The sequence below is a fragment of the Microbacterium album genome (genome assembly GCF_014643695.1).
In the GTDB taxonomy this organism is placed as follows: Bacteria; Actinomycetota; Actinomycetes; order Actinomycetales; family Microbacteriaceae; genus Microbacterium; species Microbacterium album.
Window position 1 is genome coordinate 1 of the sequence record NZ_BMJY01000001.1, and the last position, 115,343, is coordinate 115,343.

96 protein-coding genes, 1 tRNA gene, 1 other RNA gene and 1 pseudogene (1 of these 99 running past the window's edge) are annotated in these 115,343 nt (G+C 70.5%); 50 read left to right on the plus strand and 49 right to left on the minus strand.

The window, feature by feature from the left end; genetic code table 11:
* The 4 genes and pseudogenes from IEX37_RS15885 to IEX37_RS00015 form a co-directional block, all read left to right on the plus strand.
* A pseudogene (locus IEX37_RS15885) lies at positions 1 to 213 on the plus strand (hypothetical protein); the annotation flags it as partial.
* A gap of 72 nt (positions 214 to 285) precedes the next feature.
* Positions 286 to 1,053, plus strand: a complete 768-nt coding sequence (locus IEX37_RS00005) for a fructosamine kinase family protein (RefSeq protein ID WP_188754197.1) — start codon at positions 286 to 288, stop codon at positions 1,051 to 1,053.
* Between the two features lie 53 nt (positions 1,054 to 1,106).
* Positions 1,107 to 4,337, plus strand: a complete 3,231-nt coding sequence (locus tag IEX37_RS00010) for an ATP-dependent DNA helicase (protein ID WP_188754198.1) — start codon at positions 1,107 to 1,109, stop codon at positions 4,335 to 4,337.
* 23 nt (positions 4,338 to 4,360) lie between these two features.
* Positions 4,361 to 7,852, plus strand: coding sequence for an ATP-dependent helicase (locus tag IEX37_RS00015; protein WP_188754664.1), 3,492 nt, complete (start codon positions 4,361 to 4,363; stop codon positions 7,850 to 7,852).
* Here IEX37_RS00015 and IEX37_RS00020 read toward each other — a convergent pair.
* A complete protein-coding gene (locus IEX37_RS00020) occupies positions 7,777 to 9,084 on the minus strand; it encodes a phosphotransferase (protein ID WP_188754199.1) in 1,308 nt (435 codons plus the stop codon). The genes IEX37_RS00015 and IEX37_RS00020 overlap by 76 nt on opposite strands.
* Before the next feature lie 63 nt (positions 9,085 to 9,147).
* On the opposite strand from IEX37_RS00020, the gene nudC reads away from it, so the two are divergent.
* Together nudC and IEX37_RS00030 are read left to right on the plus strand one after the other, a co-directional pair.
* Positions 9,148 to 10,065, plus strand: a complete 918-nt coding sequence (nudC, locus tag IEX37_RS00025; RefSeq protein WP_188754200.1) for an NAD(+) diphosphatase — start codon at positions 9,148 to 9,150, stop codon at positions 10,063 to 10,065.
* Positions 10,062 to 11,816: an ATP-dependent helicase gene (locus IEX37_RS00030; protein ID WP_188754201.1), complete on the plus strand. Its 1,755-nt coding sequence runs from the start codon at positions 10,062 to 10,064 to the stop codon at positions 11,814 to 11,816. Before nudC ends, IEX37_RS00030 begins: the two co-directional genes overlap by 4 nt.
* Before the next feature lie 781 nt (positions 11,817 to 12,597).
* Here the strand turns inward: IEX37_RS00030 and IEX37_RS00035 are convergent.
* Positions 12,598 to 14,055 (minus strand): zinc-dependent metalloprotease, encoded by a 1,458-nt coding sequence (locus tag IEX37_RS00035; protein WP_229662983.1) that lies wholly within the window; start codon positions 14,053 to 14,055, stop codon positions 12,598 to 12,600.
* A 123-nt stretch (positions 14,056 to 14,178) separates the two neighbouring features.
* On the opposite strand from IEX37_RS00035, the gene IEX37_RS00040 reads away from it, so the two are divergent.
* The 5 genes from IEX37_RS00040 to IEX37_RS00060 all read left to right on the plus strand — a co-directional run bounded on the left by IEX37_RS00040 (position 14,179) and on the right by IEX37_RS00060 (position 21,082).
* Positions 14,179 to 15,309, plus strand: a complete 1,131-nt coding sequence (locus tag IEX37_RS00040; protein ID WP_188754202.1) for a YlbL family protein — start codon at positions 14,179 to 14,181, stop codon at positions 15,307 to 15,309.
* A gap of 59 nt (positions 15,310 to 15,368) precedes the next feature.
* On the plus strand, positions 15,369 to 18,284 hold the full coding sequence (locus tag IEX37_RS00045; protein WP_188754203.1) for a UPF0182 family membrane protein: 2,916 nt from the start codon (positions 15,369 to 15,371) through the stop codon (positions 18,282 to 18,284).
* 166 nt (positions 18,285 to 18,450) lie between these two features.
* The gene (locus IEX37_RS00050) at positions 18,451 to 20,421 is read left to right on the plus strand and encodes a thioredoxin domain-containing protein (protein ID WP_188754204.1); all 1,971 of its coding nucleotides are present in this window, start codon (positions 18,451 to 18,453) and stop codon (positions 20,419 to 20,421) included.
* Positions 20,422 to 20,572: 151 nt separating this feature from the next.
* Positions 20,573 to 20,908 (plus strand): hypothetical protein, encoded by a 336-nt coding sequence (locus IEX37_RS00055; protein WP_188754205.1) that lies wholly within the window; start codon positions 20,573 to 20,575, stop codon positions 20,906 to 20,908.
* A 100-nt stretch (positions 20,909 to 21,008) separates the two neighbouring features.
* Positions 21,009 to 21,082: transfer RNA gene (locus IEX37_RS00060), tRNA-Met, on the plus strand.
* A gap of 596 nt (positions 21,083 to 21,678) precedes the next feature.
* Here the strand turns inward: IEX37_RS00060 and hisC are convergent.
* On the minus strand, positions 21,679 to 22,761 hold the full coding sequence (gene hisC / locus IEX37_RS00065; RefSeq protein WP_188754206.1) for a histidinol-phosphate transaminase: 1,083 nt from the start codon (positions 22,759 to 22,761) through the stop codon (positions 21,679 to 21,681).
* 133 nt (positions 22,762 to 22,894) lie between these two features.
* Between hisC and IEX37_RS00070 the strand changes: the two genes are divergently transcribed.
* The 5 genes from IEX37_RS00070 to IEX37_RS00090 are packed head-to-tail and all read left to right on the plus strand — an operon-like array spanning position 22,895 to position 28,056.
* Positions 22,895 to 23,875 (plus strand): PDR/VanB family oxidoreductase, encoded by a 981-nt coding sequence (locus IEX37_RS00070; RefSeq protein ID WP_229662984.1) that lies wholly within the window; start codon positions 22,895 to 22,897, stop codon positions 23,873 to 23,875.
* A gap of 54 nt (positions 23,876 to 23,929) precedes the next feature.
* Complete coding sequence (locus IEX37_RS00075; protein ID WP_188754207.1) at positions 23,930 to 25,132, plus strand: Rieske 2Fe-2S domain-containing protein; 1,203 nt, start codon at positions 23,930 to 23,932, stop codon at positions 25,130 to 25,132.
* Between the two features lies 1 nt (position 25,133).
* Positions 25,134 to 25,649, plus strand: coding sequence for a hypothetical protein (locus IEX37_RS00080; protein ID WP_188754208.1), 516 nt, complete (start codon positions 25,134 to 25,136; stop codon positions 25,647 to 25,649).
* A complete protein-coding gene (locus IEX37_RS00085) occupies positions 25,646 to 26,857 on the plus strand; it encodes an amidohydrolase family protein (RefSeq protein ID WP_188754209.1) in 1,212 nt (403 codons plus the stop codon). The genes IEX37_RS00080 and IEX37_RS00085 overlap by 4 nt, the downstream gene beginning before the upstream one ends.
* Positions 26,854 to 28,056, plus strand: a complete 1,203-nt coding sequence (locus IEX37_RS00090; RefSeq protein WP_188754210.1) for a M20 metallopeptidase family protein — start codon at positions 26,854 to 26,856, stop codon at positions 28,054 to 28,056. The genes IEX37_RS00085 and IEX37_RS00090 overlap by 4 nt, the downstream gene beginning before the upstream one ends.
* A gap of 58 nt (positions 28,057 to 28,114) precedes the next feature.
* On the opposite strand, the gene IEX37_RS00095 is transcribed toward IEX37_RS00090, so the two are convergent.
* Positions 28,115 to 28,855 (minus strand): FadR/GntR family transcriptional regulator, encoded by a 741-nt coding sequence (locus IEX37_RS00095; RefSeq protein ID WP_188754211.1) that lies wholly within the window; start codon positions 28,853 to 28,855, stop codon positions 28,115 to 28,117.
* A gap of 149 nt (positions 28,856 to 29,004) precedes the next feature.
* On the opposite strand from IEX37_RS00095, the gene IEX37_RS00100 reads away from it, so the two are divergent.
* From IEX37_RS00100 to IEX37_RS00165, 14 genes are all read left to right on the plus strand, one after another.
* A complete protein-coding gene (locus tag IEX37_RS00100) occupies positions 29,005 to 30,675 on the plus strand; it encodes a thiamine pyrophosphate-dependent enzyme (RefSeq protein ID WP_188754212.1) in 1,671 nt (556 codons plus the stop codon).
* Complete coding sequence (locus IEX37_RS00105) at positions 30,672 to 32,099, plus strand: aldehyde dehydrogenase family protein (protein ID WP_188754213.1); 1,428 nt, start codon at positions 30,672 to 30,674, stop codon at positions 32,097 to 32,099. The genes IEX37_RS00100 and IEX37_RS00105 overlap by 4 nt, the downstream gene beginning before the upstream one ends.
* Positions 32,100 to 32,209: 110 nt before the next feature.
* Positions 32,210 to 33,784: an ABC transporter substrate-binding protein gene (locus tag IEX37_RS00110; protein ID WP_188754214.1), complete on the plus strand. Its 1,575-nt coding sequence runs from the start codon at positions 32,210 to 32,212 to the stop codon at positions 33,782 to 33,784.
* A gap of 4 nt (positions 33,785 to 33,788) precedes the next feature.
* On the plus strand, positions 33,789 to 34,799 hold the full coding sequence (locus IEX37_RS00115) for an ABC transporter permease (protein ID WP_188754215.1): 1,011 nt from the start codon (positions 33,789 to 33,791) through the stop codon (positions 34,797 to 34,799).
* A complete protein-coding gene (locus IEX37_RS00120; protein WP_229662985.1) occupies positions 34,796 to 36,784 on the plus strand; it encodes a dipeptide/oligopeptide/nickel ABC transporter permease/ATP-binding protein in 1,989 nt (662 codons plus the stop codon). The genes IEX37_RS00115 and IEX37_RS00120 overlap by 4 nt, the downstream gene beginning before the upstream one ends.
* Positions 36,784 to 37,590 (plus strand): ABC transporter ATP-binding protein, encoded by an 807-nt coding sequence (locus tag IEX37_RS00125; protein WP_188754216.1) that lies wholly within the window; start codon positions 36,784 to 36,786, stop codon positions 37,588 to 37,590. The genes IEX37_RS00120 and IEX37_RS00125 overlap by 1 nt, the downstream gene beginning before the upstream one ends.
* Before the next feature lie 17 nt (positions 37,591 to 37,607).
* Positions 37,608 to 38,843, plus strand: a complete 1,236-nt coding sequence (locus tag IEX37_RS00130; protein WP_308421658.1) for a M20 metallopeptidase family protein — start codon at positions 37,608 to 37,610, stop codon at positions 38,841 to 38,843.
* 48 nt (positions 38,844 to 38,891) lie between these two features.
* Positions 38,892 to 40,355, plus strand: a complete 1,464-nt coding sequence (locus IEX37_RS00135; protein WP_188754217.1) for a S10 family peptidase — start codon at positions 38,892 to 38,894, stop codon at positions 40,353 to 40,355.
* 250 nt (positions 40,356 to 40,605) lie between these two features.
* A complete protein-coding gene (locus IEX37_RS00140) occupies positions 40,606 to 41,220 on the plus strand; it encodes an IclR family transcriptional regulator (RefSeq protein ID WP_188754218.1) in 615 nt (204 codons plus the stop codon).
* A gap of 158 nt (positions 41,221 to 41,378) precedes the next feature.
* On the plus strand, positions 41,379 to 42,755 hold the full coding sequence (locus IEX37_RS00145; protein WP_188754219.1) for a 2-hydroxycarboxylate transporter family protein: 1,377 nt from the start codon (positions 41,379 to 41,381) through the stop codon (positions 42,753 to 42,755).
* Between the two features lie 68 nt (positions 42,756 to 42,823).
* On the plus strand, positions 42,824 to 43,903 hold the full coding sequence (locus IEX37_RS00150; protein WP_188754220.1) for an isocitrate/isopropylmalate dehydrogenase family protein: 1,080 nt from the start codon (positions 42,824 to 42,826) through the stop codon (positions 43,901 to 43,903).
* A gap of 44 nt (positions 43,904 to 43,947) precedes the next feature.
* Positions 43,948 to 44,940, plus strand: a complete 993-nt coding sequence (locus tag IEX37_RS00155) for an NAD(P)-dependent oxidoreductase (protein WP_188754221.1) — start codon at positions 43,948 to 43,950, stop codon at positions 44,938 to 44,940.
* A gap of 127 nt (positions 44,941 to 45,067) precedes the next feature.
* Positions 45,068 to 45,856, plus strand: a complete 789-nt coding sequence (locus IEX37_RS00160; protein WP_188754222.1) for an SDR family NAD(P)-dependent oxidoreductase — start codon at positions 45,068 to 45,070, stop codon at positions 45,854 to 45,856.
* Positions 45,856 to 46,167, plus strand: a complete 312-nt coding sequence (locus tag IEX37_RS00165) for an NIPSNAP family protein (RefSeq protein WP_188754223.1) — start codon at positions 45,856 to 45,858, stop codon at positions 46,165 to 46,167. Before IEX37_RS00160 ends, IEX37_RS00165 begins: the two co-directional genes overlap by 1 nt.
* Here the strand turns inward: IEX37_RS00165 and IEX37_RS00170 are convergent.
* The 15 genes from IEX37_RS00170 to IEX37_RS00240 form a co-directional block, all read right to left on the minus strand.
* Positions 46,077 to 47,135 carry a LysR family transcriptional regulator gene (locus tag IEX37_RS00170; protein WP_188754224.1) on the minus strand — a complete coding sequence of 353 codons (1,059 nt, stop codon included), beginning with the start codon at positions 47,133 to 47,135 and terminating at the stop codon, positions 46,077 to 46,079. The two genes, IEX37_RS00165 and IEX37_RS00170, sit on opposite strands and share 91 nt — an antisense overlap.
* Positions 47,136 to 47,185: 50 nt before the next feature.
* Positions 47,186 to 48,148 (minus strand): fumarylacetoacetate hydrolase family protein, encoded by a 963-nt coding sequence (locus tag IEX37_RS00175; RefSeq protein ID WP_188754225.1) that lies wholly within the window; start codon positions 48,146 to 48,148, stop codon positions 47,186 to 47,188.
* Positions 48,148 to 48,441, minus strand: coding sequence for a putative quinol monooxygenase (locus IEX37_RS00180; protein WP_188754226.1), 294 nt, complete (start codon positions 48,439 to 48,441; stop codon positions 48,148 to 48,150). The genes IEX37_RS00175 and IEX37_RS00180 overlap by 1 nt, the downstream gene beginning before the upstream one ends.
* 177 nt (positions 48,442 to 48,618) lie before the next feature.
* Positions 48,619 to 49,767, minus strand: coding sequence for a sugar ABC transporter substrate-binding protein (locus IEX37_RS00185; protein WP_188754227.1), 1,149 nt, complete (start codon positions 49,765 to 49,767; stop codon positions 48,619 to 48,621).
* A gap of 230 nt (positions 49,768 to 49,997) precedes the next feature.
* Positions 49,998 to 50,975: a fumarylacetoacetate hydrolase family protein gene (locus tag IEX37_RS00190; protein ID WP_188754228.1), complete on the minus strand. Its 978-nt coding sequence runs from the start codon at positions 50,973 to 50,975 to the stop codon at positions 49,998 to 50,000.
* Positions 50,976 to 50,978: 3 nt separating this feature from the next.
* Complete coding sequence (locus IEX37_RS00195; protein WP_229662986.1) at positions 50,979 to 51,746, minus strand: cyclase family protein; 768 nt, start codon at positions 51,744 to 51,746, stop codon at positions 50,979 to 50,981.
* Between the two features lie 118 nt (positions 51,747 to 51,864).
* Positions 51,865 to 52,596: an SDR family NAD(P)-dependent oxidoreductase gene (locus IEX37_RS00200; protein ID WP_188754230.1), complete on the minus strand. Its 732-nt coding sequence runs from the start codon at positions 52,594 to 52,596 to the stop codon at positions 51,865 to 51,867.
* Complete coding sequence (locus tag IEX37_RS00205) at positions 52,593 to 54,188, minus strand: FAD-binding oxidoreductase (protein WP_188754231.1); 1,596 nt, start codon at positions 54,186 to 54,188, stop codon at positions 52,593 to 52,595. The genes IEX37_RS00200 and IEX37_RS00205 overlap by 4 nt, the downstream gene beginning before the upstream one ends.
* An 89-nt stretch (positions 54,189 to 54,277) precedes the next feature.
* A complete protein-coding gene (locus IEX37_RS00210) occupies positions 54,278 to 55,297 on the minus strand; it encodes a dihydrodipicolinate synthase family protein (RefSeq protein WP_188754232.1) in 1,020 nt (339 codons plus the stop codon).
* A gap of 51 nt (positions 55,298 to 55,348) precedes the next feature.
* A complete protein-coding gene (locus IEX37_RS00215; protein WP_188754233.1) occupies positions 55,349 to 56,356 on the minus strand; it encodes an ornithine cyclodeaminase family protein in 1,008 nt (335 codons plus the stop codon).
* Positions 56,353 to 57,084 carry a GntR family transcriptional regulator gene (locus tag IEX37_RS00220; protein WP_188754234.1) on the minus strand — a complete coding sequence of 244 codons (732 nt, stop codon included), beginning with the start codon at positions 57,082 to 57,084 and terminating at the stop codon, positions 56,353 to 56,355. The genes IEX37_RS00215 and IEX37_RS00220 overlap by 4 nt, the downstream gene beginning before the upstream one ends.
* A complete protein-coding gene (locus IEX37_RS00225; RefSeq protein ID WP_188754235.1) occupies positions 57,081 to 57,869 on the minus strand; it encodes an ABC transporter ATP-binding protein in 789 nt (262 codons plus the stop codon). Before IEX37_RS00225 ends, IEX37_RS00220 begins: the two co-directional genes overlap by 4 nt.
* 9 nt (positions 57,870 to 57,878) lie before the next feature.
* On the minus strand, positions 57,879 to 58,643 hold the full coding sequence (locus IEX37_RS00230; RefSeq protein ID WP_188754236.1) for an ABC transporter permease: 765 nt from the start codon (positions 58,641 to 58,643) through the stop codon (positions 57,879 to 57,881).
* The gene (locus IEX37_RS00235) at positions 58,640 to 59,464 is read right to left on the minus strand and encodes an ABC transporter permease (protein WP_188754237.1); all 825 of its coding nucleotides are present in this window, start codon (positions 59,462 to 59,464) and stop codon (positions 58,640 to 58,642) included. Before IEX37_RS00235 ends, IEX37_RS00230 begins: the two co-directional genes overlap by 4 nt.
* Positions 59,461 to 60,426: an ABC transporter substrate-binding protein gene (locus IEX37_RS00240; protein WP_188754238.1), complete on the minus strand. Its 966-nt coding sequence runs from the start codon at positions 60,424 to 60,426 to the stop codon at positions 59,461 to 59,463. The genes IEX37_RS00235 and IEX37_RS00240 overlap by 4 nt, the downstream gene beginning before the upstream one ends.
* A 198-nt stretch (positions 60,427 to 60,624) precedes the next feature.
* On the opposite strand from IEX37_RS00240, the gene IEX37_RS00245 reads away from it, so the two are divergent.
* Positions 60,625 to 62,001 (plus strand): NADP-dependent succinic semialdehyde dehydrogenase, encoded by a 1,377-nt coding sequence (locus IEX37_RS00245; protein ID WP_188754239.1) that lies wholly within the window; start codon positions 60,625 to 60,627, stop codon positions 61,999 to 62,001.
* A gap of 64 nt (positions 62,002 to 62,065) precedes the next feature.
* Here IEX37_RS00245 and IEX37_RS00250 read toward each other — a convergent pair whose 3' ends face one another.
* From IEX37_RS00250 to IEX37_RS00300, 11 genes are all read right to left on the minus strand, one after another.
* Positions 62,066 to 62,830, minus strand: a complete 765-nt coding sequence (locus IEX37_RS00250; protein WP_188754240.1) for an SDR family NAD(P)-dependent oxidoreductase — start codon at positions 62,828 to 62,830, stop codon at positions 62,066 to 62,068.
* A 9-nt stretch (positions 62,831 to 62,839) separates the two neighbouring features.
* The gene (locus IEX37_RS00255; RefSeq protein ID WP_188754241.1) at positions 62,840 to 65,023 is read right to left on the minus strand and encodes a hydantoinase B/oxoprolinase family protein; all 2,184 of its coding nucleotides are present in this window, start codon (positions 65,021 to 65,023) and stop codon (positions 62,840 to 62,842) included.
* Positions 65,020 to 67,125 carry a hydantoinase/oxoprolinase family protein gene (locus tag IEX37_RS00260; protein WP_188754242.1) on the minus strand — a complete coding sequence of 702 codons (2,106 nt, stop codon included), beginning with the start codon at positions 67,123 to 67,125 and terminating at the stop codon, positions 65,020 to 65,022. Before IEX37_RS00260 ends, IEX37_RS00255 begins: the two co-directional genes overlap by 4 nt.
* A 32-nt stretch (positions 67,126 to 67,157) precedes the next feature.
* On the minus strand, positions 67,158 to 68,345 hold the full coding sequence (locus IEX37_RS00265; RefSeq protein WP_188754243.1) for a sugar ABC transporter substrate-binding protein: 1,188 nt from the start codon (positions 68,343 to 68,345) through the stop codon (positions 67,158 to 67,160).
* A 48-nt stretch (positions 68,346 to 68,393) separates the two neighbouring features.
* The gene (locus IEX37_RS00270; RefSeq protein WP_188754244.1) at positions 68,394 to 69,011 is read right to left on the minus strand and encodes a nuclear transport factor 2 family protein; all 618 of its coding nucleotides are present in this window, start codon (positions 69,009 to 69,011) and stop codon (positions 68,394 to 68,396) included.
* Positions 69,012 to 69,111: 100 nt separating this feature from the next.
* Entirely contained in the window at positions 69,112 to 69,573 is a 462-nt protein-coding gene (locus tag IEX37_RS00275) for a MarR family winged helix-turn-helix transcriptional regulator (protein WP_188754245.1), read from the minus strand.
* Between the two features lie 146 nt (positions 69,574 to 69,719).
* A complete protein-coding gene (locus tag IEX37_RS00280; protein ID WP_188754246.1) occupies positions 69,720 to 70,631 on the minus strand; it encodes an NADP-dependent oxidoreductase in 912 nt (303 codons plus the stop codon).
* A 10-nt stretch (positions 70,632 to 70,641) separates the two neighbouring features.
* On the minus strand, positions 70,642 to 71,160 hold the full coding sequence (locus IEX37_RS00285; protein WP_188754247.1) for an RpiB/LacA/LacB family sugar-phosphate isomerase: 519 nt from the start codon (positions 71,158 to 71,160) through the stop codon (positions 70,642 to 70,644).
* A 49-nt stretch (positions 71,161 to 71,209) separates the two neighbouring features.
* Positions 71,210 to 72,451: a multidrug effflux MFS transporter gene (locus tag IEX37_RS00290; protein ID WP_188754248.1), complete on the minus strand. Its 1,242-nt coding sequence runs from the start codon at positions 72,449 to 72,451 to the stop codon at positions 71,210 to 71,212.
* Between the two features lie 2 nt (positions 72,452 to 72,453).
* Positions 72,454 to 73,218, minus strand: a complete 765-nt coding sequence (locus IEX37_RS00295) for an SDR family NAD(P)-dependent oxidoreductase (protein ID WP_188754249.1) — start codon at positions 73,216 to 73,218, stop codon at positions 72,454 to 72,456.
* A 112-nt stretch (positions 73,219 to 73,330) separates the two neighbouring features.
* Positions 73,331 to 74,266, minus strand: a complete 936-nt coding sequence (locus IEX37_RS00300; RefSeq protein WP_188754669.1) for a VOC family protein — start codon at positions 74,264 to 74,266, stop codon at positions 73,331 to 73,333.
* Between the two features lie 182 nt (positions 74,267 to 74,448).
* On the opposite strand from IEX37_RS00300, the gene IEX37_RS00305 reads away from it, so the two are divergent.
* The 7 genes from IEX37_RS00305 (at position 74,449) to IEX37_RS00335 (ending at position 79,989) form a co-directional block, all read left to right on the plus strand.
* Positions 74,449 to 75,360, plus strand: coding sequence for a LysR family transcriptional regulator (locus tag IEX37_RS00305; protein WP_188754250.1), 912 nt, complete (start codon positions 74,449 to 74,451; stop codon positions 75,358 to 75,360).
* Positions 75,361 to 75,484: 124 nt separating this feature from the next.
* Entirely contained in the window at positions 75,485 to 76,615 is a 1,131-nt protein-coding gene (locus IEX37_RS00310) for an FAD-dependent monooxygenase (RefSeq protein ID WP_188754251.1), read from the plus strand.
* The gene (locus IEX37_RS00315) at positions 76,612 to 77,172 is read left to right on the plus strand and encodes a cupin domain-containing protein (RefSeq protein ID WP_188754252.1); all 561 of its coding nucleotides are present in this window, start codon (positions 76,612 to 76,614) and stop codon (positions 77,170 to 77,172) included. Before IEX37_RS00310 ends, IEX37_RS00315 begins: the two co-directional genes overlap by 4 nt.
* The gene (locus IEX37_RS00320; protein ID WP_188754253.1) at positions 77,162 to 77,578 is read left to right on the plus strand and encodes a VOC family protein; all 417 of its coding nucleotides are present in this window, start codon (positions 77,162 to 77,164) and stop codon (positions 77,576 to 77,578) included. The genes IEX37_RS00315 and IEX37_RS00320 overlap by 11 nt, the downstream gene beginning before the upstream one ends.
* On the plus strand, positions 77,575 to 78,363 hold the full coding sequence (locus IEX37_RS00325) for an SDR family NAD(P)-dependent oxidoreductase (protein WP_188754254.1): 789 nt from the start codon (positions 77,575 to 77,577) through the stop codon (positions 78,361 to 78,363). Before IEX37_RS00320 ends, IEX37_RS00325 begins: the two co-directional genes overlap by 4 nt.
* 17 nt (positions 78,364 to 78,380) lie before the next feature.
* Entirely contained in the window at positions 78,381 to 79,550 is a 1,170-nt protein-coding gene (locus IEX37_RS00330) for an alpha/beta hydrolase family protein (RefSeq protein ID WP_188754255.1), read from the plus strand.
* Between the two features lie 13 nt (positions 79,551 to 79,563).
* Positions 79,564 to 79,989, plus strand: coding sequence for a nuclear transport factor 2 family protein (locus tag IEX37_RS00335; RefSeq protein ID WP_188754256.1), 426 nt, complete (start codon positions 79,564 to 79,566; stop codon positions 79,987 to 79,989).
* Between the two features lie 57 nt (positions 79,990 to 80,046).
* On the opposite strand, the gene IEX37_RS00340 is transcribed toward IEX37_RS00335, so the two are convergent.
* From IEX37_RS00340 to IEX37_RS00360, 5 genes are all read right to left on the minus strand, one after another.
* Positions 80,047 to 81,180 (minus strand): sugar ABC transporter substrate-binding protein, encoded by a 1,134-nt coding sequence (locus IEX37_RS00340; protein ID WP_188754257.1) that lies wholly within the window; start codon positions 81,178 to 81,180, stop codon positions 80,047 to 80,049.
* Positions 81,181 to 81,413: 233 nt separating this feature from the next.
* Positions 81,414 to 82,451 carry an ABC transporter permease gene (locus IEX37_RS00345; protein ID WP_188754258.1) on the minus strand — a complete coding sequence of 346 codons (1,038 nt, stop codon included), beginning with the start codon at positions 82,449 to 82,451 and terminating at the stop codon, positions 81,414 to 81,416.
* Positions 82,448 to 84,049, minus strand: coding sequence for a sugar ABC transporter ATP-binding protein (locus IEX37_RS00350; RefSeq protein WP_188754259.1), 1,602 nt, complete (start codon positions 84,047 to 84,049; stop codon positions 82,448 to 82,450). Before IEX37_RS00350 ends, IEX37_RS00345 begins: the two co-directional genes overlap by 4 nt.
* Positions 84,046 to 85,197 carry a sugar ABC transporter substrate-binding protein gene (locus tag IEX37_RS00355; RefSeq protein ID WP_188754260.1) on the minus strand — a complete coding sequence of 384 codons (1,152 nt, stop codon included), beginning with the start codon at positions 85,195 to 85,197 and terminating at the stop codon, positions 84,046 to 84,048. The genes IEX37_RS00350 and IEX37_RS00355 overlap by 4 nt, the downstream gene beginning before the upstream one ends.
* 179 nt (positions 85,198 to 85,376) lie before the next feature.
* Complete coding sequence (locus tag IEX37_RS00360) at positions 85,377 to 86,021, minus strand: TetR family transcriptional regulator (protein WP_188754261.1); 645 nt, start codon at positions 86,019 to 86,021, stop codon at positions 85,377 to 85,379.
* Between the two features lie 115 nt (positions 86,022 to 86,136).
* Here IEX37_RS00360 and IEX37_RS00365 point away from each other — a divergent pair, with 115 nt between their 5' ends.
* On the plus strand, positions 86,137 to 87,585 hold the full coding sequence (locus IEX37_RS00365; RefSeq protein WP_188754262.1) for an aminomethyl transferase family protein: 1,449 nt from the start codon (positions 86,137 to 86,139) through the stop codon (positions 87,583 to 87,585).
* A 144-nt stretch (positions 87,586 to 87,729) separates the two neighbouring features.
* Here IEX37_RS00365 and IEX37_RS00370 read toward each other — a convergent pair whose 3' ends face one another.
* Positions 87,730 to 88,608, minus strand: a complete 879-nt coding sequence (locus IEX37_RS00370; RefSeq protein ID WP_188754263.1) for an AraC family transcriptional regulator — start codon at positions 88,606 to 88,608, stop codon at positions 87,730 to 87,732.
* A 148-nt stretch (positions 88,609 to 88,756) separates the two neighbouring features.
* On the opposite strand from IEX37_RS00370, the gene IEX37_RS00375 reads away from it, so the two are divergent.
* Positions 88,757 to 89,512, plus strand: a complete 756-nt coding sequence (locus tag IEX37_RS00375; RefSeq protein ID WP_188754264.1) for an SDR family NAD(P)-dependent oxidoreductase — start codon at positions 88,757 to 88,759, stop codon at positions 89,510 to 89,512.
* A 111-nt stretch (positions 89,513 to 89,623) separates the two neighbouring features.
* Here IEX37_RS00375 and IEX37_RS00380 read toward each other — a convergent pair whose 3' ends face one another.
* The gene (locus tag IEX37_RS00380; RefSeq protein ID WP_188754265.1) at positions 89,624 to 91,318 is read right to left on the minus strand and encodes a hypothetical protein; all 1,695 of its coding nucleotides are present in this window, start codon (positions 91,316 to 91,318) and stop codon (positions 89,624 to 89,626) included.
* A 257-nt stretch (positions 91,319 to 91,575) separates the two neighbouring features.
* On the opposite strand from IEX37_RS00380, the gene IEX37_RS00385 reads away from it, so the two are divergent.
* Positions 91,576 to 94,527: an amidase gene (locus IEX37_RS00385; RefSeq protein WP_188754266.1), complete on the plus strand. Its 2,952-nt coding sequence runs from the start codon at positions 91,576 to 91,578 to the stop codon at positions 94,525 to 94,527.
* A gap of 81 nt (positions 94,528 to 94,608) precedes the next feature.
* On the opposite strand, the gene IEX37_RS00390 is transcribed toward IEX37_RS00385, so the two are convergent.
* Positions 94,609 to 95,187 (minus strand): hypothetical protein, encoded by a 579-nt coding sequence (locus tag IEX37_RS00390; protein WP_188754267.1) that lies wholly within the window; start codon positions 95,185 to 95,187, stop codon positions 94,609 to 94,611.
* Positions 95,188 to 95,383: 196 nt separating this feature from the next.
* Between IEX37_RS00390 and IEX37_RS00395 the strand changes: the two genes are divergently transcribed.
* Together IEX37_RS00395 and IEX37_RS00400 are read left to right on the plus strand one after the other, a co-directional pair.
* A complete protein-coding gene (locus IEX37_RS00395; RefSeq protein WP_188754268.1) occupies positions 95,384 to 96,535 on the plus strand; it encodes a sensor histidine kinase in 1,152 nt (383 codons plus the stop codon).
* Positions 96,532 to 97,221: a response regulator gene (locus IEX37_RS00400; protein ID WP_188754269.1), complete on the plus strand. Its 690-nt coding sequence runs from the start codon at positions 96,532 to 96,534 to the stop codon at positions 97,219 to 97,221. Before IEX37_RS00395 ends, IEX37_RS00400 begins: the two co-directional genes overlap by 4 nt.
* Positions 97,222 to 97,230: 9 nt before the next feature.
* Here IEX37_RS00400 and IEX37_RS00405 read toward each other — a convergent pair whose 3' ends face one another.
* On the minus strand, positions 97,231 to 97,950 hold the full coding sequence (locus IEX37_RS00405; protein WP_188754270.1) for a DUF8692 domain-containing protein: 720 nt from the start codon (positions 97,948 to 97,950) through the stop codon (positions 97,231 to 97,233).
* A 210-nt stretch (positions 97,951 to 98,160) separates the two neighbouring features.
* On the opposite strand from IEX37_RS00405, the gene IEX37_RS00410 reads away from it, so the two are divergent.
* Together IEX37_RS00410 and IEX37_RS00415 are read left to right on the plus strand one after the other, a co-directional pair.
* Entirely contained in the window at positions 98,161 to 98,661 is a 501-nt protein-coding gene (locus IEX37_RS00410) for a DUF6328 family protein (RefSeq protein WP_188754271.1), read from the plus strand.
* Positions 98,658 to 99,461: a carbon-nitrogen hydrolase family protein gene (locus IEX37_RS00415; protein WP_188754272.1), complete on the plus strand. Its 804-nt coding sequence runs from the start codon at positions 98,658 to 98,660 to the stop codon at positions 99,459 to 99,461. The genes IEX37_RS00410 and IEX37_RS00415 overlap by 4 nt, the downstream gene beginning before the upstream one ends.
* 25 nt (positions 99,462 to 99,486) lie before the next feature.
* Here IEX37_RS00415 and IEX37_RS00420 read toward each other — a convergent pair whose 3' ends face one another.
* Positions 99,487 to 100,707 (minus strand): aminotransferase class I/II-fold pyridoxal phosphate-dependent enzyme, encoded by a 1,221-nt coding sequence (locus IEX37_RS00420; protein WP_188754273.1) that lies wholly within the window; start codon positions 100,705 to 100,707, stop codon positions 99,487 to 99,489.
* 116 nt (positions 100,708 to 100,823) lie between these two features.
* Between IEX37_RS00420 and IEX37_RS00425 the strand changes: the two genes are divergently transcribed.
* The 3 genes from IEX37_RS00425 (at position 100,824) to IEX37_RS00435 (ending at position 105,223) form a co-directional block, all read left to right on the plus strand.
* The gene (locus tag IEX37_RS00425; protein ID WP_188754274.1) at positions 100,824 to 102,413 is read left to right on the plus strand and encodes a S1C family serine protease; all 1,590 of its coding nucleotides are present in this window, start codon (positions 100,824 to 100,826) and stop codon (positions 102,411 to 102,413) included.
* Between the two features lie 69 nt (positions 102,414 to 102,482).
* Entirely contained in the window at positions 102,483 to 103,799 is a 1,317-nt protein-coding gene (locus tag IEX37_RS00430; protein WP_188754275.1) for a CDP-glycerol glycerophosphotransferase family protein, read from the plus strand.
* Positions 103,796 to 105,223, plus strand: coding sequence for a CDP-glycerol glycerophosphotransferase family protein (locus IEX37_RS00435; RefSeq protein ID WP_188754276.1), 1,428 nt, complete (start codon positions 103,796 to 103,798; stop codon positions 105,221 to 105,223). Before IEX37_RS00430 ends, IEX37_RS00435 begins: the two co-directional genes overlap by 4 nt.
* A 56-nt stretch (positions 105,224 to 105,279) precedes the next feature.
* Here IEX37_RS00435 and IEX37_RS00440 read toward each other — a convergent pair whose 3' ends face one another.
* Positions 105,280 to 106,404: a glycosyltransferase family 2 protein gene (locus IEX37_RS00440; protein WP_188754277.1), complete on the minus strand. Its 1,125-nt coding sequence runs from the start codon at positions 106,402 to 106,404 to the stop codon at positions 105,280 to 105,282.
* 51 nt (positions 106,405 to 106,455) lie between these two features.
* Here IEX37_RS00440 and IEX37_RS00445 point away from each other — a divergent pair, with 51 nt between their 5' ends.
* Entirely contained in the window at positions 106,456 to 107,685 is a 1,230-nt protein-coding gene (locus tag IEX37_RS00445; RefSeq protein WP_188754278.1) for a CDP-glycerol glycerophosphotransferase family protein, read from the plus strand.
* Here the strand turns inward: IEX37_RS00445 and IEX37_RS00450 are convergent.
* On the minus strand, positions 107,674 to 109,149 hold the full coding sequence (locus tag IEX37_RS00450) for an MFS transporter (protein ID WP_188754279.1): 1,476 nt from the start codon (positions 109,147 to 109,149) through the stop codon (positions 107,674 to 107,676). The genes IEX37_RS00445 and IEX37_RS00450 overlap by 12 nt on opposite strands.
* Positions 109,146 to 110,543 (minus strand): M20/M25/M40 family metallo-hydrolase, encoded by a 1,398-nt coding sequence (locus IEX37_RS00455; protein ID WP_188754280.1) that lies wholly within the window; start codon positions 110,541 to 110,543, stop codon positions 109,146 to 109,148. Before IEX37_RS00455 ends, IEX37_RS00450 begins: the two co-directional genes overlap by 4 nt.
* A 245-nt stretch (positions 110,544 to 110,788) precedes the next feature.
* Here IEX37_RS00455 and ssrA point away from each other — a divergent pair.
* Positions 110,789 to 111,158: a transfer-messenger RNA gene (gene ssrA, locus IEX37_RS00460) on the plus strand.
* A gap of 99 nt (positions 111,159 to 111,257) precedes the next feature.
* Here the strand turns inward: ssrA and IEX37_RS00465 are convergent.
* From IEX37_RS00465 to IEX37_RS00490, 6 genes are all read right to left on the minus strand, one after another.
* Positions 111,258 to 111,428 (minus strand): hypothetical protein, encoded by a 171-nt coding sequence (locus IEX37_RS00465; RefSeq protein ID WP_188754281.1) that lies wholly within the window; start codon positions 111,426 to 111,428, stop codon positions 111,258 to 111,260.
* Positions 111,429 to 111,661: 233 nt separating this feature from the next.
* Positions 111,662 to 112,177, minus strand: coding sequence for a peptidase inhibitor family I36 protein (locus IEX37_RS00470; protein WP_188754282.1), 516 nt, complete (start codon positions 112,175 to 112,177; stop codon positions 111,662 to 111,664).
* Between the two features lie 7 nt (positions 112,178 to 112,184).
* The gene (locus IEX37_RS00475; RefSeq protein WP_188754283.1) at positions 112,185 to 113,210 is read right to left on the minus strand and encodes a hypothetical protein; all 1,026 of its coding nucleotides are present in this window, start codon (positions 113,208 to 113,210) and stop codon (positions 112,185 to 112,187) included.
* On the minus strand, positions 113,197 to 113,712 hold the full coding sequence (locus IEX37_RS00480) for an RNA polymerase sigma factor (protein ID WP_188754284.1): 516 nt from the start codon (positions 113,710 to 113,712) through the stop codon (positions 113,197 to 113,199). The genes IEX37_RS00475 and IEX37_RS00480 overlap by 14 nt, the downstream gene beginning before the upstream one ends.
* 166 nt (positions 113,713 to 113,878) lie before the next feature.
* A complete protein-coding gene (locus tag IEX37_RS00485) occupies positions 113,879 to 115,015 on the minus strand; it encodes an ABC transporter permease (RefSeq protein WP_188754285.1) in 1,137 nt (378 codons plus the stop codon).
* A 5-nt stretch (positions 115,016 to 115,020) separates the two neighbouring features.
* Positions 115,021 to 115,343, minus strand: partial view of an ABC transporter ATP-binding protein gene (locus tag IEX37_RS00490; RefSeq protein WP_188754286.1) — the final stretch only. Its footprint extends 370 nt past the window's final position; the window shows 323 of its 693 coding nt (coding positions 371-693); the start codon falls outside the window, past its right edge; its stop codon occupies positions 115,021 to 115,023.

Below are 115,343 nucleotides of genomic sequence, written 5' to 3' on the forward strand. Positions count from 1 at the left end.
CTCCTCCGGGATCCTCTTCGGCATGATCAACATCTTCCTTCCAGACTCGAAAGGAAGCGGCATCAAACCGGGGACGGTTCACCCAGAACCCGCGACTACTTCGCCCGACGACGCGCGCAAAACCTCAGCACCAAAGAGATCCTCCGCTGCCTCAAACGCGCCATCGCCCGCGAAGCCTTCCACGCCCTCAAAACAGACCTCCTACGCGCTTGACGAACCATAGGACCGTCGGGTTGAGCGGAGCGCGGAGCGCGGAGTCGAAACCGAGTCGGGGAGACTGGGGGTGTGGCGGACACGGTCGTGAAGGAGGACGGACGTGCGCCCGACGGGTTCTTCGAGGCTGAGGCGGCAGGGCTGCGGTGGCTCGGCGAGGTCGAGGGCGGTGCGCGCGTCGCGGACGTGATCGCGGTCGCGCCCGGGCGCATCGAACTGGAGCGCGTGGTGCCGGCCGCTCCCACGGCGGCCGCGGCCCGGGGCTTCGGCGCCGCACTCGCCCGCACACACGACGCCGGTGCGCCCGCGTTCGGCGCGCCGCCCGAGGGTTGGGACGGCCCCGGGTTCATCGGACGGCGCGCGCAGCCGTACGCCCGCGAGGCCTCCTGGGGAGCGTTCTATGCGCGCTGCCGCGTGCTTCCGTTCCTCGGCCCCGCCCTCGAAGCCGGCAATCTGCTTCCGGACGAGGCGGCGCTCGTCGAGCGCGCGTGCGAGGCGATCGCGGCGGGCACGTTCGACGACGGCGACGCGCCCGCGCGCATCCACGGCGATCTGTGGGCAGGCAACGTGCTGTTCTCGGCGGAGGGCGTCGTGCTGATCGATCCGGCCGCGCACGGCGGCCACCGGGAGACGGATCTCGCGATGCTGGCGCTGTTCGGCGCGCCCTTCCTCGACGACATCCTCACGGGATACCGGCAGCACCACGTGCTGCGTCCGGGGTGGCGGGACCGCGTGCCGCTGCACCAGCTCCACCCGCTCGCGGTGCACGCCGCCGGACACGGACGCAGTTACGGGCGGGAGCTGGCCGCGGCCGCGGCCGCCACGCTCGCGCTCGCGTGACCGCGCCCACGCTCTGCCGCGGGATGTCGCAGGCCCCGATTAGCGTGGACGCCATGACTTCTCCGGCTTGGGACGCGGCGCAGCGCGCGGTGCTGGGGCTGCCCGCCGACGCGTCGGGCGCTGTGATCGGTGCCCCGGGCTCGGGCAAGACCGCGGTGCTCGTCGAACGCGTCGCGCGGCTGCTGGACGCCGGCCTGGCGGCGGACGAGCTCGTGGTGCTGACGCCGTCGCGCGTCTCGGCGACGCGGCTGCGCGACGAGCTGGGGACCCGGGTACGGGTCGCGACTCCCGGGCCGCTCGCACGCTCGATCGGCTCGTTCGCGTTCCAGGTGGTGCGCGCCGAGGCGGTCCGCCGAGGGGAGGAGCCGCCGAAGCTGTTGACGGGCGCGGATCAGGATCGCATCGTCGCCGAGCTGCTCGCGGGGGACGAGGAGGACGAGCGCGCCGGCGCCGCGCGCTGGCCGGCCGAGATCGGGCCTCCCGTGCGCGCGTCGCGCGGGTTCCGCTCGGAGCTGCGCGCGTTCCTGTCGGAGATGACCGAGCTGGCAGTGGAGCCCGAGGAGCTCGCGCGGCTGGGGGTCCCGGCGTGGACGGCCGTGGCGGGCTTCGTCCACGACTACCGGAACGTGGTCGCCGGGATGCGCGCGCCGCACCGCGACGTGTCGGAGCTGTACGCCGAGGCCGCGCGTGCGCTGCGCGGCGGCGCGACCGTCGCGGGCCTGGAGGGGCTGCGGGCCGTCCTGATCGACGACGCGCAGGAGCTCACGCGCGGCGGGATCGCCCTCGTGGCGGCGCTGCGGGAGCGCGGAGTGGCCGTGCTCGCCTTCGGCGACCCGGACATCGGGTCCGGCGCGTTCCGCGGCGTGACACCGGAACTGTTCGCGCAGCTGTCGGCGTCTCTCGGGGCGCAGCATGTGCTCGACGGCGCGCACCGCGCCGCGCCCGCACTCACGCGCCTGACGCGTGCCGTGGCGCAGTCGATCGGCACGGCGGGCGTCGCACGCCACCGTCGGCCGCCCGGCCCCGAGCCGGCACCGGACGGCTCGCTCGAGACGTTCATCGCCGCCTCGCCGCACGAGGAGATCGACCGGATCGCGTGGACCCTGAGGGAGTGGCACCTGATCGGGGGTGTCGCGTGGGAGCGCATGGCCGTCATCGCCCACGACACGCGGCAGGTCACGACGCTGGAAGCGGAGCTCGCGGCGCGCGAGGTGCCCACGCGGGCCGCCGGGGTGCAGCGGCCCCTGGGCACCGAACCCGTCGTGCGGGAGATCGTCGAGATCGTCAGGCTCGCGCTGCTCGATCACGAACAGCGCGACGGCGAGAAGCTGATCGAGGCGCTGCGGTCCCCGTTCGGCGGGCTCGACGGCGTCGGGCTGCGCCGGCTGCGCGCGCGGCTGCGCCATGCGGAGCTCGCCGACGGGGGCAACCGGCCCGCCCGGGAGCTGTTGCGCGACGCGCTGGGCCAGCCCGCCGCGTTCGATCTGCTCGACACCCCCGAAGCCCGCACGGCCCGGCGGTTTGCCGCGACGCTGCGACAGGTGCACGAGGAGGGCGCCCGCGGGGCGACGATCCACGAGCTGCTGTGGACCGTGTGGGATCGGGCGCGCACGGGCGACGGACGCCGGCTCGAGCGCGCATGGCACGACGCGGCGCTGGCCCACGGGCCATCGGCCGCCGAGGCGGGCCGCGCCCTCGATGGCCTGGTCGCGCTGTTCGACGCCGCCAAGCGCTCCGTCGAGCGCAACCCCGCGGAGGGACCGCTGCCCTTCATCCGCGAGATCCTCGACAGCGACGTGCCCGAGGACACGCTGTCGTCCCCGGACCGCGGCGGCGCGGTGTCCCTGCTGACGCCCGCGAACACGCTCGGCACGGAGTTCGACGCGGTCGTGATCGCGGGCGTGCAGGACGGGGTCTGGCCCAACGTGCGCCTGCGCGGCGGTCTGCTCGGCACCTGGCGGCTCGCGGACGCCGTCGCGGCGGTGCGGCTCGGTCACGCCCAGCCCGAGACGGCGAGCGTGCTCGACCGGCGCCGCGCGGCGCTCCACGACGAGCTGCGCTTGTTCGCGCGCGCCGTCTCGCGGGCGCGGACACGCCTGCTCGTCACGGCCGTGAGCGACGACGACACCGGTCCGAGCGCGCTGTTCTCCTTCCTGCCGCCGCCCCAGGACGAGGACGACCGCGCGGCGCATCCGTTGACTCTGCGGGGGCTGGTCGGCCGACACCGGCGCACGCTGACGGACACGGCGGACGAGCGCGAGCGCGCGGAGGCGGCCGCGCAGCTTCGCCTGCTCGCCGAGGCCGGCGTCCCCGGGGCCGATCCCTCGGAGTGGTACGGACTGATCGCGCCGTCGACGACCGCCCCGCTCCGGGATCTGGAAGCGGGCCCCGCACGCGTCTCCCCGTCGCGCCTCGAGGCGTTCGAGGAGTGCGGGCTGGGCTGGGTGATCTCGACCCTGGGCGGCGACACGGTCGTGCCACCGAGCGCGGGGATCGGGACCATCCTGCACGCGGCCATGGAGCGGGCGCCCGACGGCGACCTGGCAGCGCTGCGCGCGGTCGTCGAGGAGCGCTGGCCCGAGCTCGACTTCGAGGCGCCCTGGATCGCCGCGAAGGAGCGCAAGCGTGCCGAGCTCTACGTCCAGCGCCTGCACGCGTACCTGCGCGCGGTCAGCGCGGACGGCGGGGCTCACGTCGCCTCGGAGGCGGAGTTCCGCTTCGCCGTGGACACCGCGACCGAGGCCGGCGACGTGCCCGCCGTTCACGTCGGCGACGACACGGACGGTCCGCACCGCGCTGTGGTCAGCGGCGTGATCGATCGCGTCGAGACGTACCCCGTGGGCGCGGGGGAGCACGCCGCCGCGCGCGGGCAGCGCTGGAGCGCCATGTCGTGCGGCGATCCGTCGGCGGAGCGGCACGTGGTCGTCGTCGATCTCAAGAGCGGACGGTACGAGCCCACGACCGAGGGATCCGTGCTCGACCACGCCCAGCTCGCGGCCTATCAGATCGCGGTCGAGGCGGGGCTCGTCCCCGGCGCCGAGCCGGCGGGCCTGGCGGGGGCGCGGCTCGTCGTCGTGTCGCAGACCCTCGCCAAGAGCCCCTATCGCGTCGCCCACCAGCACGCCCTCGACGACGAGCGGCGCGGCGCGTTCCTGCGCCGTGTCGCGGAGGCGGCGCGCGGGATGTCGGCGAGCAGCTTCATCGCGCAGGTGGAGGCGCACTGCACCGAGGGCGTGTTCGTGCCGCCGTGTCGCATCCACACCGTCCCGTCGGTGAGCGAGTGAGGGGGAACGTCGCGCACATGACCATGCAGATCCTGGACGAGCGGACCGGGGCGGGCTGGCCTGGGGGACACAGCATCGCGGCCGTGGACGTCGCCGCCGCGCTCGGCCTGCCCAGGCCGACCGAGGCGCAGCAGGCGGTCATCGAGGCCCCGCCCCGGCCGGCCCTGGTGATCGCGGGAGCCGGCAGCGGCAAGACCGAGACGATGGCGGGCCGTGTGGTGTGGCTCGTCGCCAACGGGCACGTCGAGCGCGACGAGATCCTCGGGCTGACGTTCACGCGCAAGGCGGCGGGCGAGCTCGCCGAGCGCATCGGCGCACGGCTGCAGCTGATCGACGAGTTCCGCCGCCGCGGGCTCCTGCCGCACCTGCGGGAGATCGTGGCGTCCGGTGCCCTGGAGCCCGTCGCCGCCGCGGCGACGCCGGCGCAGCGCGACGTCGTCCGTCGCAGGGTCCTCGACGAGCTGGCATCCGCCTACGGCACCGGATGGGACCCCGCGGCCCCGCAAGGCGCGGAGGACCTCATGATCCGGCCGCGCGTGGCGACGTACAACGCGTTCGCGGACTCGATCGTCCGCGAGCACGCCGCGCGGATCGGACGCGATCCGGACGCGGCCATGCTGAGCCAGTCCGCCTCCTGGCTCATCGCGCGGCACGTCGTGATGCGCGCCGACATCCCGGGCCTGGAGGATGTGGACCGTGCGCTGGGCGGCGTGGTCGACGCCGTGCAGCGGCTCGCGGCGGACGTGCTCGACCACCGAGTCGACCTCGACCGGCTGGAGCGCACCGCACTCGACCAGGCAGCCGCGTTCGAGCCCTACCGCGACAACGCCGACGTCGACGCCGCGGCGGCGAACCTGCGGACCATGCCCATCCTCGTCCGGCTCGTGCGCGAGTACATGGCGGAGAAGGACCGTCGCGGAGTGCTCGACTTCGCGGACCAGGTGGGCGGCGCGTACGACATCGTCGAGAGCGCCCCGGATGTGCGTCAGCAGCTGCGCGACCAATACCGCGTCGTGCTGCTGGACGAGTACCAGGACACCTCGGTCATCCAGACCCGTTTCCTGGCAGAGCTCTTCCGCGACGCCGCCGTCATGGCGGTCGGCGATCCCCACCAGTCGATCTACGGCTGGCGGGGCGCGAGCGCCGACAACCTGTATGCCTTCGACCGGGCGTTCTCGCGTCATGTCGCGGCCGAACGGTACAGCCTCATGACGAGCTGGCGCAACGACGCGACGATCCTCCGTGCCGCCAACCGCGTGCTGCGACCGCTGCAGCGCCCGGAACTGCCCGTGCCGCCCCTCGAGCCGCGCCCCGCGGCCGGCGAGGGGCGCGTACAGGCGCGCTTCGAGCTGACGGTCGACGACGAGGCGGCTGCCGTCGCCGAATGGTTCGACGAGGTGCGCGGCAGCCACGCCGCACCGGGGCCGCACACCGGCGCGATCCTGTTCCGCTCCAAGAAGCACATGGGCACGTTCGCCGCCGCGCTCGCCGCGCGCGGGATCCCGCACCGCATCCTCGGGCTCGGAGGCCTGCTGTCGACCCCCGAGGTCACGGACGTCGTCTCCGTGCTGCGGGTGCTGCACGACCCCACGTCGGGGTCGGCGCTCATCCGCCTGCTGGTCGGGCCGCGCTTCCGCGTCGGCGTCGCCGACATGGCCGCGCTGTACGACCTCGCCCGGACGCTGGCGGAGCGCGACGGCGCGATGATGCCGCTGCCGGACGATCTGCGCGAGCGGCTCCGGTCCTCGCGGGGAGCCGACGAGGCGGTGTCGATCATCGACGCCGTGGACGTGCTGCGCCAGAAGCCCGAGGGCTACCGGCTCTTCGAAAGGATCAGCCCCGAGGGGCGCCGACGCCTGCGGGCGGCGGGGGAGATGCTCGACCGGCTCCGCCGGGCCGCGGGGCAGCCGATCCCGGAGCTGATCCGCCTCATCGAGCTCGAGCTGCGGCTGGACATCGAGCTCGCCGCGAACGAGACGCGCGGACCGGCGCGCATCGCGTCCACGCAGTTGCGCGCGTTCGTCGACGAGGTGCGCGCCTTCCTCGCCGCGGACGAGCGCAGCACGATCGGCAGTCTGCTCGCGTGGCTCGACAAGGCCGAGAGCACCGACGAGCTGATGCCGCGCTCCGAGCCGCCCGAGCCCGGCGTCGTGCAGTTGCTCACGATCCACGGCTCCAAGGGCCTCGAATGGGACGCCGTCGCGGTGGTCCGCCTCGTGAAGGACGAGCTGCCCGCCGCGGTCAAGGACACCGCCGGCTGGTTCGGCTTCGGTGTCGTGCCGTTCGCACTGAGGGGCGACAGCGCGGCGCTGCCGCGCTTCGAGTGGGACCCCGCCCTCGCCATGGCGACCGCTGGTGAGGACCCGGCCAAGCGGCACAAGGCCGCCCTCGCGTCACTGGCGAGCGGATCCAAGGACCCCGAGAAGCGCGGCGCGCTGCCCCGGTTCAAGGACGCCTACCGCGAGTACCAGCAGCAGGAGGAGCGCCGACTCGCGTACGTGGCCGTGACGCGCGCCCGCACGGACCTGCTGCTGACCGGGGCGCACTGGGCGGGTCAGAGCAGGCCGCGCGACCCGAGCCCGTACCTCACCGACATCATCGACGAGCTCGGTCTCACGCCGATCGGCGAGGTCGACCGCGACGAGAACCCCTACCAGGGCACGGCCCTCACGCGGCAGTGGCCCATGGACCCGCTCGGGGGCCGACGGGCCCGCGTCGACGCGGCGGCGGCGCTCGTCGCGCATGCGCCCTCGGTCGAGCCGTCGCCTCGGCTGGCGCGCCTGCTCGCCGAGCGTGCCGAGCGCGAGCGCGGACGCGAACCGCTCGCTCCCACGCGCATCCCGGCATCGCGGTTCAAGGACTACGTCACGGACTTCGCCGGGACCGTCTCGCAGGTGGCCCGCCCGCTGCCCGAGCGCCCCTACCGGCAGACCCGCATCGGCACGCTGTTCCACCAGTGGGTGGAGCAGCGCTCCGGGATCGCAGGCCCCGGCTCGTCTTCGGACCATGCGCTGTGGGAGCGCGACGAAGAGCTCTGGGAGGACGACGCGGCTCCCGGCACCGAGATCTCGACCGAGGACGAGCAGGCGCTCGACAGGCTGCGGGAGGTGTTCCTGCGCAGCGAATGGGCGACACTTCGGCCCCTGGAGGTCGAGACGGAGATCGACTTCGCGATGCCCGGGGCGCCCGGCGAAGGCTCGCACATCGTGATCTGCAAGCTGGACGCCGTGTACCGGCGCGAAGACCGCGGCGGCCGGATCGAGATCGTCGACTGGAAGACGGGGCGCGCGCCGCGCACCGCCGCGGAGCGGGAGGAACGGATGCTGCAGCTCGCGCTGTATCGCATCGCCTACCACCGTCGGCACGGCGTGCCGCTGGATCGCATTGATGTGGCCCTGTTCTATGTCGCGGACGACCTCGTCATCCGGGGCGACAGGGTCTACTCCGAGGAGGAGCTCCTCCAGCGCTGGAACGCGGCCCGCGTCGATCGCGCCGCGTCGTCCGCCGCCGATTGATCGCCCTCGTCCGCGGGGATGCGGTCGGTCGTGGGAGGCTCGCGATGGCCGAGCGCCTCGTCCACGGCGTCGAGCGCGCGCAGCGACGCCCGGTCGATGGGCTGGGTCTCCTCGGTTGCCGCGACGGCACGCGCGCGCTTCTCCTCGCTCCACGACGCCTCGGGGGTCAGCGACAGCTCCTCGGGACCGTACGCATCGGTGTGCATCGACGTGTCCGCCGGGAGCGGTGTCGTCTCCGGGACCTGCGCGAGCGCGCTCAGCGCGTCGTCGATGTCCGTGCGGCCCTCGGCGTCCAGCCCCGCCAGGAGCACGTCGTCGCGGACGCCGTCGGCGAGGGATTCGAGGAGCGCGGCGGCATCATCCGCGACATCCCGGCGGTGGGTCTCGATCCCGTGGACGAGCCAGCGCGCGAACTCGAGCTCCGCGTGCAGCCGCGCCCGGACGTGGACGGCGGCGTCCGGCGCCCGGTGCGCCGCCTCGGCGTAGGCGCGCGAGATGTCGTCGGCGGCGTCCGGGGCGGATGCGACCCAGCGCAGGTCCACGGCCGGGTCGTCGATCGACAGCCCCTGCCAGTCCAGCACTCCCGAGACCGCGGGCGCGCCGCGTTCGTCGTCGACGAACAGGAACGACGTCGCCTGCGTTCCGCCCAGGCACACGGCGGGCTCGAACGTCCACAGACGATCGTCCTCCACCGCCTCCCGCCACCGCACGATGAGCCGCACCGGCACGCGGCCGCTCGCGGCGGCCGACTCGACCACGCGGCACACGTCGGCGCGCGACTGCTCGGGGGTCCGCTCGCGCAGCCCGGCCGCGCGCACGACGGACGGCGGCAGGGCGTGCAGGGCCGCGAGGGCCCGGCCGACCGAGGTCGCCGCGCCCTCGCCCGGGGGGAGCTCGCCCGCGTCGATGAGGTACCCCGCGAGGTAGCTCGTCACCACGACGCGGCCGTCCGGCAGGGCGACCGCGCCGAGGTACTCGGGGGCCTGGAACGGCAGCATCTCGCGCACTCCCGGCGTGAGGGCGCGCAGCGCCAGGACCTCCGCGGCCAGCTCGTGGTCGATGCTCTCGTCGGTCGCGCATCGCGCCACGACCTCGCGCCCGTCGGCGAGCGCCGCGACCGCTGCGTCGAAGCGGCCCGCGCCTCCCGCCGTGAGCGCCCGGGCGCCGACGACCTCGGCGCCAGCGACTGCCGCGGTGACGGCCGCCGCTAGAGTGAGAGGAGAGCGTGCCATGCCCCCAGGGTAGGTCGCAGGTCTCGGCCACTCCCTGCGCCACGCCCGCGAGAGAGGTAGTCAATGACCCGTCACGCCGCCCTCGCCACCGACCGCCGCGCGGAGGAGCGCGACGTGCCCGGACTCGTCGAGAGCCTCCGCGCCGATGACCGCACGCGCGTGATCGCGGTGCGCGGGGACGAGGCGCCCCGGGCCGCGGATCCGGCCGACGGAGTGCACGCGCTGTTTCCCCGAGACGTCCCCGAGGGCGCAGAGTGGGGATTCCTCGGGCGCGATGAGTCCGGCGCCGGGATCCTCGTCGCGGCCTTCGACCCTGCCGAACCCGAGCCGTTCCCGGCCCCGGACGGCTGGACGCCGCTGCGCAGGGTCGGCGGGGAGCTGCCGCCCGACGCCGCCGAGACGTTCGTCGCCGCCGTGAGTCTGGGCCGCTGGCTCGTGGGGCACCGCTTCTGCCCCGTGTGCGGGTCCGCGGCGGTGCTGAAGCAGGCCGGGTGGTCCCGCGTGTGCGAGGGCTGCGGGCGCGAGCACTTCCCGCGCACCGACCCCGCGGTGATCGTCGCCGTGACGAACGCGGACCGGAGCAGGCTGCTGCTCGGAGCGAACGCGGCCTGGGGCGGGCGGATGCACTCGTGCTTCGCGGGCTTCGTCGAGAGCGGCGAGTCGCTCGAGACCGCCATCCACCGCGAGATCCTCGAGGAGGCCGGTGTGCGCGTCGGCGATCTGCGCTACTGCGGCTCCCAGCCCTGGCCCTACCCGCGCTCTCTCATGCTCGGCTTCGAAGCCACGGCGGTGGACGAGGGCGAGGCGCGCGCGGACGGCACGGAGATCCTCTCCGTGCGCTGGTTCACGCGAGACGAGATCGGGGAAGGGCTCGCGGGCCGAGGCCCGATCGGGCTGCCCGGGCCCGTGTCGATCGCGCACCGCCTCATCCGCTCCTGGTACGGCGACGCGGCGGCGTCGCCCGGGATGGGGGAGCGATGAGCGCGCTCGACGGGCTCGACGAGCACCAGCGGGAGGCGGCGGCGACCCTGCGCGGCCCGGTCGCGGTGCTGGCCGGCGCCGGTGCCGGCAAGACTCGGGTCATCACGCACCGGATCGCGCACGGCGTGGACACGGGCGCGTACTCGCCGCAGCGCGTCATGGCCGTGACCTTCACGACGAAGGCCGCGGGGGAGCTGCGCGGCCGCCTGCGGGCCCTCGGCATCGACGGAGTCGCCGCCAAGACGTTCCATGCTGCGGCCCTCGCGCAGCTGACGTACTTCTGGCCGCAGGTGGCGGGCGACGAGGCCCCGCGCATCGTCGACAACAAGGCGAAGCTGCTGGCGCACGCGGCGGATGCCCTGCGCCTGCGGCTCGATCGGGCGACGTTGCGTGACGTCGCCGGCCAGATCGAATGGCGCAAGGTCACGATGAGGTCGATCGACCAGTACGCTGCCCTGCGCCGCACGGTCGGGTCGCTCGGGACGGACGCGCTCGTCGACCTCGTGCGGGAGTACGAGAAGCTCAAGGACGAGCGTCGCCAGCTGGACTTCGAGGACGTGCTGCTCGCGTGTGCAGGAATGCTGGAGGCCGAGCCGCGGGTCGTGGCCGCGGTGCGCGAGCAGTACCGGCACTTCACCGTGGACGAGTACCAGGACGTCTCGCCGCTGCAGAACCGGCTGCTCGAGCTCTGGCTGGGCGACCGGCGCGACCTGTGCGTCGTGGGGGACGCGAGCCAGACGATCTACTCGTTCACGGGTGCGGACTCCCGCTTCCTGCTCGAGTTCGGCACCCGCTTTCCGGATGCCCGGATCGTGCGGCTCGAGCGCAACTACCGCTCGGACGCCGCCGTGCTCGACGTCGCGAACGCGCTCATGCGCGGCCGGCCCGGTGCCCTCCGGCTCGTGGCCGCGCGCGGCGAGGCCGTCTCGCCCCGGCCCGCCGTGACGGCGTATCCCGACGATCAGGCGGAGGCCGACGGCGTCGCCGACGCGGTGGCGCGGCAGCTGCGCGAGGCGACGGCGGATCAGATCGCGGTGCTGTACCGCTCGCACGCGCAGTCGGCGCTCATCCAGCAGGCGCTCGCCGCGCGCGGCGTCGCGACCACGGTTCTGGGCGGGAAGCGCTTCTTCGACCTGCCGGAGGTGCGGCAGGCGGTGCTCGCGCTGCGCGCCGCGGCGGTCGCGCCCATCGAGCAGGGCTTCGTGGCGGCCGTCAGGGACGTGCTGCGCGGCTTGGGGCACACCGACGACGCCCCCGCGGCGGGCGGCGCGCTGCGGGACGCGTGGGAGGCCCGTGCCGCGATCCTCCGCCTCGCGGAGGACGCGCCCGAGGGAACGACGCTGCGGGCCTTCGCCGACGACCTCATGTCGCGGGCCAAGGACCAGCACGAGCTGTCGATGCGCACGGTCACGCTCTCGACCCTGCACGCGGCGAAGGGCCTCGAGTGGCCGCACGTGCACATGATCGGGCTCTCGGAGGGCCTGCTCCCGATCAGCTACGCGACGTCCCTCGAGGGGGTCGACGAGGAGCGGCGGCTCGCGTACGTCGGCATCACGCGGGCCGCGCGGACGCTGTCGCTGTCGTGGGCCCGGACGTCCGGTCATCGCGAGCGTTCACCGTCGCGCTTCCTGGCCGAGATCGGCCCGGTGCTTCGAGAGAGCGGCAGAGGCAGGCCGGGTGCGGCCGGTGCGAGCGCCACGAGCGGTGAGCGTCGGAGCCCGCGTGCACCGACGCCGTCGCGACCTCGCTGACCCTCCGGCGGCGGCGCGGGAGCAGCGCCTCGCGCAGCAGACGGGCCGCGAGGCCGCCGGCCTCCATCGCGCGCGGACGCGGCACGGGCAGCGGGCAGCGCGCGACCAGCTGCGCGGCGATGCGCGGCCACGCCGCATCCCTGTCGCGTTCGTGCGCGGCGAGGCAGGCCAGGCACGCCGTGCGCCCCGGCAAGACGGCCGGTCCCACCGTGACGCCTCCGCCGTCGAACACGACCGGGATGTGGGCGATGTCGTCGGCCATGAGATTGGCCGGCAGGTGCGGCGGGACGAGGTGATGCGCGAGCAGCACGACGGCGTCCGCCTCGCCGGCCGCGTCGCCCCACGCGGAGGCGATGCCCGCCACGCTCATCGCCTCCGCGACATCGGCGCACGTCGACCCGTCGACGCCGTCCGCGCCCACGAGCGCGGCGCGCAGCGCGGGCCGGGGGCGGTCCAGGGCGACCCGCACGCGCTGCAGGAACGCCGTGAGCTCGGCGGGACGCACGTCGAGCACGGCGGCGAGCCGCTTGAGCGTGACGAGGTCGACACCCCGTTCCAACTCGTCGAGGAGGCACTGCTGCCACGGCTCCGGATCGGGGAACGTGGCCACCGGTCGCGCGCCGAGCTGGAGCGTCGTCTCGTCGCGCCACAGGAGTGGGAGGGCCGGGTCGAGCCGTAGGAACGTCATGCGGCCATCGTGGACCGCCTTCCGTCCCCGCGAGCCGGCTGTCCACAGCCCGTCGGAAAGCTCGCCCCCTCCGAGCGGGCTGTGGACGAAACGTCAGACGGGTCGCGGGCCCTGCGGGTCCTCGTCCCCCTCCTGGCCGCCGTCCGCGTCGGGTCCCTGCTCGTCGGAAGCGCCGCCATCGGCTCCGCCCCCGGCCGGGCCTTCGGCCTCCGCCTCGGTCAGCAGGCGCTCCAGCGCATCGTCGAACTCGTCGCGCTCGGGCGCCTCGCCGCGGGCGGTGGCCTGAAGCCGCTCGATGAGCCGCGATGGGTCGTCGATGTCGGCCGCCTCCGGCACGAAGTCCGGCGAATCCCACAGCGCATCGCGCGCCTCCACGCCCACGGCGTCGGTCACGGCGCGCCACATCGCCGCCGCTTCGCGCAACCGCCGCGGCCGCAGCTTGAGGCCCACGAGCGCGCCGAGGGCGTCCTCCGCGGGGCCTCCCACCGCGCGGCGACGGCGCGTGGCCTCGGCGATCCGCTCCAGGCTCGGCACGCGCGCCGTGGCGTCCGTCGCCACCACGTCGACCCACCCCTCGATGAGCGCCAGCATGTTCTCGAGCCGCTCCAGGGCGCGACGCTGGGTCTCGGTCTGCTGCGGCAGGAGCGCGCCGCTCTCGAGAGCGGCGCGGAACTCGTCCAGGTTGGACGGATCGAAGCGCGACGCGAGGTCCTCCAGCCGGTCCATGTCGATCTCGACGCCGCGCGCGTACTCGGTGACCTGCGACAGCACGTGGAGCCTCAGCCAGCGGGCGTGCCGGAACAGCCGCGCGTGCGCGAGCTCGCGCGCCGCGACGTACAGCGACAGCTGGTCGTCGGGGATCTCCAGCCCGCGGCCGAGGTCGGCGAAGTTCTGGGGGAGGATCGCCGCCGTGCCCACCGGCAGCACGGGGATGCCGACGTCGCCGCCGCTGACCACCTCGAGCGACAGCTTGCCCACCACCTGGCCCAGCTGTGTGGCGAACAGCGAGCCGCCGACACTGCGCATCATCTGCCCCGCGCCAGCCACGAGGCTCTGCATCTCCTCCGGCACCTGCGTGCTGAGCGTCTCCGTGAGGGCGTCTGCCACGCTCGTGGCGACGGGCTCGGCGAGCTCCTGCCACACGGGCAGGCTGAGCTCGACCCATTCGGCGCGCGTGATCGTCCGCGGCGCGTCGGTGAGGTCCGAGATCGCGACCACCTCCGACAGCCACAGCCCGGCGAGGTGGAACGCCTGATCGAGATCGGCGCGCTGGGTATGGGTCACGCTGCGGCCGTCCTGCCCCGCGATGTGGAGCGCCTGGCGACGCGTCATGTCCCAGGAGAACCCGCCGCCGCCGCGGAACGCGCTCTGCAGGTTCTGCATCACCTGCGCGAGGGTCGCCGGGTCGATGGGCACCCCCGTCAGCCGGGCCAGCTGCTCCGGATCCATGCGGGAGAGCTGCTCGGGGTCGAGCTCGCTGCCCGAGGCCCCGAGGAGCTGGCGCATCAGCTCCTGGAACTCCTCCTCGGGTGTGCGGTCGTCATCTGCCACGTCAGCCGCCTTTCAGCCGGTCGAAGCGTTCGGGAACTACGCTAGTCTGACCCGTCTTCGCTGACTCGGCCCTCGCGGCACTCGCCTTACGCCGCCCGCGAACGACGGCGCGAAAGGGGACACGTGACGCTGTTCGAGGGAACCGAGCCCGAGGCGACCGAGCCGGCCCGCAGGCCGCCGCTCCCGCGCCGCGCGGTGGCCGGGCTCTGGGCCGCCGTCGTCGCGATCGTGGTGCTCGTGGTGCTCACGTTCCTCCCCACGGCGTACGTGATCCAGCGGCCCGGCCCGGTCTACGACACGATCGGGACAGCCACGTCCGCGGACGGCGAGGAGGTGCGCCTGATCGAGGTTTCGGGCGCCGACACGCACGAGACGGCCGGCACGCTCGAGCTCACGACGGTCCAGGTGGTGGGCAACCGCGAGCGCACGCCGTCCTGGTTCGAGCTGGCGCTCGCCTGGCTGGACTCGTCCCGCGCCGTGGTGCCGCTCGAGGCCGTGTTCCCGCGGGGCGTGACGACCGAGCAGCGCGAGCAGCAGAACGCCACGCTGATGGTGGACTCGCAGGCGGAGGCGACCGCGGCCGCGCTGAGCGAGCTCGGCTACGACGTCGGCGCGAGCGTCGAGGTCACGGACCTGACGGGCGACGACGCGCCGGCAGCGGGCATCCTCGAGCCGGGCGACCGGATCCTGACCGCGGACGGCCGGGCCGTGCGCGACGCCGCCCACCTGCGGGACCTCATCCAGTCCGGTGGGGGAGACCCCGTCGAGATCATGTTCGAGCGCGACGGGGAGAGGCGCACCGTCCAGATCACGCCGGAACAGGGGAGCGTGGCCGGCGAGACCATGTGGTTGATCGGTGTGACGCTCACCACGGCGTTCGACTTCCCGATCGACGTCACGATCCAGCTCGACAACGTCGGCGGACCCAGCGCCGGGATGATGTTCGCGCTCGGGATCATCGACGTGCTGACGCCCGGCGCGCTCAACGGCGGCGAGCAGGTGGCCGGCACGGGCACGATCACCGCGAACGGCGAGGTGGGAGCCATCGGCGGCATCCGCCAGAAGCTGTACGGGGCTCGCGACGCGGGCGCGGAGTGGTTCCTGGCCCCAGCGGGCAACTGCCGCGAGGTCGTGGGGCACGTGCCGGACGGGCTGTCGGTCTTCGCCGTCGAGACGCTCGACGACGCGCTCGCCGCGCTGGAGGGGATCTCGGACGGGGACACCGCCGGCCTCCCCACGTGCGAGACGGGCTGAGCCGGCCCGGATCCGGCTCTCGCGGCGGGCACGGAGAAACGCCCGCCTAGGATGGAAGGGTGACCACGACCTCAGCGCCGACGCCGGCCACGCCATCCCCGTTCCGACGAATCGCCACCATCTCGTTCGCGGTCATCGCCGCGCTCGTGGTGGCCTTCTTCACGTTCTCGAACCTGTACGCCGAGTACCTCTGGTTCGATCAGCTCGGATTCGAGTCCGTGCTCGTGACCCAGTGGACGGCGCGCGCGATCATGTTCGTGATCGGCTTCGTCGCGATGGCGGTGCCGGTCTGGCTGGCGATCTTCCTCGCCTACCGCCTGCGGCCGGTCTACGCCCGCCTGAGCTCACAGCTCGACCGGTACCAGGAGGTCGTCGAGCCGCTGCGCCGCCTCGGCATGTGGGGCATCCCGGTGTTCTTCGGCTTCTTCGCGGGCTTCGCCGCCTCGGCGCAGTGGGAGACCACCTGGCTGTGGATGAACGGCGTCGCGACCGGATCCGTCGACCCTGAGTTCGGTCTGGACACCGGCTTCTACATGTTCGCGATGCCCTTCTACCAGGCGCTCGCAGGCTTCCTCTCGGCGGTCGTCCTCATCTCGCTGCTGGTCACGGCAGCCGTGTCGTACCTGTACGGCTCGGTGCGCGTCGGGCAGGGCGAACTGCGGATCTCCAAGCCCGCGCGCATCCAGCTCGCCGTGCTCGCCGGCGTCTACCTGCTCGTGCAGGCCGGGAGCCTGTGGCTCGACCGCTACGCGACCCTCGTCGCACCCGGCAACCGCATCACCGGCCCGGCGTACACCGAGGTCAACGCCGTCATCCCCGGTCAGACGATCCTCGCGGTGGTCGCGGCGCTCGTCGCGATCCTGTTCTTCGTGACCGCGATCATCGGCCGGTGGCGCTACCCGCTCATCGCCACCGCGCTGCTCATCGTCACGTCCCTGGTCGTCGGCGTCGGCTACCCGTGGGCGGTCCAGACCTTCCAGGTGCGCCCCAATGAGCGCGCCCTCGAGATGGACTACTACCAGCGCAACGTCGACATGACGCGCGAGGCCTACGCCCTCGACGGCATCGAGAAGATCGAGTTCAACGCCGAGACGGACGCCGAGGCGGGTCAGCTGCGCAACGACGCCGACACGACGGCGTCGCTGCGCCTCATGGACCCCGCCATCATCAGCCCCACCGTGCGGCAGCTTCAGCAGTACCGCGCGTACTACGGCTTCGCCGAGCGGCTCGACGTCGACCGGTACGAGATCGACGGCGAGACCCAGGACACGGTCGTCGCGGTGCGCGAGCTCAACCTGCAGGACCTGGATGCGAGCGCGCAGACCTGGCAGAACACGACCATGGTCTACACGCACGGCTACGGCCTGGTCGCCGCGAAGGGCAACGAGCGCACCCGCGAGGGCGAGCCGGTGTTCATCGAGAGCGACATCCCGTCCACGGGCTTCCTGTCCGATCTCGACTACGAGCCGCGTGTGTACTTCGGCGAGAACTCGCCGCTGTACTCGATCGTCGGCGCCCCCGAGGACGCCGAGCCCATGGAGCTCGACTACCCGCGCGGCCAGGAGGGCGCGAGCGAGACGCGCACGACCTTCCGGGGCGACGGCGGCCCGAGCGTCGGCAACTTCTTCAACAAGCTGCTCTACGCGATGAAGTTCCAGTCCGAGCAGATCCTGTTCTCGGACAACGTCAACCCCGAGTCGCAGATCCTCTACGACCGCCACCCGCGCGACCGCGTCCAGAAGGTCGCGCCGTACCTGACGCTCGACGGCGACCCGTACCCGAGCGTGGTGGACGGCCGCATCGTGTGGATCATCGACGGGTACACGACGAGCGCGACGTACCCCTACTCGACGGGCGTGAGCCTCTCGCAGGCGATCAGCGACTCGACCAACCCCGCGCCGAACCTGCGGATCGACGACATCAACTACATCCGCAACTCGGTCAAGGCGACGGTCGATGCGTACGACGGGAAGGTGACGCTGTACGCGTGGGACGAGGAGGACCCGGTGCTGCAGGCGTGGCAGAAGGTCTACCCGACGACGCTCGAGCCGATCAGCGAGATGTCGGGCGAGCTGATGAGCCACGTGCGGTATCCGACCGACCTGTTCAAGGTGCAGCGCGCCCTGCTCGGCACCTACCACGTCGACACGGCCGGCCAGTTCTACCAGCGCGACAACGCATGGACCTCGCCGAGCGACCCGACCAACCCCGAGGTCCTGCAGCCGCCGTACTACCTGACGATGCGTATGCCGGGGCAGGACGAGCCCACGTTCTCGATGTTCACCACGTTCATCCCCGACGGCGGACAGCGGAACGTGCTGATGGGCTACCTGGCGGTCGACTCGGATGCGGGCAAGGAGGCCGGAGTCAAACGCGACGGCTACGGCACCCTGAGGCTGCTCGAGGTCTCGGCCGACTCGCCGGTGCCCGGCCCCGGACAGGTGCAGAACTCGTTCAACTCCGACACGACCATCGCCCAGGAGATGAACGTCCTCCAGCTCGGTTCGTCGGACGTCAGCTTCGGCAACCTGCTGACGCTGCCCGTCGGCGGCGGCCTGCTGTACGTGCAGCCGCTGTACGTGCAGTCCACGGCGGGGACGACGTATCCGCTGCTGCGGAAGGTGCTGGTCGCGTTCGGTGACGAGCTCGCGTTCGAGGACACGCTCGCCGACGCGCTCGATGAGCTGTTCGGCGGCGATTCGGGAGCCGCGACGGGCGACGACGATGTGACTCCGGTGGATCCGCTGGATCCCGATGCCCAGCCGGAGGAGCCCGCGGAGGAGCCCGGCGCCGAGCCGACGACTCCGCCCGCGCCGCCGGCTGGGGGCGCCACGTACGAGGAGGCGCTCGCCGACGCGGGCGCGGCGCTCCAGGCGAAGCAGGCCGCGCTCGAGGAGGGCGACATGGTCGCCTACGCCGAGGCCGACCGCGACCTCAACGACGCCGTGCAGCGACTGCTCGAGCTCAGCGACTGAGCCCGCGCCACGCGAAAAGCCGCGAGGCGAGGACGGATTCCGACGGATCCTCCTCGCCTCGCGGCTTTCGCTTCGCGCGTCCTTCACCGGGAGCGTCATTGTCGTCGCCCGGGGCCGCCGCGGCAAGGGACGTGCGCCGTCGCGCGGGGCCGGGGAGGATCGGGACGTGAGCAATCTCCTGAGCGGCAGCGCGTCACCGTATCTCCTGCAGCACGCCGACAACCCCGTGCACTGGCGCGAGTGGGGGGAGGACGCGTTCGCCGAGGCACGCCGCCGGGACGTCCCGGTGCTGCTGTCGATCGGGTACGCGGCCTGTCACTGGTGCCACGTGATGGCCCACGAGTCGTTCGAGGACGAGGGTGTCGCGTCGGTCATGAACGAGGGCTTCGTGTGCGTCAAGGTCGACCGGGAGGAGCGTCCCGACGTCGACGCGATCTACATGGCGGCCACGACCGCGATGTCGGGGCGCGGCGGGTGGCCCATGACGTGCTTCCTCACCCCCGACGGCGAGCCCTTCTACTGCGGCACCTACTATCCGCGACCCCAGTTCCTGCAGGTGCTCGCGGCCGTGCGGGAGGCGTGGGAGGACCGGCGCGAGGCGGTGCTGCGCTCGTCGGCCGCGGTCACGGAGGCGCTGCAGCGCATGACCTCCGTCCTGCCGGGGAGCCCGGTGGGGGAGGACGCGCTCGCGGAGGCCGTGCGCACGCTCGGCAGCGAATTCGATCCGCGCAACGCCGGGTTCGGCGGGGCGCCGAAGTTCCCGCCCGCCATGGTGCTCGAGTTCCTGCTGCGGCATCACGCCCGCACCGGGGACGCGGATGCGCTGCGCATGGCGGAGCGCACGTGCGAGGCGATGGCCCGGGGCGGACTGTACGACCAGCTCGCCGGCGGTTTCGCGCGATACTCGGTCGACGAGGCCTGGGTCGTGCCCCACTTCGAGAAGATGCTCTACGACAACGCGCAGCTGCTGCGCGTGTACCTGCACCTCTTCCGGCTGACGGGCGCGCCGCTCGTCGAGCGTGTCGCGCGCGAGACCGCCGAGTTCCTGCTGCGCGAGCTGCGGACACCCCAGGGCGGGTTCGCTTCCGCGCTCGACGCGGACGCGGACGGCGTCGAGGGCCTGACCTACGTGTGGACCCCGGCGCAGCTCGCGGACGTGCTGGGCGCCGACGACGGCGCCCGCGCCGCCGAGGTGCTGGGCGTCACCACGGAGGGGACGTTCGAGCACGGCGCGTCCACGCTGCAGCGGAGATCGGATCCGGACGAGCGATGGTGGGCGGACATCCGGACCCGGCTCCTCGACGCGCGGCGCGGACGCCCCCAGCCTGCGCGCGACGACAAGGTCGTGACGGCCTGGAACGGCCTCACGATTGCGGCGCTGGCGGAGGGCGGTGCGCTCCTGGGCGAGGCGCGCTGGATCGACGCGGCGCGCGAGTGCGCCGAGCTGCTGCGCGACGTCCACATTGTCGAGGGGCGGTTGCGGCGCGTGTCGCGCGACGGGGCCGCGGGTGCGGCGGCCGCTGTGGCGGCGGACCACGGTGATCTCGCGGAGGGGCTGCTGGCGCTGCATCAGGCGACCGGGGATCGTGGCTGGCTCGAGTCGGCTGGCGAGCTGCTCGACACCGCGCTCGAGCGTTTCGGGGACGGCGCTGGCGGCTTCTACGACGTCGCCGACGACGCCGAGCGGCTCGTCGCGCGCCCGCGGGATCCGATGGACAATGTCGAGCCCTCCGGGCCGTCCGCGCTCGCCGGCGCGCTGCTGACGTACGCCGCGCTGACGGGCTCTCCGCGGCACCATGAGGCGGCCCGGGCGGCGGTCGCATCCGCGGGCGCCCTCGCGCGGCAGGCCCCGCGCTTCGTCGGGTGGACGCTCGCGGTGGCTGAGGCGATCCAGGCCGGTCCGTTGCAGGTCGCCGTCGTGGGGGAGGGGACGCCGGCGGACCACCTCGCCCGTGAGGCGCGTGCGAGCGCTTCGCCGGGCCTCGTCCTCGCGGTGGGCGCGCCGGACGCTCCGGGGATCCCGCTGCTCGCGGAGCGCCCCCTCGTGGACGGTCAGCCGGCGGCCTACGTGTGTCGCGGCTTCGTCTGCGATCGTCCGGTGACCGACGTCGCGGAGCTCCGGCGCGCGCTGGCCTGAGCGGGAGTGGCGCGCGCGCCCGATCCGAAATGATCGGAGCGTGCCCCCGACACAGCCGGCCACGCTGCACGCCGGCGGACGCCTCGCGCGCCCTCGCAGCCCTTTCCTCTCTCGCATTCTCCGCGCCAGGTCGGGTAGCGCCGTCCGGGTCTTGGCCCTGGCCCTCCTGGCCGGGATCGGCACTGCTACGGCCGCGGCGCCGGCCGGCGCGGCCGTCGTCGAACTCGGCATCCCGTCGCAGTGGTACAGCTACGAGATGGCACCGACCGAGCCCGTGCAGCTCATCGACGTCGGACGCCAGGCTCCCGCGCGGCTCATCGAGGAGGTCGTCATCCTCGAGGCCGGTGACGCGCTGGAGGTGCGTGCCAAGCTTCTGATGCACAACGTTCCCAGCTCATTCGCGCGGTTGCGCACGACGCTGGTCCAGATCGCCGACGCCCACGGTGAGCCCATCAGCGTGCCGGCCGCCGACCTCGGTACGCCGTGACGCGGAACGCCCCTTGGCCGGGCGGTGAACGTGTGCGGAACCGCGGATGTCGGCCGGATTGGCGTCTTCACGGATCCCGTGCTAGAGTTATCTCTTGTGCCGCGGGGTGGAGCAGCTCGGTAGCTCGCTGGGCTCATAACCCAGAGGTCGTAGGTTCAAATCCTGCCCCCGCAACAAAAGGGCCCGGAATCTCAGGATTCCGGGCCCTTCGCTTTGCTGTCGCGAGAGCCGCCTCCGCGGCTTATACCCTTGGTCCGTGCGTCAGTGGTTTCCTACTGCGAGCTTCGAGGTGATCGGCGCCGCGTACACTGTGGCCGTCTCAGGGCGGAGGCACTCCGGTAGTGCTGCTTCGCTGCTGACCTGGACAATCGCCTCCGGGGGAGCTGTAATGCTCGTTGTGTCCCGGGAGAAGAACTTCGTTCGTCCCGCCCGACGCTGGATCGCGCCGTGCGCCTGAGCCCAGCCCTCGAGGAGCTCCTCGCCGCGGCGGAGGTGTGAATGCGGACCAGGTTGCGAGCTTCATGAAGCATGCGCATCGTCTCGTACGCCGTGACCCACGGATACCCCAGCTGTCTCCGCGCTCGCCGGGAGCTGAGCGGCGGCGTTGCGGCGCTGTGCCAGCGGCCCGCGGTGAGCTCGCCCCCGGCGCCATCGTCACTACCCACGACCCGCAACTGGCCCGCAGCCGTCACGCCAGGGCACCATTATCAGGCCCGCGCCTGGACTTCGCTACTGCGGTCGCGCGATGTCGCCTGTAGCCGCTGCCCCGATCAGCCGAGCTCGCGCTCCCTCAGTTCGGTGGCGGCCGCGATGAGCCGGTCGTTCGCTTCCGTCTCGGCGATCGTCGCGCGCAGTCCCTCGCCCGGGAACCCGCGAACCACGAGGCCGTGGGCGTCAAAGACACCCATCGCGTCGGCGGTGTGCTCGCCCAGGGGGAACCACAGGAAGTTCGTCTGGGTCTCCGGCAGCTGCCATCCGGCGGCCGTCAACGCCGAGACGACGCGCTCGCGCTCGGCGACCAGGGCGTCGACGCGCTCCTGCAGCTCCGGCTCGGCGTCGAGCGACGCGATTGCCGACACCTGCGCCAGCGACGTGACGCCGAACGGCACCGACACCTTGCGCATCGCGGCGGCCAGCGTCGTCGGGGCGATCGCGTATCCGACGCGCACGCCGGCCAGGCCGTACGCCTTCGAGAAGGTGTGCGCGACCACGACGTTCGGGTAAGCCCGGAAATACTCGATGCCCGCGGGGGAATCCGCCCGCTGGTTGAAGTGCAGGTAGGCCTCGTCGATCAGCACCGGCAGGTGCGGGGGCACGGCGTCGATGAACGCGCGCAACTCGGCGTCCCCGATGGTGGTGCCGGTCGGGTTGTTGGGGTTGCAGACGATCACGAGACGGGTGCGGTCGGTGATGGCCGCGAGCATCGCCGGCAGGTCGTGCCGGTGATCCGCGGTCAGGGGCACCTGCACCGGCACGGCGCCGGCAGCGCGCGCGAGCATCGGGTACGCCTCGAACGAGCGCCACGCGAACAGCACTTCGTCGCCGGGGCCCGCGGTCGCGCGCATGAGCTGCGACACGATCTCGACGGACCCGGCGCCGAAGACGAGGTGCTCGCCGGCGACGCCGAAGCGGCCGGCCAGCCGCGCGGTCAGGGCCGATGCCGCCGACTCGGGGTAGCGGTTGATGCCTGCGAGAGCATCGGCGACGGCGTCGACGACCGAGGGGAGCGGAGCGTAGGGGTTCTCGTTCGACGAGATCTTATAGATCACGCGGTCGTCGCCGGCGTCGGCGGAACGCCCCTGCTTGTAGGCCGGGACCTCGGCGAGATCGGCTCGCACGCGCAGTTCAGACATCTTCTCTCGCTTCCTCGTCCGCGCCCCGAGGCGGTTTGACACTCCCGGCGGCGCTTCGTACTATCAAAATGATAATAACCATTTATTCGAATAGCCACGAGCGGTCGCATCACGATCGAGGAAGGTACGTCGGATGCCTGATGAGCGGACGCGCTCCGCGCAGCCCGAGCCGGCCGCGCACATCGATCTGATCGTGCGCGGGATGCGCTGGGAGGCCGACGGCATCCTCCTGCTCGCGCTCGAGCGCCCCGAGGGCGGCGACCTTCCTGCCTGGGAGCCCGGCGCGCACGTCGACCTGCGCCTTCCCAACGGCGTCGAGCGGCAGTACTCGCTGTGCTCGGATCCCGACGACCGGACCACGTGGCACGTCGCGGTCCTGCGCGAGGACATCAGCCGCGGCGGCTCCCGCTACGTGCACGGCGACCTGCGACCGGGCCAGCGGCTCACGGCGACCCTGCCGCGCAACAACTTCGCGCTCGTCGAGGCACCCGAGACGATCTTCGTGGCGGGAGGCATCGGGATCACCCCGCTCCTGCCGATGATCCGCCGAGTCGCGGCTTCCGGCCGCCGGTGGCGCCTGGCGTACCTGGGCCGTTCGCTCGACCGCATGGCCTACGTGCGCGACGCGCTGCTGACCGGCCCCGAGGTGACGCTCGTCGCGGCCGACCGGGACCAGCGGCTCGAGCTCGCCGAGTGGATCGGTACCCCGCAGGCCGGCGCCGCCGTGTACGCGTGCGGTCCCGCGCGCATGCTCGACGCGCTCGAGGAGCTCTCGCTCGACTGGCCGCGAGGGACGCTCCACCTCGAGCGCTTCCAGCCCAGGGTGTTCGCCGACGCCGACGACGCCTCCACCTTCGACGTGGAAGCCCGTCGCTCGGGGCTGCGCGTCACGGTCGAGCCCCACTGCTCGATCCTCGAGACCCTCGAGCGTGCCGGCATCGGCGTCCCGAACTCGTGCCTCGAGGGCGTCTGCGGCACGTGCGAGACCCGCATCATCGACGGTGAGGCCGAGCACCGGGACAGCATTCTCGCGCCGGACGAGCGCGAGGCGAACGAGACCATGATGATCTGCGTCTCGCGCTCGCGGCGACCCACCCTCGTCCTCGACATCTGACTCTGGCCCCGACCGATGATCGACGATCCCCGACGACTGCCCGAAGGAGAGCACATGGACACCGGAACCGCCTACGGACTGCGGCTCGGCGCGCCCCTCAACGACCTCGCTCAGGTCGGCCCCGGCACCCCGTACGGCGAGGTGCTGCGCCGCTATTGGCAGCCGATCGCCAAGGTCGAGGACGCCACGACACGACCCGTCCTCGTGAAGATCCTCGGCGAGGACCTCGTGCTCTTCCGCACCCGTAAGGGGGCGCCCGGCCTGCTGCACCCGCGCTGCATCCACCGCGGCGCGTCGCTGTTCTACGGGGGCGTCGAGGAGGAGGGCATCCGCTGCTGCTACCACGGCTGGGTCTTCGACACCGAGGGCCACTGCCTCGAGCAGCCGTGCGAGCCCGAGCTGGGGCTCCACCGCGACCGCGTGCGCCAGCCCTGGTACCCGGTCGAGGAGCAGTACGGCTTGATCTGGGCGTACATGGGTCCGCCCGAGAAGAAGCCCGTGCTTCCGAAGTACGACACGTTCGAGAACCTCGCCCACGACGAGCAGCTCATCGTCGACGACAACGGTGTGGGCGGCGGCGGTCCCGCTGAGCTGGACTTCAACTGGCTGCAGCACTGGGAGAACGTGATGGACCCGTTCCATGTGCCGATCCTGCACGCGCGGTTCAGCGGCAATCAGTTCACGCCCGAGATGGCCCTCATCCCGGTCGTCTCGTACGAGTACACCCCGACCGGCGTGCGCTCGATCCAGCACCGGGACCTCGGAGACGGGCGCCAGCTGCGCCGGGTCACCGAGGTGATGTTCCCGAACCTGCGCGTCGTGGCGAGCCCGAAGCTGAGCTCCGGCCAGACGAACATGATCGGCTGGGTCGTGCCGCAGGACGACACGAGCTTCCGCATCTTCACGGTTGCGCGCGACGCGGACCCCGACTTCCTCCGCAAGCTGCGGTCGACGCATGAGGGCAAGGCCTGGAAGGACCTCACCGACCTCGAGCACCAGCGCCTTCCGGGCGACTACGAGGCGCAGAAGTCGCAGGGGCCGATCTCGCTGCACAGCGAGGACCACCTCACCACCACCGACCAGGGCGTCGCGATGGTGCGTCGCATGATGGCCAAACAGAACCGGATCGTCGCGCAGGGCGGCGACCCGGCCGGAGTCATCTTCGACGAGGCCGAGCGCGTGGTGCGCATCGAAGGAGGCAACTACTTCGAGGGCGCGCCCGATGCGCCGCTGCTGGCCGCGGCCGTCGAGGACTGACATGCCGAAGTACCAGGCGCAGCCGCCGCGCGGCGATCGTCCGCTCGCGATCCTCGGCATCAGCGACGTCGTCGTGCTGGAGGGCGAGCCCGACGTGCCCGTCACGCGACACGAGGTGTCGGCGTGGGGACGGTGGGTGCGGGACGTGCAGATTCCGGACGGCGCGGCAGACGGCATCCGTCGACTCGCCGCGCGCTACGAGATCGTCTGGGCCTCGGAGTGGGGTCACAATGCGCACACCGCGTTCGCCGCGGCGCTGGGCCTGCCGGACGACCCCTGGCCGTTCCTGCCGGTGCAGTTCGACAAGCTCGAGACGATCCGCGCGTATGCCGGCGAGCTGCCGTGGGTGTGGATCGACGGCCCGGTCGTCGACCTGCACGAGCCCGACGCCGTGGAGGATGGTGTGCTGGTGCGGGTCGATCCGAGACGCGGGCTCGCGGGGGTCGATCTGGGCGCCGTCGACGACGCGATGGACCGACTGATGGCGCGAATGCGCGCGGGAAAGGAAGATGCATGAGCGTGCTCGCGTTCACGGGCGGACGTGTCGTCACCGGCGCGGGTGAGGTGCACGAGCCCGGCACGGTGATCGTCCAGGACGGCGTCATCGCCGCCGTCGGTCCTTCCCACGAGATCGAGGTGCCGACCGGTGCCGAGATCGTCGATGCGACCGGCCGATGGGTGCTGCCCGGGTTCGTGGACGCACACACGCATCTCGGCGTGCACGAGGACGGCGAGGGCTCCGCGGGAGCCGACGGGAGCGAGCTCAGCGATCCCGACATGTCGGCCGTGCGTGCCATCGACGCCGTGAACATCGAGGACCGCGCGTTCCGCGACGCGCTCGCGGGGGGCGTCACGACCACCGTCGTCAAGCCCGGCTCGGGCAACCCCATCGGGGGCACGAGCGTCGCGATCAAGACGTGGGGCGGCCGCACGGTCGACGACCAGGTCGTCAAGCATCCGGTGAGCGTGAAGTCGGCGCTCGGCGAGAACCCCAAGTCGACGTGGGGCGGCCGCAATCAGCTGCCGCGCACGCGCATGGGCATCGCGCTGGTGATCCGGCGCGCGCTGATCGGGGCGCAGGAGTACGCCGGCAAGCGCGATGCCGCGGCCGCCACGGGGGAGCCCTTCACGCGAGACCTCGGCAAGGAGGCCCTCGCCGCCGCGCTCGCGGGCGATCTCACCTGGGACCAGCACGTGCACCGTCATGACGACATCGCCACGGCTCTGCGTCTGGCTGACGAGTTCGGGCTGCGGATCGTGCTCAACCACGGCACCGAGGGGCACAAGCTGGCGCGAGAGCTCGCGGAGCGCGACATCCCGGTGATCTTCGGTCCCGTGCTCGCCAGCCGCGGCAAGGTCGAATCGCGCGAGGCATCGGTGTCGAACCTCGTCGCGCTCGCCCGCGCCGGCGTGCGGGTGGCGCTGTGCACCGACCACCCTGTCGTTCCGATCGATGCGCTCGCCCTGCAGGCGGCTGTCGCGCTCCGTGCCGGTCTGTCCTGGGAACAGGCCCTCGCGGCGATCTCGTCCGCGGCCGCCGAGATCGCGGGCCTCGACCACCGCGTCGGGGCCCTCGTGCCGGGTCTCGACGGTGACGTCGTCGTGTGGTCGGGCGACCCCCTGCACGCGGCGTCCGTCGCCGAAGCCGTCTTCATCGAGGGCCGCGAGGTGTTCCGGCGCGAGGGCGAGGATGTCGTCATCGCCGACCGGTGGGCCGACGCGTGACCGGCGTCGACGCCGCGGCCCTGCGCGCGGATGCCGCCGCGATCCTGCCCGACCTCGTTGCCCTGCGGCGCGACCTGCACCGGAACCCCGAGACGGGTTTCGCCGTGCCCCGCACCAGGGCCGCCGTGCTCGCCGCGCTCGCCGGGCTGCCGCTGGAGATCACCGAGGGGCCCGAGGACTTCGGGTCGGTCATCGCCGTGCTGCGTGGTGCCGCGGACGGACCGTCTGTGCTGCTGCGCGCGGACATGGACGCGCTCCCCGTCGCCGAGGAGACCGACCTCGAGTACGCCTCGACCAACGGCGCGATGCATGCGTGCGGGCACGACCTGCACGTCGCCGGGCTGGTGGGCGCGGTCAGGCTGCTGTGCGCGCGCCGGGCCGAGCTCGCGGGATCGGTCGTGTTCATGTTCCAGCCGGGCGAGGAGGCGGGCGGCGGCTCGCCGCAGATGATCGACGCCGGTGTGCTCGAGGCGGCGGGCGTGCCTGTCAGCGCCGCCTACGGCATCCACGTGCTGCCCGGAACGCCGGGCGTCTTCGCGACGCGACCGGGACCGCTGATGGGCGGTGCGAACGCCTTCCGCGCGCGGATCATCGCTCGCGGAGGGCACGGATCCCGTCCCCATCAGGCGCTGGACCCGGTACCGGTGCTCGCCGAGGCGGTGCTGGCGATCCAGTCGTACGTGACGCGGCGGTTCTCCGTGTTCGACCCGGTGGTCGTCTCGGTCACGACGCTGCGGGGGAGCGACGCGCTCAACGTCATCCCCGACGACGCAGAGTTCGGTGCGACGGTGCGGACCCTCTCGCCCGAGAACGTCGACCGCCTCGCCGTCGAGCTGCCCGAGCTCGTCGCGCGCGTCGCGGCCGCCCACGGATGCCGCGCCGAGAGCACCTTCGAGGTCGTGTACCCGGTCACCGTGAACGATGTCGACAGGGCGACGGATGCCGTCGCGACCCTCGCCGAGGCCTTCGGCGCCGACCGCGTGGATGTGCTCGAGCAGCCGATCATGGCCTCGGAGGACTTCTCCTTCGTGCTGAACCGTGTGCCGGGGGCGTTCGTCTTCCTGGGCGCGACGCCCGCGGGGATCGACCCCGCCGAGGCGGAGATGAACCACTCGCCGCGCGCGGTGTTCGACGACGACGTGCTCGGCGATCAGGCCGCCGCCCTCGCTCTCCTCGCCCTGCGCCACGTCGCCCGCTGACGGGTCGTCGGGCGAGGCCTCGCGCGGCACGCCGGCACCCGGAGACGCGTCGGGGCGGTCAGCGGCCGAGCGTGCGGTGGCGGACGATCGCGTCGCGCTGCAGCGTCTCGTCGCGCGTCCGGATCGCCTCGACGAGGTCGCGGTGGATCTGCAGGCGCTCGTCGGTGTCGGGGTGGAAGCCCATCACGTCGAAGGTCGAAGACTCGCCGACGCTCTCGGCCTCGATGTAGTCGACGAGGTTGAGGTAGAAGGTGCGCAGCACGGCGTTCGGCGAGATCTGCGCGATGCGACGGTGCAGCCGCCAGTTGCAGTGCAGGCCCGCGACCGGGTCGCCCCAGACCTCGGCGAGCTCGGCGATGAGCGCGTCGAGATCGATGAGGTCCTGCTCGGTGCGATGCTCGGCAGCGTCGCGCAGCACCGCCTCGTCGAGCGCGTCGAGCACCGCGACGATCTCGTTGACGGTCGCCCCGTCCTGTCGGAGCTTCAGCACGCTGTGAGCGAGGCGGATGAGCGGGGACTGATCGGCGACGAACAGTCCCCCGCCGGGACCGGGTCGCACCTCGATGACGCCGCGCGCGCGCAGCACGCGCATGGCCTCGCCGAGCGTCGCCGACGCGACGCCGTAGCGCTCGCACAGCTCCTGCTTGGTGCCGATCCGGTAGCCCGGTGCGAGTGCCTCGCGCTCGATGGTCGCCTCGATCTCCTGCACGAGACCGTCGGCGACGGATTGGGAGATGCGCACACGCGACCCGGCGAACGCGGATCGCTCAGACTGCACGTCGTCCGTGAGCGATGCCATGCGTCCTCCGATGATCGATGGGCCCTGCCCCGCTCCACATCGTAGAGAACGCAGCGCCCGCGCGGGCAGAAACCCCTGCATTGATTCATTTGCGCAGAATCATTGTAACGAATAACATCATATCCACGGATCGACCAGAAGGGACCGTCATGGCCGACAACACAGGAGGCGACCTCCTCGCCGAGTCGCTTCTCGCGCAGGGCGTCGACACGGTGTTCGGCATCCCGGGCGTGCAGCTCGACGCCGCCGCTGACGCGCTCTACTCGCGCTCCGACCGCATCGACTTCGTCTGCGCGCGCAACGAGCAGGCCACCACGTATATGGCCGACGGCTACGCGCGCAGCACCGGCGACGTCGGCGTCGCGATGGTGGTCCCCGGTCCCGGCGTGCTCAACGCCCTCTCGGGCGTCGCGACGGGCTACTCCACCAACTCGCCGATGCTGCTCATCGCCGGACAGATCGACTCCCACGCGATCGGCAAGGGCCTCGGCGCCCTTCACGAGATCCCGGATCAGACCGGCATCCTCGAGCGCCTGACGAAGTGGACGGGGAGTGCCCGATCCGCCGACGAGGTCCCCGGCCTCGTCGCCGAGGCGTTCCGCCAGCTGCGCTCGGGTCGCCCACGCCCTGTGGCGCTCGAGGTGCCGCCCGACGTGCTCGCAGCGACGTCGTCGGCGGCGGTGAGCGGCCGGGTCGGCTTCGCGCCGACGGTTCCGGACGCGGACGCGATCCGCGATGCGGCGCGCCTGCTCGCCGCCTCGCGCCGCCCTCTGATCGTCGTTGGCGGCGGGGTGCTCGCCGCCAACGCCACCACGGCCCTGCGGGAGCTCGCGGAGAAGCTGGAAGCGCCGGTTCTCATGACGGAGAACGGCCGCGGCGCTCTCGACGCCCGCCACCGCCTCGCGTTCGACAGCCTTGCGTTGCGCGCCTTCCGTGAGGACGCCGACCTCGTGCTCGCCGTCGGGACCCGCTTCGTCTCGACTTTCGGCACGCAGGTGAACACCGACGGCGCCCCGGTCATCCTCGTCAACGCCGAGGCCGCCGATCTCGCGGGTCCCCGCGAAGCGTCGGTGCGAGTGCACGCCGACGCCGCCCTCGCGCTGCAGGCGCTCGCCGACGAGCTCGGCAGTCCGGCACGGGAGAGCCGTTCCGACGAGCTCGCCCGCGTCCGGGTGTGGCTCGATGAGCAGTTCGCCGACATCGCGCCGCAGCGCGAGTACATCGGTGCGATCCGCTCGGCACTGCCCGACGACGGCGTGTTCGTCAGCGAGTTCACGCAGGTCGGCTACGCCGCAAGCGCCTGCTACCCGGCGTACCAGCCCCGCACCTACATCGGTCCCGGCTACCAGGGCACCCTCGGCTACGGCTTCGCAACCGCGCTGGGCGTGAAGGCCGCCGATCCTCAGCGCGCCGTCGTGTCCGTCAACGGCGACGGCGGCTTCTCGTGGACGCTGCAGGAGCTGTCGACGATGAAGCGGTACGGCCTTGGCCTGGTGACGGTCGTGTTCCACGACGGGTTCTACGGCAACGTCCGCCGCATCCAGAAGAACCGGTACGGAGGGCGCTACTTCTCCAGCGACCTCACGAACCCGGACTACCCCACGCTTGCGCGCGCCTTCGGCATCGCGACCGCCACCGCGCACGACCCCGCTTCGCTCCAGGGCGTGCTGGTCGACGCTGTCGCCGCGAACGAGCCGATCCTCATCGACGTGCCGGTCGGGGAGTTCCCCTCGCCGTGGCACCTCATCCACGAGGGGGTGCCGCGCCCGGCGCCCCTGCCGGCGGGGTCCCACCTGGCCCAGGTGGGCGCATCGGTATGAGCGCGGTCATCGGCCACTACATCAACGGCGAGTGGGGGCCCGTCGCGGGGCGAGAGGTGATCGAGGTGCTCAACCCCGCGAACGGCGCGCTCGTGGGCGCCGTGGTTGCCGGCGACGCCTCCGACGTCGATCTCGCGGTCGCCGCCGCGCGCGCCGCGTTCCCCGCGTGGGCGGCGACATCCATGCCCGAGCGCATCGCGCTGGTCGAGGCCCTCGCCGAAGGACTGGAGCGCCACCGCGACCGCCTCGCCGAGACGCTCACGGCCGAGATGGGCGCGCCGATCGGCTTCGCCCGCACTGCTCAGGTGGGCGTCGCGATCGCCGACCTCGCGGCCCTGATCGCCGCTGCCCGCGGGCACGTGGAGCGCGAGGCGGTGTCGAACTCGCTCGTCGTCGCCGAGCCGGTCGGCGTGGTCGGCGCCATCACGCCGTGGAACTTCCCGCTGCACCAGATCATGCTGAAGCTGGGCGCCGCCCTCCTCGCCGGCTGCACCGTCGTGCTCAAGCCCAGCGAAGTGGCCCCGCTCAATGCTGCCGTCGTCGGCGACATCCTGACCGAGATTGGCGTGCCCTCGGGGGTGGTCGCGATCGTCTTCGGCGACGGGGCGGGCGTCGGCTCTCCGCTGGTGGCGCACCCCGATGTCGACATGGTGACCTTCACCGGCTCCCGGGGTGTCGGCGAGGCCGTCGCCCGCGAGGCGAGCCGAACGATCAAGAAGGTGGCGCTCGAGCTCGGCGGCAAGTCCGCGGCGCTCATCCTGGACGATGCGCCGGTGGAGGCGTCCGTCAACGGGGTGCTGCGTTCGTGCTTCGCCAACACCGGCCAGACGTGCGCCGCGCTCACGCGCGTGCTGGTGCCCGCGGGCATGCGGGCGGAGTGGGAGCGGGCGGCGATCGCCGCGATCGCCGCGTGGACGCCGGGAGACCCGCTCGATCCCCGCACCGCGATGGGCCCTCTCGCGTCGGAGCTGCAGAAGCGACGCGTGCTCGAGCACATCCGCCACGCCGAGGAGGATGGGGCGCGGCTGCTCGCCGGCGGACTCGAGCCCCTGGACATGCCTGGCGCCTACGTGCGTCCGACGATCTTCTCGGACGTCACGCCCGGGATGAGGATCTTCCGTGAGGAGGTCTTCGGTCCGGTGCTCGCGATCACCGAATACGCGACGCTGGACGAGGCGATCACGCTCGCCAACGACAGTCACTACGGTCTGTCGGGCGGAGTGTGGTCGGCGGATGAACGCCGTGCTCTCGAGGTCGCGCTCACGCTGCGCACCGGGACCGTGGGGATCAACGGTGCCGGACTGGATGTCGGCGCTCCGTTCGGAGGCTACAAGCAGTCCGGACTGGGTCGCGAGGGTGGCTCGCGCGGGTTTGAGGAGTTCCTCGAGTTCAAGGCGATCATGGGGGCGGCGTCGCTCGCCTGATTTCTCGAGTCCACAACTCGTTCGTTACATCCCCGAAACAACCGTATCTACATAATTGATCACAATCATTTACGCGCAATGATGCGTTCCACCCGAAAAGAGGCATATCCATGAAGCGACGCAGCCAAGCAGCAGTTGCCCTCGGAGCCGCCGCGTTCCTGCTCGCCGGATGCGCCGGCGGCGGAGGCGGCGAGGCCGGGTCCTCCCACGGCATCACGGTCGCCATCGCGGCCGACCCGGGCGACCTCAATCCGATCACCAACGCCACCGAGGCGGGCCAGACCCTGTCGTCGTACGCCTACGAGTCCCTCGTGTCGTTCGAGGCCGGCAAGGACCCCGAGGGCGCGCTCGCCGAGGCGTGGACCGAGTCGACGACCGAGGTGAGCTTCACCCTCAAGGAGGGCGTCGTCTGCTCCGACGGCACGCCGCTCACCGCGTCCGACGTCAAGGCAAGCTTCGACTACGCCGGCCTCGAGGAGACCGGGTCGCCGTTCAAGGGCGTGTACTTCCCGGCATCCGGCCTCACGATCGAGGCCGACGACGACGCCCGTACCGTCACCTTCACGAGCGAGCAGCCGCAGAGCTTCCTGCTGGCGACCATCGGTCTCATGCCCGTCGTGTGCGCCGCCGGCGTCGAGGACCCGAGCGTGCTCAGCGCGGAGACCGTCGGCACGGGCCCGTATGTGCTCGCCGACTCCTCGCCCGGCCAGAACTACACCTTCGAGCTGCGCGACGACTACGAGTGGGGCCCCGGCGGCGTCACCTCCGAGACCGCGGGGCTGCCGGCGTCGGTGACCCTCGAGGTCGTCGAGAGCGAGTCGACCATCGCCAACATGCTCCAGTCGAACGATGTGCAGCTCGGCGTGATCACGGGTCCCGACCGCGACCGGCTCGACGCGTCCGGCCTGGAGTCGCTGAAAGTGCCCACTCGCCCCGGCCAGATCTTCTTCAATCAGGCCGAGGGCCGCGCGACCCACGACGTCACGGTGCGCCAGGCGCTGGCCTCGGCGATCGATCGCGACGCGGTGGGCACCGTCAGCACGAGCGGCCGCGGGGAGCCGATGAAGACGATGGTGAACTCGTTCAGCAACACTTGCGTGGGCGCCGACGCGACGTCGGGTCTGCACCCCTTCGACACGGAGGCGGCCGCCGCCGCGCTCGACGCCGCCGGCTGGACCCTCGGCTCGGACGGAGTGCGTGAGAAGGACGGTCAGAAGCTCGAGCTCGTGCTGCTGTACCCCGGCAGCTCGGACGACGCGCTGGTGTCGGGCATCGAACTGATCCAGCAGCAGCTCGCCGAGGTGGGAGTCACCGCCACGCCTACTCCCGCGCAGGCCTACACCGACGTCATCTTCCAGGGCGGCGACTGGGACATCGTGTGGGCGCCGATCTCGACCACGCTGCCCAGCACCTGGCAGGGCATCCTGTCCGGAGAGTTCCCGCCGAATGGGGGGAACTGGACCTACAACACGAACCAGGAGTTCTTCGACCTGGCCGCTGAGGCGCAGGCCCTCGCCGGCGAGGAGAGCTGCGACACGTGGACGGCCGCCCAGGCCTCGCTGTTCGAGAATGTCGAGGTGCTGCCCTTCTACGAGGCGACCGAGACCTTCTACGGCAAGGACCTTACGTTCGCATTGAATTCCAACGGTCTCGTCATCCCGACCAGCCTGCGGATGGCAGAGTAGCCGGATGACGTCGATCGCTCCACCGACGACGGCAGTCGTGGCGGCCCCCTCGCGGGGCCGCCACGGCAGCCCGTGGCTCGCGTTCCTGATCCGCCGCGTGTGGCGCGCGGTCGTCGCGATGTGGATCATCGTGACCGCCGCGTTCCTGGTGCTGCGCTTCGCCGGCGGAGACCCCGTCCGTGCGGCACTGGGCGCGACGGCTGACGAGTCGGTCGTGCAGGCCCGTCGCGTGGAGCTGGGGCTGGATCAGCCCCTCCTGGTGCAATACATCGACTACATCGGCGGGATCTTCCGCGGCGACCTCGGCGTGTCGCTCATCACCGGCCGGTCGGTGAGCGAGCTCGTCGCGAATCGCCTGCCCGCCACGCTCGAGCTCGCAGGCCTGGCGTTCCTCGTCGTGCTGCTCGTGGCGGTCCCGCTGGGCCTCTTCATCGCGATCTTCACGCAGGGAGGCAAGAACCGCGGGCTCGAGACGGGGTTCACGGGCGTCACGTCGTTCATCGCCGCGATCCCCGAGTACCTGCTCGGCGTCGTGCTCATCATCGTCTTCGCGATCACATGGCAGCTGCTGCCGGTCGCCGGCCGAGCAGGCCCGGCCTCCTTCATCCTGCCGGTCGGGGCGCTGGCGATCTCGGCCACCGCCTCGATCGCCCGCATCGCCCGCATCGAGGCGCTCGGCACGCTCCGCGAGGACTACGTCCGCACGGCGCGGTCCAAGCGTCTGCCGGCGGCGATGGTGTATTTCAAGCACGTGCTGCCGAACATGCTCACCGCTACCCTCACCATCGGCGGCACGATGCTCGGAACCATGATCGCCTCCAGCGTGCTCGTCGAGCAGGTGTTCAACTGGCCGGGCCTGGGCACCGCGTTCGTGCAGGCCATCACCACCAAGGACTACGGCATCGTGCAGGGACTGGCGCTCGTCTACGCCGCCACGATCCTCATCATCAACCTCGTCATCGACATCGTGCTGTCGCTCCTGGATCGCCGCACGACCCTCCTGGAGACGACATGACCGTTCGCCGACCGTCGTTCTTCCGGCAGCCCATGGCGATCATCACGCTCGCCATGCTGACGGTCCTGCTGTTCTTCGCGGTCTTCGCCCCGCTCTGGTGGGGTGAGCAGGCCGTGGCCGCCGACCCGGCCGCGATCAACCTGTCCCCGTCGGCCGAGCACCCCCTCGGCACGGACAGCCTCGGGCGCGACATCCTGATCCGCACCCTCGTGGCCACGCGCCTGTCGCTCGTCATGGCGTTCGCCGCCACGGCGCTGGGAGCGATATGCGGACTCCTCATCGGCGCATTGCCCTCCGTGCTCGGCACGCGCGCGCAGCGGCTCTTCTCGAGCGTCATCTCGACGTGGCTGGCCTTCCCGGTGCTGCTGGTCGCGATGCTCACCGTGATCCTGCTCGGGCCGGGCACCGACACCGCGGTCATCGCGCTCGCACTCACCATGACGCCGTCGTTCGCGCGCCTGGCACAGACCCTGTCGGCCCGCGTCGGAGGCTCGGAGTACCTCGCGGCCGCCCGCATGCTGGGCGTCTCGCGCGGCCGGCAGTTCACCCACTACGTGCTGCCCAACATTGCCGAACCCGTCGTCGTCAACATCACCACCTCGATCGGCGGAGCGCTGCTGGCACTATCGAGCCTCAGCTTCCTCGGCATCGGCGTGCAGCCGCCGCAGTTCGACTGGGGACGGATGCTGTCCGAGGGCTTCACCCAGGTCTACATCTCGCCGATCGCGGCGATCGGACCCGGCGTCGCGGTCGTCTTCGCCGGACTCACCTTCAGCATGCTCGGCGAGTCGCTCGCCGCTCACATGCGGCGCCGCAGCGGGCAGCACACCGTCTCGGCGCGCAAGCTCGGCCCGGCGCCCCGCGCACACGTCGACACGGCGGCGGCGACGCCCGCCGCGGCGGCGGGTGGCCCCGAACCGGCAGCCGCCTGGCCTGCGCCCTTGCTCGATGTTCAGGGCCTGAACGTGTCGTTCCCCAGCGAGAACGGCTGGGTGCGCACCGTGCAGGACGTGACGTTCCAGATCGCACCCGGCGAGCTCGTCGGCGTCGTGGGGGAGTCCGGCAGCGGCAAGAGCGTCACCATGATGTCGATCGCGCAACTGGCGCCCGCCGGCGCGGCTGTCACCGCATCGCGTCTGGCGTTCGAGGGCGACGATCTCGCCGGCATGCCGGCGGCGAAGGCGGGCAAGATTCTCGGTACGCGCGTGGGCGTGGTATTCCAGGACTCGCTCACGGCCCTGAACCCGGCGCTGCGTGTCGGCACGCAGCTCGCCGAGGTGCCGCGTGTGCAGGGGAAGAAGAGCCGCCGGGAGGCGCAGGAGGTCACGGTCAAGGCCCTCCAGGACGTGGACATTCCCGATGCGGAGCGCCGCGCCCAGCAGTTCCCGCACGAGTTCTCAGGAGGGATGCGCCAGCGGGCGCTCATCGCGATGTCGCAGGTCGGCTCGCCGTCGCTGATCATCGCCGACGAGCCCACCACGGCGCTGGATGTGACCGTTCAGCGCCGCGTGCTGACGCTGCTGCGCCGCGAGTGCGCCGAGAACGGGTCCGCGGCGATCGTCGTCTCGCACGACATCGCGGTGCTCGCCGAGCTGTGCCAACGCATCCTCGTAATGTACGCCGGACGCATCGTGGAGGACATCGACGTGCGGCTACTCGCGACGCCCGAGAAGCTCGCCCACCCCTACACCCGGGCGCTGGCGGCCTCGCTGCCCGACCTCGACACCGACCGCGCCGAGCCGCTCGCGACGATCCCCGGCGAGCCGCCGGACCTGTCGCAGTCGATTCAGGGCTGTGCCTTCGCCGCTCGCTGTGTGTTCGCGACCGAGAAATGCCGGTTCGAGGAGCCGCCGCTGGCGTCGCATGCGCACGGCGGACGCGTGGCGTGCTGGCACCCTCAGGACGGGCGTCCGTTCACCCTCACGGCCCGCGGCGTCGAGGCCACGCGGCGCGGCATCGATGAGACGAGCGAGGTGATGGTCTGATGGCGCGGCTCTCGATCGAGAACCTGGTCGTGACGTTCGGGCACGGCCGCAGCGCGTTCAACGCCGTCGACGACGTGTCGCTCGAGGTGCCCGACGGCACGATCGTGGGCCTGGTGGGCGAGTCGGGCTCGGGGAAGTCCACCGTCGCGCGCACCGTCGCCGGCCTGCAGAAGGCGGCGTCGGGCTCGGTGCGGCTGGACGACCATGACCTGCTGCGCACGCGCGCCGGTGACCGGCGCGAGCGCGCGCGCGACGTGCAGATGATCTTCCAGGACCCGTACTCGTCGTTGAACCCCCGGATGACGGCGGGCGAGACGATCGGGGAAGCCCTCGCCACACACGGCAGTCAGTCCTTGCGCGAGAGGGCGGCGTCGGTCAGGGAGCTGCTCGAGCTGGTTCGCCTGAAGAGCTCCGCCGCAGACCAGTATCCGTCGCAGATGTCGGGTGGCATGCGCCAGCGCGTCGCGATCGCCCGCTGCCTCGCGGTGCGTCCGCGACTCGTCGTCGCGGACGAGATCACCTCTGCCCTCGACGCGTCCGTGCAGGGCGCCGTGCTCAACCTCATCCGCGACCTGCAGCGCGAGCTCGACCTCTCGGTGCTCTTCATCACGCACAACCTCGCCGCGGTGCGCTACATCGCCGACACCACGGCCGTCATGCAGCGTGGACGCATTGTCGAGGTCGGCGACTCCGCCGAGATCGTCGCACGCCCCGCTCATGCCTATACCCAGTCGCTCGTGGCCGCGATCCCGCGCATCGAGCACGCCGGGACGGACCATCTGCTGCACGCCGAGGTCGTCGCGTGAGCGGCGGGAAGAGCGCGGTGTCTTCGACGCGCGTCATGCCTCCGGGGGCGGATGCGTCAGGTGCACGTGAGCGCCTGACCGATGACGCCGCCGCCCTCCTGCCCGATCTCGTGGCGCTGCGCCGCGAGCTGCACGCCGACCCCGAGATCGGCCTCGCCCTGCCGCGTACGAAGGCGCGCGTGCTCGCAGCGCTCGACGGGCTTCCGCTGGAGATCACCGAGGCCGATGCCATCGGCTCCGTCGTGGCGGTGCTGCGCGGCGGGAACCCCGGTCCGGTGGTGCTGCTGCGCGGCGACATGGATGCTCTGCCGATGCGCGAAGAGAGCGACGTGCCCTACCGCGCCACGGGCGAGACGATGCACGCGTGCGGTCACGACCTCCACGTCGCGGGGCTCGTCGGGGCCGCGCACCTGCTCGCGGCCCGTGCCGACGAGCTCTCCGGCGACGTCGTGTTCATGTTCCAGCCGGGGGAGGAGACGGGCGAGGGCGCCGAGCGCATGATCGCCGACGGCGTGCTCGGTGCCGCGGGCCGCCCGGTGGACGCGGCGTACGGGATCCACGTGGTTCCCGGGGAATACGGGATCTTCTCGACGCGACCCGGCCCGATCATGGCCGGGTGCGCCGAGCTCGAGGTGGTCGTGCAGGGGCGGGGGGGCCACGCCTCGGCGCCGCACCTCACCCGCGATCCGGTGCCCGTCGTGGCCGAGCTGGTGACCGCGCTGCAGGCCTACGTCACGCGCCGCTTCGACGTGTTCGACCCGGTCGTCCTGTCGGTGACGCAGCTGCAGGCAGGCGGCGCAGCCCGCAACATCATCGGTGATCGCGCGACCCTCGGGGCCACCATGCGGATGCTCTCGGCCGCTGCGCTCGAGCGCCTGCGGGACGAACTGCCTCGGCTGGCCCGCAGCGTCGCCGCAGCGCACGGCTGCGCGGCTGAAGCGACGGTCGACGTGCTGCTGCCACCGACCGTCAACGATGTCGACCTCGCCGCCGACGCGCTGAAGACCCTGCGCGCCGCGTTCGGCGAGGAACGCGTGTGGACCACACCCACGCCCGTGATGGGCTCCGAGGACTTCAGCCACGTGCTGCGCGAGGTGCCCGGGGTGTTCCTGTTTCTCCGGGCGACGCCGCCCGAGCTCGATCTCGCCACCATCGCGCCCAACCACTCGCCCCACGTCGTCTTCGACGACGCCGTGCTCGCCGATCAGGCCACCGCGCTCGCGCTGCTAGCGCTGAGTCACCTCGGCCGCTGAGCACGGCACCCATTCCTCCCTTCCTCCGTCACGTCCTTGGAGCACCGCATGGCCGAAGCCGACCTCAGCACCCCCACCCCCGTCGAACAGCGCGTCGAGAGCTCGCACACGCTCGACCTGCCCACGGGGCCGCTCACCTATACCGCGACGGCCGGCACCGTTCTGGTCCGCGACGACGACGCGACGCCGCTGGCGAGCATGTTCTACCTCGCCTACGTGGCCGAGCCTGCCGCGGGGGCGCCCCGGCGCCCCATCACGTTCCTGTTCAACGGCGGTCCCGGCTCCGCGAGCCTCTGGCTGAACATCGGCGGCTTCGGGCCGCGCCGCGCTCCCACCGCGACCCCGCACGCCACGCCGCCCGCGCCGTACACCGTCGTCGACAACCCCTACACGCTCCTGACGGAGAGTGACCTCGTCTTTCTCGACGCTCCCGGCACGGGATACTCGCGGCTGCTGGGCGACACCAAGCCGGAGCAGATCTGGGGCGTGGACCAGGACGCCGACGCCTTCGCCCGCGCCATCACGCGGTATCTGACGATCACGAACAACTGGAACGCCCCGCGGTTCCTCTTCGGCGAGTCGTACGGCACGACGCGCGCGGCGGCCCTCGTCCACCGGCTGCAGAATCAGGGCCTGGACTTCAACGGTGTCGTGCTGCTATCGACGGTGCTGAACTGGGGGCAGAGCAACCTCGGCTTCGACCAGGAGCACATCAACCTGCTGCCTTCGCTCGCCGCCACCGCCTGGTACCACGGCCGCTCACGCGCGGGCGCGTCGTCCCTGGACCAGCTGCTGGCCGAAGCGAAGGACTTCGCGCAGGGCGACTACGCGCGCGTTCTGCAGCTCGGCGACCGCGTGACGCCGCAGGACGAGGATGCCGCCGCCGAGCGGTTCGCGGCGCTGACCGGCCTCGCGAAGGAGGAGGTGCTTGCCAAGCACCTGCGCATCGGCATGGAGCCGTTCCGGTACGCGTTGCTGAAGGACGAGGGCCGCGTCGTCGGGCGCTTCGACACCCGATTCGTCGCCGATCACCAGTACGTCGTCGGCACCGGGTCGCACGACCCCGCCACCGACGATGCGGCGACCGCCGGCGTCAACAGCGCCCACCTCTCGACGTTCCGTCAGATCATGGCGGGCGAGCTCGGCTACACGAGCGAACTGCACTACCGGCACCTGTATAACATGAAGATTTCCGGCGCGTGGGACTGGTCGCACAAGGCTCCCGGCATCGACGCCCGGTCACAGGTGCCCGACGTTAGCCTGGACCTCTCGGCCGCGATGCGCCGCAATCCGAATCTCCGTGTGGCCGTGATGGGCGGTGTGTACGACCTCGCCACCCCGTTCTTCGGCGCCGAGGTCGACGTCGCCAAGCTGTACCTCGCGCCGCGGCTGCGCTCGAACATTGCGTTCCACTTCTATGAGTCGGGCCACATGACGTTCGTGGACGAGAGGGTCGTTGCGCAGATGCAGAAAGACCTGAAGGACTTCTACGCGACGGCCACCGACCGCTGAATGGTCGTCGTTGTGACGCGCACACCCGCCAACTGTGGGTGGGTTCGGGGAGCGCGTCGAGAGCGCGAGCGCGTCTGACGACGACGACGGATAGCGGCCCGGTGGCACCTCTGTCCTGCTGGCGGCCTGTGCCGGGCGCATGCCGCCTTCCTTCCCACAGGAGCATCCCCTCTATGATCGACAGAGTTGGAGCATCTGCGGAGTCGGAGGCGAGATGACAGGGGAATCCGCAGTGGCGCCCTCCAATCGCATGCTTGAGCGTGTCGCCCAGATTCTCGACGCGCTGGATGCAGGGCCCGCGGGTGCGAGTGAGATCGGACGGCTCACGGGTCTGTCGATCTCCACCGTCCACCGCATCGCACTCGCGATGGTCGAGGAAGGGTTCCTGCGCCGCTATGCCGACGGTCGGTACGTGCACGGCTGGCGTGTGGCGCGCTCGCGCCTCGATTCAAACGCGCTGCCCCATGTGCTGGCCCTGCGGGACGAGTGCGGCGAGGGTGTGCAGCTGTGGGTGCGCAGCGGCGACTATCGTGTATGCCGCCTCTCGGCAGAGACGGCGCATGCTCTGCGCGTGACGCTTCCGGTTGGCGCGCGCGTCCCCCTGCCGGCTGGCTCGGCGGGGGAGGTTCTCGCTCGTACCCCCCGCGCAGAGGACTCGATCGCCCGAACCGGATGGTTCGAGGTGATTCAATCACGAACGCCCGGCCTGTCCTCAGTGAGCGCTCCCGTGGTCGTAGACGGAGCCCTGATTGCCGCGCTGTGCGTGGTCGTACCGGTCGCGCGGCTCCGGTCGACCCCTGGCGGGGACCACGGCGACCTGCTGCGCGAGGCGGCGCAGCGCATCGCAGACGAACTCGACGCCTGAGTCACGTCGCCTCGACGACCCGGCCGGCGTAGCGGGCGGGGTTGCGCTGACGCGCATGCTCTCCTACCCTTCTTGCGGCCAATGGGAGTGTGTTTCCCACTAGGTGAAAAGCGAAGGGCGGATCGCGTCCGCACCCGCGCACAGACGAGGAGACAACGATGTCTAAACCGTTCACTGAGACCGGCGCGCGGCGCGCCGTCCTTCCGCCCACGTCGTCCATCGGGACCACCACGACAGGCAGCGTGCCAGCGTGGCGGCGAATCGCAGGCCTTCCGCCCGTCATCTTCGTGGCGCTGTTCACGGTGGTTCTTGTCGCGGGGATCACTGGCGCGCTGCCGGACACGATGCTCGCAGGCTTCGCCGTGACCCTTCTGTTCGGCGGGCTGCTCGCCTGGATCGGCAATCTCGTGCCCGTCGTAAGGGACTTCGGTCTGCCCACGATCCTGTGCACGTTCGCCCCCGCGCTGGTCGCATTCGCGGGAGTCATGCCGGAGTCGTTCAGGACGGTCGTGGGAAACTTCGTCGACGGCTACGGCTTTCTGGATTTCTTTGTGATCGCGATTATCGTCGGCAGCGTCTTGGGCATGCCTCGAGCGCTGCTGATGAAGGCGGGGCCTCGCTTTATCGTGCCGCTTGTGGGCTGCCTGGCCGCGACCTTCCTCATCGTCGGTGCGGTGGGTGCCGTGCTGGGCTTCGGATTGCTCGAAGCGATCCTCTTCATCGCCGCGCCCATCATGGCGGGCGGTCTTGGCCTCGGCGCCGTGCCCATGGCCGACATGTACGCGCAGCGGCTCGGCGGCGACTCTGCTGACTTCATGGGAGACCTGATGTCCGCCGTCGTCCTCGCCAATATCGTCTGCATCCTCATCGGTGGGGTCTACAACGGTATGGGGCGACGCCGTAAGCAGCTGTTCGTCGGCTTCAACGGCAACGGACAGCTGCTGCGCATCGAGGGACGGCGGGACGAACTGACGATGCCGCCCAAGCTCGACTCCGCCGCGTTCGCCGCACTGGGTGTCGGGCTCGCGATCGCCAGCACGCTGTTCGTCCTCGGGCAGGTGCTCGGCGCGTTCCTGCCGGCTCTCCATCCCTATGCCTGGACCATTATCGCGGCCGTGATCGTGAAGCTGTTCGGTCTGTTCCCCGCACGTCTGGAGGAATCGGCGACAGCGTGGGGCGACCTGATCGGCGCGTTCCTGGTCCCCGCTCTCCTCGTCGGCGTCAGCCTCACGTTCATTGACATCGAGGAGGTGCTCGCCTCGTTGGCCAACCCGGCGTTCATTCCCCTGACGGTAATCACCGTGATCGTCGCGACCCTCACCTCCGGCGCGCTCGGCTGGGCGGTGAAGATGAACTTCCTCGAAGCAGCCATCACGCCCGGTCTGGTCATGGCCGACACCGGTGGTAGTGGTGACGTCGCCGTGCTGAGCGCCGCAGGGCGTATGCACCTCATGCCCTTTGCCGCGCTCACCAACCGCGTGGGCGGCGTGCTCGTGCTCTTCGTCACGTCGCTGCTTGCGACCCTGCTCGCATGAGCGCGGCGACGAGTCAACAGTTCACTCGACCAGACACCACCACGAAGACACAAGAAGGAGCGATTGCCATGCGCACGAAGCCCTATGAGATCGCCGTGATCCCCGGCGACGGGATCGGCATCGAGATCGTCGACGCGGCCCTGGCGTTGCTGGACAAGTGCGAAGCGCACTACGGCATCCGGCTGAACCGCACGCGCTATGACTTCAGCGCGGAGCTCTACAGGAGCACCGGCAGGAAGATCACCGCGGCGGAGATGGACGAAATCGGCGAGACCAAGGACGCAGTGCTCTTCGGCGCCATGGGGCTGCCGGACGTGCGCGGCCCTGAGGGCCTCGAGCTCGGCGCGCAGGTGGAGATGCGCGCTCATTACGGGCTGTTCGCGAGCCTGCGACCCGTGCGGCTGTTCGCGGGTGTGGAGGGTCCGCTCAAGAACCAGCACGTGGATATGCTTGTGATCCGCGAGACATCCGAGGGCATGTTCGCCGGTCTTGGCGACCTGCACGAACCGAACGACGAAAGCGCAACCGACCGGATGACGATCACACGCGCTACCTCCGAGAAGCTCTTCGACGTCGCGTTCTCGCAGGCACGCGCCCGCCGAAAGCGCGGCACCCCGGGCCGGGTCACGCTCCTGCACAAGTCGAACGCGCTGCGCAGCAACGTGCTGTTGGAGAAGGTGTTCGACGAAGTCGCTGCACGGAACCCGGATGTCGAGAGCGCCAAGCATTACATCGACGTGGGCGCGATGTACATGGTGACCGACCCGGAGCGGTACGACGTGATCGTCACGGAGAACATCTTCGGCGACATCACCTCGGAAATCGCGGCAGGTATCGGCGGCGGTCTCGGCATCGCACCCTCGGCCGACGTCAGTCTCACCCACGGCGTTTTCCAACCCTCGCACGGCAGCGCTCCGGACATCGCGGGGCGCGGCGTCGCCAATCCCATCGCGATGTTCCTCTCCGCCGCGATGATGCTCGAGTGGCTGGGAGAGCGCCACAGCGACCCGCTGTGTACGCGTGCCGGCCAGTGCATCCAGGCAGCCGTCGAGATCGTGCTCGCCGAAGGCCCGCGGACTCCGGATCTCGGCGGCTCCGCCAGCACGCACGACGTTACTGAGGCCGTGCTCGCGGCCCTGGCGTCGTGAAACTCAGCCCTCGCTACGACGACAGACGCGAAAGGCCCGCGACGATGACATACAGAGTCCTCTTCCTCAACCCGCTCAAGGACTACATCGATGGCCTCCGCGAGGCGACGCCGGAGGGCTTCGAGCTGACCGTATTGCCTGCGGGAACGACGGTGTCTGACATGTGTCGCGCTGCGGAGGACGCCGACTTCCTGATCTCCGGGGTCGAGGTTGCGGAAGAGGTGTTCCGGGCCGCCAAGAAGGTGCGATTCGTGCAGTACATGAGCTCGGGTTACGGGCAACTGCCGCTGCCCGTGCTCAACGAGCTCGGGATCCCGGTCGCGCAGATGAAGACGCATTCGATCTCCGTCGGCGAGCACGCCGTGGCTCTCATCCTTACTCTGCTGCGGCGGATTCCGTCCTCCATGCAGTTGCTGCGCGAGGGGAAGTGGCGCCCCGACCTGGACGAGACCTCGTACGGCGAGCTGTTCGGCAAGACCGTGGGGATTGTGGGGCTCGGGAACATCGGGCGGTGGATCGGCCGGATCGTGCACCACGGCTTCGGCGCGGAGGTGATCTACTACGACGCCGCGGAGATTCCACTGACGCTCTCCGAGCTCATCGCGGCAAAGCCCGTGCCCCTGGATGAACTCATGAGCCGCTCCGACGTCGTCTGCGTCAGCCTTCCCCTGAACGCGGAGTCGGAGAAGCTCATCGGCGCGGAGCAGCTGGCCCTGATGAGGTCGAGCGGCATTCTCGTCAACGTCGGGCGGGGTGAGGTGATCGATGAGGCCGCGCTCATCCGGGCGCTTCGTGATCGAGCGATTGCGGGTGCCGGGCTGGATGTCTACGCGGTCGAGCCTTTGAGCCTCTCCAGCGAGCTGCTGACCCTTCCCAACGTCGTCTGCACTCCGCACATGGCCGGCGTCGGCTGGGAGAATGTGCAGCGACGGATCGCCGCCGTCTGGAGCAATATCCAACTCGCAGCCCGCGGAGACGCCCCGAGCGGCGTGATCACAGAGACGAAGCGCGCTCCGCAGCTGTCCGCGATGACGTGAGGGCACGGGCGGGATGTTCGAGGATCCGGCGACTCTCGTGAGGAGCCGTGCGTCGGCCGGCGCATGCGATGCCAGGCATCGTCGCTGACGAGCGCCGCCGGCGCGCCCGCGTGGCTAGCCTGACGCCATGATTTCTCCGAGGACGCCGACCGCCGCTGAGCTGTTCTCCTTGGAAGGGACGGTGGCGCTCGTCACCGGGGCGACCTCCGGCCTCGGTCTGGCGACCGCCCAGGTTCTCGCGTCCGCGGGCGCGACGACCGTGCTCAGCGGGCTCGCGTCCGAGGAACCGGAGGCGATCGCCGCGTCCCTGGCGGCGAGCGGCCTGCCGGTGGTCGGCCGGGCGTGCGATGTCCGCTTGAGGGATGAGCTCGAGGCGCTTGTCTCCTGGACGCTCGAAAACCACGGCCGCATCGACACGGTGTTCGCGAACGCGGGAGTGGCGTTGGACACGGGGCCGCACCTGACGAGCACCGACGCTCAGCTCGATGTCATGTTCGACATCCACGTGAGCAGCGTGCTCCGGCTGGCGAACCTGACGATCCCGTCCATGGCCGAGCGCGGAAGCGGCGCCTTCATCATCATGTCGAGCCTGGCCGGGCTGCGCGGCAACTCCCTCATCGGCCTGTACGGCATCACCAAAGCGGCGAACGCGCAGCTCGCGCGAAACCTCGCCGTGCAGTGGGGTGCGCACGGCGTGCGGGTCAACGCCGTCTCGCCGGGTGTGATCGCGACGGATTTCGCCAAGCCGATCACCGAGGGCGCCGGTCGCGATGTGCGCCTGGCCAAGACGCCCATGCGTCGTTTCGGCGACGCGAGCCATGTCGCAGGCACCGTGCTGTGGCTCGCGTCTCCCGCCGGGTCCTTCACGACCGGGCAGAACATCATCGTCGACGGCGGCACGATGGTGAGCGACTGATGGTCGTCCCGGAGGACCGCACCGTGATGCTCCGGCGGTACCGTCTGGCCGATGGTACGGCCGACGAGTTCGTGGCGTGGTGGCGGGCGCGCATCCTGCCCCTGCGCGCCGCTGCGGGGTTCCGCGTGGACTGGGCGTATCTCGATCGCGAGAACGAGACGTTCACCTGGATGGTCTCGTATCCCGGAGGTCGAGCGGACTTCGAAGCCGCGGAGGACACCTACAGTTCCTCGCCTGAGCGTGCTGCAGCGATCGCTGTGGCCCCGCCCCTCCGGGACGCATCGGTGGGATACCCCGAGCGGGTCGTCTGACCAGAGGGGCGGGGTTGCGAGGGCGGCGCCGGCCAGACCTCGGCGAACTCCGTCCCGAACTCGACCACCTCGGCCGTCTTGCGCAGCACCGAGACGAGCCAGCGCAGGGCCGGGTCGTTGGTCTTGGACGGGTGCCAGAAGACCGCTTCGATGAGGGTGGAGTGCGGCAGCGGCGTGTCCGCGACGACGAGGCCGAGAGGTTCCGCATAGAGCTCGGCGACACGCGAAGGCACCATGCCGTACATGTCCGTCCCCTGGATCATGAACGGAAGCGAGAGGAAGCCGGGCAGGGTCATGGCCACCCGCGGCTCGATGCCGGCTGCCGAGAGGGCATCGTCCGAGATCGTGATGACGTTCTCGGCGAACACCACCTGGGCGTAGGGGAGGTCGGCCAGATCCTCCAGCTCGAATCGCGCCCCCCGGAGCCGCGGGTTCTCCGCGCTGGCGATGCACACGAGGCTGTCCGAGAACAGCGACTGGCGCTTGCCGGGGATCCCCCGGTTGACGGAGGAGATGACCACATCGGCCCTGAGCAGATCCACCGGGCTCACCGGTTGCTGCCCGGTGAGGGTGCCGAACTCGACCGATGTGTCCGGTGCCTCGTCCCGGAGGATGCCCCGGAGCGTGCTCGACATTGTCGCGAGCACGTAATCCGAGGCCCAGATGTGGAAGCGGCGATCGCTCGTGGCGGGGTCGAACATCGGCCGGAGGTTGAAGGTGCGGCCCACCTCCCGGAGCGCGTCTCGGACCAGGGGCTGGAGCCGTTCGGCCTTCGGCGTCAGATCGAACGAGCGTCCGTTGCGGATGAGCAGCTGGTCATCGAGCAGCGCGCGCAGCTTCGCCAGCGCTCCGCTCACGGCCGGCTGAGACATCCCCACGGCCAACCCCGCCCTCGTCAGGCTTCGCTCCCGGAGGACGGCGTCGAGCACCACCACCAGATTCGCGTCGATGCGCCTCAGATCGTTCATTCGGACCGCCCCATCGTCTCGTCCGGAAACGAGTCTATGGTCTGTCGTGCTCAGAGGCGGTCGGGGCCGTACGTGCGGCGGGCGCGGGGAACCGTGTGGGCGGGACTGGTCGTCTCCACGATGCGGTTCGTGATCTCGCCGAGCCCTTCGACCTCCATCTTGACCACGTCGCCGACCTGCAACGGCGGAGGCGTGAGCTGGCCGGTGCGACTCCAGGACTCGGAGAGCGCCCCCGTGGAAGCGGTACCGGAGCCCAAGACGTCGCCCGCGCCGACGAAGGCGTCCCGAGAAGCGTGCACGAGCATCTCCTCGAACGACCACGACATGTTCTTGAGGTTGTCGGAACCGACCACCTCGCCGTTGATCGACACGGTCATGGGGAGGTCGTAGCGGTCCCCGTCGCGGTACTCGCGCAGTTCCTCCGGGGTGGTGATCCACGGGCCGAGCGTGTTGGCGAAGTCCTTGCCCTTCGAAGGACCGAGGCCGACGCGCATCTCCTCGCCCTGGACGTCTCGCGCGGACCAGTCGTTCCAGATGCAGTACCCGGCGATGTGCTCGGCGGCATCCTCGATTGCGAGGTCGCGGACCGTGTGCTTCACGATCGCGGCGACCTCGAGCTCGAAGTCGAGCCGCTGCGTGAAGGGGGGCATGGGGATATCGGCGCCGGTACCCACAACGGACCACGGGTTGGCGAAGAGGAACCGGGGCGCTTCGTACCACTGCTCGGGCACGGAACCATCGCCCGGCTCGCCCTTCTTCATGCCGGCGATGTGCGCCTCGAAGGTGACGAAGTCGCGCAGCGCGCGCGGCTCCACGGGAGCCAGCAGGCGCGTGTCCTCGATGGGCTTGCGCTGCTGACGACCCGTGTTGATCAGGATGTCCGTGCGCTCGTGCTCCGGTGCCTGAAGAAGAGTGAGGATGTCGAGGTCGCGGGGGATGTCGTGCACACGGCCGTGGCGGACCACACCCGTGTGCACGATGCCGTTCTCGACGTAACGGGCGTAGCGCGGCATCAGAAGTCCAGAGTCTCGTAGAAGTCGCGCTGGCGCGTCTCGAGCGCCGGGATCGCGGATCCGAGAGCCCACTTCTCGAAGTGGGGGTACGTCGCGTGCGCCTTGAACGCGTCCTCGTCGACGTACACCTCGAAGATGCGGAAGATGTTCGGCTCCTCCGGGCTCTGGTAGGCCTGGTAATAGAGGTTGCCGGGCTCCTCGCGCGACGCGGGGGAGAGGTGCTCCAGCGCGGTGCGGACGGTCTCCTCCTCACCGGGCTTGGCGATCCAGGTGGCGCTGCAGACATATGCCATGGGGGTTCCTTTCTCAACGTCTTCGTCGGGTGTGCCCCGTCGCCCCCACGCTAGGGGCGGGGGCGACGGGCGGCCATGTGTCTTCCTCGATGACAGGCATCGGGAGGGGCGGCCTTGCACGGGCGGCCGGACCGTGCCGTGCGCGGATCGCGGGGATCCGCGCACGGCACTGCGGGGCTACTGCTTGCCCCATGCCTCCAGGAACTTGGACTGCCAATCGATGGATCCGTTGTACGGACCCGAGTCGGGCAGGTTGTTGTCGGCGTCGACGACCTGCAGCGACTGCCCGATGAAGGCGGGCTCCTCGCCGTTCAGAACCCGGATGGCCGTGTCGATGGATCCCCACGCCTCCCAGTTCTGCGCGATCCCGACCGTGGCGGTGATCCCCGGCTGCCCCTCGCGGATCATGTCGATCGCCGCCTCGCTGCCGAAGGCGCCCACAACGACCGCCTGGTCCCCGAAGCCGGCCTGGTCGATCGCGGCGGCCAGACCGGTCACGAGGTACGAGTCCGTGGACATCGTCACGGCGTTGATCTCGGGATTGCTCAGCAGAGCGCTGGTCACCTTCTGCAGATACGAGTTGTTCGCCGTCTCCGGGTCGGAGATGTCGAGCACGTGGACCTCGCCGCCGCCGAGTTCCTCGAGCCGGGCCTGGAAGGCCTCGGTGATCCACGCCCCCCAGGCGTTGGAGGTCGAGTTGAGGACGAGCGCGTTGACGTCTCCGTTGTTCTTGCCGAACACGTAGTCGGCCTGCACTTCGCCGATCGTCTGGAAGATCTCCGAGGCCGAGCGGTCCGGGAGCCACTTGCGCTCCGACCCCCATCGCTTCGGATCGCAGTCGTCCACACCGCCGCCGCCGACGATGGTGACACCGGCCTCGGCGGCCTCCGCGAATGCCGCGGCAGCACTGCTGCAGCTCACCCCGATGGGGACGAGGACATCGGCGCCCGCGGCGACGGCTTGCCGGATGGCTGTGGCGAAGCCCTCGGGATTGAGCTTGCCGTCGACGATGGTCGCGTTCCACCCGGCGGCTTGAGCGGCCTCGACCATCGAGGCCGACGGTCCTGCGCAGGTGGGGAGCTGCTCGCCACACGACATGACGAAGAAGTCGATTCCCTCCGGCGGCGTCGTCGGCGCCAGGTCCTCCAGGGTCGAGCCGTAGCCCTCGTAGGCCAGCTCGAGCGCGGCGGCGGCCGCTTCGGACAGCTCGTCGTCTCCACCCGAACCGGTCTGGTCCCCCGGCTGCGTGGCTCCGCCGCACGCCGCGAGCATAAGCGCGGCGATCGCCAGGCCGGCAAGCGAGCCGGCGCTCCTTGCATTGATCACTGTTTCCTCCTGATGCGTCGTGGCAGCGCCGCACGCTCGGGACGTCGGCAGCGCTGCCGTGGGACGCCCGCCATTGGGCGTCTCGTTCGGGCCAGCATGCCGTCATCGCCGCCCGGGGTTCGCGATGTCTGGCATCGCCGACCGCGATACCACGCGTGGACCTCGGCGGGCCGGCGGTGCGATTTTCCTCTTATCCCACGCCGGCGGGGGAACCGAGCGCAAAGGGGATGTCAGCGGGCGCGCTGACGCGCCCGAGGGCGAGCGGACGGGATCTCGGGGACGACGACAGGGGCGCCGACCGTCCCGGTCAGCTCACCGAGCCGCTCCACGACGAGCGTGACGACGTCGCCCGTCGTGAGCGGTGACGGGGTGCGGGAGCCGTTGCGGCCCCAGAGCTCGCCCAGGCATCCGCCGTTTCCGGCCGTCCCCGAGCCGAGCACGTCTCCCGGGGCGACCCGGGTGTTGCGCGACGCGTACGCCACCAGCTCGCCGAACGGCCACCCCATGTTGGAGAGGAGGTCGTGCCCGACCCGCTCGCCGTTGATCAGCGCCTCCACCGCCAGGGCGAGGAACCCCTCCTCATCGACGAGGTCGGCCACCTCGTCCGCGGTGACGATCCAGGGGCCGAGCGTCGTGCCGAAGTCCTTGCCCTTCGCGGGTCCGAGGCGCACCTTCATCTCCCGGGCCTGGACGTCTCGGGCCGACCAGTCGTTCATGATCGTGTAGCCGAAGATCGCCGCCGCTCCCTCCGCCGCCGTCAGGTTCCCGCCATGCCGTGGCGGCCTCCCGATGACGGCCGCGACCTCGAGCTCGAAGTCCAGCGCCTGCGTCTCGGGCGGCGTCACGGTGTCTGCCGGCCCCAGCACCGAGTGCGGATTCGTGAAGTAGAAGGTGGGGTAGCGGTACCACTCTTCGGGGACGCCGCCCTTGCCGTCCACTGAGACCGCGACGCCTTCCACGTGCTCCTCGAACGCGACGAAGTCGCGGATCGTGGTGGGCCTCAATGGCGCGAGCAGCCTGACCGCCTCGAGAGCGGGTTCAGATCCGGAGGATGCGTCGATCAGCCGGCCGCCGAGCTCGAGCGCCGCGTCCAGCCCTGACTCGAGCACCGATTGGACGGAGGTCGCGCCGGGGAACGGGAGGACGCGGCCGTCGTGGACGAGCCCCTCCTGGACGCACCCGTCATGGAGCCAGCGTGCGATGCGCATCCGTCAGTCCTCCAGGATCGCGACGGCCCGTGTCCAACCGGCCGAGGCCCCGCGCACCTTCGCCGGGAAGCACGCGACGGTGAATCCCGTGGGTGGCAGTTCGTCGAGGTGCTGCAGCTTCTCGATCTGGCAGTACCCCACGTCGGCCCCCGCCTTGTGCCCCTCCCAGACGACAGACGGGTCGCCCGTCTCCTCGAACAGCCGCCGGTTCGCGCTGACGGGCAAGTCCCAGCCCCACGCGTCGGTGCCCACGACGCGGATGCCCTGGCCGGTGAGGTGCAGCGTCGCCTCGCGGCCGAAGCCGATGCCCGTGTCGATGTAGTCGTCGCGTCCGTACGCTGCGGAGGCCACCGTGTGCATCAGCACGATGTCGAACGGCTTCAGCTCGACGCCGATCCGTTCGAGCTCAGCGTCGATCTCTGCGGCGGTGACGACGTGCCCGGTCGGCAGGTGGCGGAGATCGAGCTTCACGCCGGGGCGGAAGAACCAGTCCAGCGGCACCTCGTCGATCGTCCAGGCCTTCTCGCCGCCGTTCATCGTCGGGTGGTAGTGCCACGGAGCGTCGACGTGCGTGCCCGCGTGGGTCGTGAGGGTCAGCGTCTCGGCGGCGAGGCCCTGCCCCTCGGGAAGCTGCTCAGGAAGGATGCCGTACATCGCCCGCATGTCCTCGCGTCCGGCGATGTGGTCCTTGTACTCGATCCGGGGACGCAGGAACGGCGGATCCACGGGGATCACGTCATCGAGGGGCATCGAGAGGTCGACGAAACGCATGGGTAGCTCCTTTGCTGATGAGGCCATTCTTCGAGCTGTCGGGGCCGGGCGACATCGCGTGCTGGGGATGTGTGCCATCGGCCGACAGGATGGCTGGCACGGCTCCCGAGTCTGTGCATCAGATGCGGCTCTCTCCACCGTCGACCAGCAGCGTCTGCCCCGTCATGAATGCGGCGTCGTCTGACACCGCGAACGCGACGACCGCGGCGACGTCCTCGGGACGTCCGGTGCGCGGGATCGCCTGCCGGCCGCGCGTGGCATCGAAGTGCGCTTGCGGCACGTCGGCGAGCGCGTGCTCGGTCGCCGTGAGCCCCGGTGCGACCGCGTTCACGGTGATCCCGAGCGGCCCGAGCTCGGTCGCCAGGGCGCGCGCCATGCCGGTGAGCGCGCCCTTGCTCGCGATGTAGTGCGTCATGCCCGCGGGGGGCGCGAACTGGCTCGATGAGGTGATGAGGACGATCCGGCCGCGTCCGGAGAGCTGCAGATCCGGAAGCGCCGCGCGCAGCACGGTGAACGCGCCACCCACGTTCACTCGGAACGTCCGCTCCCACACCCCCGGATCGACGTCGGCGAACGCCCCCAGCACTTGGTAGGCAGCACAGTGCACGACCGCGGTGATGGGACCCGCCTCGGCATGCACCGTCGAGACCGCGGCATCGACGGCTCCCGGGTCGGTGATGTCGCAGACGACATCGATCACACCGGCGCGCGGCTCCGGCGGGCGCTGGATGTCGAGGCTGGCCACCACGAACCCGTCGGCGCGGAGACGTTCGGCGATCGCCGCCCCGATCCCGCGCGCGCCGCCCGTGAGCAGGACGACCCGCTGGGCGTCCTGCCGGTCGTCCGTCATCGCTCCGAACGGAGCGCGGCCGGCCAGATGCCGTGGCGCCCGGGGCTGAGGATGCCCCGCGGATCGACGGCGTCCTTGATCTTCTCGACGAAGCGGCGGTAGGCGTGGTTGTTGAAGCCATACTGCTCCTGCGCGAGGTCCATGAAGTGGAGGTGCGCGCGGTACTCGCCGTAGCCGATCTTCCCTGCCTCCCGCACGAGCTCCTGCATGACCCGGTATCCCTCGGCGGTCGCCTGCTCGTCGTCGATGTCGAAGGTGATCCCGGCGACACTGCACAGCGAGCGCTCGTTGACGACGATCAGGTCCGCGGTGTGGTCGATGCCGTTGCGCTCGAACTGCTCCTTGAGCCACATCTGCAGCTCATAGACCTGCTTGCCCGACAGCGGCGCGACCGGGGCGAAGCTCATGTGCCCGCCGTGCTCGCCACCGCGCCAGCCCGCCATGCCGCTCCAGTCGAGGTTCGGCACGCCCGAGTAGACCCGGTCGGAGGGGTCCTCCAGAGTCGGCCACTCGTCCGGACCCGTCGTCGTGTGACGGATCTTGACGTCGGGGATGGCGTTGAACGCGTCGATCGCCTTCCGCAGCTTGATCGCGTTGATCTCCTTGCCCTCGTAGAGCGCGAATCGCAGATGCCAGCGGCCGACGCCGATCTTCTCCGCGATCTCGTCGATGACGGGGTCGGGGATGATGCCTTCCTTGGGCTCGTACCAGTGGTCGCGGTTGGCGATGGTGCTGGCGATGAGCAGCGTGTTCAGAATGCAGGGCACGCCGTCGATCGTGCCGTCGAGACGCAGCCGGCGGAGGATGTCCACCAGCGGGATGAGATCCTCGTCGCGCTTGACGTCGACGTGGACGTTCGTGATGGCGTCCGGCTTCGGCATGAGCCAGAGGCCGAGCTTCGTCACGACGCCGAAATTGCCCTGGAAGAACAGCGGCTCGATCGTCGGGCCGAGGTTGCGCCGATAGAGGTTCCACGAGGCGTTGCCCTCCATGGCGCCCATGCCGGTGCGCAGCAGCTCGCCGTCCGCCGTGACGACTTCGAGACCGCAGATGTTGCGCCAGTCCTTGCCGTAGGGCAGGTAGGTGAGGCCGTTGTCCTGCTGGTTTCCGCCCATCGACCCCCATCCCAGGTCGGGGACGCTGACCATGAGGTCGGCGCCCGCCGCCTCAATGGCGTCGTAGATGTCCTGGAAGCTCGCGCCGGGCTCGATCAGTGCGACGCCGAGCTCCGGGTCGAGCTCGAGGACGCGGTTCATGCGGCGGAAGTTGATCGTGATCCCGCCGGAGAGCCGGGGAGCAGCCCCGCCGTAGCCGTTGTTGCGTCCCTGACCCTGGGCCCACACCGGCACGTTCCGCTCCGCGGCGATCCGCACGATCGCCTGGACGTCCTCCGTGCTGCCCGGCTGAACGACGCCGGCGGTGGCGAAGGCGTCCCATCCGACAGGCTGGAACGGGTCTCGGTACTCACCGCCATCGCCGGTGATGACGTGCTCAGCGCCGATCGCGTCGGCGATGGCGACCAGTGCCTCCTGAACGGCGGATGCCTCGACGTGCGTGCGACGCGCGGGGATGAAGTCGGGTGTGGTGGTCATGGAAGCTCCCTTGCTCTTGAAGATGGTCGAATGCCGGAGGTGGGGGCGCCTGCTCCGCGACCGCCCTGGCCGCGGAGCAGGCGTGTCCCTCAGGCGGGGTTGCGTCCTACGAAGAACTCGCTGAACGGATCCATGCTGGGCTCGAAGCCCGCGTCGATCAGGCCCTTGCGCAGGATGTTCATCTGGGGGTCGTGGATGCGCTGCGTGGGCAGACGCAGCGGCCCTCCGTTGTATCCGCGCAGCCAGCCCTGGAACTTCCACAGCTGACGGTCGATGAAGTGGCCGCCGTTGAGCAGCTGCGCCATGGCGCCCTTCGCCTTTCGCGCGGGGTGCATCTGCCAGTACAGCTCGGTGACCTCGTCGAACTTGCCTTCGCGCAGCAGGTTCATCGCGTGGGGGATCGTCGGCCCCCAGAACTCGTGGTCGCTCGTGGCGGACAGCTGGATCGGGATCAGCTGGCCGAGGGGCAGCAGCTCGCCCTCGATCGGACACGAGATGACGACCTCCTCGCCGAACAGACGGTGCGCCTCGATGATGCCCATGATGCTCGGGAAGCCGCCCTCGGCCTTGATCACGGCGATGTTCGGGATGTCGTCGAGCATCCGGCGGATCAGGCGCGCGGGGATGTCGGACGGGTGGATGCGCTGGCTGAAGCCCCACAGGAACATCGGGAAGAGGATCACCGCGAGGTTCGTCGCGTCGCAGACGGCTTTCGTGTAGTCGTAGATGTCCTGCTCGGACTCGGGGTAGAAGTTCGGCGGGTACGACAGCAGCACGAGTTCGGCGCCGGCGGCTTCCGCGCGCTGCACCGCCTCGATGTTCTGCTCGAGCGTCGACCAGCTCGCGTGATGAACGATCACGAGGTCGTTCCGCGCCTCGTCCTTCATGATCTCGAGGAAGTCGATGTACTCGGGGAGCGTGATGTTCACCTCCGAGACACCGAGCGTGCCGAGGAAGCCGTGCTCCTTCGCCAGGCGGATGTCGTGCCGGATGCCCTTCTCATTGATGCCCCGGAGGTCGTTCGTGAACGAGGGGATCGTGCAGTTGACGGCGCCGACCAGGCGCTCGCGCGCCCACTCGCGGGCTTCGGACTTGGTGTAGCTGGCCATGTTCCTTCTCTCTGTGTGGCTGGATGTGAGGCTGGGGCCGATGTGGATGGCCTACTTGCGGATCGTGAGGATCCCGACCGGCAGCGGCGTGCCGAGACCGCGCTCGACGGCGCGGTCGTAGAGCAGCTCGCCCAGGACGATGTCCTGGAAGCCGCTGCCCGTGGACTTGTAGATCGCGATGCCGCGCTCGGGGCGTCCGGTCACGCCTCCGAGGAGGTCGTGCAGCGAGACCGTCACCCGGTCGGGGTCGTATCCGGCCTCGCGCGCGGCGATCATGTCGCCGCTGTCGTGCAGCACCTCCGCAAGCGCGTCCGCGACGATCAGCCCGGCGCGGCCGATCAGCGCAGGATCGAGCTCCTTCTGGGACGGCGTGGTCGAGCCGACGGACACGATGGTCGCGTCGTCGTCCACCCAGTCGGCGAGCACCGTCGGGGTCTCGTCGCGGGAGCGCGCGGCACACAGCACGAGGCTCGCGCCGCCCACCGCCTCCTCCGAGCTGGCGACGGCGGTGACGGGGATGCCGAGCTCCTCGGAAAGCTCGGTTGCGAAGCGCTCGCGGTTTGCCGCGGTCGGGCTGGACACACGCGCCTCTCGGATGTCGACCACCCGGGAGGCAGCGCGCAACTGGGCACGCGCCTCGAAGCCGGAGCCGACCACCGCCGCCGTCAGGGGACCCGACGGCACGAGTCGCGTCAGGGCGGCGGCCGCGGTGGCGGCGGTCCGGATGCCCGTGATCCGGTTTCCGTCGACCAGCGCGGCCAGGCGCGAGTCATTCTGGTCGAAAAGCGTGATCAGGTAGCTCACGACACCGTTGCGGATGGACGCGGCGATCGTCTTGGAGCCTCCGAGCCGCCCTCCGGCGGGCGCCGACGGCATGTGACGCTGCCAGCCGGCGTCGGTGGTCGCCACGACCCGCTCCGGGGTGCGCTGCGGGTCCTCGGGACGCGAGTACGCCGCGGACAGCGCGGCGATCGCGCTGTCCCAGTCGGCGAGCTCGGCCACGTCGGCGTCCGTGAGGAACAGGGTGGGAGGTTCGGCGAGGAATCCGTCGTCGCTCATCGAGGTGTCCTTTCTGTGGGGGTGTGGTGCTCCACGGTGCGAAGCACGGCCGCCAAGGGGCCGCCAGCCACGACGTCGTTGCCGGTGCTGTGGAGATGGGCTTCGAGGATGTGCTGTTGGGTGAGTTGTCGTGCCGCAGGGGCGTCGTGCCGCGCACAGGCGTCGAGGATCCGCCGATGCTGATCGCGAGCCGGCGTGAGAGGGAAGTCGTAGTGCAGGCGGATGCGATCGGCCTCGACGCGAAGCGCGTCGAGCGTGCGCAGCAGGACGGGTGCCGCGGCCGCCGCGTACAGGATGCGGTGGAACCGCCAGTTCAGCTCGTTGAAGTCGCCGACCGAGCCACCGGTCACGGCACCCAGGGCATCGAGGTCGCGCAGCGCCGTCTCCATGGCCTCGAGCTCTGACGGAGCCAGGCGCGGTGCCCCGAGCTCGGCCGCGAGCCCCTCGAGCTGGATGCGCAACGCCGTGATCTCCTCGAGCCGCCCGGGGTCGACACCCGCCACGATGGGACCGCGATATGGCTGTCGTACCACGAGTCCCGCTCCCTCGAGCTGCAGCACGGCCTCGCGCACGGGCGTCCGGCTCACGTCGAACTCGGCCGTGATGGCGTCGATGTCGAGACGCGATCCCGGCGAAAGCGCGCCGCTGACTATGCGGTCTCGCAGGATGCGGAACACCTCGTCCGCGACGCGTCGCGCGCTGCGCGGGGGCAGGAGCGGCGTGCTCACGCGACGCTCCGCGACGCCGTGTTCGATCGCATGATCATGCCGTGGATCTCGGCGCGCAACCGCAGGAATTCCGGCTGGGCCTTCGTGGCGACCTGCTCGCGCTCGGACCCGAGAGGGACCGGGATGGCCGCGGTCACCGTGGCGGGGCTGCCAGAGAGGACGATGACCTTGTCCGAGAGGTAGACGGCCTCGTCGATGTCGTGCGTCACGAGCACGATCGTCACGCCGAGCCGATCACGCAGCCGCAGGGTCAGGTCCTCCAGGTCCGCTCGCGTCTGGGCGTCGACGGACGCGAACGGCTCATCCATGACGAGCACGGACGGGCGATACGCCAGAGCGCGCGCGATCGCGACACGCTGCTGCATCCCGCCGGACATCTGCCAGGGGTAGAGGCGGCCGGCGTCAGGCAGGCCGACGTCGATGAGGGCCTGCTGCACGCGCTCCGCGCGCTCCCCGCGCGTGAGACGACTCCGGAGCAGCGGCAGTTCGACGTTGCTCTCGACGCGCATCCAGGGCATGAGCGAGCGGCTGTAGTCCTGGAACACGACGGCCATCTCGGCGGGAGGACGCTCGACCGGGCGGCCGGCGAGGACCACGCGCCCGTCGTCCGCCGACGCGAGCCGGGCGAGACAGCGCAGGAGCGTGGTCTTGCCGGCGCCCGAGGGTCCGACGATGCAGACGAACTCCCCCTCCGCAGCGGTGAAGGTGACGTCTTGCAGGACCTTCTTCGGCCCGAAGCTCTTGCGAAGGTGCTCGACGGAAAGGATGGGTGAGGTGTCTTCCATGTGCTTCTCTCAGCTCCGTGACAGCCTGTGCCAGGCCAGGACGTGATGCTCGACGCGCCCGAAGATCACGTTGAGCAGGTAGCCGATGATGCCGAGCAGGATCATCCCCGACCACATCTCCGGGATGGAGAACTGCCGCTGCGACTCCAAGATGAAGTAGCCCATCCCGCGGGAGGATCCGAGCAGCTCGCTCGCGACCATCAGGACCACGGCGACCGCCAGGCTCGCCCGGATCCCGGTGAAGATCTGCGGACTCGCGGCGGGCAGCACGATGCGGAAGATCCACGTCGGCCCGTCGAGTCGAGTCGAGCGCGCCACGTCGCCGACGGCGGGATGGATGCCCCGCACGCCGTCCATCGTGTTCAGCAGGATCGGCCAGATCGCCCCCAGCACGATGATGAGCACGCGCATCTCGAGCCCGATGCCGATGAGCTGGATCGCCAGGGGGAGGAGCGCGACAGCCGGCAGATACCGCAGGAACTGTAGGACCGGGCTGACCATGTCGCTTACGAAGCGGGACAGTCCGAGGAGCACTCCCAGCGCCACGCCCAGCACGATCGAGATGCCCAACCCCAGGCCGATCGCTGCGAGCGAGGGGAAGACATGCACTGGTACGAGGTCGAACACCCACAGGTCCGCGAACACGTCGAGCACGTGCGGGAGCGGCGGGAAATAGAACGAGTCCGCGGCGGTGCTGGTCACCCACCAGAGGGCGATCAGCAGGAGGGGCAGGATGAGTCCCATCCCGAAGTCGGCTGCGCGGCGCTTCATCATCGGATGGCCTTCCGATGGGCGGGGTGCCAGTGCAGGACGATGCGTTCGAGCGCGACGAACGCGGCGTTGATGGCCACGCCGACGACGCCCGACAGCACGATGTATGCGTACATCTTGGGGATCGCCCCGCCGAGCTGGGTGAGCACGATCTGCTGACCGATGCCGGGGGAGGGGATCACGATCTGCGCGCTCAGCGTGAGCAGCAGGCAGACCGCGGCAGCCAGCCGTAAGCCGGTCGCGATGTAGGGGGCTGCGCTCGGGAGCACGAGACGGATCACGACGTCGCGCCGGCGGGCCAGGGATGAGCGGAAGGCGTCCCTGGCGACGGGATCGACGTCGCGCACGCCGTAGATGGTCTGGAGCAGCACCGCCCATACCGCGCCGAACACGGCGAGGACGATGGTGCTCTGCATCCTCGCTCCGAACATCAGGACGACCAGGGGCACGAGGCCGAGGGCAGGGATCGTGCGGCAGAAATCGAGCACGAAGACCGACAGCCGGTAAGCGAGCCTGCTGGCCCCGAGCACGAACCCGACGACGAGACCCATGGCAGAGGCGATGACGAAGCTGATCGCCCATGCGCTGAGCGTCACGCCCAGGGGTGACCAGACCGATCCGTCGGCGACGATGCCGACGAGGGCGACGGTCACCTCTACAGGCGTCGGGACCGCTCCGAGGTTGCCCGCTCCTGCCCACAGCTGCCACGCGGCGACCGCGGCCGCGACGAACGCCAGCTTCGGCAGCGTCCGCGGCAGGGCGAGCCGCAGGGCGCCCGCAGCCAGGGCGCCCGGGGGTCGCTCTTCCGCTTGCACCGCGCTCATCGATCAAGCGTCCACAGCAGGCCGGAGGCGTCGTAGGCGGAATCGATGAACTCCTCGGTCACGAGCGCGTCGGCGAAGAACTGGAGGTCTTCGCCGTCGATCGTCGAGTCGAAGTACGGCAGGACCGCGGCGGCACGGGCCTCCGGGGAGATCTCCGTGTATGAGCCCATGATGTCGCGCACGGCATCCGGGTTGGCCGCCGCGTACGCCACGGCCTTGGTGATGGCGCGCACGAACGCCTGCCCCGCATCCGGATGAGCCTGAAGGAAGCGCTCGCTCGCGACCCACGTGGTCCCGGCCTCACCGTGAAGCGCATCGAGGAAAGGCTGCGACACGACCGGGAGGCCCGCGGCCTTGGCCTGCGACAGGAAGGGGTCGGCCACGATCGCTGCGTCGACGCGATCCGACGTCAGCGCCGACACCATATCGGGATACGGGATCTCGACCACCTCGACGCTCTCGGGATCCACGCCGGCGCCACGAAGCGCGAGCCGGAGGGCCAGCTCAGGCGCCGACTTGAGGCCGACGACGGCGATCGTCGCGCCGGCGAGTTCGCTCGGCGACGTGACACCGCTGGTCGCTGACGCGACGAGCGCAGCGCCATCGACAGCCTCCGGGTCGGGGTTGTAGCGGTCGTTGGACGCCACGACCCTGATCGGCAGGCCCTTCGAGGCGGCCGTGATGGTGGGCACAGCGGACACGAGGGCGAACTGGAGCTCGTCGTTCTGCAGGGAGGGGATCGCGGCGGCTGCGGCCTGGATGATGGTGGGCGTGACGTCGAGGTTCTCGTCCGCGAAATAGCCGAGCTCCTCGGCGAGGTAGACGGTCGCCGCATTGGCGATGGGCGTGACGCCGACGCTGACGGCTACGGTCTCCGCAGGGGAACCAGAGGCGTCCGCGCTCGAACCGCAGCCGGTGAGGACCGCCGCTCCGATGGCGACGCAGGCGGCAATGGCGGACACACTGACGGGTTGTGACAATCGCATGATGGGGGGCTCCCTGCTTCGTTGGAGGGTGGGACTGCCGCGAGGTTATCCAGTGTCCAGAATCCGCGTCGCGCGTCAGGACCCATAGCAGGCATCGGTTCCGTGGATGCACGCATGAGGGTGGGAGTGGCGTACGCTCGCGTCGTTCGCATCCACTCGACGAGGAGCTGATCCATGGCCATCGCCACCGTCAACCCGTACACGGGCGAGACCGAGCGGACGTTCGAGCCGCACGACGACGCTGAGGTCGAGCGGCGCATCGCGTCCGCGCAGGCCGGATTCGAGGCGCTGCGTTCCACGACCTTCGCGCAGCGCGCGCAGTGGATGCGGCGCGCAGCGGAACTACTCGAAGGCGATGTCGACGCGCTTGCTCGTCTGATCACGATCGAGATGGGACGCCCGATCAAGGGCGCGCGCGCCGAGGTGCTCAAGTCGGCGAAGGGCATGCGCTACTACGCGGACAACGCCGAGACGTTTCTCGCCCCGGAGCCGCTGAGCGACCCATCGGCCGTGGGGGCGTCGGCAGCCGGCACGCGCTACGCGCCCATCGGCGTCGTGCTCGCCGTCATGCCGTGGAACTACCCGCTGTGGCAGGTGCTGCGCTTCGCCGCGCCGGCGCTCATGGCGGGTAACGCGGGGCTGCTCAAGCACGCTTCCAACGTGCCCCAGTCGGCGCTGTATCTCGACACCCTCTTCGAGCGCGCCGGCTTCCCCGTCGGGGCGTTCCGCACGTTGCTGATCCCCGCCTCCGGCGTGGAGCGCGTCCTGCGGGACCCACGCGTGAAGGCCGCGACCCTGACGGGATCCGAGCCGGCGGGCCGGTCTCTTGCCTCCATCGCCGGATCCGAGGTCAAGCATGTCGTGCTCGAGCTCGGCGGATCGGATCCCTTCGTCGTCATGCCGAGCGCCGACATCGAGAAGGCCTCGAGCGTCGCGGTCACCGCCCGCAATCAGAACAACGGCCAGTCGTGCATCGCCGCGAAGCGATTCATCGTGCACACGGACGTCTACGAGGAGTTCGTCGAGAAGTTCCGGGCGAAGGTCGCAGCGCTCACGGTCGGCGACCCGCTTGAGGAGTCCACGGATGTGGGTCCCGTCGCCACGGAGTCGGGCCGCGACGAGCTCGCTGAGCAGGTGGAGGACGCCGTGTCGAAGGGGGCGACCCTCGTCACGGGCGGCAGGATCCCGGATCGCGCGGGATGGTTCTACGAGCCGACCGTGCTCGCGGACATCACGCCGGACATGCGCCTCTACCTCGAGGAGGCGTTTGGTCCCGTCGCGAGCGTGTACCGCGTGGCGGACCGCGAGGAGGCGCTCCGGATCGCGAACGGGACGACCTTCGGGCTCAGCTCGTCGGTGTGGACGAACGACCCCGAAGAGGAGGAGTGGTTCATCCAGAACCTCGACGCCGGTGCTGTCTTCGTCAACGGCATGACCGCCTCCTACCCGGAGTTGCCGTTCGGCGGCGTGAAGGACTCGGGCGTCGGCCGCGAGCTCGCCGCCGCGGGCATCCGCGAGTTCTGCAACCTCAAGACGGTCTGGAAGGGCTGACAGCCCGCGAGTGGGGCCGCACGGGATCGCCGTGCGGCCCCACTCGCGGCCCGCGCGCCCGCGGTCAGAGCATGGATCCGCCGCCGTCGATGAGGTAGTCCACTCCGGTGATCCACGAGGCTTCGTCGGACGCCAGGAACAGCGCGAGGTGAGCCACGTCCATCGGCTCGCCGAGCCGTCCCAGCACGACGTGCTCGTACGCGACCCGCCTCGCCTCCGGATCCTTCAGTTGCGCGGCTGTGGCCGGGCTGAGCACGATGCCGGGCGAGATCGAGACCGCGCGGATGCCGAGCGGCCCTCCCTCGATCGCCAGCTGCCGGGTGAGCGCCGAGACCGCTGCCTTCGACGAGGTATGGGCGGCGGCCGGCAGGCCGTGCACGACTCGGTGGCCGTTGAGCGACGCGGTGTTGATGATGACGGCCTTGCCGTTTGCCGCGAGATGGGGCCACGCCGCGCGGCTCGTGTAGAACACGCTGTCGAGCTCGTTCGCCATGGTGAACCGCCACTGCTCGTCCGTCATGACGTCGACCGGCGCGAACGCGGGCCGGCCGGCGTTGTTGTAGAGCACGTCGATGCGCCCGAACGTGGCCATCGCGAGGTCGATCACCTGCTGGGCCCCGGCGGCGGAGGACAGATCGCACGGCTCGAGCGACACCATGGTGCCGCCCGTCGCGCAGACGCTCTGCGTGACCGCGGCCGATTCCTCCGCCTTGACGTCGCAGCCGACGATCATGGCACCCTCGCGCGCGAACAGCTCTGCCGCGGCAGCTCCCTGCCCGCCCGCCGTGCCGGTGATCACCGCGACCTTGCCCTCGAGCCGACGCGTCATGGGGTCGTCCTAGCTCTGGACCGGGGCGAGCGTCTTCGACGGGAACAGGCGACTGGCCAGCGGCGCATCGTCGCGGTGCTGCACGTCGGCGGCCAGGGCCACGCCGCAGCCCGGGCAGGCGTGCTCGCGCAGCACGTACTCCGGAGAGACGCGGTCGCCGAGCCCCGGCACCGCGACGCCCCAGTCCAGCTCGCGCGTCGTCGCGCCGGCCACGAAGCTCTCGTCGTCTGCCGCCAGCTCGGTGCGGCAGATGCTGCAGCGCTGTGTGCGGCGGTTGCCCGTGTCGACGACCTCGACGACATCCGCGACCGGGTGCAGCACGTCGCCGTCGACCCGGGGTGGGGCCGACCCGACCGCGCGTCGCGCCTCGCGGCGGCGCGCCCGGACGGCCTCCGTGGCCTCGCGGTCGACCTCGTCGCCGACGATTACGACGCCGTAGGCGACGTCCGCCTGCTCGGGGCTCACGTACCGGGACCGCACATCCTGCAGCACGCTCTCGGGGTCGCGCAGCAACGGATCTCCATAGCCGGCCCCGCCCTGGATCGTGCCCACGATCACGTCGTCCTCCGTGACGGTCGTGTGCTGCTTGGGGGCCTCGACGTCGACGCGCTCAGCCGTGAGCTCGGATGCCGATGTCGGCAGGCGGCCCTCGGCCAGGGCGGAGCGGATGTTCGTGGCCCGGAGCACCCGGGTGCTCGCCGTGGCACCGGGCAACCCGCCGGCGAGGCCTCGGCCCGCGGGCACGATGACGCCGGACGCCATCGTGGAGTGCGATGAGACCACACCGGTCCGGTACGGCATGACGCCGTACTCCATGCCGACGCCTCCGCGGAACCGCCCCGGCCCCCCGCTGTCGATCAGCTCGCGGCGGTGCGTGCACAGCACCTTGCCGCGCTGCTCGAGCACCTCGATGCCGGGCACGCGCCCCTTCATCGAATGGAACGGGCCGGCCGTGTTCACGCCGTCGGAGTGGACGCGCGCGCCGCCGCCGCCGCCGAAGTGGTTGGCCATGAACGCGAGCGTGGGCTCCTCGCCGAAGCTCGTGGGCGGCGTGACGATCGTGCAGCCCGACATGCCTGGGTTCCAGGTCGCCTGGGCCTCTTCGCGGTGCCGAGCGGAGGTGAGCAGCATCTGCCCCATGGCGTGCACCGACGTGTCCTGGGCCGTCAGCGTGCCCATGAATGACGCTGCGCTCGTGGCGGCCGGCGGCAGCGCGTCGATCACGGTGCCGGGTGTGGACTCGATCGAGATGACGCGCCTCAGCGCGGCGACCGACCACGGCAGGTCGTAGCAGAGCTCCATGAGCACGACGCCGAGCACGGCTCCCTCAAGCGCCGGGCGCGCGCAGTTGATCGGCCCGCGCGCCTGAGGCGCCGAGTCGCGGAAGTCGAACGTCACGCGGTCGCCCGTCTTCGTCAGTGCCAGCCCCACCGGGTAGATCGTGTCGTGCGTGCCGTCGTGGTCGTGGTAGCCGCGCGCGAACCACTCGCCGTCGGGGATCTCCGCGAGACGGGCACGGACCACCCGCTCCACGTGCTCGACGATCTGATCCTGCACCGTGAGCACGGTCTCGAGTCCGTAGCGCTCGACGAGTTCGACGATCCGGTCGTGCGTGCGCCGCATGGCTCCCAGCCGTGCACGGAGATTGAGGCGGTTCAGCGTGGGCGTGCGACTGTTGCGCAACCAGATGCCCTCGATGTCCTTCCGCAAGGCGAAACCCTCGCCCATCTTCACACCCGGCAGCAGCGGGGCCTCCACGAACTGATCCTGGGCGGTCGCGACCATGCTGCCGGGCACGGAACCGCCCACGTCCTGCTCGTGCATCACGATGCCCGACCAGCTCACGAGGGTGCCCTGCGCGAAGTTGGGCATCGCGAGCACGGCGTCGTTGGCGTGCAGGGCGCCCCACCACGGGTCATTCGTGAAGAACACGTCGCCCTCGCGGATGTCGTCGTACCCCCACTGCTCGACGATCTTCCTCACGAAGTCGTCGATGCCCGTGGCGTGGTGGAGCACGTAGGCGCCCACGAAGAGCCCGTCGCCGGAGGCCGTGGTGAGCCCCGCGTTGAAGTCGTAGCCCTCGTGCACGATCGCGGTGCCCGACAGGCTCGATGCGGTGCGCGCCTGGTCGTCGTTGATCGCCCAGAGGCGGTGCCGGATCACCTCGAACGTGATCGGGTCGACATCGGTCATGACGGATCCTCCTGTCGGGTGAGCACGATCGTGCGGTAGCGGTCGACGTGCGCGGCGAAGCCGGGTGGGATGACCACACTGTCGCCCGGCCGCTGGATGATCGCGGGACCTGTGAAGGCGTGGCCGGGACGGATCACCTCGCCGTCGTAGACGGGCGTGGTGACGCGTCCGCGCAGGGGGAACAGCGCCGGGCGCTCGCCGAGGAGCGCCGCGGACGGATCGGGGTCGCTCAGGTCGAATGCCGGGAACGGCACCGGCTCGATCCGGCGCACCCCGACGATGCGGTGCTGATCTATTTCGATCGGGGAGCCCTCGAGCAACGAGGCCGGTCCGTAGAGCGAGCTGTATTCACGGGAGAAGTCGGCGTACATCGCCTCGAGGGATGCGGAGTCGAGAGCCCGTGTGGGCAGCGGTACGTCGAGCGAGATGAACTGATTGCGGTAGCGCACACCGGCAGAGCGCTCGATGCGGATCTCGCTCGTGTCGACGCCCTCGCGAGCGAACTGCTCGGTCACGCGTCCTGAGAGCTCGTGCAGACCGCTCTCGAGCAGCTCGATGTCGTCCTCGCCGAGGGGCCAGTCGAACGTGCGCGAGCGCGTGGCCGAGTGCGTGAGGTCGCATGTGAGCATCCCCTCGGCCGAGAAGACGGTCGACTCCGCCGGGACCAGGATCGACTTGGCACCGATGTCCTCGCCGTAGAACGCCGCGTGGGTCGGGGCGGCGCCGCCGTAGGCGACGATGACGCACTCTCGCGGGTCGTGACCGCGCGCGATCGTGGCGCGGTTGATCTGGTCGGCCATCTGGGCGTTGACGATTCGGAAGATCCCCAGCGCCACCTCGTCCGCGGTCATGCCGAGACGATCGCCGAGCGAGGCGAGCGCGCGCCGCGCTGCATCGAGGTCGAGCCTCATGCGGCCGCCTAGGAACGCGTCGGGATCGAGCAGACCGAGCACGAGGTCGGCATCCGTGACGGTCGGCTCGGTGCCGCCGCGGCCGTAGCACGCGGGGCCGGGCATGGAACGGGCGCTCTGCGGGCCGACCTGCAGCATGCCGCCCTCGTCGATCCATGCGATGCTCCCGCCCCCGGCGCCGATGGGCTCGACGTCGATCTTGGGCAGGCGCAACGTGTATCGCTCGACGACGGGCTCCTCGGTGAGAGGGAGCCTGCCGTCGCGGATGACGGACACGTCGAAGGTGGTGCCGCCCACGTCGGTGCAGATCACATTCGGCTCGTCGTAGAGGCGCCCGAGGTGCAGGCAGCCGAGCGCGCCGCCGGCGGGGCCGGAGTCGAGCGTGACGATCGGCTTCGCGCGCGCCTCCTCGACCGACGTGACGCCGCCGCCGGCCTGCATGACGAGCATTGGACGGGCGAGTCCGTCCCTCCGCAGCCGGTCCTCGAGATCACGCAGGTATCCGATCACGGTCGGGCCGATGTAGGCGTTGACGGCGGTCGTGGCGGCCCGCTCGAACTCGCCCATCACGGGGGCGACCTCGTGCGAGAGCGACAGCATCACGTCGGGCGCGAGCTCGCGGGCGATCTCGGCGATGCGCCGCTCGTGGGCGTCGTCCAGGAACGACCACAGCAGCGAGACCGCGATCGCGTCCACGCCCTCGGCGACGAGCTCGCGCACGGCGGCGCGCACCTCGTCCTCGTCGAGGGGCACGAGCACGTCGCCGTAAGCGTCGACACGCTCGGTGACCCCGCGGGTCAGGGATCGGGGCACGAGCGGCTCAGGCTTGGACAGGCGCGAAGCGTGGATGACATCGCGTTCCCCCAGGCCGGCGACCTTGATGTAGGCCCGTCCGATGACGAGCGTGTCCTCGTGTCCCCGGGTGGTGATGAGCCCCGTCTTCCCACCCGTGCGCGTCACCATGGCGTTCGTGGCCTGCGTCGTGCCGTGCACGAACCGTCGTGTGCCGCCCAGCAGCAGGGAACGGGTGGTTCCCAGCTGCTGGGCGGCGACGTCGAGCGCGTCGAGCACCCCGGTGGCGAGCGAGCCGTACGTCGTGAGCGCTTTGGAGACGGTGCGCCCGCCGTCCTCGTCGACCACGATGCAGTCGGTGAAGGTGCCGCCGATGTCGACGGCGATGTCGTATGCCACTGGGTGTGTGCCTTCCGTGCTCGTCCGGTGCGTCAGTCAGCCACGCCCCACAGGGCCGAGTACGCGGCCTCGTGATCGACACCGGCCGTGAAGCCGCCCGACTCCGGCATGTTGTGGTCCTTGTCGATGATCTGGATGCCCGCTCCGATGGGCTGGGCCTCCTCGCCCTGCAACGCGCGCAGCATGGTGTCGACCGCGCCCCACGCCGTCCACTCGTGCGGCACCCCCACAAGGGCATCCAGACCGAGGTCGCCGCGGATCGCGTCGAGGGCGGACGAGTCGCCGAAACCGGCGATCGCGTGGATGTCGGCGCTACGCCCCGAGGCGATGATCGACTGGCCGATGCCCATCGACGCCCAGGCGCTGAGCGGCATGAAGACGGAGTTCACCTCGGGGTTGGCCAAGAACACCGACTCGAACTTGGTCACGAGCGCAGGCCCCATGTCGGCATTGGCGATCTCGACGGTCTCGGTCACCTCGCAGCCGTCGCACTCGGCGATGCGTTCGAGGAAGCCGTCGCGCATCCAGGGACCCCAGGCCGGATCGATGAAGTCAAGCAGCAGCACCTTCGCCGCGCCGTCCGTCTGGCCGATCACCCAGTCCGCCGCGAGCGCGCCGATCGCGTCGTAGTACCCGCGCTCGTCCTCCCACTCGGGCATCAGCACGCGGTGCGTGGTCCATAGCGGCTCGCCGCCGGTCAGATCGCAGTCGACGCCGCCCGAGCCCATGATCGCGATGTTCGCGTTCCTCGCCTCCTGATACGCCTCCGCGACGCTCGCGCAGTCGATGCCGTGGGTGAAGATGACGTCCGGGCTCGTTGCGATGGCCTGGCGAATGCACGTGCTCCAGCCGCCGGGATTGAGCTGGCCGTCGCATACGTTGCTGCGCCAACCCAGCGTGTCCATGGCCGCGGTGAGCGCGGCGGTGTGGATCGCCCCCGTGGGGCTCGCCTCGCCGACCGAGACGATCCAGGCATCGAGACCGTCGATCGGGTTGACGGGAGCCTCGGGAGGCGCGCCCATAACGCCCTCGTATGCGTGCGCAAGCGCTTCTTCGGCGGGGAAGGCGGCCGATCCCGGGGCCGATTTCGTCGGCGCGACGCCGTCGGGCTCGGCGTCCGAGGAACAGCCGGAGACGACGAGCGCGAGCATCGCGGCGGTCGTGAGTGCGAGGCGCCGGGCAGCACCTCGTGCCCTGGTGGGCGGACTTCCCTGATACATCAGCAGCTCCTTTGCAGCTTGTGGAAGGGAAACGGTGGTGTGTGGCCGTCAGCGCTCTCCTCGCGCCCAGGCCCGGGCCTGGGCGTGGAACTCGTCGACCTGGCCGGGCCGGTCGACGGCGATGAGATCGAGGTAGCCGTCATAGCCGTTCTTGCGATTCAGGTAGTGCAGGTGCTGGTAGGGCTCGCGGGCGCCCTCGAGCAGCGAGTAGTCGATCGTGAGGGAGTCGTCGGGGTCGATGACGTCCAGTCGGTCCTTGAAGTAGATGCCGTCGAACGTCATGAGCTTCCACTGGCCCTGCCGGCGCTCGGCCTTGGAGAACCACCAGGTCCACACCGTGATGTCGCAGGGCACGCCGTCGACCTGGGTGCGGATGAAGATGTTGCCCTGGCTCTCGACGATGGCGCGGTCGCCGTGGACCTCCGCCCACACCGGGTTGATGAGGTGGTACCCACGGCCACGGCCCGACTCGAGCTGATGCTTCGACTGCTCGACGAAGTCGGCGGGCGAGCCCACGAACCAGGTCACACGCACTTCGCCGTCGGGCCAGTAGCTGTCCAGCAGCACGTCCCAATCGGCCTGGTCACGAGCGAGACGCTCGCGCTTGACGAGCGAGAACAGCGCCTGCTCGGTCTCGACGTCGATGGATGCGGAAACCGCAGACATGTGAACCTCCTCGTTCGGGCTGCCGCAATTTAGTCAGGCTGCCTGTCTAAATCGATCGTCGATGGCGAGGCGCGCGTTGTCAATCCGTCGGAGCGATACCTCAGTTCGCTCGGGCTGTGAGCGGATCCGACGCGATCGTGCCGAGCACCGACAGGAAGGCGCGGTACTCGTCGGCCCCGAATCGCTCCTCCCAGAGCCCCTCGATCTCCCGCAGTGCGGAACTCGCGAGCCGCTGAGCCGCGATGCCGCGCTCAGTGAGACAGACGAGCTTCGCGCGCCGATCGAAGGGATCCGGACCCCGTTCGGCGTATCCGAGGGCGATGAGCTGCTCGATGACCTCCGCAATGGTCTGCTTTGCGAGCCCCGTGCGGATCGCAAGATCCTGGGCGCGCGAGCCCTCCGCCTCGATGAAACGGAATACCCGACCGTGGCGGAGCACGCGCAAGCCGTCGAAACCGGCGGCCTCAAGACGCGCATGGAGTTCATCGAGGACCACGCTCTGGGTCCGCTCGAGCAGCCACGGGAGCGGTTCGGCGTGGAGCGGATGCGCGGGCTCGGCCATGATGGACTCCCTTCCTCGAGGCGCCCAGCTTAGAGGTGCTCGCGTCCGTGTGGTGCGCGGTCGTCCGGACGCGGAAGCCGCGCCGTCCCGGACGAGCGGGTCCGGGACGGCGCGGCTCACGAATGCACGCGCGTCGGGGCCACCGCTCAGGGTAGAACGACGACCTTGCCAGGAGCGTGCGAGCCCTCCAGCGTCGCGAAGGCCTCGCGGACTTCGTCGAGCGAGTACGTCGCCGCCACGGGCAGGACGAGGCTGCCGGCGGCGAGGTCGTCGACGAGCCGCGCGAGATTCTCCGCGGTGCGGGCCTCGCGCTCGACGTTGCGCACGCCAAGCTCGGCGACCGCCTCGTGGTCGGCGATCGCAACCATCCCGTCCACCGGCACCCCAATCGACACGCCCGCATCGAGAGCGTCGCGGCCGTGGCAGTCGATCACCGCCGTGATCTCGTGTCCGGCCAGCCGCTCGGCGAGGCCCTCACCGTAGGCCAGGGGCACGACGCCCAGCGAGCGCAGGAAGTCGTGGTTGCGCTCCGACGCGGTGCCGATCACGCTCGCTCCGGTGCGAAGCGCGAGCTGGCTGGCGATCAGGCCGACGGCGCCGGCCGCGCCCCCGACGAGCACGGTGTCGCCCGCGCCGATCGGGATCGTGGCGAGGCAGGAGACCGCGGTGAGGCCGGCGATGTCCAGGCCGCCGGCGGTCTCGACCGGCAACTCCGCCGGGCGGCGCACCAGGTCGGATGCCTGAGCGACGGCGCGCTCGGCGATCGACCCCTGTCCGCGTCCGACCACCTCGTCGCCCACCTCGATCGCGGTGCCGTCCCAGTAGGACGCGCCCGGTCCCACGTCCTCGACCGTGCCCGCCAGGTCCGCCCCGGGGCGGCGGGGGAACGGCGAGTCCGACGGGAACGCGCCCGACCGGAGCTTCGCATCGACGGGGTTCAGCCCTGCGGCGCGGACCCGCACGGCCACCTCTCCGGGGCCCGGCGCGGGATCGTCCACTTCGGCGACGCGGAGGACCTCCGGGCCGCCGACCCGGTCGTACAGCGCTGCTCTGCTCATCGTGTGCCTTTCAGTCGTGCTGGACGGCGACCTGCTCCGGCTCGAGCTGCACCGCCCACCCTTCGATGGTCCCGGCGCTCTCGTACTCCTGGATCTGCAGGACGCGACGAGCAGGGTCGACGGCGTGGTCCAGCTTCGTCGTCACGAACGCGATCAGCGTCTGCCACGCGATCTGCTCGAGAGCGTCGCCGCCGAGGACGAGCACGTTCGCGTCGACGCCCTTGCGCCCGGCGATCGCGACGTTCGGGCTGACCGCGGGCAGCGCGCGTGCGCCCGTGACCTTGTTCGCGGCGACGACCGCGAACGCGGGATCCTCCACGACGAGCACGCCGAACGCGTCGAGCGCCGCGTCCTGGTCGTCCACGACGGCCTTGCCGACGCGAACGGCGAAGGCCGGGTAGTCGTCGCCCGGGTCGAGTGCGTCGGGGCCGTGCCAGATGACGTCGTGGCCGGCCGCGAGGGCGCGAGCCTGCAGGGCCCGCCCGATCTCGTAGCCGCCGTGGTCTGCCGCGATGTGGATGCGGGTCATGATCGAACCTCCCGGTGATTGCGAAGTGATGCGGATGTCGAGGTCGTGGTCATTGCGGGGACCCCTCGATCGCCGTCGTGGCGGTGGTGGCGCGAGCACGCGTCGCGAGCAGGGCGACCAGGGCGAGCACGATCGGCGCGGCGGTCATGGCGGCGAGCGGCCAGACCGCCTGTTCGCCGGCCGCCGAGACGAGGGGGGCCACCCCGGCCGCGAGCAGCCACTGGATCGAGCCGAGGACCGCCGTCGCCGTGCCCACCGCGTGGCGCAGATCCTTGATCGACTCCGCGATGGCCGGGCCGACGATGAAGCCCATGGGCGCGGCGATCAGGAACATGCCCGGAAGCAGCAGCCAGGGCGTGAGAGCATCGGCGGCCACGGCCACGACGATCGCGAGCGCGCCCGCTGCCTGGATGCCGAGGCCGAGCGTCATCTGCGTGCGTTCGGTGACGCGGGTCGCGAGGCGCCCGGAGAGAAGGCTCGTCGCGAGGAGCGCGACGCCGTTGATCCCGAACGCGATGGCGTAACCGAGGGGAGAGAAGCCGAGGACCGTCTGCATCACGAACGGTGAGCTCGCGATGTACGCGAACATCGCGATGAACGAGAGCCAGGTCACGAGCGCGGCGCCCAGGAAGCTCCGCGAGCGGAACGCCTGGGCGCCGACCGAGGACATGGCGCGCAGCCCGCCGGTCAGGCGCCGCTCGGGCGCGTGGGTCTCCGGAACCACGAGCAGCACGGCCGCGCATGCGACCGCCGCGAAGAGCGCCAGGCCGGCGAACGTGGCCCTCCAGCCCCCGAGAGCGATCAGACCGACCCCCGCGATCGGCCCGAGCACCGGACCGATCGACAGGATCCCGCCCAGGATCGCGTAAGCCCGCGTCGCGGCGGGGCCGTGTGTGAGGTCGGCGACGACCGCGCGCGACAGCACCAGCCCGACCGCGCAGGCCAGCCCTGTCACAAGGCACGCCGCGATCAGCAGCACGAGGCTGGGCGCGATGGCCGCAGCGACGCTCGAGAGCGCCATGGTGGCAGAGCCGACGAGCAGCGGCCGTCGCCGGCCGACCGCATCCGACAGCGGCCCCGCGATCAGCTGTCCCGCGGCCATGCCGATGGTGAAGCCGCTGAGGGACAGCTGCGCGGCGGAGGCGGGCGCATCGAACTCCGAGGCGATGGCAGGCAGGCCAGGGAGGAAGATGTCGGTGCCGAAGGGGCCGAGGATCGCGAGCGCGCCGAGGACGCCGAGGATCGGCGCCGTCAGGCGGGCCTCGGCACGCGGCGCCTCAGCGTGCGACATGGTCAGCCGAGCACGGTGCTGCCACCGTCGACCACCAGGTTGATTCCCGTGATCCACGAGGCCTCGTCGGATGCGAGGAAGACGGCGGCACTGACGACGTCCGCCGGCTGACCGACGCCGCCCAACGGCGTCCGGTCCCACGCTGCCTTGAGCGGTGAGGGCGGGGCATCGACGAGGAACTTCGTCGCGGGAGTCTGGATGAAGCCGGGGGAGATGCAGACCGCGCGGATGCCGTGCGGTCCGCCCTCGACGGCGAGCTGCTGGGTCAGGTTGATGACGCCCGCCTTCGCCGCGCCGTGGGCGTTCTGCGGCATGAACTCCACGCCGCGCGTGCCGGCGATGGAGCCGATGTTCACGATCACGCCGCCCCGCGCTTTCAGATGCTTCCACGCGGCACGAACGGCGTAGAACACGATGTTGAGCTCCATGTCGATCGCGAAGTCCCAGTCCTCGACGCTGATCTCATCGATCGCGCCGAATCGCTGGATGGATGCGTTGTTGTAGAGCACGTCGATGCCGCCGTACACGGACGCCGCTTCGTCGATCCACGCCTCCACGGCGCGCGCGTCCCCGGCGTCCACCGGAGCGTGGCCGGTGATCTCCCCGCCCGCCTCGCGCACGAGGCGCACGGTCTCCTCGAGTCCGGCGACGTCGATGTCGCAGCCGACGACCCTTGCGCCCTCCGCCGCGAACCGCCGAGCGGCCTCGCGCCCCATCCCGGCGCCGATGCCCGTGATGACCGCGATCTTCCCTGCCAGCCGTGCCATGCTGCTCCTCCTCGAGCCCGTCGCTCCGGGGCTCGTCCGTCGTGCCCGTGAGTGATTGATCGCCGGCGAAACCCGGGGGAGCCCCCGCCGCACCGCCGGCGATCGCCGATCGTCACACGGGAGGTGCGACGAACAGTCCCTTGTCGATGTCGTTGAACGACTCGCGCGCGACGAGCTCGCTCATCTCCGCGGCCGTGCCCCACTGGTCCTGGGTGTCCAAGTCACTCACGTCCATGCGTGAGGGGTGCCACGTGTCCTCGTCGAGCACGGCGAGCTCGGTCGTGTACTCGATCGTGTTTCCCGCAGGCGAGAGGAAGTACGCGAACGTGTTGTCGCCCACGTTGTGACGGCCCGGTCCCCAGATCATGCGGGTGCCGGAGCGGAGGATCTTGCCGGTGCCGCGCATCCACTCCTCGATGCCGCGCATCTCGAAAGAGACATGGTGCAGCGAGTGGTGAGGTCCCTGGGCGATCGCGATCGAGTGGTGGTGCGGGTTCGTGCGCAGGAAGTGCATCAGCTCCCGCCCGTCGGGCGTCACGAGCGAATCGGAGATCGCGAAGTCGAGGTGGTCGATGTACCACTGCGCGCTGGTGTTGAGGTCCGCGGAGTTGAACACGACGTGAGACAGCTTGACCGGGATCGGCTCACGTTCGCGGATCTTGCGCGACTGCCGAAGCTCGACCTCCGTCGAGAACTCCAGCACCCGCCCGTCGCCGTCGAACACCCGGAATCCGTAGCCGCCACCGGGCTGCGAGAGCTCGCGGGGCTCGTGGACGAACTGCACGCCCTCCGCGTGAAGCTTGTCCGCCAGCTTGTGGAGGTCCCCCCGGTCCTTCGTTCCGAAAGCGACCAAATCGATGCGCTTCTCAGCGCGACGGAGGCGCAGGATGTACGGCTCGGGGGACCCCTCGGCCACGAGGTATGCCAGGTCCTCGGTCCGCTCCAGCTCCGTCAGGCCCCAGTGCTTCTTGAAGAACTCGGTCTCTTCGTCGAAGTTGGGCACGGCAAGCGCCGCGTATCGGAGATGGGAGACGAGTCGCTCAGTCATCATCGACCTTTCGTGGAATGTGCGCGCACGGATACAGCGCGCTCCGAATCTAAGACGGCTCGACGTCCTCCGACCACTGCCCCGATGGATACCACACATCGCGGACGGCGGCGGTGTGCGGTCGTGACGTTCTGCACCGACACGCATCGGTAATGTGGGGCGGAACTCGAAGGAGAGTGATTGTGGGCGGAGACGACCCGGACCTGAATCTCCTCGTCGCGCTGCGTGCGCTGCTCGAGGAAGCCAACGTCACCCGTGCGGGAGAGCGCATCGGCATGGGACAGTCGACCATGTCTGCTGCGCTCTCGAGGCTGCGCGGGCAGTTCGAGGACGAGTTGCTCGTGCGTGTGGGACGTGATTACGAGCTGACACCGCTTGCGCGCCAGCTCCTGCCGCAGGTGCAGCTGACGATCCCGCTCGTCGAGCGGGCGCTCGGCGTCGAGCAGACCTTCGACCCCAGCGAGGCGCAGCGGCGTTTTCGCGTACAGCTGACCGACTACGCGGCGGTCGAGCTGCGCCCGTACTTCCGGCTCCTGCGCGCCGCCCGCGGGCTGCGGTTCGACCTGCGCAGGCTTCCCGAGAGCCCGGCGGAAGGAGAGCGCGATCTGCTCGCTCACGACTTCGTGGTCGCGGTTCCGGGAATGGGCATCCACAGCGACAGCGTCGAGCTGTTCCGGGACGAGTACGTCGTGATCGCCGACCGGGAGAACCCGGCGATCGGGGGCGGGCAGATCTCGCTCGACGACTTCTTGGCGCTGCCGCATGTCCGTTGTGACTTCGGACCGGGACACGTGACCGGGCCGGAGCGCCGCATGCATGAGCTCGACCTCACGGTCGACGTCAGGGTGACGACGTCCTCGCTTCTTCCCATCCCGCTGATCGTCTCGGGCACGGACCTGATCAGCGTGGTCCCGCGCCGGCTCGTCGAGCGCAACAGCGGCATGACGGGAACGGTGGCCGTGCCCACGCCCTTCGAGACCGTCGTGCTCATCGAGCGGCTGTGGTGGCACCCGGCGCATTCCAGCGATCCTGCCCACGCCTGGGTGCGAGAGACGATCGCCGCAGCAGCGCGCGGCGGCGTGCCTGAGACCTGAGTTGCGCGGGTCAGCCTGTTCGCCGATGCCTGGCATCGGGCACTGCCGCTACCGTCGGACGCCGCACGGGCAATAGCGTCTCCACGGGGTGCGAGGGAGCGCCCGGTTTGGAGTCGGTGAAGAAATGACGGTCAATTCCGTGCTAGTCCTCGGTGGCGGATTCACCGGTCTCACGTCCGCGATCGCGCTTGCGCTGCGGGGCGTTGAGAACGTGACGCTCGTCGAACGAGCGCCCGCGTGGGCCCGCGTCGGCCACGGCATCACCGTGCAGGGCAATGCCCTGAAGGTGTTCCAGGACATCGGGGTGGTGGACGAGATCCTCCGCCGCGGCTTCGGGGCGGACGGCGTCACGCTGTTCCACGCCGACGGGAGCGTGATGATGCGCTTGCAGACGCCGAAGACGGGCGGAGAGGACCTCCCGGCGACGCTGGGCGCGCTGCGTGCCGACGTGCACGAGATCCTCGTGGAACGAGCCCTTGAACTCGGCGTGAAGTTCCGGCTCGGCACGCAGGTCGTCTCGTTCGAGAACCACGGCGACTCCGTCTCGGTGCTCCTCAGCGACGGCACCACGGAGTTCTGGGACCTGATGATCGCCGCCGACGGCATCAAGTCGTCGACGCGCCCCAAGCTCGGGATCACGGCCGAGCGGGCGTCGAGCGGGCTCGGCATCTGGCGCGGTGTGACGAACAGGCTGCCCGAGATGACGGGAGGGATCGCGTACCCCGCGCCCGGGGACGAGGGTGCGTACAAGGTGGGGTACACCGCGATCAGCGCGACGCAGTGCTACGTCTTCGTGCTGTGCGAGCCGCAGCGCACGCCCAACGATCTGCCGGACTGGCAAGAGATGAAGCGCCTCATGGAGCCGTTCCACGGGGAGTTCGATTGGCTGCGCGAGTCGCTGAACGAGTCGACCTACCTCAACTTCCAGGAGATCGAGTGGATCTTCGTCGAGGAGCCGTGGCACCGCGGGCGCGTCATCGCCCTCGGCGAGGCGGTTCATGCCGTCCCTCCGCTCATCGCGCAGGGGGCGGCGCAGTGCGTCGAGGACGCGCTCCTCATCGCCGACTACGTCACGCGGGAGGGGGACCTGGAGGCGCACCTGACCGAGTTCCAGGAGCGGCGCATCCCACGCATCAAGGGCGTCGTGGACGCCTCATTGCAGCTCGCGTATTGGGAGTGCCACCCGGGGTCCCCGGACGCCCAGCCCGGTCGCGTCATGGCGCAGGCCCTCGCTGAGCTGGTGGCTGCCCCGTGAGCGGCTTCCGCGTTCCCCGTCGCATCGTCACGGGGCACGATGGCGCGGGGGTGTCCGTGGTCGTCAGCGACGGCCCGGTCCCCGTCACGCGCGAGCTCCCGGAGGACGGGGTCGCGTTCCACGAAGTATGGGTCACGCCCACGGTGCCGGCGGCGATCCACGCGGGCGCCGAGGACCCGACGGCCGGTGCCATCACCGTCCCGCCGCCGGCGCGTGGCACGCGCATCCGGATCAACGAGTTCCTGCCGGGGCACCTGGACGAACGCGGCCTGCAGTCACCCATGCACCGGACCGAGTCGATCGACTACGGCATCGTGCTCGAGGGCGAGATCACCCTCATCCTCGACGACAGCGAGGTGACGGCGCGAGCCGGGGACATCTTCGTCCAGCGGGGGACCGACCATGCGTGGGCGAACCGCGGCGACACGATCGCGCGCGTCGCGTTCGTGCTCGTCGGGGCAGAGTTCCAGGACGATGTCCTGGAGGTTCTTCCCGGCGACGTGCGCGACAGCCTCATGCGTCACGGTCCGCGGGAGGGAGCCGATGATGCGGCTTGATCACATCGGCCTGTCCGTTCGCGATCTCGATGCGATGGCCGCCTGGTATCAGAGGGCTTTCGGGTTCGAACGCACGGGAGACTTCGCCGTGGCCGCGCTGGGCCTCCGGGGGACGTTCCTGACCGGTCCCGATGGTCTCGCCATCGAGCTGCTCGAGCGGAGCGGATCCATACCGCCGGAGCGGGTGATGGACGCCGCCGACGCCATGCTCACGCACGGGTGGGGCCACCTCTGCTTCCGGGTCGCGAACCTCGAGGCAGAGTTCGCGCGGCTCGTCGAGGCGGGCGCGACCATCGTCAATCCGCCCGCGGCGTCTCCGGACCCGGCCTCTCGTTTCGCGTACGTGGGCGATCTCGAGGGCAATCTCATCGAACTGGTCGATCGGAAGGGTCCGGTGGGGACATGAGCGGGATTCGGCTTCCGGGTCTGTCCGGCGAGACGTTCGTGGTGACCGGTGCCGCGGGGGGCCAGGGCGCCGCCGAGGCGCTGCTGCTGGCGGAGAACGGTGCGCACGTCGTAGCGGCGGATGTGCGTGCGGAGGCGCCCGAGCTGCTCGCCCAGGCGGAAGAACTGCCCGGCACCGTGGAGTATCGTCGCCTCGACGTGACGGACGAAGCGGCGTGGGCGGCGCTCGCCGATTCACTCATGGGCCGGCGCGTCAAGGGCCTCGTGAACAACGCGGGTGTCACACACCGCGTCCGGATCGGTGCGGTCGAGCGTGGCGACTGGGATCACGTGCTCGCTGTGAACGTCACGGGCGCGATGCTCGGCACGCAGGCGTTGCTACCCCTCATGGCGGGCGGGTCATCGATCGTCAACATCGGCTCCGCCGCGGGGCTCACCGGCCATTACACGGCTGCTTACACCACGTCGAAATGGGCGATCCGCGGCCTGACGCACACCTCCGCGACCGAACTCGGCCCGCGCGGCATCCGCGTCAACGCGGTGCACCCCGGGTACATCCATACCGAGATGACTGCGAGCGCGCCCCGTCCGTTCCTCGACGCCAACCTCGCGGTGTCCCCGCTGAGACGTGGCGGCGAGCCGAGCGAGGTGGCGGCCGTCGTGGTGTTCCTCCTGTCGGATGCCGCGTCCTTCGTCACCGGCGCGGAGATCTCCGCGGACGGCGGCCAATTCCTGTCGGGCGTGGCGACGTTCCTGTCGGACGCCGTCCGTTCCGCGCAGGCCTGATTTCAGAGGCGAGCATCATGTACATGTATTTCCCCACCAACTACGTCTGGAGCATGTCGGTCGTCGCATGCCTCAACAACGGAGGACTGATCGACGACATCGACAAGGCGTGCCGCCCCGTGCTCGAGGCCTCGCAGCACGGAGACGACGCGGGCACGGAGGAGCTCTACGAGGCATGGCAGGCTGTGGCGGATCGCCTGGTCGAGTCAGCCGAGGCCGACCTCTCGCGCGGATGGACCCGCGGCGCGGGCGAGAAGTTCTACCGGGCCAGTCTGTACACGTCGCAGGCGGAGCGCCTGCAGTCCCCGAAGTGGGAGGGGCGCAACGACGCGTACCGGAAGTCGATGGACCTGCTGCAGAAGCACATCCAGTACTCCGAAGCGCCGATCCGGCGGGTGGAGATCCCCTACGAGGGCGCGCAGCTGCCCGCATACTTCCGCTCGGTGCCCGCCGCCGACGGACCCGTGCCGCTCGTCGTGCTCTGGAACGGGCTGGACTCCACCAAGGAGATGATGGTGTACTCGGGCTTCGCCGAGCTCCTTGCCGAGCGGGGGATCGCGACGCTCATGGTCGACTGCCCCGGTTCGGGGGAGGCGCTCCGCCTCCGCGGACTGCACGCGCGCTACGACACCGAGGTGTGGGCCAACGCCATCATCGACTGGGTCGAGACGGACCTTCCCGAGGCCGACGCGTCGCGGATCGGCCTGGTCGGCTGGTCGCTCGGCGGCTATTACGCGCCGCGCGCGGCCGCGTTCGAGCAGCGGGTGCGGCTCGTCGTCGCGTGGGGCGCGAACTACAACTGGGCGGAGGTCCAGCGCAAGCGCCAGCAGAGGGAGGGGGAGAACCCGGTTCCCCACTACTGGGACCACGTGCAGTGGGTCTTCGGCGCGAGCGATCTCGATGACTTCTTTGAGCGGACCCGGGGGATGACGCTCGACGGTGTGGTCGATCGGATCTCCGTGCCGTTCCTGGTCACGCACGGCATCGGCGATCGCCAGATCTCGGTCGACTACGCGCACGCCCAGTACGAGGCCGCGGTGAACTCCCCGAAGAGGGAGCTGCGCATCTTCACCCAGGAAGAGGGCGGCGCGGAGCACATCGGGCTCGACAACATGCCCTACGTCGCCCAGTACACGGCGGACTGGATCGCAGAGACGTTCGCCGGCCTGTCCGAGGCGACACGATGAGCGAGGAGACTCGATGAACAAGGAGAAGTTCGACGACTACATCGCGCGCTTCAACGCGCGCGACGACTCGGCGTTCGACGACTACCTGCACCCGGATCTGCACGTGCAGAACGGAACCCTGGAGTACTGGGGCGTGCAGGCGATGAAGGATCATTACGCCGGCATCTGGGACACGTTCACGGAGGAGCTGTTTCCGAGCGACTTCATCGCTTCGGAGACGAACGCCGCGATCCGCATGAAGACCCGGTTCGTCGCGCAGCGCGACAACGCGGCGTCGCTGTTCGGTCCCGTGGCCAAGGGCGACCGATTCGAGTTCCTCGGCGTCATCTCCTACCGGATCGCGCCCGATGGCCGGTTCTCCGACATCCTCGTGGCGGCCGCGTCGTTCCGCGCCGTTCGAGCGGACGGCACGGCCGCCGAGCTCGGCACTCCCCACTGAGCCGCCGCTGATCGACGAAGAAGCCCGGCCCCGAGAGGGGCCGGGCTTCTTCGTCGATCACTTGCCCCAGGACTCAAGGAACAGCGCCCGGTAGTCGACGCTGCCCTCGTACGGGCCCGACTCCGGGAGGTTGCGTGCCGCGTCCACCACCTGGATGGACTGACCGATGAACGCCGGGGCCTGTCCGTTTCGCACGCGGATCGCGGTGTCGACCGATCCCCAGCCTTGCCAGCCGTTGCCCATGGCCACCGTGGCGGTGATTCCGGGCTGGCCGTTGCGAATCATGTCGATGGCGCCGTCGCCCCCGAAGCCACCGATGACGGTGAGTTGGTCCGCGAAGCCGGCCTGGCTCACCGCCGCTGCCAGCCCGGTCTCGAGGTAAGAGTCCGTCGGCACGATGAGGCTGTTCGCATCCGGGTTGTCCAGCAGAGCGCTGGTGACCTTCTGCAGGTAGGAGTTGTTCGCCGTCTCGGGATCGGAGACGTCGATCACGGCGAGCACCTCACCGCCGAGCTCGGCGGTGTGCTCCTCGAACGCCTCGGTGATCCACGGCCCCCAGGCGTTCGTCGTGGAGTTGATGACGATTGCCTTCACGTCGCCGTCGTTCTTGCCGTACACGTAGTCCGCCATCAGCTCCCCGAAGACATGGAAGAAGCTGCTCTGCATGTCGGGGAGCCAGAGGCGCTCACTGTCCCACACCTGGGGATCGCAGTCGTCGACGCCGCCGCCGCCCACGATCGTGACACCGGCGGCCTTCGCCTCCGCGAACGCCGCTGCAGCAGCGCCGCAGCTGATGCCGATCGGGACGAGGACGTCGGCACCGCCGGCGATCGCCTGTCGGATCGCCGTGGCGAAGCCTTCTGGGTTGAGCTTGCCGTCGACGATCTGCCCGGACCAGCCGGCTGCCTCGGCGGCCTCCACGACGGCGACCGACGGGAGGTGGCAGCTCGCCAGCTGCTCACCGCACGACATGACGTAGAGTTTGAGCCCCTCCTCCGGGCTGGTCGGCTCGAGATCCTCGAGGGTAGAACCGATGCCGGTGTATGCGCGCTCGAGCGCTTCCTGGGCCTCGACGCTCGCGACGGCGTCGTCCGCACCGGGAGCGTCCGCCTCCTCGGTGCTGCATGCGGCGAGAGCCAGCGATGCGACGGCGAGTGCCGCGATGGATGCCGTGAACCTGCGTGCGATCACAGTGGGTTGCCTCCTGAGTAGGCGGCGACGTCGTCCCTCCGGGCTGGCAACGCCGCCGCACGTGCGCTTCATCGCGCGCGCGTGATCAGTCAATCTGTCCCGGGTGAGACCGGCCAGTGCACGAAGACGATAAGACCTATCGTCGCCGGGGGTGTGGCCACGGGTGAAGCTTTGAGACCGAGAGGAGGGAAGCCCGTCGTCTCCGCGCCGGGCTTCCCTCCTCGTTCAGGCCTCTACGATCCCTGGCGCTTGCGCCTGCCCAGGTACGTCGACAGACTGACCGCGGTCAGCAGGGCCAGGCCGTTGAAGACCGACGACGCCCAGCCGCTGGCGCCGGAGAGCGCGAGGCCGCTGACCGCCACCGAGACGAAGATCGCGCCGATCACGGTGCCGGCAACGTTGAAGAAGCCGGGCCGGATCGCGGTCGCGCCGAGGAACACGGCGGCCAGCGCCGGGAACAGCAGAGCGTTGCCGTCCGAGGCGCCCGCGCTTCCCATGCGGGCGAGCTGAAGCACACCCGCTCCGCCCGCGATCGTGCCGGCGATGATGAAGCTCCACCACACGTTCTTCGTGACCGGCACGCCGACGAGCTTCGCGGCCGTGGCACTGGAGCCGATCGCATACAGCGAGCGCCCGAACGGCGTGTGCGTGAAGAAGTACCACGCGACCGCTGCGACAGCGAGCGTGATGAAGAACACGACCGGCAGGCCGAACCAGCGCGTCGAGCCGAACACGAAGATCGCCGGGTCGATCCCGCTGATAATGGTCTGACCTCCGGTGTACCAGATCGTGATGCCGCCGAGCAGCATGCCCATACCCAGTGTCGTGACGAACGGACTCATCCCAAGACGGGTGACGAGGAAGCCGTTCACCGTGCCGATGAGGGTTCCGACCAGGATGGGGATGATGATCGCGAGGGGCAGGGGGAGCCCCCAGTGCGCCATGAGTCCCGCACACAGGACTTGGGCGACGGCGGCGGTGGCGCCGAGGGAGAAGTCGAAGTAGCCGCAGACCAGGGGGAACAGTGCGGCGATGGCCACGAGCGCGACGACGGCCTGGCTTCCCAGGATCACGTTGAGGTTGTTGACCGTGGGGAAGGCCGACGAGGACGGGGGGAAGAATGCGAAGAACGCGAACACCAGCACGGTGAGCAGCGGCATCGCGTAGCGCTCAAGCAGCTTCAGCGCGGAGGGTGTGCGCTGAACGGGGATCGACACGGTCGCCGTGGACGCGGTGCTTCCGTTGGTGGTGGTCTGGGGGCTGTTGGTCATGCGTTCGGCTCCGTCTTGTCAGCGGGGTCGGCGGGGGAGGTGGGGCGTTCGCGCAGGACCAGCCGGTTCAGGCCGTCCACGTCGAGTTCTCCGGCCTGCACCTCGGCGGTGATCTTGCCGCGCGAGAGCACGAGCGTCCGGTCGGCCAGGGCGTTGATCTCGGAAAGGTCGCTCGAGGCGACGATCACGGCGCAGCCGCGGGACGCCGCCTCACGGATGAGCGCATAGATGTCGGCGCGGCTCATGACGTCCACACCCTGTGTCGGCTCATCCAGCAGCAGCACCCGCGGTGCCCGGTTCAGCCATCGCGCGATGATGGTCTTCTGCTGATTGCCTCCCGACATCGACGACAGCAGCGCGTCGGGTCCGGCCGTCTTGATCCCGAACTCCGCGATCAGCCTGCGAGCGGCGTCTCGCTCGCGCTTCCGCGGCATCCACCCGCCGGACCAGTTCTCTTTGAGCCGGGCCACCGAGATGTTCTCGCTCACGGACTGGTCCGCGAACGCCGCCTCCCGCGCACGGTCCTCCGGAACGAGGGCGACACCGGCCGCGACCGCCTGACTGACGCATGACGGCGCGTAGCGCTTCCCCTCGAGGGTCATGTCGCCGGAGGACGGCGCGAACTCGCCGAAAAGTGTCTTGAGCACCGAGGATCGACCGGACCCGACCAGCCCCGTCAGCCCCAGGATCTCGCCGTGATGGACGTCGAAGCTCACCCCCTTCACGGGACCCGAGCGCAGGTTCTTCACGCTCAGCACCACCTCGGTGCGGGCATGCGACGCCTGGCCCGTAGGGCGCAGCGCGGCGACCGAGCGGCCGGCCATGAGCTCGATGAGCTGCTCCTCGCTCGGTGCGGCGTCGACGAGAGCTCCCGCCACGCGTCCGTCGCGGTAGACCGTGAAGTCGTGCGCGACGGAGAGCACCTCGCGCAGGCGGTGGCTCACGATGATCACGGTCTGCCCGGCCTCGGCTCGGCGCCGCACCTGATCCAGGAGCAGCTCGGATTCGTGGGCGGCGAGGCGCGCGGTGGGCTCGTCGAGGACGAGGATGCGCTCCTGACCGCTCGTCTGGCCCTGGAGCGCGCGAGCGATGGCGACCATCGTCTGGTCCGACGGCCGAAGCGTGTTGATGGGCTGGGACGGATCCAGCTTCAACTCGTACTCCTCGAGCAGCGCTCGCACGTGGTGTCGTAGCGCGCGCCAGTCGATGCCCCCGCCGCGACGCGGATAGCCGCTGTCGAGGGCGAAGTTCTCCTCGATGGAGAGCTCGTTGAACAGTCCGAGGTCCTGATGGACGAACCGCAATCCTGCGTCCTGCGCGGTCGTCGGACTGTAGTGCGAGAGATCGTAGGCGCGCCCGAAGATCTCGAGCTCGCCGGCGTCGGCGGTGTAGACGCCGGCGAGGATCTTGATCGTCGTGCTTTTCCCGGACCCGTTTCCGCCGAGGAGCGCGTGGACCGTGCCCCGGCGCACTGCCAACGACGCCTTGTTCAGGGCACGCGTGCCGGCGAAGTCCTTGTCCAAGTCCCGCAGACGCAATGCGAGGGAGCCCGCGGGGACGGCGGCAGCCGCCCCCGCGGGCGAGGTCACGGAGGTCACTTGCCCCACGCCTCGAGGAACTTCGACTTCCAGTCGATGCTGCCGTCGTACGGTCCCGACTCCGGCAGGTTGCGATCCTGGTCGACGACCTGGATCGACTGGCCGATGTAGGCCGGATCCTGGCCATTGAGGATCCGAATAGCGGTATCGATCGAGCCCCAGGCCTCCCAGACCTGCGCGACACCCACCGTGGCGGTGATCCCGGGCTGGCCTTCGCGGATCATGTCGATCGCCCCCTCCGAGCCCCAGACACCGATGACGGTCAGCTGGTCGGCGTATCCCGCCTGCGTGATCGCAGCAGCCAGGCCCGTGGTGAGCATCCCATCCGTGGGGACGGTGAGAGTGTTGACCTCGGGGTTTGCCAGGAGCGCGCTCGTGACCTTCTGCAGATACGAGCCGTCCGCGATCTCGGGGTCGGACACGTCGATGACCTCGACCACCTCGCCGCCGCCGAGCTCCTCGAGTCGGCCCTCGAATGCCTCGGTGATCCACCCGCCCCACACGTTCGTGCTCTGGTTGAGGACGATCGCCTTGACGTCGCCGTCGCTCTTGCCGAAGGCGTACTCCGCCTTCACATGGCCGATCGTGTGGAAGATCGTCGGCGCTACGGGGTTCTCCAACCAAAGCCGCTCCGAGTCCCAGACCTTCGGGTCGCAGTCGTCCACTCCGCCGCCGCCCACGATGGTCACGCCGGCGGCCTTCGCCTCCGCGAAGGCAGACGCTGCTGCACCGCAGCCGATGCCAACAGGGACGAGCACATCGGCGCCGCCCGCGATGGCCTGGCGGATCGCCGTCGCGAAGCCCTCGGGATTGAGCCTGCCGTCGACGATCTGCGCGTTCCAGCCGGCCGAGCGCGCGGCGTCGACCATTGCCGCGGCGGGCGTGCTGCACGTCGGGACCTGCTCGCCGCAGGACATCACGTAGAAGTTGACTCCCTCCGGCGGAGTGGCGGGCTCGAGGTCCTCGAGCGTCGATCCGACGCCCTCGTACGCCCGATCGAGCGCCGCCTGCGCTTCGTCGCTGATCTCGACAGCGGGGGTGGAATCGTCATTCGCCGCGGCTGGCGGCTCGTCGCTGCTGCAGCCAGCGAGCGTGAGCGCTGTCAGGGCGAGTGCTGCCACGGTCGCCGTGAACCTCGGGTTGATCACAGTTGCCTCCTGGTGTCGGCGGCAGTGTCCACACCATCAGGGTGGCTACGCTGCCGCACGGGTGCCGCACGGCACCCCTGCCGGTAGTCAACTTGGCTTGGGCCTACCATGACCACATCCACCCGGCGATAGAAGCCATCGTGAACCGGGATGGCCTGGCTTCGACAGCGGCTCGCCGCTCAGCCGGGAGGAGTGAGCAGCAGCATCCGGCACAGCGCGGGGACGCGCTCATCCAGGTCATCGGGGCCGAGGGCGCCGGTCGCGCGGAACTCGGCCCCGAACGCGACGTCCCAGGATACGGCTTCGAACGACATCGCGAACGCCGAGCGTACGGCCGCCGCCCGGTCGGGGTGAGGGAAATCCGCGGCGCGATCGAGCAAACGCGCCGTGAACGCGTCGGACATCGCCTCGACAGCCCGCGCTCCGCTCGCGCGCAGCGTGGGGTCCACCGCGGCCCGGAGGATCGCGGCGCGCACGATCGGAGCATGCCGGCGAAAGTGCGCGAAGAGCAATTGCACGGCGCGCTCCACCAGAACGGCCGTCGGTAGCTCATCCCACTCACGCGCCGGGGCGAACATCGCGCGGACCTCGTCGAGCAGGCCAGCCATGGCGTGGTCATGCACGGCGAGCACGAGAGCGTCCTTGTCGCGGAACCGAGTGTAGACGGCACCGGCCGAGACACCGGAGCGGCGGCACACCTCGGCGATCGTAAACCCGTCGTAGCCGTTCTCTGCGAACACCGCGCGCCCGGCATCGAGGATGCGCTGAAGCGTGAGGTGCGATCGCGCCTGGCGAGGGGGTCGCAGCCCCGGGCTGGTTGCCATGCGGAAGAGTCTGTCACTCGACGCGAAGCATGCCTGGTATCGCCGACACCGATTTCAGAATGTGCGTTCTGATTCTACTCTCGGCGTGAATCCACGTGGACGAAGGAGACCGCACATGACGTTGCTGTACGCGCACGGATCGGCGCAGAGCCTCGACTCGATGATCAAGGAGGCCGGCGGCGCGCTGAACCTCCTCCGAGCGCACAAGTACGACCGCCCGGACGCGCCGCCGAAGTTCCGGCCGCAGCAGATCATCCCGGTGATCCCGGGAGAGTTCTCGCTGTGGGAGCGGGAGACGCGCGCCTGGCGCGAGGGAGTGGCGCTTTTCGACCAAACGCATCATATGGACGGCCTGCTGCTCGCCGGCCCCGACGCGCCTCAGCTGCTGGGTGAGGTGTCCGCGAACGATCTCAGCGCCTTCGGCCCGGGCACGGCCAAGCAGATCATCGCCGTGAACGATCGCGGTGACCTGATCGGCGACGCGATCGTCTTCCATCTCGAGCAGGGCAGGTACGCGATCTACGGTGCCGGGTTCGTGCAGAACTGGATCGCGTTCCACGCGGAGACCGGAGCGTATGACGTCGAGATCTCCGCGGACGAGAAGGCACCGGTGTATCCCAACGGGTTCGCGAACGAGCGTCCGGACTTCCGCTATCAGATCCAGGGTCCGCTTGCCGGTCCGCTGATCGAGAAGCTGAACGGCGGCCCGATCGGCGACGTGAAGTTCTTCCACATGACCGAGATCACCATCGCGGGCCAGCGGTGTCGCGCGTTGCGCCACGGCATGGCGGGCGTTCTCGGGCTGGAGATCTGGGGGCCGTATGAGCACCGGGTCGCCGTGCGAGAGGCGATCGTGGAGGCGGGGCGCGAGTTCGGGCTGTGCCTGGTCGGCGGCGCGGCCTACCTGATCGGCGCCATCGAGTCCGGCTGGTATCAGGCGGTCCTCCCGGGCGTCTACGCGGGGGAGAGCACCCGGGCGTTCCGAGAGTGGATGCCCGGAAACTACAACGAGGGCATGGTGCGCCTGAGCGGGAGCTTCGCCAGTGAACGAGTCGAGGACTACTACCGCACCCCGTATGACGTGGGCTATGGCAAGCTCGTGCACTTCGACCACGACTTCATCGGCCGGGATGCCCTTGTAGCCCGGCGAGAGGAGCCTTCCCTGCGCAAGGTCACGCTCCGGTGGAACACCGAGGACGCTGCCGCGGTTTTCGCGGACATGCTCACACCCGGGGGGCGGGACGTCCGCTTCCTGCACCTGCCGGTGATGTGCGACAAGATGGACAAGCACTACGATCGCCTGACCCTCGACGGCCGCGATGTGGGGAATTCCGCGTACACGGCCTATACCGCCAATGAACGGTCGGTCCTCTCGATGGCACTCGTCGACGACAGCGTCCAGATCGGCGACGAGGTGGTGATCCACTGGGGCGAGGCGGGCGGCGGCTACGGCCCGCACATGGTGCCGTCCACCGAGATCGTTCCGATCCGTGCGGTGGTGAGTCCCGCGCCGTACTCGCGGGTTGCGCGCGAAGACTATCGCGTGGCGGCGCTGCAGTCCTGATGTCGGACTTCTGTCGCTAGCGAGGTGGCCGCGGGTCCGCCGGTTCGGGGATAGGGGGAGGAGCGGAAGCTGATTCGAAGCAGCCCCGCCCCGCTTCCTTCCCGCCGGGCGCTGCGACCGCCTCGCTGCTTGTGCGCACCGTGATCACGCCGACGTGAGGTCGGCATCCCGAAGCCGTGCGGCATCGATGGATGGGGGAGCGCCGAACTGGCGACGGTATTCGCGGCTGAACTGAGACGCGCTCTCATACCCGACGGCATACGCGGCACCGGCGATGTCGCTCGGGTCGGCGAGAAGACGCACCCTCGCCTCCTGAAGACGCAGTTGCTTCTGATACTGGATCGGACTGAGCGCGGTGATCGCGTGGAAGCTGCGGTGAAACGCCGAAGGGCTCATGCGGGCCAGCCGTGCGAGGTCATCGACCCGGAACGGATCCGCGTAGTGCTCGCGGATCCATCGCACGGCGTGCCCGACGCGGCTCAGCCTGCTATCGGCGAGACCGAGCTGGCGCACCATGGGGCCGAGCGGCCCGGTGAGTGCCAGCCAATGCAGCTCGCGCTCGATCAGCGCCCCCAGCGCGGCACAGTCCTGCGGCCGCTCGATGAGGCGCACCATCCGGCCGACGGCGTCGATCACATCGGCCGAGGCGTCCGCGACGGCGATGCCCGAGGGGACGGGGCCGCGCGGTGGCGGTGGGCTCTGTAAGAGGAGGTCGGCGATGATCGCGGGACGCAGGGTCATGGCGAACCCGAGGGCCGGCTTGCGAGGGCTGACATCGAAGAAGTGACCCGTGACGGGCACCTCGACCGACGTGACCAGGCACTGCCCCGCACCGTACTCGAACAATCGATCGCCGACCGCCATGCGCTTCGAGCCGCGGGCCATGAGGACGAACGATGTCCCGGTCACCGATCCCTCCGGTGGGCCTTCGCTCTCGACTCGGGAGGCGACGATGCCGTCGATGATCGTGGTCTCTGAGCCGGCGAGCCGGTCGATGAGGCGGCACACGTCTCCCAGGTCCATTCCACGATTGAAGCAGGGCGAACGGTGCGCGTCCATCGCGATTCGGTCGCTCAGAGCAGGATCGAGCAAGGCTCCGCGACGATCCGTCTAGGCCACGCCCGAGCCTGGTGCTGTGCTGGAAGCACCAGGAAACACGAGGAGGACGCAGATGGATGTTTCGGTGATCATTGGCGGCAGTGCGGGGATCGGGCAAGCAGCGGCCGTCGAGATCGCGCGGCGTGGCGCGGCAGTGATCGTGACCTACCGCAGTCACCCTGAGGGCGCCGCGGAGGTCGTCACCCAGATCGAGCAGCAGGGGGGCCGAGCCGCGGCCCTTGCCCTCGACGTCGCGGACGTGGCGTCGTTCCCGGTGTTCCGAGAGCGCGTCTCGGAAGTGCTCGCCGGATGGGGTGAGGAGCGGATCACGTCGCTCGTCAACAACGCCGGCGTCGGAGCGGCCACCACGATCGAGGACGCGACCGAGGAGTTCTGGGACCGGTTGCACCGCATCCTGCTCAAGGCACCCTTCTTCCTGACCAAAGAGCTTCTGCCGCTCATCGCGGACGGCGGCGCGATCGTGAACACGACCAGCACCTCCACCCACTCGACCGGACTCTCCGTCGGCTACTCGGTCTACGGAGCGATGAAGGGCGGACTCGTGGTGCTGACCCGCTATTTGGCCAAGGAACTCGCTCCTCGCGGCATCCGCGTCAACTCGGTCTCGCCCGGCGTGACACGCACCCGGCTCGGCGACGACGCGTTCACACGCTTCCCCGAGATCATCCCCGACCTCGCGGCGCGCGTCGCGCTGGGGCGGATCGGGGAGCCGGAGGACGTCGGCAAGGTCATCGCGTTCCTCACGTCGAGGGACGCCGGCTGGATCACCGGCCAGGACATCGAAGCCTCCGGTGGGCACGACCTGTGACCGGTCGGCTGGATCCACCTGTGGCGCCAGCTCGAGCGGCCGGAACAGGGTCACACCTCGACCCGGTCGTCTTGAGCGAGCAGGGGCCGTGTCAGTCCCGGGGCCTTCGCTCTACCCGCACCCGTCCGTCCACTCCACGGCCGGGAGGTTTCCGACGGAGACCCGCGTGACGACGCCGTCGCGAACGTAAATCACGATTGCGCGGTCGTCGCCGTCGTCGAGGATGTACTCGGTTGCGACCTCGGGTTCGTCGAAGGCTGGACGTGTCTGTGCGTCCGGGTAGGCAGCTTGGACGCTTTCCTCGGTGGCGCCTAGGCCGATGCCTTCGGCGGTTGTGGCGCGTACTTCAGCGGCGATCCCCGTGTGCGCCGAGGTGCCGACGCTCACAACGTCGACCGTGTCCGGTCGTTCGCCCGCGTTCTCCGCGACGAGGGTGACACCGTCGTAGATCGTTCCGGTGTCATACCAGCCGCCGGCGGCGCAGACGCCGAGGCCGGGTGCCTCGAAGACCTCACCGGTGAACGGGCCCCAGGACGCGGCTTCCTCCCATGTGGTCTCGTCAACGATGATCGGGCCTATGCCGTCGAAGCTGATCGGCCACGAGGGGAGCCGCGAGCTGACGGCGAGCTTCACCGCCTGCTCGCTGTCGAGCTCGGTGGCCATGCCGACCACCAACTCGGTGAAGAGGGCGGGAACCGCGCCCAACAGTCCCAGCACAAGCTTCGCCCCGTGGTCCAGGCCGGGGAGCGTGGCGAAGCAGTCGAGGACCGTTGTGAAGACGCGCTCGGCGTTCTGCCCATCGGCGCTCGACATATCGGCGCCGGTCTCGACGGTTCCGGCGAGGCAGTCGTACTTGCCGGCGCCGTCCAGGGTGACGCTGTCGTCGACGATGATGTCGAGGAGCGTGAGCAGCACCGACCCGATCAGCATGCCGAGGTCCTGTTGCGCCTCGAAGAGCTCGGGTGGTTCGTGCACATCGAAGGTGAAACGGGCGGCGGTGCCCCCGCCGAAAACGACGCCGCCTTCTGCCGTGGGCACGTACTCGCTCGCGAGGGCGTGCAGCACCCCGTCGCCATCCGTGCCCGGGAGAGTCTCGCCGACTACGGCGGGGGAGGACTTCGCACGGTAAGGCGAGGACGTGGCCGCGTAGAGGTCCACGGTGATCTCCTGTCCGTCTGCGGAGATGCACGGCCAGATGGGGCCGGCGGCGAGCATCAAGTACTCGAGTCCACTCGGCGCAGTCGCGGTTCTCTCGAAGCACGGGGGCGGCGGGAGGTCCGCGTCGAGCGCGTGAGCGACGAACGCGGCCACTTCTTCGAGCAGGTGGCCGATATCGACCTGGGCCGGCCAGAACCAGGACAGGTGTTCGGCGGTGGCGGTGACGGTGTTGCCCTCGCGGACCGTTTCGACCAGATCGACGGCCCCGCCCTCGGATCGAGACAGCATGACAAGAGTGCTGTCGGTCGACCACTCCTCCTCCGAGATCGCTGTTTCGTCGATATCGAATGTCAACGTGATCGGCTCTTCCGGCTGCAGACCGTCACCGAGGCGCACCTTCACTCCCTGGGCGAGGGCGTTCAGCGGGATGTCGACGCCGGACTCGAGCGCAGCATCGCTCTTCTCGAGCGTCACAAGGGTGCCCTCGGGCGCGACCCCCGGGCCGCCAGTGACGCTCACCCCTTCCAGGACGGCTTCGAAACCGTCAGGCCCGACGGTCGCCGTGGCGACCTGCGGCGACGCCGTACATGCTGTGAGGCTGGCCAGGAGGGCAGCGCCGAGTGCGAGTGCGGAAATGACTGCGCGCAAGGAAGCTCCGTTCGGGGACACGCGACGGGCAGAGCAGCGTCCCCCTTGAAAATCTCGCACACGCCGGGCTCCCGCTGCAACGGTTCAGGCAGAGGATGCCGGAGCCCTCTGCCGGCGGTTGCGGCCGCCGCGGCGTTCACCCCGCGACCCTGCCGACACGATCCGGGCACGACGGTAACCTGCCCGAAACGTCACTATGCGGATAGTGAAATACGCCGGAAATAGCGTGAGCCGGGTCACCGATCCGGAAGGACCCCATGAAGATCCCCCAACGGCACTCACGCGCGTGCGCCCTCCTCGGGGCGGCGGCCGTCGCCGCTTCCCTCGCCCTCGTGGCCCCACCGGCCGCAGCAGTCACGACCGTCACGAGCGGGGGAGGGGCGCAGTGGCAGATCCACGACGCCGAGCGCCCCTCCCTCGACACCGGCAGCATCCGAGCGCTCGCCGGATCGCGCGTGGACGGCTTTGGCAACCTCTTCGTCCGCACCGGTGACCCGGCCGTGCGCATGGACGGCGAGATGGCTCGTGGCTTCGGTCTGACCCAGGCCGAGGGCGGCTACATCTCCACCCAGTCCGTGGCATACGGCGATGCCGCGCTGACGCGGCGTATCGATGTCGCGGACGATGCCGATCTGCTCAGGTTCTTCGACAGCATCACGAACACGGGCGAGGAGAGCATCTCGGTGGAGGTGTCCTTCGGAGGTGCACTCGGCTACGGCAGCGGCAACGAGCAGGGCACGATCCGCGCTTCGTCGGAGGCCGGTCCGTCCTGGGACGTCGTGGCCCAGCCCGGAGCCGGGCAGCGCCCGATCGGCACGCTGGTCGGCGAGTACGACCGGCTGGGCAACCAGGAGCGGAACCCGTTCGAGACCCCGTACGTGCCCGAGGGGCAGGAGGCCAACTTCTACGGATACGTGCACGTGGTGGACGTTCCCGCGGGTGAATCCCGATCGCTCCTTCACTTCGTCGCGACAGAGGCGGCGGGCGAGGGTGCCGTGGCCGCGGTGGCCGAAGACCTCGCCGCGCTCGCGGCCGCGCCCGACCTCGGCGGACTCTCGCTGGACGAAGTCTGCTCCATCAGCAACTGGGAGCTGGGCGACGGGGCGTGCGCCGATGTCATCCGGCTCGACGTGCCCGGCGTGCCCGCGGCTCCGCCGGCGGTCACCACGTCCGGGTACGACGTCGTCGACAAGACGATCGCCGACCTCCAGGCCGACATGACCGCGGGGGTCACGACCTCCGTGGAGATCACGCAGGCCTACCTCGACCGCATCGCGGCGTACGACGGCGGCCAGTTCGGCTTCCACTCCTTCATCGCCGTCGCCGACGACGCCCTCGCGCAGGCACGCGCGGCGGACGAGGCGCGCGCCGCGGGCGAGACCGGCGAGCTGCTCGGCATCCCGATCGGCATCAAGGACGTCTACGACACGGTCGACATGCCCACCACGGGCGGCTCCAAGGCCCTGGAGGGGTGGTTCCCGGCTCAGGACGCGACGCAGGTCGCGCTGCTCCGCGACGCGGGCGCGGTGATCCTGGGCAAGACGAACACCTCGGAGTTTGCGTACTCGGGCGGCTACAGCGAGAGCGGCTACATGCAGACGTGGAACGCGCTGTACCCCTCGAAGACGTCGTTCGGGTCGAGCGGCGGCTCGGCCGTCGCGGTCGCGGCCGACCTGGCGGCAGCGGCGATGGGATCGCAGACCGGTGTCTCGCTCTACGCTCCCGCGACCGGGGCGAGCGTGGCGACGTTCCGCGGGACCGACGGCATGGCCTCCGTCGCGGGCGTGATGCCGCTCACGTGGGGCCAGGACTACGCGGGGCCGATCGCGAAGAGCGTCACCGATCTCGCGATGATCCTGAACGCCACCACCGGCACGGACGAGCGCGACATCCTGACGGTCGACGCCGACGAGCACCGCCCGGAGGACTGGACCGTCCTGCTCGAGGAAGGCGCCCTCGAGGGCGCGCGGGTCGGATATCTCCCCGGTTCGTTCTCCTCGTCGTGGGCCGACGACGACACGGGAGCGGCCGCGCTGGCGCGCCTGTCCGAGTTGGAGGCCGCGGGCGCGTCGCTGGTGCGGATCGACGCTCCGGCCCCCTCGCTCGGGCGTGCGCCGGGCGGTAACCGCGGCGACGAGGGCTGGGCCCGCTACATCGCGGACAACCCCGGATTCCCGTTCGCGTCCGGCGCGCAGCTGGCGGCGGATGAGCGGGTGCTGCCCTACAACACCCGCGCGAACCGCGCCGCGACGCCCATGACCGAGGAGCAGGTCAGGGCCTGGATCGACTACCGCGCCGCAAGCCGGGAGATCTACGCCCAGTGGATGGCGGAGAACGGCGTCGACGTGCTGGTGTACCCGGGCTTCATCAGCGACGTGTTCAACAACGACGGCAACACCAACCAGCACACCGCCGACCGTGCCACGGGTGTTCCGACGTCGAACGCGGGCCTGCCGACCGTCGTCGTGCCCGTCGGCGTCAACGGCCACGGTTACTCGATGTCGCTGCAGCTCGTGGGCACCGCCTGGTCGGACGCCGAGGTGCTGGCGATGGGCTACGCCCTCGAGCAGCAGGCCGACGCGCGCATGCGCACGGCCTTCGCACCGGCCCTCCCCGTCGGCGACCCGGGCGAGCAGCCCACGGAGCCGGAGCAGCCGGGCGAGCCGGAGCAGCCGGGCGAGCCGGAGCAGCCGGGGATCCCGGATGAGCCCGCCGAGCCGGAGCAGCCGAGCGAGCCGGAACGACCGGATGACGGCACGGCACCGTCGGGCGTGACGGAGGACAGCCTCCTCGAATCGCTCCGCGGCCTCATCTCGCTTCCGACGAACGTCGTCGCCGGTGAGGATGTCGACGTGGTCGTGCCCATGGCGGAGCCGGGCGCCGAGCTCGACGGCTACCTCTTCTCCGAGCCGACCGAACTCGGAGCGGGCGTCGTGTCGGGCGCGGGAGTCGTGGTGTACACGATCCCGGCCGACACCCCGGCGGGCGAGCACCGCCTCGCGGTGGCGACCACCGACGGCGACGTCATCGGCTGGGACTACCTGACGGTCGTCGCGCCCGCGGCAGCCGCTGGTGACGATTCCGCGCTCGGCGTCACGGGCGGCACGGTCTCGCTGCTCCTCGTCGGCGTCGCCCTCGCAGCCCTCGCCACGGGCGGGACGCTCCTGGTGATCCGTCGCCGCGCACAGCGGCCGGCCGAGGTCGGCTGAGGCACACCTCCGGGACGGGGCGGCTCTTCGCCGTCCCGTCCCGGGCGTGCTCCGTCGAGGACGGCGCGGTCTCGCGGGCGCTCAGAGGGCCGGGCGGTCCGCCTTGCCGCGCAACAGCGCGACCGCGAGCAGCAGGAGATACGCGCCGACGGGGATCCCACCGCCGAGCTGAGAGCCGAGGAGCGTGAGCACCGGCAGGATGATGAGCGGCCAGGCGAGCGACGCGCGCAGGCGCTTGGCGCGCAGCAGTGAGACGGCCAGGGCGATCGAGCCGATGAACCACAGCGCGTTGGCGGTGAGGGCCACGGCCGGGAAGAAGTCGAGGTCGATGCCGTTCGCGGCGCTCGTGATCGTGCCGACCGTGAGCAGGACGTTCCCCGTCGACGCGACCCATGCCGGCCAGCGGCTGCCGGCGCGGCGCGTGAGCGCCAGGTAGATCACGGGGAGCGACCAGAGGATGAGCGTGAACAGCACGAGCAGCACGCGGGTACGCGGATCGATGGCGGGATCCTCGTCCTGGGGGAAGACGAGCTGCGACGTGCCCATGACGATGGAGAACACGCCGGCGAGCACGGCGGCCCAAGCCGCGAAGCGGTCGGACGGTCCACGGCCGACGTGAGCGGCGGCGGGCGCCGGGCGGGCGGAGCGGGTGGTGGTCATGATGAGGGAACCTCTCGGTCGAGTGAGTGAGCCCGGGATCGGGTGTCTCCGACGCTAGGAGCGGCCGTCCGCGGCCGGCATCGTCCGAGAGTCGAGCGTGCGTGAACTCAGGGCGAGCGGTTCATCGACGAAAGTCGCCATCCCGCGATACCCGAGTCGGCATCGCGGTCGCCCGCGCCGCCCCTAGCATGGCGGCATGACCGCATCCCCGCCCGCCCGGCCGATGCGCCTGCCCGCGTGGACCTCGCCGCTCGATCTCGCGGTCGCCGCCGCGCTCGCCGCCTGGGCGGTCGCCGAGGCGCTCCTCGTGCCGGGGGCGTTCCTCCCCGCGCAGGTCGGATTCGCGCTTGCGGTCACGCTGCCCCTCGTCGCACGGCGACGCTTTCCCGGCACCGTCATGATCGTGCTCGCCGTCGTGTTCCTCTCACACGCGGCCATGAGCGGCGCGCACGCCACGTTCAACCCGTTCCCGAGCCTGCTCGTGGCGGCGTTCACGGTGGCGTCTCACGTGTCGCCCGTATGGCGCAGCGCGCTGCTCGGGGCGGTGCCGATCGTCGCGATGCTGGGCGGGCACGCGCTCGGCTACTTCGGCGCACCCGGGATCGAGAACGCCGGGGTCCTGTTCCTCCTGTTCTTCGTCGGCGCGACCTGGGCGGCGGGACGCATCGTGCGCCAACGCGGGCTCGCCGTCGCTCGTACCCGCGAGGGCGCCGACCGCGCGGCGGGGGAGGCCGTCGCTCTCGAGCGCGCGCGGATCGCGCGAGAGCTCCACGACGTCATCGCGCACGCCGTGTCGGTCGTGGCGCTGCAGGCGGCCGCCGCCGAGCAGTTCCTCGACCGGGACACGGATCGGGCGCGCACGCATCTCGCGCTCACCCGGCGGACGGCGCACGAGGCGCTCGAGGAGATGCGCAACCTCCTCGGGGTGCTGCGGGAGGACGAAGCGGACTACGCGCCCCAGCCGGGGCTGGAACGGGTGGCCGAGCTCGTCGCGGAGACGCGAGCGGCGGGTCACGCGGTCAGGCTCGAGACCGGCGGTGCGGAGGCAACCGTGCCCGACGGGATCTCGCTGGCCGGATATCGCATCGTGCAGGAGGCGCTCACGAACGTTCGCAAGCACGCGCCGGGGGCGCCGGTCACCGTCTCGGTGCGCACGGACGCGGAGCGGGTCCGTGTCGTCGTGCTCAGCGGCGCCGGCACGCAGCCCGCAGCGCCTTCGCCGCCCGGCGGTCACGGCATCCTCGGCATGCGCGAGCGGGTGCGGGTGTACGGCGGCGACTTCCGCACCGGACCGACGCCCGACGGCGGCTGGTCGGTGGAAGCCGAGCTCCCGGTGACGCGCTCATGAGCGCTCCCCGCGTGGTCGTGGTCGACGACCACCCGCTCGTGCGCTCCGGCATCGTGGGCGTGCTCGAGGGCCGTGGGATCGAGGTGGCGGGGGAGGCGGACGACGGCGACGTCGTCGTCGAGCTCGCGGAGCGCATCCGCCCCGATGTCGTGCTGATGGACATCCGGATGCAGCGGATGGACGGCATCGAGGCGACCCGGCGGCTGCGGCTGCTGCCCGAGCCTCCGCGGGTGCTCGTCCTGACGACGTTCGATCTCGACGAGTACGTGTACCGCGCCCTCCAGGCCGGCGCCTCCGGCTTCCTGCTGAAGGACGCCTCCCCCGAGCGCCTGGTCGACGCGATCCGCACGGTCGCGGCCGGCGAGGCGCTGCTGGCCCCGGCCGTCACGCGGCGCCTGATCGAGCGGTACCTGCGTGCCCCCGAGGCCGCTGCGGAGCCGGCCCGGACGTTCGACGACCTCACGCAGCGCGAGCGCGACATCTGGCTCCACATCGTGCGCGGGCTCTCCAACGCGGAGATCGGCGCCGAGTTGTTCCTCAGCGAGGCGACCGTGAAGGCGCACGTGACGCGGCTGCTCGCCAAGCTCGCCGTGCGCGACCGCGTGCAGGCGGTCGTGCTGGCCTACGAGGCCGGCGTCGTGCGACCCGGCGCAGGGCCCGGCGGGCCGCAGCCGGTGCGTGAATAGGCGACACGGTCAGCTCCGGTGCGGCAGCTCCGCGATGCGCGCGAGGAGCCCACGGAGCGGAGGACGATGATCCGCTACCGCGGTGGCGAAGAGGAACGCCGTCATCACGGTCATCACCAGCAACTCGCCGCCGTCCTCGGCGGTTGTGAAGGGCACGTCGAACACAGGGTGGCTGAAGAGCATGTGGTGCACCGCGTCCAGCCCGATGGCAACGGCCGCCAGAACTGTAAACAGCGCGAGCAGGATAATCGAGATCTTGCGCGCCTCGAGCGGGGCGCGCACGTGCGTGACGAGCACGAGCACGAGCACGACGAGCCCGGCGGCGAGCATCCAGACCAGCTCCCCGACATGAGCTGCGAGCGGGCCGAGTTCGGGGTATTGCGCGGCGAAGAAGTAGCCGAACTTCTCATGGAACTGGAACCAGTCGTCGCCGAGCATGTAGACACAGGCGACCGCCCACACGGCGAAGACCGGCGTCCGGTGCCTCGCGGCGAGCATGAGGAGCAGCACGGCTGACCACAGCATCTTCAGGTAGTTCATGAACTCGCCGTAGCTTCGCTCCGCGCCGAGGTCGAACGTATACCCCGAAGGCTCGCCGAAGACCTTCAGGGAGAGATGCAGCAGGATCAGCCCCGCATCGGCGAGGAGCAGCAGCACGAGCAGCGGTGCTGCGGGGCGGGTGTTGATGCCGAGAAGGGAACCTGGCCGCGCGGCGACTCGTTCTGACACCAAGAGCGCGTCCCTCCTTCTGCTTGCACGTCCCGCTCGGCCGCGCGGTGGGCGGGCACGAGGAACCCTCACCCTACGTGAACAGAAAGCAACGAACAGGTGAACGCGCGCGGAACGCGGTGCGTGCCGTGTAAGCCGGATCGTCGTACCGAAACCCGCGCGCCCGGCACGGGGTTTGCCCCGGCGCCCGCCCGGGGCGAGGATGGGGTCATGACCGGCGAGGACATCTCCGACGACGCGGTGCGCCGCAACGAGACGCCCGCCGAGCGGCAGGACCGCAACTGGATCGAGCTGCTGCAGGAGCTGCGCGTGCTGCAGACCGGCACGCAGATCCTGACCGGGTTCCTCCTCGCGCTGGCGTTCCAGCCGGCGTTCGCGGACCTGAGCCCGGCTCAGCGGTCCTTCTACCTGGTGCTCATCGTGCTGTCCGCCGTGAGCGCGATCGTGGCGCTGGCGCCGGTCGCGCTGCACCGCATCCTGTTCCGGGGCGGGGCCAAACGCACGATCGTCACGTACGGCCACGGCGCGCTGCTCGTCGCGCTGGTCATCGTGTCGCTGCTCCTGGTGGGCGTGGTGGCGTTCGTGTTCGGGGTCGTCGTGGACGAGGTCGCGTCGCGGACGGCCGCGGCCGTGCTCGGCGGCCTGATCGTCGTGCTGTGGATCGCCGTGCCGATCGCCGTGAGGTTCATTCGGCGTCGAGGAGGAGCATGAACCCGCCGGTAGGGATCGCCGTGGCCCAGTTCGCCCCCACGGCCGACAGGGCGGCCAACCGCGAGACGATCGCGGGTCTCGCGCGCCGCGCCGCGGCGCGCGGTGCCGCCGTCGCGCTGTTCCCCGAGTACTCGAGCTACTTCACGGATCCGTTCGACGACAGCCTCGCCCTCAACGCCGAGCCGCTCGAGGGAGAGTTCGTCGGATCCCTCGCGGGGTTGGCGGACGAGCTCGGAATCCTCGTCGTGGCGGGGCTGACGGAGCGCGCGTCCGACGGCGAGCGCGTGCGCAACACGGTCGTGGCGGTCGACGGTTCGGGGATCCGCGCCGTCTACCGCAAGCAGCACCTGTACGACGCGTTCGGTCAGCGCGAGTCCGACTGGGTGGAGGCCGGCACCCTCGAGCCGCCCCAGACGTTCGACGTCGGCGGCCTCCGCTTCGGTCTCATGACGTGCTACGACCTCCGCTTCCCCGAGGCGGCGCGCGTGCTCGCGGACGCCGGTGCGGACGTCGCCCTCGTGCCGGCCGAATGGGTGCGCGGCCCGCTCAAGGAGCATCACTGGCGCACGCTGCTGACGGCGCGGGCCATCGAGAACACGATGTACGTCGCGGCGGCCGACCACCCGCCCACCCTCGGCGTGGGGCACTCCACCGTGGTCGATCCGCAGGGCGTGGCGATTGCCGCCGTCGGCACCGCCACGGACGTCGCCGTGGCCTGGGCGGACCGGGACGCGATCGACAACGTCCGCCGCGTCAACCCCGCGCTGCAGCTGCGCCGCTACCGCGTCGTCCCGCGCTGATCCCGCGCCACCGGCCGACGCCGGGTCACGCGCGCAGGGACGCGAGGCGGCTCGCCGCCTCCCGCAGCACCTCGACGCGCTTGCACGCCGCGAAGCGCACGAGCGTGGCGTAGTGGGGGCGGTGGGGCGGCGTGACGAAGGCCGTGACCGGGATCGCCACGATGCCGGCACGCTCGGGCAGGTCGCGACAGAACGTCTCCGCATCGGCGGCGTCGTCACCGTCCGCGGGCATCAGAGCGGCGACGTCCGCCACCGTGAAGTAGGAGCCCCGCGGGCGCGACACCGCGAGCCCCGCTGCCTCCAGACCCGCGCCGAGGATGTCCCGCTTCCTGCGCATGTCGTCGGCGATCCCGTGGAAGAACTCGTCGGGCAGGCGCAGGCCGACCGCGATCGCGGGCTGGAACGCCGAGCCGCTCGTGTAGGTCAGGAACTGCTTCACGGTCAGCGCTGCCGTCACCAGCTCGGCGGGTCCGCTGATCCAGCCAACCTTCCACCCGGTCGTGCGGAACGTCTTCCCCCCGGACGAGATCGACAGCGTGCGCTCCCACCCGCCGGGCAGTGTCGCGATCGGCACGTGGGGCGCGTCGAACGAGAGGTGCTCGTACACCTCGTCCGTCACGATCACCGCGTCGTGCCGATGCGCGAGCCGGATGATCTCTTGGAGCACCTCGCGGCCGAACACGGCACCCGTGGGATTGTGCGGGTCGTTCACGAGGATGACTCGGGTGCGGTCGTTGACGACCGCGGCGAGCTCGTCGAGGTCGGGCTGGAAGTCCGGCCAGCGCAGCGGCACGGTGCGCAGCGTCGCGCCCGCCAGCGCCACGCACGCCGCGTACGAGTCGTAGTAGGGCTCGAAGACGACGACCTCGTCGTCGGGGCCGTCCACGAGCGCGAGCAGCGCCGCCGCGAGAGCCTCGGTCGCCCCGGTCGTCACCACGATCTCGCGGTCCGGGTCCACGGTCAGACCGTAGAAGCGCGCCTGGTGCTCCGCCACGGCCTGTCGCAGCTCGAGCACTCCGGGACCCGGTGCGTACTGGTTCGCGCCGATCGCTATCGCCTCGCGCGCCGCGTCGAGGACCTCGGCGGGCCCATCCTCGTCGGGGAATCCCTGGCCGAGGTTGATCGCGCCCGTGCGGGCGGCGAGGGCGGTCATCTCTGCGAAGATGGTGCTCGCGACCGAGCCGTCCGGCCGCAGCAGGCCGGCGCCTCGGGCGGTCCGGCTCCACGCACCGGGAACGTCTTGCATCCCGCCAGAGTACGCCGAGCCGTTGCGGCGAGAGTCACACAGGCACCATACGGCTGTCATAGCCGCTACACAGGGACCCCCGTCACGCTGGAGGGGCTTTGGAAGAAGGAGCACCCATGGACACGCAGCGTCCCGACGAGAACCCTGGCCAGCCCGCGCCCGACGGCGCCGCGGACTCCCCGCGCGGCGCGGCGCCCGAGCCGCCCCGCGCGCCGCACGACCTTCACATCCCGCCGCGTCCGCCCGCGCCGCAGGGCCAGCCGCCGTACCCCGTCGCGGCTCCGCAGCCGCCCCAGGGCGCGCACGCCGCGCACGGTCCGCAGTCCCCGGCGCCCGGTCAGGGATACGGCGGAGGGCACCAGCCGCCCCATCCGTCCGGATACGGCGCGTACCCCGCCCCGGCCGCGCAGTTGACGCAGCCCACGCAGCCCCTGCCGCACGACTACCGAGGAGGCCACGGCGACGACCCGCGGCAGGCCGGGAACGACGGCCGCGCAGAGGGCGAGGCCGAGCGCCGCAAGGTGGGCGCGGGCAAGCTCACGGCCTTCCTGGTCGGCGCGGCACTCGTCAGCGGCGCAGCCGGGCTCGGCGGAGCGTATGCCGGCAACGTCCTGTGGGCCCCCGCGGGGTCGGAGGGCGCGACCGGCGGCACCTCCAGCATCACGGTCAACAACCCGGGCTCGGTCAACGAGGCGACGGCGATCGCGACCGAGGTGGTGCCGAGCGTCGTCACGCTCGCGGTCAGCGACGGATCCGGCGCCGGAAGCGGGTCCGGCGTCGTGCTGAGCGAGGACGGCTACGTCGTGACGAACACGCACGTCGTGACGCTCGGCGGCGCCACGAGCAACCCGGACATCCGCGTGACGGCCGCGGACGGCCGGATCTACCCGGCCGAGATCGTGGGCACCGACCCGATCTACGACCTCGCGGTCATCAAGCTCGCCGACGCCGAGGGGCTCACCCCGATCGAGTTCGCCGACTCCGCCGACCTCAACGTCGGCGCCACGGCCGTGGCTGTCGGCGCGCCGCTGGGGCTGTCGAACACCGTCACGACCGGCATCGTGAGCGCGCTCAACCGCAGCATCCAGATCGCCTCCGCCGCTGCCCCCGAGCGGGGCGACCAGGCGCAGCCGAACCCGGAGGACAGCCAGAGCCCCTGGTTCTTCGACATTCCCGGGCGCGAGGACCGGCCCCAGTCGAGCGAGTCCATCTCGATCGCGGTGATCCAGACGGACGCCGCGATCAACCCGGGCAACTCGGGCGGTGCGCTGGTCGACTCCGAGGGACGCCTCATCGGGATCAATGTCGCCATCGCGACCGCGACCGGACAGACGCAGGAGGGCGGATCCATCGGGGTCGGCTTCGCGATCCCCTCGAACGTCGTCAAGCGCGTCACGGACGAGCTGATCGAGAACGGCGTCGCGACGCACGGCCTCCTGGGTGCGAGCGTCATGCCCGCCAGCTCGGACCGCAACGCCACGACCGCGGGCGCGCTCATCTCCGACGTGACGCCCGGCGGAGCCGCGGCGCAGGCGGGGCTCCGTGCGGGCGACATCGTGACCGAGTTCAACGGGACGCGCATCGCCTCGGCCGTCGACCTCACCGCGCAGGTCCGCGCGGCTGCCGGCGGCAGCGAGGCGACGCTCACCTACGTGCGCGGGGGCGAGTCGCACACGATCGACGTCACGCTCGGCACGCTCGAGTAACGCCGAGCGGCACCGCGGCCGCCCGCCGACCCCGGGCGGCCGCGGTGCCGCATGTCATAGGCTCGCGGGGTGGCCTCGTTCTCCTTCGGCGCGGGCAACGCGCGGAAGATCGCGCGGTTGCCGCTCTACGCGCTCGGCCGTCTCGTGACGCTCCTGACCCCCCGCACGGATCGCTGGGTGTTCGGCTGCGGCGCGGGCATCGGGGACGGCCCGCTGGCCGTCTGGGACGTCGCCGCCGAGCACGGCCGCGATGCGGTCTGGCTGACGGACGACCGGCGGGAGGCGCGGGCCGCCGCCGCGCTCGGCATCCCCACGATCCGCAAGTCGTCGCTGCGCGGCTTCTGGGCCACCGCGCGCGCGGGTGTGATCGTCGTCGCGTACGGCTTCGGCGACGTCAACCCGTACGGGGTCGGGGGCGGGCTGGGCGGACCGGCCGTGATCGCCCAGCTGTGGCACGGCATCCCGCTCAAGCGCATCGGGCTGGACTCCGCCGAGACGCTCCGCAGCCCGGTGCGCTGGGGTGCGCCGCTCATCAGCCGTCTCCTGGGCGCCATGTATCGTCGTGCCGCCCGCCGCATCCGCGTGCTGCCCGCGGCCTCCCACCTGGTGCGCGGGCGCCTGGAGTCCGCCTTCGGGCTGGGCGACGACCGCGTCGTGGTGACGGGTGAGCCGCGCGTCGACGTGCTCTCGGCGGGATCACCGCAGGAGCGGCGCGACGCCGCTCGCGCCCTCCTAGAGCGCCTCGTGCCCGGCATCGCGCCCGATACGCGCCTCGTGCTCTACGCGCCCACCTGGCGCGACGGCGAGCCCGACCCCGCCATCCCGGGCGCTGCCGACTGGGAGGCGATCGAGGGCGTGCTCGCCCGACAGGACGCCGTGCTGCTGATACGCTCCCACCGGCTCGGGGCCGGCGCGTATGTGCCTCCGCCCGGGGTCCGGCACGTGCGGATGCTCGGGGCCGACCTGCTCGCCGACGTCACGCCCGCGCTGCCGGGGCTCGACGTGCTCGTGACCGACTACTCCTCCCTCGTGTACGACGCGGCGCTCGTGCCGCTGCCGGTGTGCTTCCTCGCGCCGGACGTGGCGGCGTATGCGCGGCGGCGCGGGTTCTACGGCAGCTACGTCGACGTGGCCGGGCCGGACGTCGCGACGAGCTGGCAGGAGCTCGTCCCGCACCTGGAGGCCGTGCTCCGCGACCCCGCCGAGGCGGACGCCCGCCGGAGCCGGTCGCGGGCGCTCAGCATCCGCGTCCACGCGTTTCACGACGGGCGCAACGCCCAGCGTGTCTACGAGGCGATTATCGCGCGGAGCCGGGCCCACGGGGCAGACTCGAGACGGCGCCCCGCGCGCCGGCAACACGTCCCCGTCCGGAAGGCCCGTCGATGATCTCTGCCCGGTTCGAGCCGGACGACGCACAGCTCGTCATCGCGGGGACAGAGGCCGCGCCCGAGGAGGCGTGGCTCGAGGGGAGGCGCGCACGCGTGCCCGGGCGGATCGAGGCGCGGGACGACGCGTGGGAGGTGCGCTTCCCGCTGCGGGTGCCCCGGTGGGGCGGTCCGCCACTGCCGCTGCCGTCGGGCGAGTACCGGGTGCGCGTCCCCGGAGCCGAGTTCGACGGGTCCGTCCCGCTGCGCGTGTTCGCCGGGCTCCGCGCACAGCTGCGCGGCGACCTCCTCGTCGTCGGCCCCCCGGTCGACCCGCTGTACGACGATCCGGAAGCCCAGGGAGCGCTCGAACGCCGGTACGCCGACCGCTCCGTACCGCTCGAGAACGCCGTGTTCTTCGAGAGCTTCTACGGGCGCGGCGCGGGCTGCAACCCGCTCGCCCTCGACCGGGAACTGTCGCGCGTGGCGCCCGGCATCACCCGCTACTGGAGCGTCGTAGACCTGTCCGTGCGCGTCCCCGACGGCGCGGTCGCGGTCGCGGAGGGCAGCCCGGAGTGGTGGCGCGCGCGCAGCGCGGCCCGCCTGCTGATAGTCAACGACTGGCTGCGCCGCCGCTATGTGCGCCGCCCCGGTCAGCGTGTGCTGCAGACCTGGCACGGCACGCCGCTCAAGCGCCTCGCGCTGCACCGGCCCGGCTTCGCGCCCCGCCGCGCGGCGGCGGTCGTCAAGGAGTCGTTGCGGTGGGACGTGCTGCTGGCGCAGAACCCCTATGCGGCGACCGTGCTCCGCAAGGCGTACGCGTTCTTCGGCCGCCCGCTGTGGGTGGAGGGCTATCCCCGTAACGACCTGCTCGTCGCAGGGGACGCGGCAGCGGTCCGTGCCGAGCTCGCCATCGGAGCGGACGAGCGCGTGCTGCTGTACGCCCCGACGTGGCGCGACGATCGCGAGGAGATCGTCGACTTCCTCGACCCCGCTGCGCTCGCATCCGAGACCGGGGCGGTCGTCCTCGTGCGCGGGCACTCGCGCACGCTGCTTCCGGGCGCGGACGTGGCGGGACCGCGGGTGATCGACGTCACGGCGTATCCCGACACCGCGCCGCTGCTGCTCGCGGCCGACGCGCTCATCACCGACTACTCGTCGGTCATGTTCGACTTCGGCGTCACCGGCAAGCCCATGTACTTCCTCGTGCCCGACATGGAGCACTACCGCGGCCAGCTGCGCGGGTTCTACTTCGACCTCGCCCGGCGCGCCCCCGGGCCGCTCGTGCGCACGCAGGAGGAGCTCGTGGCCGCACTCGCGGACGATCCCGCGCCCTACGCCGACCGGTACGCCGCGTGGACCGCCCGCTTCAACGCGCGCGACGACGGCCGCGCGTCCGAGCGCGTCGTCGCGCGCATCCTGGACCAGGGTCTGCTGGACCGCTGACGCCGCGACCGCTGACCCCGCGGCCGGTCGCGCAGGCTCCCACCGGCCTCAGTCGTTCAGGGGAGGGGAGTGTTGCGGCCGTCGAGCCGCGAGGTGTCCACGGTGTCCTGCGCGCCGTGCGCCACGCCGACCAGGAACCCAGCGCCCCACGACAGGTGCATGGTGGGCAGCACGGCGAGGGTCCACAGCTTGTCGCGCAGTCCCGTCCCGCCCCCGGGGCCCATCGCGACCGCGAGGACGAGCAGCACGTACGCGAGCACGGGCGCGTGCACGACCCAGGCCAGCGTCGCCCACGCGCCGGTCAGCGTCCCCGTCAGCTGGAGGACGCCGGCGACGATGCTGAGCACGACGGCCAGCACGAGCGCGGGCGGTGCGAAGAAGCGCAGCGAGTTGCGCAGCCCGTAGCGTCGCACGAGCTCGCCGCGCCACGTGCCGGTCGCGAAGAACTGGCGGGCCAGGCGTGGCCAGCTCTCGCGCGGCCAGTACGTGACCGACAGTGCCGGATCGAACCACACCCGGTAGCCCGCGGAGCGGATGCGGAGATTCAGCTCCCAGTCCTCGCCGCGGCGGATGCTCTCGTCGAACAGTCCGACCTCCTCGAGCACGGCGCGCCGGATGACACCGAGGTAGGCCGACTCGGCCTCTCCCTCCCGGTCCCCGCCGTGGTAGGCGCCGCCGCCGAGGCCCACCCGGGAGTTGTAGGCGCGCGCGACCGCGCGCTGGAAGGGCGTGCGCCCGTCGGCGCGCATGATGCCGCCGACGTTGCCCGCCCCCGTCCGGGCGAGCGTCGCCAGCGCCCGCGCGGTGTAGCCGGGCGCCAGCTCGGAGTGGGCGTCCACACGGACGATCGTCGGCATCGTGCTCGCGCGGATGGCCGCGTTCAGCCCGACCGGGATGTCGGCCGCGGGGTTGTCGACGAGCACGATGCGGTCGTCCTCGGCGGCGAGCTCGCGCGCCAGCTCGGTGGTGCCGTCGCTCGACGGGCCCAGCGCGATCACGAGCTCGACCGGTCCGTCGACCTCCTGCCGCAGCACGGTCTCGACCGCGCGGCGCAGATAGTCCCGTTCGTTGAGGACCGGCATCACGAAGGACACGCCCGCCCCGGGTGCGACCTCGGGCGCCGCGCGGGACTCGTCGTCCTGCCGGGGCGCGCGCGGCCTCTCGGCGGGATCGTTACGCATTCGACGATCATCCCACGCGGGCGCTGGGAGAGCCGTGGTTAGGGTTGTCAGGTGGGACTGGCGCGGGATGTGAAGAAGGCAGGAGAGCTCTTCCGGAAGGCCCTCGCCGCTCGGCAGGCGAAGCGCGACCTCCGCGCGGCGTTCGCCGCCGGACCCCCGCATCCGGCCCGGCACTACCGCATCGCCGTGTACTTCGCGGACGGCGAGGTCAACATGTACCAGGTGCGCCAGTGGTACCGGCCGCTCGCCGGGCTCGCCGAGAGGTGGCCGGTCGTGGTCCTGGCGCGCAACGCGACGGGGGCCGCGGCGCTGCTGCACGACGACGCGCTGCCCGTGGCCTATGTGCCGGGCGTCGGGGACATGGAGCGGTTCCTGGCAGCCCAGGACATCCGCATCGTCCTGTACGTGAACCAGAACACGCGGAACTTCCAGATGTTCCGCTACGGGCAGCGGTGGCACGTGTTCATCAACCACGGCGAGTCCGACAAGATGTACATGACGACCAACCAGTTCAAGGCGTACGACGTGGCCCTCGTCGCCGGACAGGCGGCACGCGAGCGGCTCTCCCGCACGCTGTGGGACTACGACGTCGACCGCCGCACGATCGAGATCGGGCGCCCCCAGGCGGATCACTACGAGGGCGAGGTGCCGTTCGAAGCCGACGAGCGCACGGTGGTCCTGTACGCGCCCACGTGGGAGGGCGACCGTCCCGCGGCGCGCTACGGGTCGGTGCGCTCCCACGGCGAAGCGCTCGTGTCGGCGCTGCTCGCGACGGGGCGGCACCGCGTGATCTACCGGCCCCACCCGCGAAGCGGCGTCGTGGACCCGGAGTTCGGGGCGGCGAACCAGCGCATCATCCAGGCCCTGCGCGCCGCGAACGAGGCCGATCCGCGCGCGCAGCACGTGTTCGACGACGGTCCGGATGTCGGCTGGCAGCTGGCGGCGGCGGACGTCGCGGTGGTCGACATCTCGGCCATGATCTACGACCGCCTGGCCACGGGGCGTCCGCTCCTCGTGGCGCGACCGGCGGATGCGGCCGCGGAGGTCGACGAGGGCGGGTACCTGTCGGCGTGCGAGTGGCTGCGCGCCGAGGACGCGGGGGACATCGTCGCGGAGGTGGACCGCGTGCGCCGCGACCCGCTCGCGGCCGAGCGGCTGAGCCACTGGGTAGGCCACTACTTCGGCGACACGGCTCCCGGCGCGGCGACGGCGCGCTTCCACGCCGCCATCGGACAGCTCATGGACCGGTGGGACGACTGGAACGCCCGCTCACAGGGATGACGTGGTGCCGGTCGCCGTGGCCGCCGGATCCGGAGCCCGGTCGGTGAAGGCGGTGCGCGGCACGAGCGTGAGCGCGCCTGCCGCGAGCACCGCCGTGCCGCCGCACACGATCCACACGGTGACGTAACCCGCGAACGACCCGGCCGTGCTGTCGGCGACCTCCGCTGCGCCGTTCAGCAGCGCGATGCCGAAGATGCACGACGCGATCGCGCCGCCGACCGTCTTGACCGCGTTCGTCAGACCCGTCGCGACGCCCGTCTGCGCGAGCGGAGCGGCCGCGGCCGCGGCCGCCGGCAGGGCGGCGACCAGGGCGCCCGACCCGATCCCGGCGATCGCCATGTTGGTCACCACCTGGCCGTACGACGCGTGGAAGGGCAGGAAGAGCAGATACCCGGCCGCCACCAGCAGCGTGGCGCCGATGAGCGTCGCGCGCGGGGTGACTCGCCGCGCGGCGAGCGGGTAGAGCAGGGCGCCGACGATCATCGCGATCAGGTAGAACCCGATGATGAGCGAGGTCGCGAACCCGGCGGTGCCGAGGCCGTAGCCGTGGACGGATGGGTCGGTGCGGGCGAACGTGGACAGCGGGGCCTGGGCGCCCAGGACGCTCACGCCGAACAGCCCCGCCGTGAGGAAGACCGGCCACAACGACGCGTCCGCGAACATGCGCACGTCGATGAGCGGGTCCGGGTGCCGCAGCTCCCACAGCGCGAAGGGCCAGATGAGCGCGAGGCCGACCAGCACGAGCGCCCACGCCGTCAGGCCCGCATCGAGCCGGAGGAGGCTGAGCCCGCCCGTGAAGGCCAGGAGTGCGAACGTCAGGAGCACCGCGCCGGTCGTGTCGAACCGCCCGCCGTTCGGGTCGGGCGACTCCGTCACGCCGAAGAGGATCACGACGAAGCACACGGCGACCGCGATGCCCGGGATGAGCAGCACGAGCCACAGCGGCAGGGCGTCCACGAGGGCGCCGCCGACGAGCGCGCCCGAGATCGCACCCGCTTCGAGCGCCGCGACCAGCAGGCCCGCGGCCTTGGCCGTGACCGCGGCGCCCGCCCCGGTCGAGCGCGAGCGCGACCAGATCAGGGCGATCTCCAGCGGCAGCCACACGACGTAGAAGCCCTGCAGCGCCCAGGCGATCAGGAACACCGCGAACGAATCCGTGAACGGCAGGGCGAGCGACGCGATCGCCGTGAGCGCCGTCGAGACCAGGAGCATCCGCTTGTGCCCGACCATGTCGCCGAGCTTCGCGAAGATCGGCACGATGAGCGCCGAGAGCATCAGCTGCGATCCCTCGAGCCAGTTGACGTCGGCGTCGTGGATGCGCAGGTGCCGCGCGATGTCCGTCAGCATCGGCGTGTAGTACCCCTGCAGCACGCCGCTGGTGAACTCCACGAACGCGAGGAACCCGACCACGCCCGCGAGCGCCCCGAGCGGCGCGCGCGCCCGCACCGTCCGCCGGGCGATCACCGGATGCTCCCGGGCTGTGCGGCCGGCAGGCCCGTCAGGAGCGCCACGTGGAAGTCCCGTCCGCGCTCGAGCGAGGAAATCTCGACGCGCTCGTCGACCCCGTGGATGCTCGCGCGCTGCGCGGCGGACATCTCCAGCGGCGCGAAGCGGTAGACGGCGGGGCTGAAGCGGTGGAAGTGACGCGCGTCGCTGGCCTGCATCATCAGGTACGGCGCCGGCAGCGCGTCGGGATACGCGGCGCGCACGGCGGAGGTGACGGCGTCGTACGGGCCGCCGCTCGCGGGCGATTCGGGGGAGGGGTCGCTGCCCTCGACGAGCGTGACCGCGACCTTCGGGTCTCGCACGCGGCGCCGGATGCGCGCGAGCGCCCCCTCGACCGTCTCGCCCGGAAGGATGCGCACGTTGAGCGTGGCCGAGGCGCGCGCGGGCAGGACGTTCGAAGCGGAGCCGCCGTCGAGCATCGTGGCGGCGATGGTGGTGCGCACGAGGGCCGCGGGCTCGCCGCCGGCGAGGGCGAAGACGCGCGCCGTGAGGGGCGGCGCCGCGGCGAGCAGCCGGAGCGCGAGTCGCGCGGGCCCCTGCGCCCGCTGCGCGAAGGCACCGAGCATCCGAGCGATCGAGACGGGCGTGCGGGGTCGGAACGTGCCCGCGTTCAGCCGTTCGACCGCGCGCGCGATCCGTCCGACCGCGGTGACGCCACGCGGGGCCGACGCGTGGCCACCGTCCCCGCGGGCCTCCAGGCGGAACGTCGCGATGCCCTTCTCGCCGACGCCGATCATCGCGGCGCGTCCCCGCACGAGAGGCAGGGGCGCGTCGACCACGGCGCCGCCCTCGTCGATCACGAGCCACGGCGTGACGCCGCGCTCCCGCAGGGTCGCGGCGATCGTGCGCGCGGCGTCGCCGAAGGTCTCCTCGTTGCCGCCGAAGGAGAGGTACACGTCGCGCGTGGGCGCGAATCCCGCTGCCAGCAGGTCCTCGACGGCCTCGAGCACCACCAGCAGCGGGCCCTTGTCGTCGAGCGCGCCGCGGCCGTGCACCCAGCCGTCCACGATGCGGCCCGAGAACGGCGGATGCGTCCATCCGTCCTCGGCGTCGGCCGGCACCACGTCGTAGTGGGCCATCAGCACGATCGGGTCGCCGACGCCCGTGCCCGCCCAGCGGTACAGCAGCCCCAGGTCCGTGATCCGCTCGAGCGAGAGGTGCGTGTGGACGAGCGGGTAGAGCTCGCGCAGCAGTGCGACGAACGTCTCGAAGGGCTCGTGCCCGGTCGCGTCCAGGTGGGCGCTCACCGTGGGGATTCGGATCATCTCGGCGAGGCGCTCGCCGATGCCGTCGCGGCGGGGCACGGCACGGGCATCGGCGGGCGCGGAGGAGGGGCGGCTCGGGTCTGCCATTCGCTCACCATAGTGGGCGGGACCGGCCTCGCACATCCTCTCATCGTGCAGCGCTACGCGGCGCCGCGGGCGCGCCCGATCGTCGCGGGGAGCGGCGGGAATGGCGCGCCGCCGTCGTTCGTTGTAGTCTGTGATGCTCGGACACCTCGTCCGGGCGCTCGACCCCAGCGTCGGGACGGCAACGCGCTCGTCGCGTTCACAACTCCACAGCGTGCGACAACGGCTCCTTCGCAAGAGGGATTCACGGGGCTGATCGGTTTCGACAGTGCTTGCGAATCTGCGAGAAGCGGGCCGAGGATGCAGGGTTATCTCGTAAACGCTCCCTGCGAACCAATAAGTGCCGAATCCAAGCGCACTGACTTCGCCCTCGCTGCCTAAGCGAGCCCGATAGTCCGTCAGACCGTGGTTGATCCCGACACGGACCCTGGCGTCATCTAGGGATCTTGCTGAGTGACGGTGTCGGGACGTCACTCGGGACTTTTTCTCGACTGGGCCCGTCGACTTAGGTGTCTGTGACAAAGGTCGGGGCCGAGCAGAACGCTTCCACAGACTGCGCCCGGAGAAGCCCCAGAGACTCAGCGCTGGACGGGGGTTCGATTCCCCCCAGCTCCACGGACGTTGTCGCACTTACGGATGACCCCCGCGTTCCCTTACGAGAGTATGGAACGCGGGGGTTTTCTGTGCACGCAGGACGCTGGCCGCGCCGTTCGCCGGTCAGTCGCCGTCGGGGCCGTCGAGTTCGCCGGACTCGGCGGCGGAGAGATCCCGGTCTTCCACGACAACCGCTGCGGACGCGCCGAGGGAGTCCCCGGCACGCAGGTTCGACGCCTCAAGAGCTCGTTCGATCGCGAGGTCGACCTCGGATCGCGGTTCCGTTGTGTCCATGAGGGGAGCGTAGCGCGCGACGTTCTCTGCCGTAGCCGGCTCAGCGAGGAGCGGATCGCCGCCTGACGCGGCTATCCGATCCACCACTCGTTGCCCGGTGCCTGGCCGTTGAGCAGGGCGCGCTCGGCGTCGATGATGGGGGTCATGGTCTGGTGCTGCGTGAGACCCTGTCACCGATCGGGTTCAGCTGGTGGACCGCTGCTCGGGGACCGAGGGCGTTGATGGTCGTGTCTTCACGAACAGGTTAACTTGTTCGTTGTTCCGGATACGTTGCTGCCGTTCCCTGCGGTCGCGCTTGCGAGCAAGGTCGTGCCGTTGTATGCGCGTACAACACCGCTGCTGCGCGAGTTTGCGATCGACCTGACTGAGCCGACGAGACCGGACACGCTGTGGCTGCTGGCACACGTGGAGAATGTGATTTTGTCACCCCTGTACCCGGTCTGGTTGTATGCACAGAACGTGCCGCTGGCGCATCCGCCGACGGCTGCGAGGGCGACGACGTCGGTGGCGAGCACAACGCTCGAGCCAGCTCGGCTACTGGTGGGGTCGAGCGTGAGAACGACACGACCGTCATCCCAATTCACCTCGTTCCACGACGTCTGGACACCGCCTGGGCGGTCCGCTAGAGCGGCTTCGACTCGCTCCTGCATGTCCTGGGTTGGGGTCTCGGCCGCGAAAGTGACGGTTGGGGCGGTGAAGAACAACATCCCGGCGATCGCCATTGCGGCGGGAACGAGTTTCTTGGCCATTGTGGTCCTATTCCCATGCGTAGTAGTTGACAACGGACGGTGAATCGATGTCGGTCCGTTCGGTGCCGTGATAGACGACCTCGGTGGCGAGGATCCGCCCGCTTTCCGGGGACACGATGAGGTAGCTGTCATAGTCGGGCTGGTTCGGATCGTGCGCCACAAAGGCGATACCATCCCGCCCAAGTCGGTCGTTGACCGATCCGCTGGTATGCAGGTCAGCCAGCTCGGCGAAGTAGCTCAGCAGAGCTGCTTCCTGGCGCGGGTTGAGCTTCTGTTCGAAGAGGAGGTCGTTGGTCGCCTGGATAGCTTCCACGGCGCTCAACGGCTCCGTCGAGCCCGTTGCTGCCATCAAGTACTCACGGATGTCTTCGGCGTTCTCGGGCAGTGCGTCCGGGAAGAAGAACTGGTACTCGCCGGGGCCCCAGTTCTCCTCCCAGATGACTCCGCCTGGCTCCGGCGCTTCATCCGAGTCAATGGGGTCGCCGTTGCGATCGACCGGCTGCGCAGCGGTGACGACGGTGCGGTAGGCTCCGCCGGCGGTTCTCGTGAGCTCGTAGCTCTCGGGAGCAACGACCGTGGAAGTGGCGATGCCGTCGTCTTCGGTGTGAAGAGTCCACGCTTGGAGCCTGATTGTCACTACCTCGGTCGGGACCGCCGACGCTGCACGTTCGCGTGATTCGCTCATCCGTGTGAGAAGCTCCTCCGCAGGAGTGGCATCCTGCCGAATCGCGAGCAGCGGCGGGGTGGCGGCGTGAACGGACTGGGGCGCCAGCACCATGGCGGCTGCGAAAATCCCGATCGCGGTGGCCATTCCGCCAGCGACCCCCAAGCCGGCCAGGCGTCGTTTGCGTCGGCGCTGAGAACGAGAACGGGATTGAGAGCGTCGTGCTGAGACGGGTCTGTAATCGTCGCAAAGTTCCGGCTCGGCAAGCATCAACTCTGCCAGCTCGCGCTTGGCTCGATCGGTCAGCGGGAGGTCGCGGTGGCCGCTTACCGGACGTGCCGCGCGGATGCGTCGTTCAATCTCGTCCATGGTTCGCCTCCGTTCTCTGTGCCGCAGAGTTGGAATCTAGGAGTGACCCGACCTTCCGCCTCGCCCGAAGTAGCCGCACACGGACGGTGCCGGGACGTACCCCGAGGATCGCTGCGATCTCATCGCCGCTGAGGTCCTCCCAATACGCCATGTAGAGCAGTTCCCGGTCCTCGAGCGGCAGCGAGCGGATGACCTCGCGAACCTCAGCCGCGTCGGCGGTCTCGGGCCCCAGGATATGACCGAGCGTCAGGGGAGCAGTTGCCGCAGCGAACTGGTCTGCCCGGTTGACTCGCCGGTACTCGTTTCCGATGACGTTGCGTAGCACCTGGTAGAGCCAGGGCAGGGTGAGTTCCTCCCCGTCGTGATACCGCACCCAAGAGATGCGAAACGCCTCGGCGACGATATCCTCGGCATCCGAGAACCCGCCGACACGCTGCTCCGCAACGGTGAGCATCAGGCGGTAGTAGCGCCGGTAGAACCTCGTGAACGTCTCGACGACCACCGCCTCTCCCTTCCGACGCTCGTCCGGAGTCTGCCCTCCAATTGACCTATTTCCGCAGGCCAACGGGATGTTACATCGGAGTCCGACGCGGATGTCATAGGGGGAGGAGCGCTCGCTCCCGCGCTCGGTGGGCGACAGGCGTCGGAGCCTGGTTCAGCAGCGTGGCCTAGGTTCGCATGACTTCGGATAGGTCGCGCCCATAGCTTAGGAAAGCGGGGACAAGGGTGCTCAGGCCGGCGGTCACGGTCGCGACGATGAGAGAGACCAGCGGATACCACGGCTCATACAGCGGCGCTTCGATCCCGAGTTGATCCCCGAAGGAGCCGACGACGAGCGGGAAGAGAACGACTGAGGCGGCAGTGGCCACCGCCGCGGCGATGAGAGCGAGGATCTGGGATTCGAGCATCACAATGCTCGCGATGTTCGCACGGCTGGCGCCCATCGTCCGTCTGAGCGCGAATTCTCTGGAACGGGCGCGGGCAGTCGCGAGCCCGATGTTGAGGATGCCAACGATCGTCGTTGCGAGGGCGAGCGTACCGAGGACGAGGAGCACCTGTGCGGTGGTCGCGACCTCGGAGGCGAGTCCGTCGACCTGGTCAGTCCGGATGGCGTCTCCTGGAGTGAACGGCGCACCGAGCTCAGCGAGCATCCTGGCGACCCCGGCGATGTCTTCCGGCACGAGGGTCGGACCGTTCAGGACGATCATCACCGCGCCGAAGGTCGGCTTGAAACGGAGGAAGTCGGTGAGGTTGAGGTAGGCGTGAGGCTGGTCGTCCCCGTCCCGGATGATGCCGATCACGACAGCATCCAGCCTCGTCTCCCTCGTTCCGGCACTTACCGCGACGCCCGTGCCGAGACGCGCATAGGCGGCTTCGTTCAGCACCAAGCGGGGCGCGAGAGAGTCCTGGCCCGAGATCCACTGTCCCGCGATGAGCGGGAACGGACGGATCTCTCGCAGGCTCGGAGTCGCGAATGTCAGGGCGACGTTGTCGAGGCGGGCGTTCCCTGCCCAGATCCCGACGTCGGCGTCTTCGAGGGTCGCGGCTACCTTGTGAGCATCGGCGCGATCGTGCAGCTGAGACATGGTGCGCTGCAGAACGTCGATGGAGCGTACACCGGAGGCGGCAACCTGCGCGGTGACTTCGTCGCCACCGGTGAGGATCGCCTTCTGCGTGACGGCCTGTCGCATCACGGCCGTCGCGCTGATGACCGCGACGAAGCCGAGCATGCCGAGGGTCAGCGTCAGGATAACCAGCGTGCTGCGAACGGGTGCACCGCGAAGCCCTTGGAATGCGACGCGCAAGATTTTCATCGTGTCCGCCGTTCGCGCTCATGTAGGCGGCCTTCGCTGACGTGCAGCGTTCGGTCAGCTCGTGAGGATACGTCGCTGTCGTGCGTGACCACGATCATCGCGGCGGCGGTACGGTGGACGAGATCAAGCATGAGATCCAGGACGAGAGCACCCGTCTGTTCGTCGAGTGCGCCGGTCGGCTCATCAGCGAGTATGAGACGAGGCCCGATCACAAGCGCGCGCGCAATCGCGATCCGTTGACGTTCACCACCGCTGACCTGAGCGGGGCGGCGGCGGGCGAGATGGCCGATGTCCAGCAGGTCGAGCTGCTCGAACGCCC

Bases quoted from the DNA above. Each gene is read 5' to 3' on its own strand.
- IEX37_RS00440 (WP_188754277.1), bottom strand. From the start codon at position 106,404: ATGCGTAACGATCCCGCCGAGAGGCCGCGCGCGCCCCGGCAGGACGAC.
- IEX37_RS00120 (WP_229662985.1), top strand. From the start codon at position 34,796: ATGACCGTTCGCCGACCGTCGTTCTTCCGGCAGCCCATGGCGATCATC.
- IEX37_RS00205 (WP_188754231.1), bottom strand. From the start codon at position 54,188: ATGACCACCACACCCGACTTCATCCCCGCGCGTCGCACGCACGTCGAG.
- IEX37_RS00300 (WP_188754669.1), bottom strand. From the start codon at position 74,266: ATGACTGAGCGACTCGTCTCCCATCTCCGATACGCGGCGCTTGCCGTG.
- IEX37_RS00250 (WP_188754240.1), bottom strand. From the start codon at position 62,830: ATGACGCGTCGGCTCGAGGGCAAGGTCGCGGTGATCACCGGCACGGCG.
- IEX37_RS00280 (WP_188754246.1), bottom strand. From the start codon at position 70,631: ATGAGCAGAGCAGCGCTGTACGACCGGGTCGGCGGCCCGGAGGTCCTC.
- IEX37_RS00020 (WP_188754199.1), bottom strand. From the start codon at position 9,084: ATGGCACGCTCTCCTCTCACTCTAGCGGCGGCCGTCACCGCGGCAGTC.
- IEX37_RS00085 (WP_188754209.1), top strand. From the start codon at position 25,646: ATGAGCGTGCTCGCGTTCACGGGCGGACGTGTCGTCACCGGCGCGGGT.
- IEX37_RS00275 (WP_188754245.1), bottom strand. From the start codon at position 69,573: ATGGCCGAGCCCGCGCATCCGCTCCACGCCGAACCGCTCCCGTGGCTG.
- IEX37_RS00095 (WP_188754211.1), bottom strand. From the start codon at position 28,855: ATGGCATCGCTCACGGACGACGTGCAGTCTGAGCGATCCGCGTTCGCC.
- hisC (WP_188754206.1), bottom strand. From the start codon at position 22,761: ATGTCTGAACTGCGCGTGCGAGCCGATCTCGCCGAGGTCCCGGCCTAC.
- IEX37_RS00210 (WP_188754232.1), bottom strand. From the start codon at position 55,297: ATGGCCAGCTACACCAAGTCCGAAGCCCGCGAGTGGGCGCGCGAGCGC.
- IEX37_RS00295 (WP_188754249.1), bottom strand. From the start codon at position 73,218: ATGGCACGGCTGGCAGGGAAGATCGCGGTCATCACGGGCATCGGCGCC.
- IEX37_RS00385 (WP_188754266.1), top strand. From the start codon at position 91,576: ATGAAGATCCCCCAACGGCACTCACGCGCGTGCGCCCTCCTCGGGGCG.
- IEX37_RS00170 (WP_188754224.1), bottom strand. From the start codon at position 47,135: ATGAACGATCTGAGGCGCATCGACGCGAATCTGGTGGTGGTGCTCGAC.
- IEX37_RS00395 (WP_188754268.1), top strand. From the start codon at position 95,384: ATGACCGCATCCCCGCCCGCCCGGCCGATGCGCCTGCCCGCGTGGACC.
- IEX37_RS00310 (WP_188754251.1), top strand. From the start codon at position 75,485: ATGACGGTCAATTCCGTGCTAGTCCTCGGTGGCGGATTCACCGGTCTC.
- IEX37_RS00435 (WP_188754276.1), top strand. From the start codon at position 103,796: ATGATCTCTGCCCGGTTCGAGCCGGACGACGCACAGCTCGTCATCGCG.
- IEX37_RS00235 (WP_188754237.1), bottom strand. From the start codon at position 59,464: ATGAGCGCGGTGCAAGCGGAAGAGCGACCCCCGGGCGCCCTGGCTGCG.
- IEX37_RS00425 (WP_188754274.1), top strand. From the start codon at position 100,824: ATGGACACGCAGCGTCCCGACGAGAACCCTGGCCAGCCCGCGCCCGAC.
- IEX37_RS00345 (WP_188754258.1), bottom strand. From the start codon at position 82,451: ATGACCAACAGCCCCCAGACCACCACCAACGGAAGCACCGCGTCCACG.
- IEX37_RS00155 (WP_188754221.1), top strand. From the start codon at position 43,948: ATGACATACAGAGTCCTCTTCCTCAACCCGCTCAAGGACTACATCGAT.
- IEX37_RS00285 (WP_188754247.1), bottom strand. From the start codon at position 71,160: ATGACCCGCATCCACATCGCGGCAGACCACGGCGGCTACGAGATCGGG.
- IEX37_RS00180 (WP_188754226.1), bottom strand. From the start codon at position 48,441: ATGGCATATGTCTGCAGCGCCACCTGGATCGCCAAGCCCGGTGAGGAG.
- IEX37_RS00255 (WP_188754241.1), bottom strand. From the start codon at position 65,023: ATGACCGATGTCGACCCGATCACGTTCGAGGTGATCCGGCACCGCCTC.
- IEX37_RS00135 (WP_188754217.1), top strand. From the start codon at position 38,892: ATGGCCGAAGCCGACCTCAGCACCCCCACCCCCGTCGAACAGCGCGTC.
- IEX37_RS00290 (WP_188754248.1), bottom strand. From the start codon at position 72,451: ATGTCGCACGCTGAGGCGCCGCGTGCCGAGGCCCGCCTGACGGCGCCG.
- IEX37_RS00150 (WP_188754220.1), top strand. From the start codon at position 42,824: ATGCGCACGAAGCCCTATGAGATCGCCGTGATCCCCGGCGACGGGATC.
- IEX37_RS00420 (WP_188754273.1), bottom strand. From the start codon at position 100,707: ATGCAAGACGTTCCCGGTGCGTGGAGCCGGACCGCCCGAGGCGCCGGC.
- IEX37_RS00100 (WP_188754212.1), top strand. From the start codon at position 29,005: ATGGCCGACAACACAGGAGGCGACCTCCTCGCCGAGTCGCTTCTCGCG.
- IEX37_RS00010 (WP_188754198.1), top strand. From the start codon at position 1,107: ATGACTTCTCCGGCTTGGGACGCGGCGCAGCGCGCGGTGCTGGGGCTG.
- IEX37_RS00415 (WP_188754272.1), top strand. From the start codon at position 98,658: ATGAACCCGCCGGTAGGGATCGCCGTGGCCCAGTTCGCCCCCACGGCC.
- IEX37_RS00115 (WP_188754215.1), top strand. From the start codon at position 33,789: ATGACGTCGATCGCTCCACCGACGACGGCAGTCGTGGCGGCCCCCTCG.
- IEX37_RS00165 (WP_188754223.1), top strand. From the start codon at position 45,856: ATGGTCGTCCCGGAGGACCGCACCGTGATGCTCCGGCGGTACCGTCTG.
- IEX37_RS00320 (WP_188754253.1), top strand. From the start codon at position 77,162: ATGCGGCTTGATCACATCGGCCTGTCCGTTCGCGATCTCGATGCGATG.
- IEX37_RS00195 (WP_229662986.1), bottom strand. From the start codon at position 51,746: ATGCGTTTCGTCGACCTCTCGATGCCCCTCGATGACGTGATCCCCGTG.
- IEX37_RS00470 (WP_188754282.1), bottom strand. From the start codon at position 112,177: ATGGCCAAGAAACTCGTTCCCGCCGCAATGGCGATCGCCGGGATGTTG.
- IEX37_RS00455 (WP_188754280.1), bottom strand. From the start codon at position 110,543: ATGGCAGACCCGAGCCGCCCCTCCTCCGCGCCCGCCGATGCCCGTGCC.
- IEX37_RS00225 (WP_188754235.1), bottom strand. From the start codon at position 57,869: ATGGAAGACACCTCACCCATCCTTTCCGTCGAGCACCTTCGCAAGAGC.
- IEX37_RS00370 (WP_188754263.1), bottom strand. From the start codon at position 88,608: ATGGACCTGGGAGACGTGTGCCGCCTCATCGACCGGCTCGCCGGCTCA.
- IEX37_RS00070 (WP_229662984.1), top strand. From the start codon at position 22,895: ATGCCTGATGAGCGGACGCGCTCCGCGCAGCCCGAGCCGGCCGCGCAC.
- IEX37_RS00015 (WP_188754664.1), top strand. From the start codon at position 4,361: ATGCAGATCCTGGACGAGCGGACCGGGGCGGGCTGGCCTGGGGGACAC.
- IEX37_RS00160 (WP_188754222.1), top strand. From the start codon at position 45,068: ATGATTTCTCCGAGGACGCCGACCGCCGCTGAGCTGTTCTCCTTGGAA.
- IEX37_RS00375 (WP_188754264.1), top strand. From the start codon at position 88,757: ATGGATGTTTCGGTGATCATTGGCGGCAGTGCGGGGATCGGGCAAGCA.
- IEX37_RS00360 (WP_188754261.1), bottom strand. From the start codon at position 86,021: ATGGCAACCAGCCCGGGGCTGCGACCCCCTCGCCAGGCGCGATCGCAC.
- IEX37_RS00325 (WP_188754254.1), top strand. From the start codon at position 77,575: ATGAGCGGGATTCGGCTTCCGGGTCTGTCCGGCGAGACGTTCGTGGTG.
- IEX37_RS00125 (WP_188754216.1), top strand. From the start codon at position 36,784: ATGGCGCGGCTCTCGATCGAGAACCTGGTCGTGACGTTCGGGCACGGC.
- IEX37_RS00145 (WP_188754219.1), top strand. From the start codon at position 41,379: ATGTCTAAACCGTTCACTGAGACCGGCGCGCGGCGCGCCGTCCTTCCG.
- IEX37_RS00335 (WP_188754256.1), top strand. From the start codon at position 79,564: ATGAACAAGGAGAAGTTCGACGACTACATCGCGCGCTTCAACGCGCGC.
- IEX37_RS00215 (WP_188754233.1), bottom strand. From the start codon at position 56,356: ATGAGCGACGACGGATTCCTCGCCGAACCTCCCACCCTGTTCCTCACG.
- IEX37_RS00365 (WP_188754262.1), top strand. From the start codon at position 86,137: ATGACGTTGCTGTACGCGCACGGATCGGCGCAGAGCCTCGACTCGATG.
- IEX37_RS00075 (WP_188754207.1), top strand. From the start codon at position 23,930: ATGGACACCGGAACCGCCTACGGACTGCGGCTCGGCGCGCCCCTCAAC.
- nudC (WP_188754200.1), top strand. From the start codon at position 9,148: ATGACCCGTCACGCCGCCCTCGCCACCGACCGCCGCGCGGAGGAGCGC.
- IEX37_RS00200 (WP_188754230.1), bottom strand. From the start codon at position 52,596: ATGACGGACGACCGGCAGGACGCCCAGCGGGTCGTCCTGCTCACGGGC.
- IEX37_RS00465 (WP_188754281.1), bottom strand. From the start codon at position 111,428: ATGGACACAACGGAACCGCGATCCGAGGTCGACCTCGCGATCGAACGA.
- IEX37_RS00475 (WP_188754283.1), bottom strand. From the start codon at position 113,210: ATGGACGAGATTGAACGACGCATCCGCGCGGCACGTCCGGTAAGCGGC.
- IEX37_RS00105 (WP_188754213.1), top strand. From the start codon at position 30,672: ATGAGCGCGGTCATCGGCCACTACATCAACGGCGAGTGGGGGCCCGTC.
- IEX37_RS00400 (WP_188754269.1), top strand. From the start codon at position 96,532: ATGAGCGCTCCCCGCGTGGTCGTGGTCGACGACCACCCGCTCGTGCGC.
- IEX37_RS00270 (WP_188754244.1), bottom strand. From the start codon at position 69,011: ATGTCTGCGGTTTCCGCATCCATCGACGTCGAGACCGAGCAGGCGCTG.
- IEX37_RS00410 (WP_188754271.1), top strand. From the start codon at position 98,161: ATGACCGGCGAGGACATCTCCGACGACGCGGTGCGCCGCAACGAGACG.
- IEX37_RS00230 (WP_188754236.1), bottom strand. From the start codon at position 58,643: ATGATGAAGCGCCGCGCAGCCGACTTCGGGATGGGACTCATCCTGCCC.
- IEX37_RS00140 (WP_188754218.1), top strand. From the start codon at position 40,606: ATGCTTGAGCGTGTCGCCCAGATTCTCGACGCGCTGGATGCAGGGCCC.
- IEX37_RS00030 (WP_188754201.1), top strand. From the start codon at position 10,062: ATGAGCGCGCTCGACGGGCTCGACGAGCACCAGCGGGAGGCGGCGGCG.
- IEX37_RS00330 (WP_188754255.1), top strand. From the start codon at position 78,381: ATGTACATGTATTTCCCCACCAACTACGTCTGGAGCATGTCGGTCGTC.
- IEX37_RS00265 (WP_188754243.1), bottom strand. From the start codon at position 68,345: ATGTATCAGGGAAGTCCGCCCACCAGGGCACGAGGTGCTGCCCGGCGC.
- IEX37_RS00245 (WP_188754239.1), top strand. From the start codon at position 60,625: ATGGCCATCGCCACCGTCAACCCGTACACGGGCGAGACCGAGCGGACG.
- IEX37_RS00190 (WP_188754228.1), bottom strand. From the start codon at position 50,975: ATGCGCATCGCACGCTGGCTCCATGACGGGTGCGTCCAGGAGGGGCTC.
- IEX37_RS00175 (WP_188754225.1), bottom strand. From the start codon at position 48,148: ATGCCGCGCTACGCCCGTTACGTCGAGAACGGCATCGTGCACACGGGT.
- IEX37_RS00080 (WP_188754208.1), top strand. From the start codon at position 25,134: ATGCCGAAGTACCAGGCGCAGCCGCCGCGCGGCGATCGTCCGCTCGCG.
- IEX37_RS00110 (WP_188754214.1), top strand. From the start codon at position 32,210: ATGAAGCGACGCAGCCAAGCAGCAGTTGCCCTCGGAGCCGCCGCGTTC.
- IEX37_RS00390 (WP_188754267.1), bottom strand. From the start codon at position 95,187: ATGACCACCACCCGCTCCGCCCGCCCGGCGCCCGCCGCCGCTCACGTC.